Origin of the sequence: Sphingobacterium sp. UBA6317 (genome assembly GCF_002440385.1) — a bacterium.
In the GTDB taxonomy this organism is placed as follows: Bacteria; Bacteroidota; Bacteroidia; order Sphingobacteriales; family Sphingobacteriaceae; genus Sphingobacterium; species Sphingobacterium multivorum.
The window spans coordinates 58,343-173,685 of sequence record NZ_DJTD01000035.1 but is presented as its reverse complement, the minus strand read 5'-3'; the positions used below and the strand labels follow the sequence as shown (position 1 = coordinate 173,685).

The 115,343-nt window shown below is 39.9% G+C and carries 110 protein-coding genes (2 of these 110 running past the window's edge); 41 read left to right on the top strand and 69 right to left on the bottom strand.

What is annotated here, in order from left to right; all coding sequences use genetic code 11:
- Window positions 1-10: the start of a hypothetical protein gene (locus B3E92_RS11175; RefSeq protein ID WP_070561580.1), read on the bottom strand. 356 nt of this gene lie to the left of the window's left edge; 10 of the gene's 366 nt are visible here — the first part of the coding sequence; it begins with the start codon at window positions 8-10; its stop codon lies beyond the left edge, outside the window.
- 174 nt (window positions 11-184) lie between these two features.
- On the opposite strand from B3E92_RS11175, the gene B3E92_RS11170 reads away from it, so the two are divergent.
- Complete coding sequence (locus B3E92_RS11170) at window positions 185-580, top strand: single-stranded DNA-binding protein (protein ID WP_070561582.1); 396 nt, start codon at window positions 185-187, stop codon at window positions 578-580.
- A 52-nt stretch (window positions 581-632) separates the two neighbouring features.
- On the opposite strand, the gene B3E92_RS11165 is transcribed toward B3E92_RS11170, so the two are convergent.
- Both B3E92_RS11165 and B3E92_RS11160 read right to left on the bottom strand, forming a co-directional pair.
- Window positions 633-884 (bottom strand): hypothetical protein, encoded by a 252-nt coding sequence (locus B3E92_RS11165; RefSeq protein ID WP_139144888.1) that lies wholly within the window; start codon window positions 882-884, stop codon window positions 633-635.
- Window positions 885-1,472: 588 nt separating this feature from the next.
- Window positions 1,473-2,132 (bottom strand): helix-turn-helix domain-containing protein, encoded by a 660-nt coding sequence (locus tag B3E92_RS11160; RefSeq protein ID WP_070561585.1) that lies wholly within the window; start codon window positions 2,130-2,132, stop codon window positions 1,473-1,475.
- Window positions 2,133-2,223: 91 nt separating this feature from the next.
- On the opposite strand from B3E92_RS11160, the gene B3E92_RS11155 reads away from it, so the two are divergent.
- The 6 genes from B3E92_RS11155 to B3E92_RS11130 all read left to right on the top strand — a co-directional run bounded on the left by B3E92_RS11155 (window position 2,224) and on the right by B3E92_RS11130 (window position 11,422).
- On the top strand, window positions 2,224-2,613 hold the full coding sequence (locus tag B3E92_RS11155; RefSeq protein ID WP_046674974.1) for a YbjN domain-containing protein: 390 nt from the start codon (window positions 2,224-2,226) through the stop codon (window positions 2,611-2,613).
- Between the two features lie 4 nt (window positions 2,614-2,617).
- Window positions 2,618-3,325 (top strand): PspA/IM30 family protein, encoded by a 708-nt coding sequence (locus tag B3E92_RS11150; protein WP_070561586.1) that lies wholly within the window; start codon window positions 2,618-2,620, stop codon window positions 3,323-3,325.
- Window positions 3,309-3,506, top strand: coding sequence for a DUF4177 domain-containing protein (locus B3E92_RS11145; protein ID WP_083295781.1), 198 nt, complete (start codon window positions 3,309-3,311; stop codon window positions 3,504-3,506). The genes B3E92_RS11150 and B3E92_RS11145 overlap by 17 nt, the downstream gene beginning before the upstream one ends.
- Before the next feature lie 11 nt (window positions 3,507-3,517).
- On the top strand, window positions 3,518-4,243 hold the full coding sequence (locus B3E92_RS11140; protein ID WP_046674834.1) for an OB-fold-containig protein: 726 nt from the start codon (window positions 3,518-3,520) through the stop codon (window positions 4,241-4,243).
- A gap of 119 nt (window positions 4,244-4,362) precedes the next feature.
- Window positions 4,363-6,480 carry a flotillin family protein gene (locus B3E92_RS11135; protein WP_070561587.1) on the top strand — a complete coding sequence of 706 codons (2,118 nt, stop codon included), beginning with the start codon at window positions 4,363-4,365 and terminating at the stop codon, window positions 6,478-6,480.
- A gap of 97 nt (window positions 6,481-6,577) precedes the next feature.
- Complete coding sequence (locus B3E92_RS11130; protein WP_070561589.1) at window positions 6,578-11,422, top strand: DNA repair ATPase; 4,845 nt, start codon at window positions 6,578-6,580, stop codon at window positions 11,420-11,422.
- A gap of 104 nt (window positions 11,423-11,526) precedes the next feature.
- On the opposite strand, the gene B3E92_RS11125 is transcribed toward B3E92_RS11130, so the two are convergent.
- The 9 genes from B3E92_RS11125 to B3E92_RS11085 form a co-directional block, all read right to left on the bottom strand.
- Window positions 11,527-13,230, bottom strand: a complete 1,704-nt coding sequence (locus B3E92_RS11125) for a bifunctional alpha/beta hydrolase/class I SAM-dependent methyltransferase (RefSeq protein WP_070561591.1) — start codon at window positions 13,228-13,230, stop codon at window positions 11,527-11,529.
- Between the two features lie 64 nt (window positions 13,231-13,294).
- Window positions 13,295-14,731 (bottom strand): phosphatase PAP2 family protein, encoded by a 1,437-nt coding sequence (locus tag B3E92_RS11120; protein WP_286896712.1) that lies wholly within the window; start codon window positions 14,729-14,731, stop codon window positions 13,295-13,297.
- Complete coding sequence (locus B3E92_RS11115; RefSeq protein ID WP_070561595.1) at window positions 14,713-15,468, bottom strand: SDR family NAD(P)-dependent oxidoreductase; 756 nt, start codon at window positions 15,466-15,468, stop codon at window positions 14,713-14,715. Before B3E92_RS11115 ends, B3E92_RS11120 begins: the two co-directional genes overlap by 19 nt.
- Window positions 15,465-16,493 (bottom strand): patatin-like phospholipase family protein, encoded by a 1,029-nt coding sequence (locus B3E92_RS11110; RefSeq protein WP_286896710.1) that lies wholly within the window; start codon window positions 16,491-16,493, stop codon window positions 15,465-15,467. Before B3E92_RS11110 ends, B3E92_RS11115 begins: the two co-directional genes overlap by 4 nt.
- 50 nt (window positions 16,494-16,543) lie before the next feature.
- The gene (locus B3E92_RS11105) at window positions 16,544-17,374 is read right to left on the bottom strand and encodes a phosphatidate cytidylyltransferase (RefSeq protein WP_070561599.1); all 831 of its coding nucleotides are present in this window, start codon (window positions 17,372-17,374) and stop codon (window positions 16,544-16,546) included.
- Window positions 17,367-17,951, bottom strand: a complete 585-nt coding sequence (locus B3E92_RS11100) for a CDP-alcohol phosphatidyltransferase family protein (RefSeq protein ID WP_201303457.1) — start codon at window positions 17,949-17,951, stop codon at window positions 17,367-17,369. The genes B3E92_RS11105 and B3E92_RS11100 overlap by 8 nt, the downstream gene beginning before the upstream one ends.
- A 179-nt stretch (window positions 17,952-18,130) precedes the next feature.
- Complete coding sequence (locus B3E92_RS11095) at window positions 18,131-19,615, bottom strand: TPM domain-containing protein (RefSeq protein WP_070561603.1); 1,485 nt, start codon at window positions 19,613-19,615, stop codon at window positions 18,131-18,133.
- Between the two features lie 288 nt (window positions 19,616-19,903).
- Window positions 19,904-21,226, bottom strand: a complete 1,323-nt coding sequence (locus B3E92_RS11090; RefSeq protein ID WP_070561604.1) for a gluconate:H+ symporter — start codon at window positions 21,224-21,226, stop codon at window positions 19,904-19,906.
- A gap of 16 nt (window positions 21,227-21,242) precedes the next feature.
- Entirely contained in the window at window positions 21,243-22,754 is a 1,512-nt protein-coding gene (locus tag B3E92_RS11085) for a gluconokinase (RefSeq protein ID WP_286896705.1), read from the bottom strand.
- A gap of 180 nt (window positions 22,755-22,934) precedes the next feature.
- Here B3E92_RS11085 and B3E92_RS11080 point away from each other — a divergent pair, with 180 nt between their 5' ends.
- Window positions 22,935-23,114 (top strand): hypothetical protein, encoded by a 180-nt coding sequence (locus B3E92_RS11080; protein ID WP_070561606.1) that lies wholly within the window; start codon window positions 22,935-22,937, stop codon window positions 23,112-23,114.
- A 40-nt stretch (window positions 23,115-23,154) separates the two neighbouring features.
- Here B3E92_RS11080 and B3E92_RS11075 read toward each other — a convergent pair whose 3' ends face one another.
- Entirely contained in the window at window positions 23,155-24,786 is a 1,632-nt protein-coding gene (locus B3E92_RS11075) for an ABC-F family ATP-binding cassette domain-containing protein (protein ID WP_046674822.1), read from the bottom strand.
- Between the two features lie 84 nt (window positions 24,787-24,870).
- Here B3E92_RS11075 and trmD point away from each other — a divergent pair, with 84 nt between their 5' ends.
- From trmD to dusB, 6 genes are all read left to right on the top strand, one after another.
- Window positions 24,871-25,548 carry a tRNA (guanosine(37)-N1)-methyltransferase TrmD gene (trmD, locus tag B3E92_RS11070; RefSeq protein ID WP_070561607.1) on the top strand — a complete coding sequence of 226 codons (678 nt, stop codon included), beginning with the start codon at window positions 24,871-24,873 and terminating at the stop codon, window positions 25,546-25,548.
- Window positions 25,549-25,806: 258 nt separating this feature from the next.
- Window positions 25,807-27,210, top strand: a complete 1,404-nt coding sequence (locus tag B3E92_RS11065; RefSeq protein WP_070561608.1) for an anthranilate synthase component I family protein — start codon at window positions 25,807-25,809, stop codon at window positions 27,208-27,210.
- Complete coding sequence (locus tag B3E92_RS11060; protein ID WP_070561610.1) at window positions 27,207-27,500, top strand: chorismate mutase; 294 nt, start codon at window positions 27,207-27,209, stop codon at window positions 27,498-27,500. Before B3E92_RS11065 ends, B3E92_RS11060 begins: the two co-directional genes overlap by 4 nt.
- Complete coding sequence (locus B3E92_RS11055; protein WP_070561612.1) at window positions 27,487-28,062, top strand: anthranilate synthase component II; 576 nt, start codon at window positions 27,487-27,489, stop codon at window positions 28,060-28,062. The genes B3E92_RS11060 and B3E92_RS11055 overlap by 14 nt, the downstream gene beginning before the upstream one ends.
- Window positions 28,063-28,073: 11 nt before the next feature.
- A complete protein-coding gene (gene trpC / locus B3E92_RS11050; RefSeq protein WP_070561614.1) occupies window positions 28,074-28,856 on the top strand; it encodes an indole-3-glycerol phosphate synthase TrpC in 783 nt (260 codons plus the stop codon).
- 185 nt (window positions 28,857-29,041) lie between these two features.
- Window positions 29,042-30,037 carry a tRNA dihydrouridine synthase DusB gene (dusB, locus tag B3E92_RS11045; RefSeq protein WP_070561616.1) on the top strand — a complete coding sequence of 332 codons (996 nt, stop codon included), beginning with the start codon at window positions 29,042-29,044 and terminating at the stop codon, window positions 30,035-30,037.
- 67 nt (window positions 30,038-30,104) lie between these two features.
- Here dusB and B3E92_RS11040 read toward each other — a convergent pair whose 3' ends face one another.
- From B3E92_RS11040 to B3E92_RS11030, 3 genes are all read right to left on the bottom strand, one after another.
- On the bottom strand, window positions 30,105-31,574 hold the full coding sequence (locus tag B3E92_RS11040) for a lipopolysaccharide biosynthesis protein (protein WP_083295782.1): 1,470 nt from the start codon (window positions 31,572-31,574) through the stop codon (window positions 30,105-30,107).
- Between the two features lie 44 nt (window positions 31,575-31,618).
- A complete protein-coding gene (locus tag B3E92_RS11035; protein WP_070561618.1) occupies window positions 31,619-31,900 on the bottom strand; it encodes an acylphosphatase in 282 nt (93 codons plus the stop codon).
- Window positions 31,901-32,018: 118 nt separating this feature from the next.
- A complete protein-coding gene (locus B3E92_RS11030) occupies window positions 32,019-33,194 on the bottom strand; it encodes an amidohydrolase family protein (RefSeq protein WP_070561620.1) in 1,176 nt (391 codons plus the stop codon).
- 408 nt (window positions 33,195-33,602) lie between these two features.
- On the opposite strand from B3E92_RS11030, the gene B3E92_RS11025 reads away from it, so the two are divergent.
- From B3E92_RS11025 to ggt, 4 genes are all read left to right on the top strand, one after another.
- Complete coding sequence (locus tag B3E92_RS11025) at window positions 33,603-36,038, top strand: TonB-dependent receptor (RefSeq protein WP_070561622.1); 2,436 nt, start codon at window positions 33,603-33,605, stop codon at window positions 36,036-36,038.
- Window positions 36,039-36,247: 209 nt separating this feature from the next.
- Window positions 36,248-36,706 carry a D-aminoacyl-tRNA deacylase gene (gene dtd, locus B3E92_RS11020; RefSeq protein ID WP_070561625.1) on the top strand — a complete coding sequence of 153 codons (459 nt, stop codon included), beginning with the start codon at window positions 36,248-36,250 and terminating at the stop codon, window positions 36,704-36,706.
- Window positions 36,707-36,724: 18 nt separating this feature from the next.
- Window positions 36,725-37,051 (top strand): nucleotide pyrophosphohydrolase, encoded by a 327-nt coding sequence (locus B3E92_RS11015; RefSeq protein ID WP_070561627.1) that lies wholly within the window; start codon window positions 36,725-36,727, stop codon window positions 37,049-37,051.
- Between the two features lie 60 nt (window positions 37,052-37,111).
- On the top strand, window positions 37,112-38,812 hold the full coding sequence (gene ggt, locus B3E92_RS11010) for a gamma-glutamyltransferase (protein ID WP_070561629.1): 1,701 nt from the start codon (window positions 37,112-37,114) through the stop codon (window positions 38,810-38,812).
- 69 nt (window positions 38,813-38,881) lie between these two features.
- Here the strand turns inward: ggt and groL are convergent, their stop codons facing one another.
- The 26 genes from groL to B3E92_RS10880 all read right to left on the bottom strand — a co-directional run bounded on the left by groL (window position 38,882) and on the right by B3E92_RS10880 (window position 63,271).
- The gene (groL, locus tag B3E92_RS11005; protein ID WP_070561631.1) at window positions 38,882-40,519 is read right to left on the bottom strand and encodes a chaperonin GroEL; all 1,638 of its coding nucleotides are present in this window, start codon (window positions 40,517-40,519) and stop codon (window positions 38,882-38,884) included.
- Window positions 40,520-40,682: 163 nt separating this feature from the next.
- Window positions 40,683-40,958, bottom strand: coding sequence for a co-chaperone GroES (locus B3E92_RS11000; protein WP_028070710.1), 276 nt, complete (start codon window positions 40,956-40,958; stop codon window positions 40,683-40,685).
- 302 nt (window positions 40,959-41,260) lie between these two features.
- Window positions 41,261-41,674, bottom strand: a complete 414-nt coding sequence (secG, locus tag B3E92_RS10995; RefSeq protein WP_070561633.1) for a preprotein translocase subunit SecG — start codon at window positions 41,672-41,674, stop codon at window positions 41,261-41,263.
- Between the two features lie 12 nt (window positions 41,675-41,686).
- Window positions 41,687-42,757, bottom strand: coding sequence for a hypothetical protein (locus B3E92_RS10990; protein ID WP_070561635.1), 1,071 nt, complete (start codon window positions 42,755-42,757; stop codon window positions 41,687-41,689).
- 13 nt (window positions 42,758-42,770) lie between these two features.
- Window positions 42,771-43,286 carry an LptE family protein gene (locus B3E92_RS10985; RefSeq protein WP_070561637.1) on the bottom strand — a complete coding sequence of 172 codons (516 nt, stop codon included), beginning with the start codon at window positions 43,284-43,286 and terminating at the stop codon, window positions 42,771-42,773.
- Window positions 43,287-43,295: 9 nt separating this feature from the next.
- Window positions 43,296-44,570 (bottom strand): sigma-54 interaction domain-containing protein, encoded by a 1,275-nt coding sequence (locus tag B3E92_RS10980; protein ID WP_070561639.1) that lies wholly within the window; start codon window positions 44,568-44,570, stop codon window positions 43,296-43,298.
- Window positions 44,571-44,606: 36 nt separating this feature from the next.
- Window positions 44,607-46,043: a tRNA (N6-isopentenyl adenosine(37)-C2)-methylthiotransferase MiaB gene (gene miaB, locus B3E92_RS10975; protein ID WP_070561641.1), complete on the bottom strand. Its 1,437-nt coding sequence runs from the start codon at window positions 46,041-46,043 to the stop codon at window positions 44,607-44,609.
- Between the two features lie 314 nt (window positions 46,044-46,357).
- Window positions 46,358-47,047 carry an OmpA family protein gene (locus B3E92_RS10970; protein WP_172462318.1) on the bottom strand — a complete coding sequence of 230 codons (690 nt, stop codon included), beginning with the start codon at window positions 47,045-47,047 and terminating at the stop codon, window positions 46,358-46,360.
- Between the two features lie 211 nt (window positions 47,048-47,258).
- Window positions 47,259-48,011, bottom strand: coding sequence for a hypothetical protein (locus tag B3E92_RS10965; RefSeq protein WP_070561645.1), 753 nt, complete (start codon window positions 48,009-48,011; stop codon window positions 47,259-47,261).
- Window positions 48,012-48,217: 206 nt separating this feature from the next.
- On the bottom strand, window positions 48,218-48,616 hold the full coding sequence (locus B3E92_RS10960) for a hypothetical protein (protein WP_070561647.1): 399 nt from the start codon (window positions 48,614-48,616) through the stop codon (window positions 48,218-48,220).
- Between the two features lie 11 nt (window positions 48,617-48,627).
- A complete protein-coding gene (gene rlmD, locus B3E92_RS10955) occupies window positions 48,628-50,037 on the bottom strand; it encodes a 23S rRNA (uracil(1939)-C(5))-methyltransferase RlmD (protein ID WP_070561796.1) in 1,410 nt (469 codons plus the stop codon).
- Between the two features lie 424 nt (window positions 50,038-50,461).
- Window positions 50,462-51,037 carry a TetR/AcrR family transcriptional regulator gene (locus tag B3E92_RS10950; RefSeq protein WP_046674798.1) on the bottom strand — a complete coding sequence of 192 codons (576 nt, stop codon included), beginning with the start codon at window positions 51,035-51,037 and terminating at the stop codon, window positions 50,462-50,464.
- Window positions 51,038-51,162: 125 nt separating this feature from the next.
- Window positions 51,163-52,203: a phenylalanine--tRNA ligase subunit alpha gene (gene pheS / locus B3E92_RS10945; protein WP_046674797.1), complete on the bottom strand. Its 1,041-nt coding sequence runs from the start codon at window positions 52,201-52,203 to the stop codon at window positions 51,163-51,165.
- A 236-nt stretch (window positions 52,204-52,439) separates the two neighbouring features.
- Window positions 52,440-52,898: a single-stranded DNA-binding protein gene (locus B3E92_RS10940; protein ID WP_046674796.1), complete on the bottom strand. Its 459-nt coding sequence runs from the start codon at window positions 52,896-52,898 to the stop codon at window positions 52,440-52,442.
- Window positions 52,899-52,917: 19 nt separating this feature from the next.
- On the bottom strand, window positions 52,918-53,967 hold the full coding sequence (gene mutY, locus B3E92_RS10935; RefSeq protein WP_070561649.1) for an A/G-specific adenine glycosylase: 1,050 nt from the start codon (window positions 53,965-53,967) through the stop codon (window positions 52,918-52,920).
- Window positions 53,968-54,009: 42 nt separating this feature from the next.
- Entirely contained in the window at window positions 54,010-54,492 is a 483-nt protein-coding gene (locus B3E92_RS10930; RefSeq protein WP_053003768.1) for a hypothetical protein, read from the bottom strand.
- The gene (locus B3E92_RS10925) at window positions 54,485-55,426 is read right to left on the bottom strand and encodes an urease accessory protein UreD (protein ID WP_112373964.1); all 942 of its coding nucleotides are present in this window, start codon (window positions 55,424-55,426) and stop codon (window positions 54,485-54,487) included. Before B3E92_RS10925 ends, B3E92_RS10930 begins: the two co-directional genes overlap by 8 nt.
- 12 nt (window positions 55,427-55,438) lie before the next feature.
- Window positions 55,439-56,059, bottom strand: coding sequence for an urease accessory protein UreG (ureG, locus tag B3E92_RS10920; protein ID WP_046674969.1), 621 nt, complete (start codon window positions 56,057-56,059; stop codon window positions 55,439-55,441).
- A gap of 16 nt (window positions 56,060-56,075) precedes the next feature.
- A complete protein-coding gene (locus B3E92_RS10915) occupies window positions 56,076-56,762 on the bottom strand; it encodes an urease accessory protein UreF (RefSeq protein WP_070561653.1) in 687 nt (228 codons plus the stop codon).
- A gap of 23 nt (window positions 56,763-56,785) precedes the next feature.
- Window positions 56,786-57,280 (bottom strand): urease accessory protein UreE, encoded by a 495-nt coding sequence (locus B3E92_RS10910; RefSeq protein ID WP_112373965.1) that lies wholly within the window; start codon window positions 57,278-57,280, stop codon window positions 56,786-56,788.
- A gap of 10 nt (window positions 57,281-57,290) precedes the next feature.
- Window positions 57,291-59,141 carry an urease subunit alpha gene (gene ureC / locus B3E92_RS10905; RefSeq protein WP_046674791.1) on the bottom strand — a complete coding sequence of 617 codons (1,851 nt, stop codon included), beginning with the start codon at window positions 59,139-59,141 and terminating at the stop codon, window positions 57,291-57,293.
- Between the two features lie 2 nt (window positions 59,142-59,143).
- The gene (gene ureB / locus B3E92_RS10900) at window positions 59,144-59,515 is read right to left on the bottom strand and encodes an urease subunit beta (protein ID WP_070561656.1); all 372 of its coding nucleotides are present in this window, start codon (window positions 59,513-59,515) and stop codon (window positions 59,144-59,146) included.
- Window positions 59,516-59,530: 15 nt separating this feature from the next.
- Window positions 59,531-59,833: an urease subunit gamma gene (gene ureA, locus B3E92_RS10895; RefSeq protein ID WP_046674789.1), complete on the bottom strand. Its 303-nt coding sequence runs from the start codon at window positions 59,831-59,833 to the stop codon at window positions 59,531-59,533.
- Between the two features lie 37 nt (window positions 59,834-59,870).
- On the bottom strand, window positions 59,871-61,061 hold the full coding sequence (locus B3E92_RS10890; protein WP_070561658.1) for a porin: 1,191 nt from the start codon (window positions 61,059-61,061) through the stop codon (window positions 59,871-59,873).
- Window positions 61,062-61,218: 157 nt separating this feature from the next.
- On the bottom strand, window positions 61,219-62,601 hold the full coding sequence (locus B3E92_RS10885; RefSeq protein WP_070561660.1) for a sensor histidine kinase: 1,383 nt from the start codon (window positions 62,599-62,601) through the stop codon (window positions 61,219-61,221).
- Window positions 62,591-63,271, bottom strand: a complete 681-nt coding sequence (locus B3E92_RS10880) for a response regulator transcription factor (RefSeq protein ID WP_070561662.1) — start codon at window positions 63,269-63,271, stop codon at window positions 62,591-62,593. Before B3E92_RS10880 ends, B3E92_RS10885 begins: the two co-directional genes overlap by 11 nt.
- A 403-nt stretch (window positions 63,272-63,674) precedes the next feature.
- Here B3E92_RS10880 and B3E92_RS10875 point away from each other — a divergent pair, with 403 nt between their 5' ends.
- The 6 genes from B3E92_RS10875 (at window position 63,675) to B3E92_RS10850 (ending at window position 68,874) form a co-directional block, all read left to right on the top strand.
- Window positions 63,675-65,078 carry a WG repeat-containing protein gene (locus B3E92_RS10875; protein ID WP_139144889.1) on the top strand — a complete coding sequence of 468 codons (1,404 nt, stop codon included), beginning with the start codon at window positions 63,675-63,677 and terminating at the stop codon, window positions 65,076-65,078.
- On the top strand, window positions 65,068-65,508 hold the full coding sequence (locus B3E92_RS10870) for a hypothetical protein (RefSeq protein ID WP_083295783.1): 441 nt from the start codon (window positions 65,068-65,070) through the stop codon (window positions 65,506-65,508). The genes B3E92_RS10875 and B3E92_RS10870 overlap by 11 nt, the downstream gene beginning before the upstream one ends.
- A gap of 83 nt (window positions 65,509-65,591) precedes the next feature.
- Window positions 65,592-66,152, top strand: a complete 561-nt coding sequence (locus tag B3E92_RS10865) for a YeeE/YedE family protein (RefSeq protein ID WP_254667645.1) — start codon at window positions 65,592-65,594, stop codon at window positions 66,150-66,152.
- Window positions 66,153-66,566, top strand: a complete 414-nt coding sequence (locus B3E92_RS10860) for a DUF6691 family protein (protein WP_070561666.1) — start codon at window positions 66,153-66,155, stop codon at window positions 66,564-66,566.
- Window positions 66,567-66,649: 83 nt separating this feature from the next.
- Window positions 66,650-67,465, top strand: a complete 816-nt coding sequence (locus tag B3E92_RS10855; RefSeq protein WP_070561668.1) for a sulfite exporter TauE/SafE family protein — start codon at window positions 66,650-66,652, stop codon at window positions 67,463-67,465.
- Window positions 67,466-67,476: 11 nt separating this feature from the next.
- Window positions 67,477-68,874, top strand: a complete 1,398-nt coding sequence (locus B3E92_RS10850; RefSeq protein WP_070561670.1) for an MBL fold metallo-hydrolase — start codon at window positions 67,477-67,479, stop codon at window positions 68,872-68,874.
- 123 nt (window positions 68,875-68,997) lie between these two features.
- Here B3E92_RS10850 and B3E92_RS10845 read toward each other — a convergent pair whose 3' ends face one another.
- Together B3E92_RS10845 and B3E92_RS10840 are read right to left on the bottom strand one after the other, a co-directional pair.
- Window positions 68,998-69,414 (bottom strand): hypothetical protein, encoded by a 417-nt coding sequence (locus B3E92_RS10845; RefSeq protein ID WP_286896700.1) that lies wholly within the window; start codon window positions 69,412-69,414, stop codon window positions 68,998-69,000.
- Between the two features lie 27 nt (window positions 69,415-69,441).
- Complete coding sequence (locus tag B3E92_RS10840; RefSeq protein WP_286896697.1) at window positions 69,442-69,855, bottom strand: hypothetical protein; 414 nt, start codon at window positions 69,853-69,855, stop codon at window positions 69,442-69,444.
- 159 nt (window positions 69,856-70,014) lie between these two features.
- Here B3E92_RS10840 and B3E92_RS10835 point away from each other — a divergent pair, with 159 nt between their 5' ends.
- Entirely contained in the window at window positions 70,015-71,892 is a 1,878-nt protein-coding gene (locus B3E92_RS10835) for a M1 family metallopeptidase (protein WP_286896694.1), read from the top strand.
- A gap of 103 nt (window positions 71,893-71,995) precedes the next feature.
- Here B3E92_RS10835 and B3E92_RS10830 read toward each other — a convergent pair whose 3' ends face one another.
- The gene (locus B3E92_RS10830) at window positions 71,996-73,135 is read right to left on the bottom strand and encodes a glycoside hydrolase family protein (RefSeq protein ID WP_217493508.1); all 1,140 of its coding nucleotides are present in this window, start codon (window positions 73,133-73,135) and stop codon (window positions 71,996-71,998) included.
- Between the two features lie 443 nt (window positions 73,136-73,578).
- Between B3E92_RS10830 and hemW the strand changes: the two genes are divergently transcribed.
- Together hemW and B3E92_RS10820 are read left to right on the top strand one after the other, a co-directional pair.
- Window positions 73,579-74,706 carry a radical SAM family heme chaperone HemW gene (hemW, locus tag B3E92_RS10825; protein ID WP_083295784.1) on the top strand — a complete coding sequence of 376 codons (1,128 nt, stop codon included), beginning with the start codon at window positions 73,579-73,581 and terminating at the stop codon, window positions 74,704-74,706.
- Window positions 74,707-74,843: 137 nt separating this feature from the next.
- Complete coding sequence (locus B3E92_RS10820; RefSeq protein WP_070561678.1) at window positions 74,844-76,292, top strand: glyceraldehyde-3-phosphate dehydrogenase; 1,449 nt, start codon at window positions 74,844-74,846, stop codon at window positions 76,290-76,292.
- A 74-nt stretch (window positions 76,293-76,366) separates the two neighbouring features.
- Here the strand turns inward: B3E92_RS10820 and B3E92_RS10815 are convergent, their stop codons facing one another.
- Window positions 76,367-77,611: a 3-deoxy-D-manno-octulosonic acid transferase gene (locus B3E92_RS10815; protein WP_070561680.1), complete on the bottom strand. Its 1,245-nt coding sequence runs from the start codon at window positions 77,609-77,611 to the stop codon at window positions 76,367-76,369.
- Between the two features lie 65 nt (window positions 77,612-77,676).
- Here B3E92_RS10815 and B3E92_RS10810 point away from each other — a divergent pair, with 65 nt between their 5' ends.
- Both B3E92_RS10810 and galE read left to right on the top strand, forming a co-directional pair.
- Window positions 77,677-78,669, top strand: coding sequence for a UDP-glucuronic acid decarboxylase family protein (locus B3E92_RS10810; RefSeq protein ID WP_070561682.1), 993 nt, complete (start codon window positions 77,677-77,679; stop codon window positions 78,667-78,669).
- Window positions 78,669-79,700, top strand: a complete 1,032-nt coding sequence (galE, locus tag B3E92_RS10805; RefSeq protein WP_046674775.1) for a UDP-glucose 4-epimerase GalE — start codon at window positions 78,669-78,671, stop codon at window positions 79,698-79,700. The genes B3E92_RS10810 and galE overlap by 1 nt, the downstream gene beginning before the upstream one ends.
- A 134-nt stretch (window positions 79,701-79,834) precedes the next feature.
- Here the strand turns inward: galE and B3E92_RS10800 are convergent, their stop codons facing one another.
- From B3E92_RS10800 to B3E92_RS10755, 10 genes are all read right to left on the bottom strand, one after another.
- Entirely contained in the window at window positions 79,835-80,143 is a 309-nt protein-coding gene (locus B3E92_RS10800; protein WP_070561684.1) for a hypothetical protein, read from the bottom strand.
- A gap of 27 nt (window positions 80,144-80,170) precedes the next feature.
- Window positions 80,171-80,572, bottom strand: a complete 402-nt coding sequence (locus B3E92_RS10795) for a hypothetical protein (RefSeq protein WP_070561686.1) — start codon at window positions 80,570-80,572, stop codon at window positions 80,171-80,173.
- A 314-nt stretch (window positions 80,573-80,886) separates the two neighbouring features.
- Window positions 80,887-82,629 (bottom strand): helix-turn-helix transcriptional regulator, encoded by a 1,743-nt coding sequence (locus tag B3E92_RS10790; RefSeq protein ID WP_139144890.1) that lies wholly within the window; start codon window positions 82,627-82,629, stop codon window positions 80,887-80,889.
- A gap of 77 nt (window positions 82,630-82,706) precedes the next feature.
- Window positions 82,707-83,288: a 5-formyltetrahydrofolate cyclo-ligase gene (locus tag B3E92_RS10785; protein WP_070561690.1), complete on the bottom strand. Its 582-nt coding sequence runs from the start codon at window positions 83,286-83,288 to the stop codon at window positions 82,707-82,709.
- 257 nt (window positions 83,289-83,545) lie between these two features.
- Window positions 83,546-84,106, bottom strand: a complete 561-nt coding sequence (gene efp, locus B3E92_RS10780) for an elongation factor P (protein WP_046674772.1) — start codon at window positions 84,104-84,106, stop codon at window positions 83,546-83,548.
- 258 nt (window positions 84,107-84,364) lie between these two features.
- On the bottom strand, window positions 84,365-84,994 hold the full coding sequence (locus tag B3E92_RS10775; protein WP_312128732.1) for an ABC transporter ATP-binding protein: 630 nt from the start codon (window positions 84,992-84,994) through the stop codon (window positions 84,365-84,367).
- 17 nt (window positions 84,995-85,011) lie between these two features.
- Window positions 85,012-85,800 (bottom strand): acyl-ACP--UDP-N-acetylglucosamine O-acyltransferase, encoded by a 789-nt coding sequence (gene lpxA, locus B3E92_RS10770; protein WP_070561692.1) that lies wholly within the window; start codon window positions 85,798-85,800, stop codon window positions 85,012-85,014.
- Window positions 85,801-85,810: 10 nt separating this feature from the next.
- Window positions 85,811-87,211, bottom strand: a complete 1,401-nt coding sequence (locus B3E92_RS10765; protein ID WP_175441947.1) for a bifunctional UDP-3-O-[3-hydroxymyristoyl] N-acetylglucosamine deacetylase/3-hydroxyacyl-ACP dehydratase — start codon at window positions 87,209-87,211, stop codon at window positions 85,811-85,813.
- Window positions 87,212-87,349: 138 nt separating this feature from the next.
- Entirely contained in the window at window positions 87,350-88,390 is a 1,041-nt protein-coding gene (gene lpxD, locus B3E92_RS10760) for a UDP-3-O-(3-hydroxymyristoyl)glucosamine N-acyltransferase (protein WP_046674769.1), read from the bottom strand.
- A 33-nt stretch (window positions 88,391-88,423) separates the two neighbouring features.
- Window positions 88,424-89,674 carry an HD domain-containing protein gene (locus B3E92_RS10755; RefSeq protein ID WP_070561694.1) on the bottom strand — a complete coding sequence of 417 codons (1,251 nt, stop codon included), beginning with the start codon at window positions 89,672-89,674 and terminating at the stop codon, window positions 88,424-88,426.
- Between the two features lie 218 nt (window positions 89,675-89,892).
- Here B3E92_RS10755 and B3E92_RS10750 point away from each other — a divergent pair, with 218 nt between their 5' ends.
- From B3E92_RS10750 to B3E92_RS10740, 3 genes are read left to right on the top strand one after another with little or no spacing between them, the layout of a single operon-like run.
- On the top strand, window positions 89,893-91,446 hold the full coding sequence (locus B3E92_RS10750; protein WP_070561696.1) for a bifunctional response regulator/alkaline phosphatase family protein: 1,554 nt from the start codon (window positions 89,893-89,895) through the stop codon (window positions 91,444-91,446).
- A gap of 12 nt (window positions 91,447-91,458) precedes the next feature.
- Window positions 91,459-91,869, top strand: coding sequence for a tRNA (adenosine(37)-N6)-threonylcarbamoyltransferase complex ATPase subunit type 1 TsaE (gene tsaE, locus B3E92_RS10745; protein ID WP_070561699.1), 411 nt, complete (start codon window positions 91,459-91,461; stop codon window positions 91,867-91,869).
- Window positions 91,870-91,893: 24 nt separating this feature from the next.
- Window positions 91,894-92,940, top strand: a complete 1,047-nt coding sequence (locus B3E92_RS10740) for an ABC transporter ATP-binding protein (protein ID WP_070561701.1) — start codon at window positions 91,894-91,896, stop codon at window positions 92,938-92,940.
- 9 nt (window positions 92,941-92,949) lie between these two features.
- Here B3E92_RS10740 and B3E92_RS10735 read toward each other — a convergent pair whose 3' ends face one another.
- Both B3E92_RS10735 and B3E92_RS10730 read right to left on the bottom strand, forming a co-directional pair.
- Window positions 92,950-93,801, bottom strand: coding sequence for an alpha/beta hydrolase (locus B3E92_RS10735; RefSeq protein WP_070561704.1), 852 nt, complete (start codon window positions 93,799-93,801; stop codon window positions 92,950-92,952).
- Window positions 93,802-93,913: 112 nt separating this feature from the next.
- Window positions 93,914-95,125: an alanine dehydrogenase gene (locus tag B3E92_RS10730; protein ID WP_070561706.1), complete on the bottom strand. Its 1,212-nt coding sequence runs from the start codon at window positions 95,123-95,125 to the stop codon at window positions 93,914-93,916.
- 134 nt (window positions 95,126-95,259) lie between these two features.
- Here B3E92_RS10730 and B3E92_RS10725 point away from each other — a divergent pair, with 134 nt between their 5' ends.
- The 5 genes from B3E92_RS10725 (at window position 95,260) to ytxJ (ending at window position 99,880) form a co-directional block, all read left to right on the top strand.
- On the top strand, window positions 95,260-97,185 hold the full coding sequence (locus B3E92_RS10725; RefSeq protein ID WP_070561708.1) for a polysaccharide biosynthesis protein: 1,926 nt from the start codon (window positions 95,260-95,262) through the stop codon (window positions 97,183-97,185).
- Window positions 97,186-97,344: 159 nt separating this feature from the next.
- Entirely contained in the window at window positions 97,345-97,935 is a 591-nt protein-coding gene (locus B3E92_RS10720) for a tetratricopeptide repeat protein (protein ID WP_312482079.1), read from the top strand.
- 88 nt (window positions 97,936-98,023) lie between these two features.
- Window positions 98,024-98,512 carry a 6,7-dimethyl-8-ribityllumazine synthase gene (ribH, locus tag B3E92_RS10715; RefSeq protein ID WP_070561710.1) on the top strand — a complete coding sequence of 163 codons (489 nt, stop codon included), beginning with the start codon at window positions 98,024-98,026 and terminating at the stop codon, window positions 98,510-98,512.
- Window positions 98,513-98,799: 287 nt separating this feature from the next.
- The gene (locus B3E92_RS10710) at window positions 98,800-99,540 is read left to right on the top strand and encodes a hypothetical protein (protein ID WP_070561712.1); all 741 of its coding nucleotides are present in this window, start codon (window positions 98,800-98,802) and stop codon (window positions 99,538-99,540) included.
- A 1-nt stretch (window position 99,541) separates the two neighbouring features.
- Complete coding sequence (ytxJ, locus tag B3E92_RS10705) at window positions 99,542-99,880, top strand: bacillithiol system redox-active protein YtxJ (RefSeq protein ID WP_197084070.1); 339 nt, start codon at window positions 99,542-99,544, stop codon at window positions 99,878-99,880.
- 118 nt (window positions 99,881-99,998) lie between these two features.
- Here ytxJ and B3E92_RS10700 read toward each other — a convergent pair whose 3' ends face one another.
- Window positions 99,999-101,084 carry an isoaspartyl peptidase/L-asparaginase family protein gene (locus B3E92_RS10700; protein WP_286896690.1) on the bottom strand — a complete coding sequence of 362 codons (1,086 nt, stop codon included), beginning with the start codon at window positions 101,082-101,084 and terminating at the stop codon, window positions 99,999-100,001.
- The gene (locus tag B3E92_RS10695) at window positions 101,041-101,451 is read right to left on the bottom strand and encodes an RNA-binding S4 domain-containing protein (protein WP_070561714.1); all 411 of its coding nucleotides are present in this window, start codon (window positions 101,449-101,451) and stop codon (window positions 101,041-101,043) included. Before B3E92_RS10695 ends, B3E92_RS10700 begins: the two co-directional genes overlap by 44 nt.
- A 177-nt stretch (window positions 101,452-101,628) precedes the next feature.
- On the opposite strand from B3E92_RS10695, the gene B3E92_RS10690 reads away from it, so the two are divergent.
- Genes B3E92_RS10690 through folP form a run of 4 tightly spaced genes read left to right on the top strand, consistent with a single transcriptional unit; the run spans window position 101,629 to window position 104,404 of the window.
- The gene (locus B3E92_RS10690; RefSeq protein WP_070561716.1) at window positions 101,629-102,447 is read left to right on the top strand and encodes a 2,3,4,5-tetrahydropyridine-2,6-dicarboxylate N-succinyltransferase; all 819 of its coding nucleotides are present in this window, start codon (window positions 101,629-101,631) and stop codon (window positions 102,445-102,447) included.
- Between the two features lie 24 nt (window positions 102,448-102,471).
- Window positions 102,472-103,050, top strand: a complete 579-nt coding sequence (locus tag B3E92_RS10685; protein WP_070561718.1) for an L-threonylcarbamoyladenylate synthase — start codon at window positions 102,472-102,474, stop codon at window positions 103,048-103,050.
- A gap of 1 nt (window position 103,051) precedes the next feature.
- A complete protein-coding gene (locus tag B3E92_RS10680) occupies window positions 103,052-103,531 on the top strand; it encodes a DUF4920 domain-containing protein (RefSeq protein ID WP_070561720.1) in 480 nt (159 codons plus the stop codon).
- A gap of 30 nt (window positions 103,532-103,561) precedes the next feature.
- The gene (gene folP, locus B3E92_RS10675; protein WP_070561722.1) at window positions 103,562-104,404 is read left to right on the top strand and encodes a dihydropteroate synthase; all 843 of its coding nucleotides are present in this window, start codon (window positions 103,562-103,564) and stop codon (window positions 104,402-104,404) included.
- Window positions 104,405-104,411: 7 nt separating this feature from the next.
- Here the strand turns inward: folP and B3E92_RS10670 are convergent, their stop codons facing one another.
- The 9 genes from B3E92_RS10670 to B3E92_RS10630 all read right to left on the bottom strand — a co-directional run.
- Window positions 104,412-105,434, bottom strand: a complete 1,023-nt coding sequence (locus B3E92_RS10670) for a cytochrome-c peroxidase (protein WP_070561808.1) — start codon at window positions 105,432-105,434, stop codon at window positions 104,412-104,414.
- Between the two features lie 143 nt (window positions 105,435-105,577).
- The gene (locus B3E92_RS10665) at window positions 105,578-106,426 is read right to left on the bottom strand and encodes an MbnP family protein (protein WP_286896687.1); all 849 of its coding nucleotides are present in this window, start codon (window positions 106,424-106,426) and stop codon (window positions 105,578-105,580) included.
- A 23-nt stretch (window positions 106,427-106,449) separates the two neighbouring features.
- A complete protein-coding gene (locus B3E92_RS10660) occupies window positions 106,450-108,438 on the bottom strand; it encodes a TonB-dependent receptor plug domain-containing protein (RefSeq protein ID WP_070561726.1) in 1,989 nt (662 codons plus the stop codon).
- Window positions 108,439-108,443: 5 nt separating this feature from the next.
- A complete protein-coding gene (locus B3E92_RS10655) occupies window positions 108,444-109,349 on the bottom strand; it encodes a hypothetical protein (RefSeq protein ID WP_070561728.1) in 906 nt (301 codons plus the stop codon).
- Between the two features lie 384 nt (window positions 109,350-109,733).
- A complete protein-coding gene (locus tag B3E92_RS10650; RefSeq protein ID WP_075990767.1) occupies window positions 109,734-110,111 on the bottom strand; it encodes a hypothetical protein in 378 nt (125 codons plus the stop codon).
- A 190-nt stretch (window positions 110,112-110,301) separates the two neighbouring features.
- Window positions 110,302-111,642: a DUF5125 domain-containing protein gene (locus B3E92_RS10645; protein ID WP_070561730.1), complete on the bottom strand. Its 1,341-nt coding sequence runs from the start codon at window positions 111,640-111,642 to the stop codon at window positions 110,302-110,304.
- 57 nt (window positions 111,643-111,699) lie between these two features.
- On the bottom strand, window positions 111,700-113,172 hold the full coding sequence (locus B3E92_RS10640) for a glycoside hydrolase family 30 protein (protein ID WP_083295791.1): 1,473 nt from the start codon (window positions 113,170-113,172) through the stop codon (window positions 111,700-111,702).
- Between the two features lie 78 nt (window positions 113,173-113,250).
- Window positions 113,251-114,768, bottom strand: a complete 1,518-nt coding sequence (locus B3E92_RS10635) for a RagB/SusD family nutrient uptake outer membrane protein (protein ID WP_115046913.1) — start codon at window positions 114,766-114,768, stop codon at window positions 113,251-113,253.
- Between the two features lie 11 nt (window positions 114,769-114,779).
- Window positions 114,780-115,343, bottom strand: the final stretch of a protein-coding gene (locus B3E92_RS10630) for a SusC/RagA family TonB-linked outer membrane protein (RefSeq protein WP_286778572.1). Its footprint extends 2,382 nt past the window's final position; only the last 564 of its 2,946 coding nucleotides appear in the window; the start codon falls outside the window, past its right edge; its stop codon occupies window positions 114,780-114,782.

The window sequence follows — 115,343 nt, the reverse complement described above, 5'->3', positions numbered from 1 at the left end:
CAGAACTCATAACGGAAGATTAAACGACAACAAACGGTTACAACCGACTATAGTCGAATACAAATGGTAAATAGACGACTATAGTTATTTCCCCGCCCCACCTTTGCTTAAGATCATTCGGCGTTCATAGCCAATGACCATCAACTAAAATAAGAATTATTAAAAACTTTTAAAAATTAGACACATGAGCACATTACGCAACAAAGTACAATTGGTTGGGCATTTAGGAAACGACCCGTTAATCAAAACAACTTCCACTGGCACCAATTACTCCATATTACGTCTCGCCACCAATGATCTTTTCAAGAACAAAGCCGGTGAATGGGTTGAAGAAGTTCAATGGCATACACTCGTGGTTTGGGGTAAGCAAAACAATACCATTGAAAAGAAATGCCAACGTGGGACCAAACTCATGGTTGAAGGCAAACTCACCTATCGTAACTATGAGAACGCAGATGGGGTAAAACAATATGTCACAGAAATTAAAGTAGATAATTTTATGATTTTATCTGATTCGAACGGCGCCAAAGATGACATCCCAACACCTCCAGATGAAAATGAAGACGATCTGCCTTTCTAGTATGATCAACGAGGTAGGTTTTCAAGCCCCTACCTCGTCGATTGTTTCCAACTTATTTTGTCAGGCTTGCAGTCAACGCTCTTCCTAGGTTCTCTGCATACGCCTTCCATAATTTAGCATCTTCTGGCGTAAACTTAGCAACAGCTTCAGTTTCTTTGGCCGCCCATTCCTGTCGCTTCGCTGCAAGCTCCTTGAGTTTAACAACATCGCCGCTTTTAGCAACAGCGATAAATTCTTTGATATATTTTGTATAATCCTCCGCCAATTTTTGTGTCCCAGCAGAACTAAACTTCGGTATTGGCACTTCGCCACCGCTATTTTCTACCGACGTTTCGGCCGTATCTTTTTTTAAGTCAATAGCGGCAGTTGTATCTTTTACTTCGACTTTTTTAGTCGCGGAATTATTGCAGGAAATAACAAAAAATCCAGCAATTAATGCTGATAAGGCTACTTTCTTCCTTTATTTAAATTTAGTTTTTTATGTCTGGTCATTTATTCGTTTATGCGTGTTGCTCTAAAGCTAAATAAATCACTCTAGTTTTATCGGATCGACAAGTTCACCATCATCTTAATCACAACCCTACCTTTTTGTAACGTTACTTTATTATCGAACTAATTTAATTACAATGCCCGACTCTACGAAATTTTTTGTGGACACTCACATTCTGCAGGCCTGAGTTAGGAGTCTTCTTTTCTTGTAGGCAAGTCAACATCAGATCAACTCCAAGGCCGTACATATTAGGGGTATTACAAGGGTAAACCCCTGCAAACCCCTTGTTAATACCTTGTAAATGGACTGCGATTACATAATTAACCACGGATATGATAACAACATGGAAATACGCCCGATACCGGCAAAACCGAATAAACAATAGGAAAAAGTTCCACGCAATTAGATTCGCTCAAACCTGCCATACAATTTCCAGAAATATGCTTTCTCCCCCATAGTGAGATCAATCTTCTTCCAGGCATTTAAGGCTAAACTAATCTCCTTTTCCTGCAAACTGTATTTTCCAATAAAGAACTCTTCTTCGGAAAAATACAAACCAAATGCTTTATCCAACGTATGTAGGCTCTGAACATCTACCTCTTCAAAAAATAAAATGGATTGAGGGCCAGCCAAAAAATCACTCGGCACCGGAATAGCGTCAGCGTATTCGATTGCGATGAGGCGGTTCCTACTTTGCAAAGGAAATTCAATTATTGGAAGCTCTTCTAATTTCGAAAAATAACTACCCGCCTCAAAAATACCATCTCGTTCCAGCAGCGGGATTTGTAACAATCTTTTACGTCCAATAAGAGAAACATTTGGATCAAAATAATCATTGAAATTAAGAATTTCATTGACAGATAGATTTTTTTCAATAAGATGCTGCACAGGAATGCCAAAATAATTTGCAATTTTTAGAACAATCTCAATTTTTGGCTCTGCACGCATTTCTTCGTAAGACGAAATATTACCTCTAGTAAGATTAAAAATATCCCCAAATGCCTGTTGACTCATTCCTTTCACTTTTCTTAATTTCTTAATATTGTTGCCTACGTTGCTCATTTTAAAAAAAATTGAATATTTATTGCAAAATATTTTTGCATTTTTATTACCTTTATGCAAAGAATATGTGCAATATATAAAAAACTTGATTATGTACTTCTCAAAAATTGAAAATTATATCGCCAATATCGGTTACACCATCACCCATAAGGATACAAAAGAAGGAATCTTTGTCATCGAAAATGAAGACGACGGAATCCGTAACCTGATTGTAGGCATTGCCCAACCCATCCTGATTTTTGAGCAATATCTTTTTACAATCAGCAATGACACCATGGATATGTTCAAATCACTATTGATAAAAAATAGAGATATTATACACGGTGGGTTTGCATTAACAGAAGATGGTACCAAAGTTATATTTCGGTATACCTTACAAATACATAATCTCGATCAGAATGAGTTTGATGCAGCCATTAATTCGCTGAGTCTTTTGATGAGTGAATATTATAATCAGTTAATAAGTTTTTCAAAATTATAGAATAATGAATATTTTTAAGAGAATTTTCAGAATTGGTCAAGCCGAGATCCACGCAGTCGTGGACAAAATGGAAGACCCTATCAAAATGACGGAACAGGGTATCCGTGAGATGAAAGAGGACCTGGAACAATCGTTAGAAGCCTATGCTAAAGTTAAAGCGTTAGCCATACGTACCCAAAACAATTGTGAAAGGAAAAAAGAAGAAGCCAATGAATTCGAAAACAAAGCTATTCTATTACTCCAAAAAGCACAAAAGGGAGAATTAACGACAGAAAAGGCAGAAGGTCTTGCAAAGGAAGCGCTGTTGTTGAAAAAACAGTTATTAATCGAAGCTGGTGAATTGGAGAAACAAGCCGTGATTCATCAAAGTTCATCGGATGAGCTACACAAAAATGTAGACATTCTCAAATTCAATATATCGAAATGGGAAGGTGAACTCTCTACTTTAAAGGCACGTGTAAAGGTATCCAACGCAGCTAAAATGGTCAATCGTCAGCTCGCTAATATCGATTCCAATAGTACGATTTCCATGTTAGAACGTATGAAAGAGAAGGTCGAGGAAGACGAGGCACTAGCAAAGGCCTATGGCGAGATTGCACTAGGTAACAAAAGTAAAGTTGATGAGATCAACGAGACCATCGGCGGGTCTGAAGCCGTCAACAACGAATTAGAAGAACTAAAAAGAAAATTAAATAATGATGAAAAGATTTGAATATAAAACGCTAAAAATTGAACCTAAAGGTTTTTGGGGAACAAAGTTGGATCCCGAAAAAATTGATGAAATCTTAAATGATCTTGGAAATCAAGGCTGGGAATTGGTAACCATGCAGGACCTTGAAGTCAATGGGAATTCCTGGTCTTTTCATTATACTTTCAAGAGAGAGAAAATTTAAACAATAACACTATGACAGAACTAATCAATATCTTATTCAATCCATTGTCCAATGGAATTATGACAGTCTTAACTGGCATGTCTGTAGTGTATTGGTTATTTATGTTTCTGATGGGTGATGGAGTACATCTATTTGATGCCGATGCAGATATAGACCTCCATCCTACACCTGATGTCACGGACGTTGATGGCTCACATGATATCGCAACTGAGGGCGGCGATCATGCACACCATCATCATACGGATACGGACGCTAATACAGAACCTGGTTTCTTTGCAAAAGCAATGGATTACATCAATGTTGGCAAAGTACCCATCATGCTTATTGTAACACTGTTCAAATTTATAGGCTGGATAATTACCATTGTTTCTTCGCTCTTTATCGACGTTGCTTCATGGGGGATAAAGTCCGTATTAATCCTGATCCCTGTTTTTATTGTTACATTTATTTTAATGCATTTTCTGACCAAACCTTTAGCTAAAATGTTCAAAAGTATAGGTTACAATGGCGAAGAAAGTCACGATTTTCTTGGTCGCATGGGTAAAATGAGAGCCAGTATTGAAGGCAAGAAAATAGGTTCTGCCGAATTTATCATCCAACAGGATCCTATTCGCCTCAATGTTGTCAGCCATAATGGGGAGAAAATAGGCTATGGAGACGATGTCATTATTGTTGACGAATCCAAGGACAAGAAATATTATTATGTGACCAAAGAAATCACGATAGACAATATTTAATGGAAAAGGAATAAACGCAAAGCCCCGACACTAAACAACTGTCCTAAAAGAGCGAATCTTTATCCTTTTAAATTCTAATCGTAAACCCAAATATTAAAATCTAAATAAATACAAATCATATGCTATATCAACCTCTTTTATTTTTAAGTGGCTTAAACGGAATTATACTTTTAATTGTCGGTTTGGCTGTCTTTTTAATTTTTGCATTCTTTGTTGTATTGAGTGCATTCTACAAGAAAATTCCACAAGGGAAGGCGATTGTACGAACCGGTGTTGGTGGTACAAAAGTAGCATTCAACAAGGGAATGTATGTTGTACCTGTATTTCACAAGATGGAGATCATGGACATCTCAATCAAAAAAATTGAGATTGCCCGTATGCAGGGTGAAGGTTTGATCTGTAAGGACAATATTCGTGCAGATATCAAAGTTGCTTTCTTTGTTCGTGTCAATAAAAATGTAGATGATGTGATCAATGTAGCCCAAAATTTAGGTTGCGACCGCGCCAGTGAACCAGAAACATTAAAAAGTATTTTTGAATCTAAATTCTCCGAAGCACTCAAAACAGTAGGTAAGAAATTTGATTTCATTGAATTATACGAAGCCCGTCGCGAATTCCGTGATGAGATACTCGACGTCATCGGAACTGATCTTAATGGTTATATTTTGGACGACTGTGCGATTGATTACCTTGAACAGACCGACATCGAACATCTCAATCCAAATAATATCCTAGACAGTGAGGGTATCAAAAAGATCACCGAATTAACAGCCAAACAAAATATAAATGCCAACTTCATTCGTCGTGATGAGGAGAAACTAATCAAAAAACAAAACGTGGAAGCAAGGGAAGCGATTCTAGAACTAGACCGTCAGCTTGCCGAAAAGGAAGAGAAACAAAAACGGGAAATTGACAACATCAGAGCACGCGAAGAAGCAGAAATAGCAAAGGTACGCGAAGAAGAACGTCTCAAGTACGAAAGCGTCCGGATTTCTACCGAAGAGCAACTCGCTGTTCAAGAAGAAAATAAACTGCGGCAGATTATCATTGCTGAAAAGAATAAACAACGTACCGATGCTGTGGAGGCCGAACGTGTAGAAAAAGATCGCGCCTTAGAACAAACAGAACGCGAGCGCATTGTTACCTTAGCACAGATCGACAAAGAACGCTCGATCGAAACCGAAAAGAAAAGTATCCAAGGCGTTATCAAAGAACGTGTACAATTGGAAAAAGGTGTTGTTGAAGAGCAACAAGGCGTCAAAGACATCGAAGTATTCCGTGAAGTAGAACGTAAAAAACAAGCGGGTGTTATTGCGGCATCACAAGAAGCAGAAGAAAAATTAATTTCAACTGTTAAAGCTGCCGAAGCTGCAAAAATTGCGGCAGAACAGGAAGCAGAGAAAAAAGTAATCGACGCGGAGGCTGCTCGTAAAATCGCCGAAAAGCGTGCACAAGAGCTATTGATCGATGCGGAAGCGAAAAAAGAAGCATCACTCAAAGAAGCCGAAAGTCGTAAGATTATTGCCGAGGCACAAGCCAAAGAAGAAGCTGCACTTGGCTTATCCGAGGCCGAAGTTATGGTTGCCAAAGCTGAAGCTGAAGAAAAACAAGGTACTGCAGAAGCTAGTGTCATTGAGAAGAAAGCAGAAGCGATGCGTAAAGAGGGCTTAGCACAGGCGGAAGTTGTGCGTGAGAAAGCGCTTGCTGAAGCCAAAGGTATCGAAGAGAAAGCTGAAGCGATGAAGAAATTAGACGGCGTGGGCAGAGATCACGAAGAATTCAAATTGCAATTGCAAAAAGAACGTGATATTGAACTCGCACACATCAATATCCAAAAAGACATTGCTCAAGCACAAGCCGGCGTATTATCGGAAGCACTTAAAACAGCAAAAATCGATATTGTTGGTGGTGAAACCATGTTCTTTGAGAATATCGTCCGTCAAGTATCCAACTCCAAAGGTTTTGATCACTTGATTGACAACTCCAAACATGCCACAGCTATTAAAAATTCTTTGATAGGTCCAGATGGACAAGGAGACCTCGCAGATAAGGTGCGTGGATTAGCCGATAAATATGGAATTTCCACAAACGATATTAAGAACCTCACCGTTTCAGCAGCATTGATCAAACTTCAACAAGCGGCGACTGATGCTGAAAATGGCGAAGATACAAGCTTCATTAATTCTTTGTTCGGATTGGCGAAAAACTTGGGCATATCAAACAAAAAACTGTCCTAGTCCCTCCCCAATTCATTATTGCTTGCAATGATAATTACCATTGCAGGCAATAAACAAAAGATTTTATCACATATACCAAGTCGAGAAAGCTCATTTTATGCCAGAAGAAAACGTAATAAATCAGAACGACTCCCTTGATCAAGGTGCATACGAGATTATTCGGAAGCGGCTTCTTACACAAAAAGAAGAGCTTACTATCAAACTCCAACAACTAAATAATGCCCGCAAGGAAATATTTAATGCGACAAGTTTTATACTCAGGGCCAATCAACGGATCACCACAGAAAATAACTGTGTTGCTCGTGGTATTTTAGCCCTGGACAAGCTATGTATATTTGGTTATAATGTCCATTTTGGGTTACGCACCGAAATTAAACTCGAAGATGTTTTCAGTGTATATACATTCGAAAACAATCAGTTTATCCCACAATCACTCGATCTGATCAATGATCCTAATTTCATTGGCGATTACCAAAATTTATACAAATACTATCGCGACTCGATCTTTTCCAAGTTTCGACGTACGGAAAACTATCTTTATATGATCTTTCAGACCAGCAAAAATCCTGCTGACCTGAAGGCATTCAAGTGGTTGATTAAAGACGGAAAGCTCCAATATCAGGACGACCGCAGCATCCATGAAGTCAAATTACCCAACCAATTTGAATTTGAATGGACAAAAACAACCTTGGAAGACCGTCGCCTCGGAAAACACCCACACATATCCATTAAGGACAAGATCTTTATAGAAGCGATCAATGGCGATATTACTTTCAAAATTGAAAATAACACCGATACAGGGAAAGGAATCTTCTCCGAAAAAGTTTCAAACGCCGACCAACAATTGGATGATGCGGATTACTACTATGCAGACCTTGGCAATTTGATTGCCGTTCGCATCAAACCGTATCAAGAAGATTTCCGTGCATTTGTCTTTAATCAACGGACAAAAGAAGTGGTGAATCTTAAATCCCTTAATGAATCAGCCATTTTACTACCCGATAATCAAGGAATCATTTTTTCTAACGGATACTACCTGCAGAATGGCACCCATAAAATCTTTGACGTCCAGTTTGACCGGGTTAGTTTCCTTAGACGCATCGCATCACCAAACGGTGAAGACTTCCTCTATATCTTTTGTCAGGAGGAAACGAATACCTACATCTTACTGTCTTATAACATCATTCAGCAGCATGTCGAAACGCCGATCATCTGCAATGGATTCACACTTTTTAAAGACGGTAGTTTAATTTACTTCCATACAGAGGCCGAAGCAACAAGGCATCATCAGGTTCAGATCTGGGAAACCCCTTACATGGCCGTGCTCAAAGAAAATGAGTTAAAAAAAGACGACCCGCTTTATAAGGTTGGTAATAAACAGATCGTACAGGCCATGGCCGAAGCACAAGAAGTCATACAGCTCATCAACAAAGAAGATAGTTATGAAGGCCTTTACGAGGATATACTCAAAAAATCGACTGTCCTTCTTGACTCTTATTTTTGGATAAAGGATGAAGCCTTGTCCAACCTTGGTCAGCCATTAGCTCAGATCAAGGAGGTCGCTAATACGGCAATTGACGAATTTGTTAAGGTCCAAGCCCAACGTAAATACGCTACAGAGCTCAATAGCACTGCCGAGAAGAAAATGGAAGAGCTTACCTTTTCCATCAATAGTACTGTAGTCGAAAAGCTTGACCAACTTGTTCATCAACTGGCAGATTCACGACGTTTACAGGGCGAAATCATTGACCTCAAAAATGTCAGATATATTGATATAGTCCGTATCGATGCTTTACTCGAGAAGCTGCAGTCAATCACCACCGAACTTGCGGAAAAGACAATTGCTTTCTTGCTCCGCGACGAGGCTTTACAACCCTATGAGCAGAAAGTGGAGCAGCAGAAAAACAATGTTGCTGCAATTGTCAAAGTCTATGACGCCAAAGCGATTGAGGAAGCCAATTCGGCTATATCGAGTGAATTGGAGCTGTTGATCGATATTCTAAACAGTTTAAAAATTGACGACTCCACCCAAACCACCAAAATCATCGAGAAGATAGCCGTTATTTTCTCGTCCTTGAATGAGGTTCGGGCGCAGCTTACGCGTAAACTCAATTCATTAAAAAGTACGGAAGCCATTGCAGAATTTTCCGCCCAACTTACGCTACTGGAACAGTCTGTCACCAATTATCTTGAACTCTCTACGACAACTGAAAAAGTAGACGAGTATTATACCAAGGTCATTGTTCAACTGGAAGAACTCGAAAGTAAGTTTTCAGAATTTGAGGACTTCGCCCTGAAAATAGCAGATAAACGCGATGAGATCATCAAAGCATTTAATTCCCGCAGAGAGCAAATCGTTGAACAGATCAACAAACGTAGCTCTTCACTCGAGCAAATTGGACTTCGCGTATTAAAGAATATCGAAAACAAATCAAAGACATTTGCAACGCGTGAGGAAATCCTAAGTTTCTTTGCTTCAGATTTGATGATTGACAAAATCAGACAGCTTGTGCAAGAGCTGAAAACGCTCAGTGATGTTTCAAAAGCCGAAAATCTTGAAAACCTGCTCAAAAAATCTCAGGAGGATGCATTACGCATTTTACGTGACAAGAATGATCTTTTTGTAGATGGAGAGAACATTATTGCGCTTGGCAAGCATAAATTTGCCGTCAATAGTCAGTCACTCAGTTTAACACTCGTACGCAAAAATGACGAACTATTCTTCCATCTTACCGGAACGAGCTTCTATCAAAAAGTCAAAGGATCCGAGATCGAAAACTTTAGCGATATTTGGGATCAGGAACTGATTTCCGAAAACAAGGACGTATACCGGGCTGAATATCTCGCCTATAAAACATTCCTTGCTTCCAAAGGACAGTTAGATTTTGATGCCAACCTGTTTATCAATCAGACTGTCGAGCAAAGTTATTCGGAAGGTTATGTCAAAGGAGTGCATAACTTTGATGCCTTGGTAATCTATGATACCATCAAGCAGCTAGATAGCAAACTTGATCTTTTACGTTACGATGCTCATTTGCGTGCTATGGCACAATTGTTTTGGCATTCACTTGCGCAAGACGAGCAGGAAAAACAGACAGCGTTGATTCAATCTACACATTCGGTATTAAAAGCATTTCCAAATTCCACACGCTACCAATCTGTCGTGGATGAACTCACAAAATTATTCATCAATTGGGACACCCATTTGGATCGTTCGACATTTCATGCGGAGGACGTCGCGAGCTATCTCTTCCAGACTTTCACAAGCTACAGCAAGTTTGTCGTCAGTGAGCAATCGGATGAACTTAAAAAGGCTTTCATCAGGCTATTGGAAAACAAGAAGAGTTTTAAACTCTTTGAAGCAGATATTCAGCATACACAATTTAGTCTCGTAGACCGCTTCTATTTGACCTTAAATTGGCTAAATTCTTTTATCGACGAGAACGACGATTACCAGGCTTTCCAAAAGTACGTGGAGGAAACTGCAGTCACGCTTCTTTATCCGAAGGATGAATACCAATTGATCATCGCCAAAGACAATGCACTCATCCAGGGATTAAAGGGAAATCACGTGATCTTGAACAATGGAGAAGAGCAAATTCAATACCATCAATTTCTGCGTAGATTGAAGACTTTTGCAGAATGGAATGTTCCTCGTTTTCAAGAATTCGCTTCTTTGAAGGAGCAGCTTGGAAAAACATACGCCAAGGAGCTGAAAATCGGAGAATTTGAACCAAAAGTCCTAACATCTTTTGTCCGAAATAAGTTGATCAACGAAGTTTACTTCCCATTGATCGGAAATAATTTGGCCAAACAGCTGGGGGCAGCTGGCGACAATAAACGTACCGCCAGGATGGGTATGCTTCTCCTCATTTCTCCGCCAGGTTACGGAAAGACAACATTAATGGAATACCTCGCGAAAACCATGGGATTACATTTTGTAAAAATCAACGGACCTACAATAGGGCATTCCATTACTTCAATAGATCCTGTGGAAGCGAAAACCTCTGGTGAACGTGAGGAACTTAAGAAGATCAATCTTGCTTTCGAAATGGCCGATAATGTGATGCTTTACCTCGATGATATCCAACATTTGAATCCCGAATTCCTTCAGAAATTCATTTCATTGGCTGATGGGCAACGTAAGATCGACGGTATTTTTGAAGGTGAGAGTAAAACATACGATTTGCGTGGGAAAAGATTCTGCATCGTAATGGCAGGAAACCCTTACACCGAAAGTGGGTCCAAATTTCAGATTCCAGATATGTTGGCCAACCGTGCGGATGTATACAATCTTGGGGATGTGATCGGTGATACCGAAGCACTTTTCAATCTCAGCTTAATTGAAAATGCGGCAATTGAAAACAGCTACCTTGAAAAAATAGCAAGCAAATCTTTCAACGATTTCTATGCTTTAGTGAACTATGCACAATCGGTTGTAGATCAACTTCCCGATTTAGAAGGCAATTACCTGAAGCAAGATATCGATGATTTTATCACAGTATTAAAACATGTATTAAAGATCAGAAACGTTGTCATCAAGGTCAATCAAAATTATATTCAAAGTGCGGCCATGCAGGACAATTACCGAACAGAACCGCCGTTCAAACTGCAAGGGTCTTATCGGAATATGAGTAAGCTCGTCGCCCAAGTTGTGCCGATGATGAACGAACAGGAAATCGATCAAGTTCTCCTCGCACATTATGAAAGTGAGTCACAAACCCTTACTGCCGATACGGAAAGTAATCTTTTAAAATTGAAAGAACTTGCTGGATTAATCAATACAGTGGAACAAGAACGGTGGGAACACATCAAAGAAATATTCCGCAAGAACAATAAACATGGTGGACTTGCCAAAGATGATAAGGTCTTTGCACAAATGCAGGACTTTAACGAAAACCTGGAGGGCATCATACAAGCTATCCGTGCTTATAGGAATTAATATTCGTCCTGATTATTCCAGCTGACGTAATTGGAAGCGTCAGCTGGAATAATCATTACCCTAAACAAAGACATAACTTTTCACTGCTAAGAATAGCGGAATGGCTACCCATTTACCGTCCCTGAAGACACCGTAAATATGCCAAAGTCATCGATCAGCATACGTTCCTTAACAACTCCATTGTACGCCATCAGACGATCTAATTCTTTCTGCGAACGACGACGCATCACCCAGTCCTTTTTCTGATGACTGTTTAACACGTAAGCAATCATCTTTAACTGTGGATGCCATGGCTGTCCAGTATAAACCAAATGACTGCTTGATTCGCAAATCGAAATTGCGCCTTTTACAGCCCTACTTGCCATTTCATTGTCACCAAAAAGTTCAAAAATACCTGAGATAATAACAATATTAGGCTCGAATTCCAGTTTGGAATAGGTAGCTGGATCAAAACAATCGTAATTGGTAAATCGTATCCCCTGCAATCCATTTCTACGGATAATCCTCTCTCCCACCTCAATATTGGACAACAGGAATTCATTAATCACGATTTCGGCTTCGGGATATTTCGCTTTGATATCAAATAAGTAATTGCCGGTGCCACCTGCAATATCCAATATCTTCACGGTCTTTCCAGCAGCTTTGACCTTCGCGATATTCTCTTCCAATAACTGTAATAAGTGCTGTTTTCGAATGCGAATTCCTTTCCATCCAATCGCCTCCAGATAACCTCGGTCGAGGATACGACCGAACCGATTTTTACCCTGCGATTCATTGCGATAGACGTAGTCCAGCGATATCCCCGAATCAAATCCAAACTGCAGGCCTAAATTCATTCCTTTACTTAAGGAACCTATTTTGCCCAATGCCCATTTCTGGACAGCATAGTTCAATTTTTCACCTGCAGGAAGTAATTTATGGTATAATTGTTCATACTCTTTCACCGAAAAATCATCGGGTTCGAGCGTCAGTTCAGGACTTTGTCGGGCATAGGCTTTGTCGATAAAATTTCGCAGATAGTGATAAACTTTCTGCCGATTTGTTTCAAATAGAATCCCGTGGTAGAAATTACGTAAAGTGATAAAAGTCTTCAACTTTGAAGCTATTGTCACAAAGAATTTTTTCTGCACCGAATTTTTGACCACATAATCTTTTTCAGCAGAAAGGACAATTACTGGGATATCAATCGCCGCTGCGTCTTCAACGATACGCTCGCCGGCTTTTAATAGATCAACCAACAAAGCGCCATTGATAGATTTGGAAATCAACGGATCAGCATCGTAAGCCTTCTGCTGATCGATATCGTGAGTCAACACCTTGGATTTGACGTAACTCTGGATAATCAGATCTTTTTTTAGCTTTGTTCCCAAAGCAATCATCCGATTGGCTAGGGGCACATATAATTTAATTTCAAATGCAGGTGCCAACAATGCAATACCTGCGACTTTAGGCGCAAAATCGTGTACCCACGCACTGACAACAACCCCCGCAATACTATTGGCGATAACGAAGATGTCTTTCGAATCAACCAAATATTCACGGCCTATATAATGAAAGAAACTATCCAAATCACGCACATAATCCATAAAGATCGGTGAAACTGGTTCTTTCGTATAACCATGTCCGCGCAAATCAAATGCAAAGATGGAGTGATCGGCAAACTGTGGATCCGTAGCCATCTCCTGCAGACGTTCCGAATGCTCATGCCCCCGGTGCAGTACGACCAATGCCCGCTGTCCGGCCTGATAATTCCAAACGCGATATAATAACTCTCCTTGATCAAAACTCTTGAAGTAACCTGATTTCATGTATAATTTTTACGTACTAATATCAAATAGTATATTTCATAACAAAGATCATGCAAAGGACCGTCTAGCTATTTCTCTCGACCAGCACCTCCATCAACTCAAGTGCATGTCTATGCAATACAAAATGCTTATTATGAGATTTAACCCGATCTATAGCATCCGTTAAATCTAAAGATAATATTTTTTGTGACAATAGAACAGCAAAAATCATACTCCTGCTGTAACCCATTGTACAATGTATAATCATATTTTCACCTCGCTTCAATTGTTGATAACTGATTACGAGCGCTGCCAATATCCTTTCGGCATCCGACAATTTAATTGCTGCTATATCCAACAATGGAAACGAATGATAGTTTTTCTCTAAATGTAGAATAGGTATTTCTTCCAATTCAGCAGCCAGATCAAAAACAACCAGATGCTTATTCAGACCAAGCACACGGAGATCTCCTGCAGTCATCCTCGGCCCCACATAACAACCTGGTAAAATTTCAAATAAAGGCGGATTATTGCTGCGTCTGACAAAACGCCACAGTAACCAATATATGCATTGATATGGACAATAAAACCATTTTTTAAATCTAGGTATCCAACCTTTTTCATTTTTTAAAAACCTTGGATTATTGATAACATAATTCCTTCCTACCGCAATGCAGACCAGGGATGGCCAACACAGAAGATATAATCCAAAAGCATGAGCTCCGCCCCACAATGCCAGTAACAATAAACTCCAGCCAATGGCATAGTAAACGTTACCAATTCTTTGGTTTCTACGACAAATCTCCGTTTCGAGGTCTAATTTCGTCTTTTCGTATAAATTTGCCTTTTCGGTACCAGCCAAAAAGGGAAAATTCCCAGCCTTTAACATAGATAATGCACTGTCATGAAGCAGTCCCGATGGAGATGGGAATAGAACGAATCCCATATGAACCAAAATCAATGCGGTCAGCACATCCACCAGATGGTGCTGATAAACGGTGAGTGTAGCAATGCCCATGAGTAGTAGCCAAATTCCCACTACCCAGCGTTTCCAGCCTTTTAGCTGCTTACCGAGCACCGACCAAAACAGACATGCATAGGCCACATGCAACGAAGGTGCTTGATTAAATGGGGAATCGTACTTCCCTAAAAAGGCGAAGAAAAATTCAAAAACTGAATGCTCAACGCTAGGCCTATCAAAAGAAAATCGCAAGGGAAAAATAAAAAAACAACAAATAGAGAAGATGGTAATGAAACTGAAACGCTTCGTATAGACCCAAAGCTCTTCTCGACTTCGACAACAGAAAGGAACCACAGCGAAGAACAAACCACTGCTCATGTAGGGGATAATCATCCAAGAAACGAACGGCATAAAGTGTTCAAAAGGAAACACAAACGAAGATACAGTAGTCTGATTTGCAGCATGGACCGCAGCAGCAGAATAAGTCACCTGGAAAAATAGCGCACAATAAAGGAAAACAGCAAATTGCAGTCCCCTATTTTTCAGTCGTTTTTCATCCATTTGGCCTTCCTCGACATAATTTTATTCAATACGATATTTGGAAGTAGTCCCAGCGATGCCATTAACCACTTCATACGCTTCGGAAACACTACTTGCTTCTTCTTCTGGTCGATAGCTGCCATTATACGCTGTGCAGCGTCGTCTACGGGTATTAAAAATGGTTTTTTAGACAAATCTTGCTTATTGAGCGCTCTCAGTTTATCCGTATCAACATAGCCCGGGGCGATAACAGTAACCGCAATTCCATACGGCTGGAGTGCCCTCCGATATGCATCAGCCACTTGGATTGCAGCACGCTTGGTCTTACTATATAGGCTTGAATTGGGAAAATGAAGCGTTCCCGATACCGATGCGACGATTGCAATCTGTCCTTCCGACTGACCCTGCATAACCATTCTTGCCGCTTCGAAACAATTTATCGTACCCATCATATTCACCTGTAGCATGGCAACCGCCTCCTGATAACTTATCTGTTGAGCAACGTCATCTGCGTAACTCCCGGTACAATTGATAAAGAGGTCCAAAGATGAATGTGCACAAAATGTGCTGACCGCACCCTGCAGACTGTTTAATTGACATACGTCTACTTCAAAACTTTTAAGGCTATGCGTCCAGGAATATGCTGACACTTTCGTCAGATCACGACCACACACAGCGACCTCTGCTCCCTGTTCGAGGTAGCGCTTGGCCAAAGCAAGGCCTATTCCACTTGTGCCACCGGCAATAAATACTTTCATTTCAATGATTTTAATGTCACCTCATAGCCATAGTTCCATTGCGCTTCCATCGCTTCAGCAAATTCTTCCAGATCTCTCGGGAAAGAAAGCGTAACTTCAAATTTACGCCAATCAATTCCTTTTTTACAGTATTTCCCAGCTAATTGTTTCGCGGCATCCTGTGTATCTATCCAATGTGCATACGGAAAATGTTGTTCCAAATCTGCTAACCGTTTATTTCCGCTAAAGCCCAATACTGCCCGTACCAACGCTTCTTCTTGTGGTTTGTAAGGTTGTTTTCGCTCACATATAATGTTTTCAGCAAGCACATTTGCTAGCTCCATTGGAACGAGATCAATTGCTCCACCAGCGTAATGGGTATTATTGTAACATACAGGTTTAATATAAAACATATCGGACATCGAAATACGGGCCGCCTGTAGCACAGAAAATTCAGCGCTCAAACGAACTTCTTCAGCCACTGCACTGTGCACATAATTCTCATCCGCAATGCCTATTGCCTCAATAGGCACATTGGCCAATACATCCTTAGTTCCCATCAGCATTTTTTGATAGAGTTTCCGATCTCCACGCCGCTGCCCTACTTCAGACGGGCTGAACAGCATTTTAGCGCCGACCACCAGTGCCGGTATTGCTACCGAGAATGGTCTATCTAAAGTAGGCAATAGTAAGGAAAGATCCTGTTCCATATCAGCGAGATAGCGATTAAAGACATCCTCGATAAAGGGCGCCCGTTTTTCGTTCAGCTGTTTTTTCAAAACATACACGCCCAGCTTCCCCAAACGACGCTGTTCAGTGAGCCGATGATGCAAGAAAAACCGATAAAGTTCTTCAGATTGTAGATAGCACTTGCGGGCTTCATGTGTAGCAAAGGCCTGTATAACAGCGACTGCCATTGAACCTCCGCAGCTCGCTATAAGCAGATCTGGTTTTAAGCCCAGCTCATCTAACGCAGCGTACATGCCCAGATATAGACTGAACCGCGTTCCACCCCCTGAAAATAAAACAGCACGTTGATAAGCCATCACATTGAAATTTTAATTAACCTTCTCTCTACTACATTCATCCAATCCTATTAGATTCCCAACAACAGGATAATCAAAGCATAAAACAGTGGTGCATTGAAGATCAGACTATCGATACGGTCCAATAAGCCACCATGCCCGGGAATCAATGATCCAGTATCTTTCACTCCTGCCTTTCTTTTCAGATAGGAAAAAAGAACATCTCCCCAGAATCCCAAAATACCGAAGAACAAACCGAACAACGAAAAGTATAGAAAATTCTGAAAAGGCAGTAGGAAATACCCCAATAAATTACTCAGTATAATTGTTAAGCCGATACCGCCCACACATCCAGCAATTGTCTTATTTGGGCTAATACGCGGAACGATTTTACGTTTGCCGAAAAACTTGCCCATCAGGTATTGAAAGACGTCATTCAGCTCCGTTAGCACAACAATGTAACCAATTAATTTTAATCCCACCATTACGTTGTTATCCATTTTTATGGATCGGATAAAAGCTAAATGGCTAAAGGCAAGCAAACAAGCTACTGCTCCAAAAAACAGTCCAAATACGGCTCCCTTCTTAACCTTTAAACCATAGTTGAAAAATAAAGCAGTCCCCAAACACATGAAGCTGGCCAACACTAAATATTCTTGATAGGAACAAAAGTAAAGGAGCAACGCTTGCAACATTGCCATGGAAAGAAATACGAATGGATTCGCCTTCCATTCAGGGATAAACATACGCGCAAACTCGCACATCCCTTGAAAGGTTATCCAGGCAACAAACAAAGGTGATAATGTTGGTGGGACGAAGGCAACCGCCAGCACCAAGACAATGTATCCCCAACTTCTAACGCGAACAGGAACATCTGCGAATTTGCCATTGGCATCAGCCATGCGCCAAAGCCTTTCTCAATCGAGTTACCGAACTCAAAAGTAAGAGTAAGCACAAAACGCCAAAAATATAGCCCGAAATAGCAACGATAGAAATATGCAATAATGCTAAAATTCCATATACGCCCAACAGCAAAGCACGATCACTTTTGCCCATCGGCCCATCGTAACGACGATCATTGGCAATTACCTTCCCTATCAATCCACAAAATTCATTCACAACACTCAAGACAATAAAAGCGACGATTGGATACACGCTTTCCGGATGAAACTTCAACAAAGGAAAAAATAGCACGACATCCGAAACAATATCTCCGACTTCGTTCAAAACCTCTCCGGTCTTGCTGGTCTGATTAAAAAGCCTCGCCATCATACCATCTAAGGCATTCAAGGCCATGCGTAATAACAATCCGATTGGCAGGACCAAAAAGAAAATCGGGAAACGATCAGCATACCAAAAAAACAAAGCAATGATCAACGAGAATACGATCGATCCAATTGTAATTTGATTGGCCGTTATCTTCCTGTGATGCAAAAAATTCAAGATCGGCATCAGCAACTGCTGAAATTTTGGTTTCAATTTATAAACAGAAATCATATAGCGTTAGCTGTAACTTATTTTTTATTTTTTTTAAAAAAAGTTTGCATAGTGTAATAAATACACTATATTTGTGTCATCATAATTTAGGTTTATAATTGGTTATTTAAGGTTTTCATTCTCCCCGTTTGGAAACCTTTTTTTTTGCCCTAAATTATGGATTACCATCTTCCGCCTGCGCCACCGCCACCAGAAGATCCGCCACCAAAACTACCACCACCGCCACTACTACTCGATCCTCCGCCAGAGCTACTCGATGTTGAGCGCACTTTAACTGGAGTTGAATGTTCACCATGGGATACCCGATGGCCACAGTTCTTGCATAAGTCAAAGCGTTCTTCCAATCCCTGCGAACTATACGTTGCTGCACGTATCGTCTTGGTACGCCCGGTCTCAAAAGTTCTGTAATGACATGCAGGACAATCAATGAACCCAACATTTTCATCCCAGGGAACCAGCTTTGTTTCATTGGTCGTCTGATCTATCCATATTTCGTACGAACGGCTACCGATTTTTTCCTCCAAAAGCTGCCCCTTATCCAGGTATGCACTTTCTCGGGTAGACACATCATCCTTATTCATGCGCAACCAACGTCCAGATTGATCTGGAGGGGCCAATCGAAGTTGATTCTTCCGAATGCGTTTATTTAATCCAATGAGATCAAATAGCGCCAATGGACTAAGCAATAGCGGAATTAAGCCCCAAACACGAAATTTGCGCAAAGCTTTTTGTATATTTTCTTCGTCCTGATAAGAATTGACAATCTGCGTACGACTTGCATTATACTTCATCGCCAAGGTAATACTACCAAAAACACCAATAAAATAAGGTAAATTTTTCCACTGATAGACCTCCTCAAAATTATTGAGGGCAAATGCACAGATAAACACCGAGATAAACATTACTATCCCCATACAGCCGCATCCGCTGACTAAAGGCGGGAAATATTTACTTTTTTTGGTCAACTTCCCTTTGATCGCTCGGGTCACCTCACCCAACCAGATATAACAGATTGCAAACAAACCTAAAACCAACAGTGAATTTCGCAGGATTGGACTTTTAAAGCTCCAGACAGGTGTTGCCTCTGGCATTAAGCGTTCCAGCTCGGCTTTACTATCCGGTGAGGTGAGAATGGTCTTTATAAATTCTGAAGCCTCCATAACACCCCGGTCGTAATCCTCATTCCTAAAATTAGGTACGAGATATTTTTCGCCAATGCGCTTTAAATAAGCGTCGGGCAAAATACTTTCCATACCATACCCAGTGATAAAACGGTATTCATGGCGGTCTTTAGCAATAAACAACAAAAGCCCATTGTTACTTTCCTTCTTACCGATCCCCCAGGCATTGAATAATTTTAAAGCAAATTCGAAATCACTGTCGCCAACGTAATCGTTCACAACAACGATGGCAAATTCACTTTTTGTAGTAGCCTCAATCTGCGTTGATAAACCATCTAATTCCGCCACTGTACCCGAAGATAGAATCCCATCGGGATTGGACACAAAATAATCCTGCCCCTTTATTTTTGGACTGGGCAAATTGTCTACTGTATAAGCAATTGATTGTCCAAAAGACGGTAACCCAGATAAGCAGCTTACCAACAGGATTGAGCAAAGTATATAAAATCGGTGTAATCTCCACATAATTTTAGAACAACAAAAATTTGGTTCATTGTCACGATATTAAGAAAAAAAAATCAAACAAAGGTTTCCGTCAAAAAAAAGCCCATAATCAACCGATTATGGGCCTGTATAATTCAATATTCGTTTGAGCTATTACTATACATCCTTACGATTACTTCATATCATCATTTTGTTGAGCTACCGTGACAGTACACGATCGTGTTTATGTTGTTTATAAAGAAGCAATGCTTAGAAAGGTGAGATTATTAACTAAAGATGTATGACAATAGGAAACTTTCCCATTCGCTGTCAATGACCAAGCCAATGTAAAATCAAGACGCCAATCAATCCAACAACAGAAACGAGCGTTTCCATCACCGTCCATGAGCGAAACGTATCCTTCATGCTCACTCCAAAATAAGATTTAAACATCCAAAACCCAGGATCGTTGACGTGTGAGAACATAAGACTACCCGCTCCCGTCGCTAGCACCATTAATTCAGGAGTAACCTTTCCTGCCTGCACAATGGGAAGCATAATGCCCGCTGCCGTGAGCCCAGCAACACTAGCCGAACCGATAACTAGGCGAATGATACCGGCTATTAACCATGCAAGTACAAGAGGCGACAAGCTCAGGTCTGCGGTTATGTCAGCGATGTAGTTCGCTACACCACTGTCTACCAAAATTTGCTTAAAGGCGCCTGATGCCGCAATGATAAAAAGGATCATCATTATCCCGCGGATTGCTTCCTCCACACTTTCTGATTGCTCCCGCAAACTTTTACCTTGGCGGATACCCATTGTGTACATCGCCATTAGCGATGCAATCATTAAAGCCACAACCGGGTCACCCAAGAAACGTAGTGCCTTCAGCCAAGAGGAGCCTTCTGGAAATATTAGATGTGAAAATGAACCAAAAGCAATTAAAATTATTGGAAAAAGCCCCGTAAATATGCTAATTGCAAATCCGGGAAGCTCTTTCCTATCCGCTTGATTGTGTTCAGGAAAAAACTCGGTCGGTGGGTTGGTCGGAATATGCTTAAGCATCCTTCCAAAGAGCGGTCCACCGATAATGATGGCAGGAATTGCCACAATAATCCCATAGACCATTGTTAAACCGATATCCGCTTTGTAGGTAAGCGCTATGGCCGTAGCTCCCGGATGTGGTGGCAAATAACCATGTGTCACGGACAGCGCTGCCAGCAACGGAATGGCTATGTAAAGCAAAGGCATTTTATTGGAAACACATACCATGAAAACGAATGGTACTAAGACGATAAAACCGACATTGTAAAATAAGGGAATTCCTACTAAAAAGCCCGTGAGAACCATTGCCCAAGGTAAGTTCTTTTTACCAAATACAGCCGTTAGTACCGTTGTAATCTTTTCTGCAGCACCACCCTCCGCCATCAATTTTCCCAGTAAAGACCCGAAAGCCAACAATAGTGCCAACTGGCCCATAGTGGTACTCACTCCGTTTTCAACAGATTTAAGGATGTCGACGGCACTCATATTCATAGCAAAACCGACCGCAACAGAGGTTATCAGTAATGAAAAGATCGTGTTTAACCTGACGACGGTAACTAAAAGAAGTAGTAAAGCTACTCCCAAAATAACGATGATTAGAGGCATAATAATTTATATTTAGTTAAAACTCACCTTCCAATATATGGTACAGGCGTTCAAATTTCCGGAAGTTTTTCATATATACAGCGTGATTCTCCGCACTCGGTTTATAATAATGCTCGGTCTCTTGCGCTCCTTCCGCTTGTTTGTTTTTTATAGTAGGCTCACATCCCTGAATACCCAAGGCTTCCAAGCCTATCAATGCTGCTCCCCATGCAGAGCTTTCTACTGTATTTTTGGTGAATACAGGTTTATTGAAAATGTCTGCAAGCATCTGCACGAACAACGATGACCGCGCCAAGCCGCCGCTTGCAAAGATCGTATGAATGGGACCGGTGTTCTCCTCTAACGCGATTCCTACACTGTAAATTGCAAACAACATCCCTTCCATCATGGCACGTGCAAAGTGCGCCCTGCCATGATGCAACTGTATTCCAAAATAAACACCTTTAGCATTGGAATTCCAATGTGGTGCCCGTTCACCAGTTAAATAGGGCAAGAATATCAAGCCCTCTGCCCCCGGAACGACGGAGCCGATCAAAGCATCTAACGACGCCGAAAGATCTCCATCTGCTTCCATTTGGGTATATTCGTTCAAAAAGTTGTCTCGAAACCAGTTGCGTAATACACCGCCATTATTAACCGCACCACCAATTATATATTCATTTGATCTCAGTAGGTAGGTAAATAGTCTTTGTTTTTTTTCTTGATTTGCCTGCGAGCTTGCTACGCGAATAGCTCCACTGGTACCTACAGTTACCGAAGCCACTCCAGGACGTATAGCTCCTACTCCGAGATTAGCCAAACAACCATCGCTACCACCTATAACAAAAGGGGTATCTTCAGGGATATGCATCATGGCCGCAATTTCTCGGCTAGGCATATTTAAAATATAATTGACCGGAACTGGAGATGCTAGCTGTTCTTCCGATATGCCCGCCAAGCTTAACGCCTGATCAGACCATCTTAGGTGATGTATGTCGAAAAGCCCTGTTGCAGATGCAATGGAATGATCGACCACATACACGCCAAAGAGCCGGTAAAAAAGAAATTCTTTGATACCGATAAACTTGTACGATTGAGCAAATAATTTTTGATCATTGGCCCCTATCCACATTAATTTGCAAAGCAAAGACATGGGATGTATTGGTGTGCCCGTCTGCTGATAAAGCAACCTGCCCGCCTCACTTGCCTCCAAGGCAACCGCAATATGCTCACTTCTGCGATCTGCCCATATAATGCAATTGCTAAGTGGCTGTCCTGCCGAGTCAACAGCGATCAGTCCGTGCATAGCACTGCTCACCGAAATACATACAGGTTTCGGTATCTCCCCACTAGATTGCCTTAAGCTAATCATGACATGCATAATAGAATCAATACATGCGCCATAAACAATCTCCGGATCTTGCTCATACCACCCTTCCAACGGGTTTATTATAGGATAAGGTATACTATGCTGGGATAAGATGTTACCCGCGTGGTCAAATGCAACAGCTTTCGCAGATGATGTCCCAATGTCTAATCCAATGATCATAAATAAAATTGATGTTTAGGAAAGTTCAATATACGGAATATCTGTTAGCTTACAACAAAAGGCTCAATACCAGCAAAGTAATTGGAGCGAGAAAATCGCCGCATACCGATCTGCTGATAATTGTCTTTCGTAGTATCAACATAAATGGTAAATTTCAACTTAGAAAAATGGTATTAAACGATGAGTATAGACAAAAAGAATAACTACGATTTTGGAATAGTTGGACTCGGCGTAATGGTATTGATCGGGAAGGTGTCTTTCACACACTTTGGGATTAAGGAAAAAAAGCTTGAAGGCTCGATTAATATTCTTTTAAAACACAAAAAAGCGGCTTTTATATCAAAAAGCCGCTTTTTATAACTGAGCCCCTATCGGGTTTTACACGACGTTTATCTAGATGCTAACGTTCAATATCTTTCAAGCTACTCATCTTCTTGTATTCCAAGAAACCTTTAATATCTTCAAAATGCTCCCGTACACGTTTATTTCCGAATTCAAAGACTTTCTCTGCCAAACCATCCAAAAAGTCACGGTCGTGCGAAACAAGGATCAATGTACCATCGAAATCTTTTAAAGCATCTTTGATAATGTCCTTTGTCTTCATATCCAAATGGTTTGTGGGCTCATCAAGAATCAATACATTGACCGGTTCCAACAACAATTTTATCATCGCCAAACGCGTTCTCTCCCCTCCAGATAATACTTTCACCTTTTTAGTTGTATCATCGCCGCTAAACATGAAAGCCCCCAAAAGATCTTTCATTTTAACACGTACATCGCCTACTGCGATTTGATCAATGGTATCAAAAACAGTCATTTCACCATCAAGTAAGGCTGCCTGATTCTGTGCGAAATAGCCAATTTTTGCATTGTGGCCAACTTTTAACGTACCTTCGAAATCGATCTCACCCATAATTGCTTTGATCATGGTAGATTTACCCTCACCGTTCTTTCCGACAAAAGCAACCTTTTCACCACGTTCGATAACCATATTTGCTTTTTGAAACACAACATGTTCATCATAAGCTTTGGTTAGATCCTCAACAATAACAGGATATTGACCCGAACGCGGAGATGGTGGGAACTTAAGACGCAATGCGGAAGTATCCACTTCGTCAATCTCGATGATTTCCAATTTCTCCAACATCTTTACACGTGATTGTACCTGCAATGTTTTAGAATAGGTTCCTCTGAAACGATCAATAAACTCCTGATTGTCCGCAATAAAGCGTTGTTGCTCTTCATATGCTTTTAGCTGATGCTGGCGACGCTCCTGACGTAATTCCAGGTAATGACTATACTTGGCACGATAATCATAAATCCGTCCCATCGTCACCTCAATGGTCCTATTGGTGATATTGTCGACAAATGCCCTATCGTGCGAAATAACGATAACTGCTTTAGCCGAATTGACCAAGAAATCTTCCAGCCATTGAATACTCTCGATATCCATGTGGTTGGTTGGCTCATCCAATAAAATCAAATCCGGCTTCTTCAATAATATTTTAGCTAATTCGATACGCATCCGCCAACCACCCGAAAACTCAGAAGTCTGTCTTGTAAAATCAGAACGCTCAAAACCGAGTCCCTTCAAGACCTTTTCAACTTCTGCATCATAATTAACTTCCTCAATTGAATAGAACTTTTCGCTTAATTCGGATACACGTTCGATCAATTGCATATAATCATCAGACTCATAGTCTGTACGGATATTTAATTGCTCATTCAGGTTTTCCAACTCATCACGCATACCATAGACTTCTTCGAAAGCCTTTGACGTTTCCTCAAAAACAGTCACGTTATCCTCTGTTAGCAAATGTTGCGGTAAATAGGCTATAATGGCATCTTTCGGACCAGCAACATTACCTGTAGTAGGTTTACCCACTCCAGCGATAATTTTCAATAAAGTCGATTTACCGGCGCCATTTTTACCCATCAATGCGATCTTATCATTCTCATTGATGGAGAAGGATACATCTGAAAAAAGAGTTGTTCCCCCAAAGGAAACAGAAATATTATTTACGTCAATCACTGTATATACACTTAATTTTGGCACAAAGATAAGCGAATCAATCTTATAAATAGACAATGGTGCATTTTTGTGTATCTTTGCCCCATGCGTTTTGATATTATTACGGTCTTACCTGACCTCTTGGAAAGTCCATTTGCACACTCTATTTTGCAACGAGCAAAGAACAAAGGCTTGGCTGAAATATATGTCCATAATTTAAGAGACTATTCAACAAATAAACACAAAAGTGTCGATGATTATCCGTACGGGGGCGGATCGGGCATGGTCCTTCAAATAGAACCCTTTGCCAAGTGTATTGAGGAATTGCAGTCTGAACGGGAATACGATGAGATCATTTACATGACTCCCGATGGTGAAACATTCAATCAGGATATTGCGAACGGATTATCGACAAAAGGAAATATGATGATTCTCTGTGGGCATTACAAGGGAATAGATCAACGTATCCGTGATATTTATGTAACAAAGGAGATATCTGTAGGTGATTATGTATTGTCTGGAGGTGAACTTCCAGCGGCGATTGTTACAGATGCTGTGATCCGTCTGATCCCCGGAGTTTTGTCGGATGAAACATCCGCGCTTTCAGATTCTTTTCAGGATGGATTACTTGATGCACCTATCTATACACGCCCTGCAGACTGGAAAGGCCACAAAGTGCCTGATATTCTCCTTAGTGGTCATGAGGCAAAAATCGCTGCATGGAAAGATGAACAACAGTTAAAAAGAACACAAGAAAGACGTCCTGATTTATTAAATGATTAAGAAATAAGGTGAATTTTTGTTTTTTTGTCACAAAAAGTTTGCTTATTTATTTTTTTTTATAAATTTGTGTAATAATGACACGAAGATATACAAATACAAATTGGTGGTGGCCTGAAGCAATAAGCATCGGGAACTAATTGGTATTGTCATAATATTTCATAATCAACCAAAACCATTTATGGAAATTCCAACCCCGATGCTGACCAGTATCGGGGTTTTTTTATACATAATTTACAAAAAGAAGATAAGACACAAAAAATGAAGTATACATTCAAAACACAAACCAGAAAGTTGCTTGCGGATACAACTACCCCCGTGAGCATCTATCTTCGTCTAAGAGATATCTTTCCAAACTCCTTGTTACTGGAAAGCTCCGACTACCATAGTCGCGACAACAACATAAGTTATATCTGTTGTCAACCAATAGCTGGAATCCAGCTCGATGAGGAAGAGCTGACGCTCACTTATCCGGGTAGAGAACGTATCGCAAAAAGTGCACACGAAATCGAATTACGTCAAGAAGTTTCCGATTTTAGAAATTCGTTCGAAGATCATACAATTGCTGAACTTAACTTGATCTCCAATGGCCTATTTGGTTACTTCACCTTCGATTGTATTGAACACTTTGAGGACATCAAACTCACAACAACGGTAGATCCAGCACGGAAAATACCGTTTATGCAATATCATGTTTACAAATATGTCATTGCCATCGACCACTTCCGTAATCAACTCTATATTTTTGAACATCTGCTGGACGACGAAGAATCAGAACTTGAAAGAATGCAGTTCCTTATTCAGAACAAAAACTTCCCTGAATATACCTTCAAACTAGCTGGTGAGGAAAGCTCCAATCGTACCGATGAAGAACACCGTCAGCTGGTCAAGAAGATGAAAGAGCATATCCAACGTGGCGATGTATTCCAGATTGTTCCATCCAGAGGCTTTAAGACACCATTCTCTGGTGATGAATTCAATGTCTATCGTGCACTCCGCTCCATCAACCCATCACCTTATCTTTTCTATTTTGACTACGGTGATTTTAAACTTTTCGGATCTTCGCCTGAGGCTCAACTGCGTATTCACGGAAAACAAGCGACGATTTTCCCTATTGCAGGAACATTTAAACGGACAGGCAACATGGAAGAAGATCAAAAAATAGCCACCAAACTCAAAGAAGATCCAAAAGAGACTTCAGAACATGTTATGCTCGTAGATCTTGCCCGCAATGACTTAAGTAGACATTGTACCCAAGTTAAAGTTGAGTCCTACATGGAACCACAATATTACTCCCATATTATCCACTTGGTCTCTAAAGTAACGGGCACATTAAAAGATAATATCAATCCATTTGACATCGTAGGCGATACGTATCCAGCGGGTACACTTTCAGGTGCTCCAAAACATATGGCGTTGACACTGATTGATCGTTACGAAGGATTACAACGCTCATTTTATTCTGGTGCAATTGGATTCATGGGTTTTAACGGCGACTTTAATCATGCCATTATGATTCGTTCCTTCCTAAGTAAACAAAACACCCTACACTATCAGGCCGGCGGTGGTATTGTACTAGATTCAGATCCTGAAATGGAGCTACAAGAAGTAAATAACAAAATTGCTGCTCTACGAAAAGCATTACAATTAGCAGAAACATTATGATCAGACCATTGGAATACTGTGTCAACAAGCAACATATCCATGATTCGGTAGACACTATTGACAACCGCATCGTTGAGCTATTGGCATTACGAAAAACCTATATCGGTAAAGGTAAGGCCTTCAAGGATGAGCAAAACGAAGAGCAGCATATTATTCGGAACCTGGGCAGTAATTATGGAGTGCTGGCAAAAAGATTTAATTTGCCAACCGAATTTATTCAATCTATATTTCAGGAAATTGAAAATTATATTAATCAAGATTTTATAGTAAAAGGTTATGAGCAACAATAAAATAGTCGTTATAGACAACTACGATTCGTTCACTTACAACTTGGTCCATTTGTTACAGGAATTAGATCAAGAGTATGTTGTATGGAGAAATGATAAATTCAAACTGGAAGATATTGATGCTTTCGATAAAATACTTCTTTCGCCCGGACCAGGCATTCCGGAAGAAGCTGGATTATTGCTTGATGTTATCCGTACCTACGCTCCACATAAAAGTATATTGGGCATTTGTTTGGGCCAACAGGCGATCGCAGAGGTTTTTGGTGGTACGCTATTCAATATGGAAAAACCTTTGCATGGCGTAGCAACAAATATTACCGTTGTTGATGAGTCAGAAAAATTGTTTCGCGACTTCCCAAAAGATTCCAAAATAGGACGCTATCATTCTTGGGCCGTAAACAAAGACACCTTACCGGCTAGCCTCAAGGTAACGGCGATCGACGAGAATGGCATCATTATGGCCTTAACCCATACTGAATACGATGTAAGGGGAATGCAGTTCCACCCAGAGTCGGTATTGACCACAAATGGTAAGAAATTAATTGAAAACTGGTTAGGAATCTAACATCTAGAAAAATGACTATACTTGATAAAATCATTGAACGAAAAAAAATAGAAGTAGAACAGGCAAAAGCTTTAGTTCCTTTGGAGGAATTATTAAACTATCCCTATTTCAATGTGGCTTGTCTATCGTTGAGAGAATCTATTCTTGATCCTGAAAAAACAGGAATTATAGCTGAATACAAAAGAGCATCGCCATCAAAAGGAGACATCAATAGCACTTCAGCAGTGGAAGATGTTGTAAAGGCATACGAGGAGGCAGGTGCTTCAGCGGTGTCTGTTCTGACGGATGGGGAATTTTTCAAAGGCAATTTAGAAGATCTATCGAAAGCACGTAAGGCTATTAGCATTCCTATCTTAAGAAAAGAATTCATCGTCGAAAAGTATCAGATCGCCGAAGCAAAAGCGTATGGCGCAGACATCATTCTTTTAATTGCAGCATGTCTGAAAAAGGAGGAAGTTCAGGAATTTGCAGCCTATGCACATCAATTGGGTTTAAATGTCTTACTTGAGGTGCATAACGAACAGGAACTGTTGGATAATCTTTTTGATGACATTGACGCAATCGGTGTTAATAATAGAAATCTGAAAGATTTTTCAGTCGACATTCAGCATTCCTATGATCTCCTAGACAAAATACCAACAGAATATATTAAAGTATCTGAGAGCGGCATAGCTGATCCTTCGACAATTAAAGCCTTAAAAAAAGCTGGATTCCAAGGTTTTCTAATTGGTGAAAATTTCATGAAGACAGCCGATCCTGGACAAGCCATCAAAGACTTTGTAAAAGAAATATAGGGAAATCGAACCCTGACAGCAGGACGGCTATCCTCTCCTTTAATTATCGATTTGGCGGGCTTAGCGATTTGAACAGTCAACGTTCGACAGGGTCTGAAGAGATCAAAAATAGGCTTTAAACTCGTGACAGTGAGTTAACTTTATACTAATGCCAAATTTTGTACCTTTGTAAAAAATTATCGAAGATGTCGGTCAAGATTGGTGAAAATATTGATTTGGGTAAATTCCCTTTGTTATTAGCTCCGATGGAGGATGTAAGTGATCCTCCGTTTCGCTATGTGTGCAAACAGAATGGTGTTGATTTAATGTATACTGAATTTATTTCTTCGGAAGGGTTAATTCGGGATGCTGCAAAGTCAATTCAAAAATTGGATATTTTTGAGTATGAACGTCCTATTGGCATTCAGATCTTCGGTGGAGATATTGAAAGTATGCGTCAATCTGCTGAAATCTGCACAAAAGCAGGACCTAATTTAATCGACATCAATTACGGCTGCCCAGTTAAAAAAGTAGTCTGTAAAGGAGCTGGTTCATCCCTGCTACAGGACATCGATAAAATGGTTGCAATGACAAAAGCTGTCGTTGAGGCTACGGATTTACCCGTAACGGTGAAAACACGTCTTGGTTGGGATGACAACACAAAAAATGTATACGAAGTTGCTGAAAGACTACAAGATGTGGGGATCAAAGCACTGGCTATTCATGGACGTACGCGCGCACAATTGTATAAGGGTCAGGCGGACTGGTCCATGATTCGGGATATCAAACGTAATCCGCGTATCAAAATCCCAATTTTTGGCAATGGCGATGTAGACTCTGTCGAAAAAGCTGCGGCATGGCGCCAGGAGTTTGAAGTGGATGGCATTATGATTGGCCGTGCAGCAATCGGATACCCTTGGATCTTTAGAGAAATCAAACATTTTTTCAATACTGGCGAACGTTTAGAAGGACCTACCATTGCTGAACGTGTCGAGGTTTGCCGAACACATCTCAACAAATCCATCGAATGGAAAGGTGACAAATTGGGTATTTTTGAAATGCGTAGGCATTATGCGAATTACTTCAAAGGAATCCCCAACTTTAAAGAACACCGCATGAAATTAGTCAGCTTACAAAGCCAGGCAGAGATTCTTGAGGTACTTTATGAAATTGAACACAATTTCTCCGCAGAAATGGTATAATACTGAAGTCTACAATTTATAAAGAAAAAGGTCGTGCTAAGTTAACATTAGCACGACCTTTTTTCTTTTAAGCATCTTTCTTGATAAATCGCTTGAGCTGATTTCGTTCCATCAAAAATACACCTCCCAGGTAAGCGATTAAAAGTCCATTACCAATAAAAACATTATGATGAAATACAAAGTAAGAAAGGTAGGAGAAACATATTCCCGCAAATATATACATCAGGATCTTTCCCAATTTATAAGGTATAGGGTAATGTTTTTGCCCCCATACATAAGATAGCACAACCATAGCAAAGTAGGCTAAAAATGTGACTATTGATGCTCCCACATAGCTGTATCTCGGAATCAGATAATAATTTGCCACGATGGTTATTCCTGCGCCTACCAATGAAATATACAAAGCGTACCGCGTTTGATCAGAAAGCTTATACCATACCGAAAGATTCATATAAATCCCCAGCAGCACATAATTGAACAGCAACAAAGGAACAATGAAAAGTCCAGACCAATATAAGTCACGTGTTTCCACATTTCCTTTAATAAAATACTTCAGCCAGTCAATATTCGCTGTAATCCCCAACATAACTAACATCATGGCAATGACGAAATATTCCATAATTAACGCATAGGTCTTTTTCGCATTTGCATTTTTTGCATAAGAAAAGAAAAATGGCTCTGCCCCCAATCGAAAAGCCTGAACAAAAATACTCAGAAACATCGCCAATTTTCCAACGGCTCCATAGATCCCCAAATCGCGATCACCAATATCCTTAGGCAGGTAGATTGGCAATACAATTTTATCTAAATTTTCGTTGATGATATAAGAAATATTGGCTATTAAAATCGGAAAGCTATAGGATAGCATCTTTAAGATTAGCTGCTTTTCGGGTTTAAAATAAAAACCTCTCATTTCAGGCAGAAGAAATAGAAAGGTCGCTGCACTTGCCACAATATTGGAAATAAATACATAACCTATCCATTCATTTCTGTACCAACCGGAACACCAAGAGCCCAATGCACCTCCATCTTTTATCAAATAGGGAACCAAAGCAATAAAGAATAGGTTAAGAACAACCATAATACCGATATTGGCCAATTTAATAGCACCAAATCGGATAGGCTTTCCCTCCGATCTCAATTTCGCAAAAGGAACAATAGCTAAAGCATCCAATGCCAATATGAGGGCAAAATACTTCACATAGCTCTCGTAATCGGCATTGTAAGTTCCCTTATTCAACCAACCACCAATAGTGCCAGCAAAGACAATGGCCGTTATAAAAAATAATGTTGCCAGAGTGGCAATGACGATAAAACTATTATTGAAAACCTGCTTCTTATCCTTTTCTTCGACTTTTTGGAGAAACCTAAAAAAAGTAGTTTCCATACCAAATGCCAAAACGGCATTGATCATGGACGCCCAGGCGTACATATTGGTAAATATTCCGTAGGACGCAGGTGGATATTTGAGGACATAGAGTGGCGTCATAACGAAATACAGCATACGTGCTATAATCGTACTCAGGCCATAAATCATGGTCTGTCCAGCGAATTTTTTAAGTACTGACAAGGTGAAAAGACTTAAGATTGAACTCTTTTAACTACTTCAAAATTGGAAAAGCCCTTCATTTCGCCTTCCTTTACTTCAACACTTTCAACAATTGCACCCTCGGGCCCTTCTTGGCAGAACTCCAACAGTGAATCTAGTGCAAACTCGTCGCCCTCGCCCTCAATATAGACAGAACCATCTTTTAAATTGACAACAAAGCCCCTAACACCAACTTGATCTGCAACCGCCTTGGTTGTCAATCTAAAAAAGACTCCCTGTACTTTACCTCTTATTGAAATATTCAAATGTTTCATCTGTAACTTATTTTTTCTTCCATCGGTCAGATGGAACTTACCATGACTATAGTTCCGTTATTATAGTCATGGACGGTTCAATAAGAGCAAAAGTACAGAAGTTTTGGGGAATTAAATACTACGCTAAACGTTTTACCTTAACATCTTCATGTAGGCGCATGTGTTCCATACCTTGCAACAATACAATCCCAGGCTTTTTACCCACTTCAAGTGAGCCAAATTCATCCTCAATGTTCAACGCGATCGCACCATTAATCGTAGCCCATTGAATAGTCTGCAAGAAATCGAGATCCTCAAAGTGCGCATGCAATACCTTTAGTTCCTCCAAAATGGATAATGTATCATTTGAAGCTAAACTGTCCGTTCCGATTACTAAACGCTGTCCGGCATTCATAAAATTCTGAACCTTTGGTAATGTTCCTTCAATATAAAGGTTGGCTTTTGGACAAAGACACCACATCACATCACGATCCATGCGCTCTACAAAATCCAGATCTTTAAGAGAAGTATAGGTATTATGAACCAACAATAATTTATTGGGATATGGCAAATAAGGAAGATAGGACTGAATCGAATTTCTTGCCTGCGCCTTAATCGCATCGGCGTTTTTTCCTATACTTTTATAAAAGTCCAGGAACTCCCCCATTTTATAACGAAACAGTTTATTCTCCTCTTCACTTTCTTGATTGTGGATACTGATAATATTTGTTTCCGGAACCATCTTCTTGAATTTTTTGAAAAGTACTTTCGAACAAGAATATGGCGCGTGTGGCGTAATGGATACATGCCCATTCCTAAACTCTTGAGTCAACGATTTAGCCTCTTTTAACTTAAAGTCAGCTTCGTCAGGTTCAATTCCGAGCACCTCCACAAACGTATGATATAAGATCTGAGAATCTTCCTTCAGTTTCGAGGAATTATCTGTGTTGGCATGATCTCCGACTGCAACAATACCATTTTCATACATCTCTCGATCGGCTTTTGCCATAGCGTCGTCTATTTTTTTCATCGACGCCGACCGCGTTGTCATCACCTTACTAAGAAAACTCGGAAGTCCCGTACCTTTAGGGACAATACCTTTCATATGCGACAATTCAATGTGGCAATGTGCATTGATAAAACCTGGAATTATCACTCCTTCATATCTCTCAACCTTCGTTTTGTCTGAAGGTGTAAATGAAGTTGGGTCATAGATACCTTGAATTACCCCCTCCTCATCTACCGAAACAATACCATCTTTTATTGGCATTGAAGTAATCGGCAGAATATAATTAGCGCTTAAATATTTTAACATTTTATCTCCTCACTATCAATTTAGTAACTAAAAATTTTTGACCTGTATGAATACATACCTCTAGTAGAAAAATTCATGCCAAGGTACCTAAAAAGAACAATAAATACCAAAAACAACAATTTGCACAAATTTTTAACCAAAAAGAAATAAAGCCGTAAATCCACTCTTTTGTATTTGTCATAAATTACTTCTTTATACTTCATTTCAATTTTAAATTTATATATTCGCAGCATCGAATAGGGGTGCCTTGTTTTGTCAGGAACACAAATAAAGGCTGAGATTATACCCAACAGATTAAATTCTGTACACCTGATCCAGATAATGCTGGCGTAGGGAGAGGTTAGTTAAATAGTGCGGTCATAGTAACCCCTTGCTATGATTTGTTTAACTCAAACAAAATACATTACCATGATCAAATTTTTGATTTGTAGCTCCTTAGCTACTATTTCAAGTCAAATTGCCATTGCGCAACAAAATCTGACAATTAAAGCTGTAGACAATACCAATCAGACTCCCTTACAGTACGTTTCCATATCCATCGATGGACAAGCATCCTTCGCTGGCCAATCGGACAAAAACGGACTGATTAAACTATATCGTATCAATACAGGTAAGCATCAGATTCAGGTATCTTCTCTTGGATATAAAACATGGAGCCGAAATGTGGATATTAAAGACAATTTGGAACTTACGGTAGCATTAGAACCTAGTACAATTCAAATGGAAGAGGTCCTTGTTCAATCTACCCGTGCCAAAAGAAATGCTCCTACAACCTTTAAAAACATCTCCAAAGAAGAAATAACACGTAACAATCTCGGTCAGGATATCCCATTTCTTTTAAATCAGACCCCGTCCGTGCAGGTAAATTCCGATGCCGGTGCGGGTATAGGTTATACAGGAATGACGATCAGGGGATCCGACAATCAACGAATCAACGTAACACTCAATGGAATCCCCTTAAATGATGCAGAGAGCATGGGTTCCTTTTTTGTAAACCTTCCCGACTTTGCCTCTTCTACCGAGAGCATCCAAGTTCAGCGTGGTATTGGGACCTCGACGAATGGCGCCGGATCATTTGGAGCCTCATTAAATATCCAGTCCAATACTCTAGTAGAAACCCCTTACGCAGAACTCAACAATTCATTTGGCTCTTATAATACTTGGAAAAATACGGTCAAAGTCGGTACCGGACTAATTGACGACAAATTTGCCTTCAATGCCAGATTATCTCGAATAAGTAGCGATGGTTACATCGAAAGAGGTAGTTCAGACTTACAATCTTTCTATGTGGACGGAGGGTATTATGGCAAGAAACATATTTTAAAAGGAATTGTATTCTGGGGAAAAGAAAAGACCTATCAAGCCTGGAATGGCGTTCCTGAACCATTGATTACAGGAGATCGGTCGCGCATGGATGATTATGCAGATAATGCACTCGAAATTTCCGGTGCCGAGAAGGATCGTTTCATGAACGCTGGCCGTAATTATAACCTATACACGTATAACAATCAAACAGATAATTATACGCAGAAACATCATCAACTTCATTATACCAATATACTGAACGACAAATTGACGCTCAATACAGCCTTACACTATACAAGAGGTTATGGTTACTATGAAGAAATGAGACCGGGAGATAAACTAAGTAAATACGGTTTGCCTAACGTCATTATTGGTAAGGACACCATTCAAAAAACAGATCTTGTCCGCAGGAGATGGCTGGATAATTATTTTTACGGAATGACTTATGCTCTGAATTACAGGCCGAACGATCAGCTTGAAATTACTTGGGGTGGAGCTTATAATCAATATAAAGGAAAACATTATGGCCAGGTGATTTGGTCACAATATGCATCAACAGGATTTCTTGACGACAAATATTATTTTGGGAAATCACAAAAAAATGATTTCAGCAATTTCTTAAAAATCGATTACAAACTAGACAAATGGATATTAATGGCCGATATTCAATATCGGAATGTAGATTACCACATGTATGGTGATGATGATAAGGTAAAAAATTATAATTATCATCCTAAGTTTAATTTCCTGAATCCTAAAGCCGGTGCAACTTATCTGCTAAATGACCATTCAAATGTATACGCTTCTTATGCCTTTGCACAAAAAGAACCTGTCCGAAAGGATTTTATAGAGAAAAATAGCGCCTTACCAGATCCTACCCCAGAGAAAATGCAGGACATTGAATTGGGCTATCGTTTTACAAATGAAAAATTCAACATCGGATTAAATGGATATGGCATGTTTTACAAGGATCAGTTGATCCCAACAGGTGAAATTAGTGATACAGGCGCTCCAATTCGACAAAATGTCAATGATAGCTATAGAATAGGTCTTGAATTCGATGGATCATGGAACATCAGCAAGCAGTTCAATTGGAAAGCAACAGCTAGTTTCAGCCAAAATAAAATTAAGGACTTTGAAGAGGTCATCGGCGATACAAGGATATTTTATTCGAAAACAAACATTGCTTTATCACCGGGAACTATTTTGTCAAGTAATTTCTCTTATAGTCCAATAACATCACTTACATTTTCGCTTCTATCCAAATTTGTAGGAAGACAATACCTGGATAATTCTTCTGCAAAAGAGAGAAGCATTTCCGCTTATTTTGTCAACAATCTGTTAGCAAACTATAACTTTACAGCATTAGGTATCAAAAACATCAGTGCAACCTTACAGGTCAACAATATACTGAACGAGAAGTACGAGGCCAATGGCTACACCTTTGGCTGGATGGAAGGAGATACCCGGAAGTATTATAATTTCTATTTCCCACAAGCCCCAACGAATTTCTTACTGGGCTTGAATTTCAAATTCTAAACCACCCTTTATAAAAGCCTCCTGATTCCAAACGCATTAGTAGCTGGGAAGGCGGACTGAAGGTCGCTTCTGATCAAATCCTTTAGCATAATTAGCGTCCCTTTTTCCTTCGGGAGAAAGGGACGTTTCTATATATACCTTGGAGAAAACTGAATTTCCCATCGTGTTTGACAATCGGAATTTTTACCTTTGGTTTTATACTTTTCACTATGCGCGCAGTTATACAACGAGTTACCAAAGCTTCTTGTACGGTAGATAATCAGATAACAGGCCAGATCCAGAAGGGTCTAATGATTTTATTAGGAGTTGAAGAAGCAGATACAACGGAAGATCTGAAATGGTTAGGACAGAAGTTCATCAACTTACGCATCTTCGAGGATGAACAGGGTATGATGAATAAGTCGATACAAGATGTAGACGGAAATATCTTACTCATCTCACAATTCACGCTCTTTGCTCAAACAAAAAAAGGAAACAGGCCTTCCTTTATCAGAGCAGCAAAACCGGACAAAGCCAAACCAATGTATGAAGAGATGGCTTTACTGCTAAGTCAATTGCTCCAAAAAGAGGTTCAGCTTGGCATATTCGGAGCCGATATGAAAATCGACCTACTGAATGATGGTCCAGTTACCATCGTCATGGACACAAAAGATAAGGACAACTTTTAATTTTTAATTGAACACAAGATGACTATTAAAGAAGCACAAGAGATTATTGACAAATGGATCAATAGTACCGGAGTACGTTATTTCAACGAGTTGACAAACACCGCCATACTCATGGAAGAAGTCGGTGAAGTTGCCCGAATAATGGCTCGGCAATACGGAGAACAATCTTTCAAAAAGTCAGACAAAGAAGTTAATTTAGCAGATGAAATGGCCGATGTATTATTCGTTTTGATGTGCCTTGCCAATCAAACGGGAATTGATCTAACAGCGGCTTTGGAACAAAATCTTCAAAAGAAATCAATTCGGGATGCCGACCGCCATAAAAACAACGAAAAACTTAAATAACCAAGAGTAGTATTGTTTGTACACCTCTTTGAGATAATATTTAATTTTAAATCGCGTACGATGTATAAATTCATAACCTATTCGCTCATAGCAAGCATATGCTTTGCCTCTTGTGCGACAAGACAGCAGCTAAATACTAAGGTTGAGCAGGCCAGTACTTTTAATAAGGCTGCCGTTGTCACAGCACATCCTTTGGCTTCAGAAGTCGGGGTAAAGATTTTAAAACAAGGTGGGAATGCAATAGATGCTGCAGTTGCCGTACAATTTGCTCTTGCAGTTGTTTATCCCAATGCAGGAAATATTGGCGGCGGTGGCTTTATGCTCTACCGCGATCATCGGGGTAATTTAGATGCCTTAGATTTTCGTGAGAAGGCTCCCCTAAAAGCATCCCGGGATATGTATCTCGATGCCCAAGGCAATGTTATTCCGGAGTTGAGCCTTTATAGTCAATTGGCCTCTGGTATCCCTGGATCTGTTGCTGGTATGTGGGAAGCCCACAGAAAGTACGGCAAATTACAATGGAAAGATCTCGTACTCCCAGCAATACAGCTAGCCAGAACAGGGTTTAAAATCAGTCAACGACAAGCCAATGAGTTTGAAAGCCATAAAGAGCGTTTTGTCAAACTGAATCCCGCTGGTGCTGCAATTATCAAAACCACAGTTTGGCGAGCAGGTGATCTATTTATCCAGGAGGAACTTGCAAAAACACTGGAAAGAATCGCAATCGAAGGCCGAGACGGTTTCTATAAAGGTAAAACGGCCGATTTAATTGTTGCCGAAATGGACAAAGGGAAAGGCATTATTAATCATCAAGATCTACTGGATTATCAGGCACTTTGGCGTACCCCAATTTCCACAAATTATAGGGGCCACAAAGTTATTTCCATGCCACCACCTTCGAGTGGGGGAACATCTCTTTTAGCCCTGCTCAAATCAGTCGAACAGTTTCCACTTCAACGCTGGGGCTTCCAAACCGATTCAACCATTCGTGTTATGGTCGAAGCTGAACGCTATGTATATGCCAATCGGGCTAAATATTTAGGAGATCCTGATTTTATTAAGGTACCTGTCGAACAGCTTATTGACTCAAGCTCAAATGCGCATAAACTCCATTCAGTCAATTTCCATAAAGCGACATCAAGCAAAGATGTCAATGCAGATGTCATTCCGGGTTATGAAAGTGAACAAACGACGCATTTCAATATTGTAGACGAGCAAGGGAATGCAGTATCCATTACAACAACACTTAATGATTCTTATGGCTCAGGAGTATTTGTGGAGGGCGCAGGTTTTCTCCTAAATAATGAAATGGACGATTTCTCCGTAAAGACCGGTATCCCAAACATGTATGGGCTTACTGGGGAAAAAGCGAACGAGATTCAGCCCGGCAAAAGGATGCTCAGCTCCATGACACCCACTATTGTAGAAAAAGATGGCAAACTATTTATGGTTGTAGGAACCCCTGGAGGATCAACCATCATTACCTCTGTTTTTCAGACCATCCTCAATGTTATTGACTTCCGACAAAATGCCCAATCAGCTGTGAGCCTGCCAAGATTTCATCATCAATGGCTTCCTGATCGTATTGACGTTGAAAATAACGCAATCGATGTCAATCTACGTGATCGATTGACAAAAGATGGCTATACGATAAATCCGAGAGGGACAATCGGTCGTGTGGAGAATATACTTGTATTACCAAATGGTAAATTACAGACAGGAGCCGACCCGCGTGGAGACGATACGGCAAAAGGCTATTAAAGAACAAAAAGAAAGGCTCATTTGGAATTCCAAATGAGCCTTTCTTTTTTATTTAGAAATGGGATGATCTTACATCATTCCACCCATACCGCCACCCATTGGAGGAGCACCAGCACCTACAGGGTTTTCTTCAGCTTCGTCAGCCAATACACACTCTGTAGTTAATAACATTGAAGCAACTGAAGCTGCATTTTCCAATGCTACACGAGATACTTTAGTTGGATCAATTACACCAGCAGCGATTAAGTTTTCGTAACGGTCTGTACGTGCATTGTAACCGAAATCTGCAGTTCCTTCTTTCACTTTTTGAACGATTACTGCGCCTTCGATACCAGCGTTATTACAGATCTGACGTAATGGCTCTTCGATAGCGCGTTTGATGATGTCAATACCGATTTGCTCATCTTCGTTGTCACCTTTAAGGTTTACCAAAGCTTCAGTTGAGCGAATGAAGGCAACACCACCACCAGCGATAATACCTTCTTCAACAGCTGCACGAGTTGCGTGTAAAGCATCATCAACACGGTCTTTTTTCTCTTTCATTTCAACCTCAGTAGTTGCACCGACATATAACACGGCTACACCACCTGACAATTTTGCTAAACGTTCTTGTAGTTTTTCGCGATCGTAGTCAGAAGTTGTTGTTTCGATTTGTGAACGGATTTGAGCAACACGTGCTTTAATATCCTCTACATTACCAGAACCATTGATAATCGTTGTGTTATCTTTGTCAACTTGAACTTTTTCAGCTTGACCTAAGTAAGATAACTCAGCATTTTCTAATTTGAAACCTCTTTCTTCAGAGATAACAGTACCACCAGTTAAGATAGCGATATCTTCTAACATTGCTTTACGACGGTCACCGAAACCTGGAGCTTTAACAGCCGCAACTTTCAACGAACCACGGATTTTATTAACAACTAATGTTGCCAATGCCTCACCATCTAAGTCTTCAGCAATGATTAATAATGGTTTACCAGTTTGAACTTGTTTCTCCAAGATAGGCAACAATTCTTTCATGTTGCTGATTTTCTTGTCGTAGATCAAAATGTATGGATTATCTAATTCCGCTTCCATTTTGTCAGAGTTGGTCACAAAATATGGAGACAAATAACCACGGTCAAATTGCATACCTTCTACAGTTTTTACTTCTGTTTCAGTACCTTTTGCCTCTTCAACAGTGATAACACCGTCGTTACCTACTTTTTCCATTGCTTGAGCAATCAAAGCACCAATTACTTCGTCGTTGTTTGCAGAAATAGTAGCAACTTGTTTAATTTTATTATTGTCTTGACCAACTTCTTGAGATTGAGATTTCAAGTTAGCAACAACAGTTGCAACAGCTTTGTCAATACCACGTTTTAGATCCATTGGATTAGCTCCAGCAGCCACAGATTTGATACCTGGAGCAACGATTGCTTGTGCCAATACAGTAGCAGTAGTCGTACCGTCACCAGCTTGATCAGCTGTTTTAGAAGCTACTTCTTTTACCATTTGTGCACCCATATTTTCTAAAGCGTCTTTCAATTCGATTTCTTTCGCTACCGAAACACCATCTTTAGTAATTACTGGAGCACCAAATTTTTTCTCAATAATTACGTTACGTCCTTTAGGACCCAATGTTACTTTAACTGCATTCGCTAAAGTATCTACACCTTTTTTAAGGGCCTCGCGAGCCTCAACGTTATATTTTACTTGTTTTGCCATTTTTATATGAGTATTTAGTATTTCTAAGAAGTGTAATTCGAGTTTAAATTAAACCGTAAACCGATTTATTTTTTACACGTCCAATTTTACAGCTTCACTAAAATAACCTATTGAATTTTTAATTGAGCCAGTAAGCTCGTTTTAAATAAACTGTTCCTATTAATTAGATAACCGCGTAAATATCAGACTCACGCATAATTAAGTACTCTTTTCCTTCGTAAGTAATTTCAGTACCTGCGTATTTTCCGTATAATACTTTGTCACCAACTTTCACAGTTAACGGTTCGTCAACTTTACCTGTACCTACAGCAACTACTGTACCTTGAGATGGTTTTTCTTTTGCTGTATCGGGGATATACAACCCTGAAGCTGTTTTTTCTTCTGCTGGAGCAGCTTCTACTACTACTCTGTCTCCGATAGGTTTGATACTTAATGCCATAATTAATTTACTTTTTATCTGTTATTGAATTTATTTTAATGTTATAATCGCTATAAACACATCATCTTTTATGCCAATTGTAATTAAGACAGCTTATAAGACAATTTTTCACAGAAAAGTTAATATCTCCATCGACAAAAATTCATTTTGCTGTCACACTGTCATTCCCAGTCTGTCAGTCTTACTTCCGTCGACATACAGACTAATAAATTTATCGCTACATACCTGTCTTAAACAAAATATCGAACATAAAAAAGCCCCGTCTGTACAAACAAACGGGGCTCATCATTTTTTACTGACAACTATTTCTTAGCTTCTTCTGCTGGTTTTGTTGTCGGTGTAGCCGCTGGAGCCTTTTCTTGCGATTGAGCCGGAGCAGCTTGCCCTTGTCCCGCCGGAGCGCCAACAGGTTGTTGTCCAGTACCCAAGTTCAATGGACCTTGTTGTTTAGGCGCTTCGATTTGACCCCCCAATCCACCTTTAGATGTACTTGGAGACGTACCAATAACATTTACACCTAAGCTAAATACCATAATGGCAATAACCATGATCCAGGTACCTTTTTCCAAAAAGTCACCTGTACGTTTTACTCCCATAAGATTCGTTCCACCTGAAAAACCAGATGACAAACCTCCTCCTTTTGGATTTTGGATTAAAACCAAAAACGCTAAAATAATACTAGCTAATATGATTAGACCGATTAATAATCCTTGCATCTCTTTATGTTATTAATTTAATTTCTTTTCTAATTCTGTTATGCGTGCCGCAAAGTAAGCATTTTTTTCTGGATATTTCAAAACTAATTTTTTGTAAACATCTATTGCTTTTGGATATAAGCCCTGTTCCACATAGATCTTTGCAAGTGTTTCGGTAACAAGTGAATGCTGATCTTCCGAACTTTTTCTAGCTTTATTCTCCAAGTCTAACTTTTCTGCTTGCAGGGGCTGAATCATAGGTTCTTCACGAATAAATTTTTCGATTACCTCGTCTGTTTTACGCGGTATTTGAAAAGAGATTGTCGTTTTAACCTCATCACTTAACTTTGCTTCAGGCGATTGTAAATGAAAGATATTTTCCCGGATCTGTTGATCGAGTAGCTGATTATCCAGCTTCTCATGAATTTTAGCAATATCGTCATTCGAGGGCGTCATTGGGCGTAATGGAGATTTTACATAGGGCTGATAGGTATCAGCATATTCTAATCTCGTCTTATGCAACCACCATAAGAAACTGTAGGGCATGGTATCATCATCATAGACCGAAACACGCTCCTGACCATCATCCATTGTATTGGCAACAGCTTCCGCTACAACAGGTGCTACTAATGCAGGTTCCTCTGAATCGACACTATTTTCTTGCTGCTGATCGTTTGACCGAAAATAATCTTTTGCAACCCCGGCTTGAATCAAACGATCCAATTCATCAACCTCAATCTTGGATAAAACTGGTTCAGCTACCGTTTCACGCTCAGCTTCAATTTCGATAGTCCCATCATCGTCGCGAAGTGCTCCATCCACTGGAATTTCATCTGACGGCATGAATACATCAGGCTCTGTCGTTGGTTTACAATGCATAAATTCATACAACCAACTCGGAGAAGATGCATAGAGCAAAGTAGACGATAAATTCTGAACTGAACTATGCTTGCCAAAAACTTTGCGTTCATAGATAAATCGCAGGCTTTGGGCATAAGGGTATTTTTCAATCAATGCTAAAACAACATCTTCCGCCACAGTGTCGGGATGATTGATTGCTTGAAAAAAAAGCTCGTTATTGGATAATGATATATTAAGATTCATCTTGGAAATAGAATTACCAATTAGCAAACGCTTTATTGTATATATCCTCAGTTAGCATTTGAATAATTTCTTTACCCAAGGTCTCTTCTTGTGCACTCTGAAGATTACCTGCAAACTCTTTAAATCGCGTAAAAGGCTGTTCAAAATCATCCTTCGGATTAATTTTATTATGATAACTAACCTTGATTGTAATCGTCAACCTATTCATCGCTGCACGATCTGTCCCAGCTTCAACAGCTGCAGGACTTATCGAATACTCTGTAATAAATCCCTCAAAGGTAGCATCACCGTCTTGATTCACCTGACTCAATCGAGATTGGTTACGGATACGTTCTTTCAGTGCCTCCGTAAAATTCTGACTTAAGGTTGGATAAACCAAAGGAGCTATATTTTCGAAATATTGAATATTAACTGTTTTCATTCCCTCAGGAATGGATCCACCAGTAAATCCATATTTTACCCCACAACTATTCATTACAAACAAAAAGATTGTGGTGAGAAAAGCATATAAAATTTTTCTTGACAACATCTGTAAACCTTAATCTAAATTTAAATCTTTAATTTTTCTGTACAAAGTTCTTTCAGAAATCCCCAACTCTTGCGCAGCAGCTTTACGTTTACCTCGGTGTTTTTTCAGCGCTTTTTTAATCAGATCAGACTCTTTATCAACAAGCGATAAAGATTCCTCAACTTCTTGAGCATCCTGCAGGTATTCATCCTGTGCAACAGGACTTTTTAATACGTTTGTTGTATTTGCTGGAGAATGTATGGTGAGCGTTGGGGTTGTATTATAATTTTCTGGTTCTGCTTTCAATTGTGGTTCAATCTCCTGGTATAACTGATTAATGTAAGGGGAATTTTGATCAAATGTGCTCGAATCGACACCTTTCTGAATTAATTCAACCACCAGTTTTTTCAGATCAACCATATCCTTCTTCATATCAAATAAGACCTTATACAGCAAATCTCTTTCGGAGAAATCCTCTTTTCCACCATTATTTGAAGGAACTACCGCTGGCAAACTCGTTCGGGATTCATTGGGCAGATAATTTTGAAGTGTATAGGCATCGACAACGCGTTCTTTCTCCAAAACTGCAATTTGCTCCGCAACATTTTTCAGTTGACGTACGTTTCCGGGCCAGCTATAGTTGCGCAGCATATTTTGTGCATCTTCTGTCAATTGAACCCCAGGTGTACGGTATTTCTCAGAAAAATCTACAATAAACTTACGAAATAATAAGTTGATATCTTCAGGTCTTTCACGTAATGACGGTACACGCAACGGTACAGTATTCAGACGATAATAAAGATCTTCGCGAAATTTACCTTTTTGTACAGCTTCAAATACATTCACATTTGTCGCAGCAACCACACGTACATTTGTCTTCTGTACCTTGGATGACCCTACCCGTATATACTCACCTGACTCCAATACACGTAATAATCTTGCTTGCGTACCCAAAGGCAACTCACCTACTTCATCCAAAAAGATTGTTCCACCGTCAACGACCTCAAAATATCCCTTTCTGGCTTCATGGGCACCTGTAAAGGAACCCTTTTCGTGACCAAATAACTCAGAGTCAATGGTACCCTCTGGTATAGCTCCACAATTGACCGCAATAAAAGGGCCATGCTTACGTGAGCTTAATTGATGGATAATATGCGAAAAAACCTCTTTACCACTCCCACTTTCACCTTGTATTAGTACGGAGATATCAGTTGGAGCCACTTGTCGTGCAATATCAATAGCACGATTCAACAAAGGCGAATTACCAATAATTCCAAATCTATTCTTTATATCTTGGTTATCCATAAATTTCCAGTTGGAAATAAAACAATCTAAGTTTTCTTAATCAACAATCTTTCCCAATAATGTCGCAGAGGTACATGACTCGATAAGTACATTCACATAATCGCCTTGTTTAAATCGAGGATCAATTGGAAATACCACCAATGCATTTTGATCATTACGGCCACAGAAATCGAACTCAGATCTTTTCGAAAATCCCTCAACAAGCACTTTACAAACTTTGCCAATAAAATGTTGATAACGGTATAAACTATGATCGCGCTGTTTATTGATCACTTCTGTCAAACGACGTTTTTTAACATCTTCAGGAATATCATCTGCGTATCTTTTTGCCGCCAATGTACCTGGTCTTTCTGAATAAGCAAACATATAGGCGAAATCATATTTGACATAATCCATCATAGACAATGTTTCTTGATGCTCCTCTTCTGTTTCAGTACAGAAACCTGTAATAACATCTGTGGAAATAGCACAATCCGGAATAATACGACGGATGGCATCGACACGCTCCATATACCATTCACGGTCATAGGTACGGTTCATTAATTCCAATACTCTAGAGTTCCCTGATTGAACTGGCAAGTGAATATAATTACAGATGTTTTCATGCGAAGCGATTGCATATAAAACTTCATCTGTAATATCTTTTGGATGGGAAGTAGAAAAGCGAATACGTAAAAGCGGGCTGATTTCAGCAACCATTGTAAGCAAGCTAGCAAATGTTATGGTTTCACCCGGTTCCTCCCCTTCAGCTACTGGAGCAGTATATTTATACGAATCCACATTTTGTCCCAACAACGTAACCTCCTTATATCCTGCATTGAAAAGATCTTCGGCTTCCTTCACGATAGATTGTGGATCACGACTACGTTCACGTCCACGTGTAAAAGGAACAACACAAAAAGAACACATATTGTCGCAACCGCGCATAATCGAAATAAAAGCTGTCACACCGTTCGAGTTTAAACGGACAGGATTAATATCGGCATACGTTTCCTCCCGAGATAATAAAACGTTTACAGCTTTAGCTCCATCGTCAACTTTATCAATCAAATTTGGTAGATCGCGATAAGCATCTGGCCCCACCACGACATCCACCAACTTTTCTTCTTCCAAAAATTTCGATTTCAAACGCTCCGCCATACAGCCCAGCACACCAACGATCATTCCGGGATTTTTTGCTTTAGCAGCTTCAAATTCCTTTAGACGATTGCGTACCCGCTGTTCTGCATTTTCGCGGATTGAACAGGTATTAATAAAAACCACATCAGCTTCCTGATAATTCTTGGTTGTTTCAAATCCCTTATCCAACAAAATAGAAGCAACAATCTCACTATCCGAAAAATTCATCTGGCAACCGTAACTTTCAATATACAGTTTGCGTCCATTACTTAAAATCGGATCCTGTTCTAATAATAATGCCTCACCCTGACGAGATTCGTCGTGTTCCTTAGTGGTATGTGTTAAATCTAGCATAGCTCGATATTCAATAGAATATAATTTTTATTATTTTCGATGGAATAACTAATGCAAATACTCATCTTTTGCTGATCTGATTTCAAGCCCTTAGTTATTTCAAAGACTACAAAGTTAGAAATTTAAATCCATATAATGACAGTTTGTCAGACAGAAATATGGTTTATACTTTGTCAAATTTTAGGCGTAAATGGGCCGTATAAAAATTCGGACGGCTGTATTCCACAAAAAAAGCGCTGAATTTATCAGCGCTTTTTCTATGATTCGCAATCAAGTCAAACAGACTCCGAAAAGACCAAAGTCCTGAATCAGATTTATTGACCTGCTTGTTGTTTTGCTTCTTTCTTCATTTGATCACCTGCCACAATCACGATTTCAACACGACGATTTTGAGCACGTCCTGCTTCCGTATCGTTACTTGCAATTGGCTCAGAGAAGTTTCTACCTTCAGTTCTAATACGCGAAGACGCTAAGCCTTTAGATACCGCAAATGCACGTACAGAATTTGCGCGGTCCAAAGACACTTTTTCATTCGCAGCCAACGTACCTACATTATCTGTATGTCCGATAACCAGGATTTCAGTACCTTGTTCTTTGTTCAAGGTTGTTACCAAATTTGCGATATTATCTTTAGCTGACGCTTTTAAATCTGATTTATTGAAATCGAATAAAATACCTGAATCAAACTTAACCACGATTCCTTCCGCAGATTGTGTAACTTCCGCGCCTTCAACAGTTTTAGAAATCTCAGCGGCTTGCTTATCCATTTTTTTACCGATCAATACACCTGCAGCACCACCAATGGCAGCACCAGCCAAAGTACCTATTGCCGTATTACCAGCTTTACCTCCGATCAATGCACCCAATGCACCACCGGCAACACCACCGATTACGCCGCCTTTAGTTGTATTATTTGTATTTTGGATGGTAGAACAACTTCCAAATAACATAGCTGAGGTTGCAACTGTCAAACCTAATACAGCCAATTTTCTATTCATTTTCATATGTATGCTATCTAAGACTTTTAATATTCAAATTAAATACCGTTCTACTAAAATCAAACAAAGTGCCAAAAGATATTTTTATCAACTTTTTTGTTACAAAACACGAAAAAAGGCACTTAAAACTTCCGAAAATGACGTTGATACGCTACAAAATTTTAAATCACCTTTTCCGACCTTACAATCAGCTAACAGTAACAAAAGCAAAATGTTTTTATTTTTCTTGAGTCTTTACTTCAATATCAGGTAAAAGAGCCCCTTTAGGCCTTCCCTTGGCATTAAAGTCGTCCATAGACTGCTGTACGTAATGCATTAGATCGTACTGTCCCCAATGCTCAGCAAGATCAAACGATGGACGATAGCGTATCATAAAAGCATCTAATTCTGTACTATCCAGTTTCGTCAGGTTTTTAACAGCCTCCCGAGAAAAAATACGATCAACTTGCAACTCATCCTTCTCCCTATCCATAAAACGCCCAAAGCGTTTGGCGTTCTTGGCTTCCCGTCCAAAAAGATTATAAAGCGCTGTTGCCGGGCTACCCAGATAGGTCCCGAACTTATTTTTACCCCCATTATAAACGCCCTTTTTAGCGTAATTACTCATGGCATCATTTAATTCGGCCTCCTTTGTTTTTCGTTCAACGATGACAGTCTCCAATCGGATCCCTTCTTGCAACTCCACATAAAACTCGTTCAGGTTGGTCAGCACAGTTTTAACCGGTGAATACCCAACTTTTGTAAAAGACAAGGAATCTCCTACCGATGCATCAATCGTAAAAACACCAAAAGAGTTACTCAACGTAGACCTGTGTGTACGCATATTAAGCACCACAGCATCTCCAATGCGATTACCGTTACCTTTTTGCAGCACCATCCCCGAAACCTTCTGCAACTGTTGCGCAGTAGCACCGAAATAGGTGAATAACAGTAAAAAAAGCCCTAATATATGTATCTGTATTATTTTCATCCTAATATTTCTCTTCAATTACCCCAATTGGTTTCAGTGCGATTGTGATTCTCAACAATTTTATTGGGTCAAACATTCATTTCCGTAAAGAACAGTTTATAATTTATTTCAATTTATTAATTCCCTGTTACACCTAACCTACTTTGCTAAAAGTAGTAATAGTTTGACACTTGTACTGTTAAAAAAGTTTAAATATTCTTTGTTGATCACTTGTATGGATAAAAAACAAAATTAGCGCCTTCAGCAACGACAACAAATAAGCACATATAGTCTTTCGCAGGTTTATAGTTCTGAATAAAAGAAGCCTTACGATCTTCTTGAATAATATCCATTTCTACAAACTCTTCCAATGTAGAGGCATTTATACTCCATTTTGTTTCCAATTCTTTACGATCCAATATCAGTTCACCAACAGAAACTTCATGCTGATGTGCAACAAAAATAGGATAGTCAGAATAACCTTCTTCAACAATCTCCTGCGCTACCTCACGGATTGATTCACTATAAAAATCGAGATCTACCTGCAAACTCTTCAATGGACTTTGCGCTGTAGACGCTGTATTTTCTTCTCTTGCAGATCCTGCAAATAAATCTTCTACTTCCATATGGTATCCTATTACTTCTTTAACTCCAATAAAACGACATTCTCAACGTGTTGCGTATGCGGAAACATATCTACCGGCTTGATCCGCTTCACCTCATATTTTTCGCCTAACAACACCAAATCGCGGGCCTGTGTAGCAGCATTACAACTGACATATACAATACGCGGCGATTCCATTTCTAACAAACGCGCTACAACGTCAGCGTGCATTCCTGCACGTGGTGGATCGGTAATAACCACATCCGGTTTACCGTGTTCGGCGATAAAGGAAGGGGTCAACACATCTTTCATATCACCGGCGTAAAACTTTGTATTCGTGATATCATTGATCGACGAATTCACTTTAGCGTCCTCAATGGCAGTGGGAACATACTCTACACCCACAACTTCTCTTGCCTTCTTAGCGACAAAGTTTGCAATTGTACCTGCTCCTGTATACAAATCATACACCAGCTCATCCCCCTTTAAATTGGCAAAGTCACGTGTGATTTTATACAGCTCATACGCTTGTGCAGAGTTTGTTTGATAGAACGACTTAGGCCCCACTTTGTAACGCAAGCCCTCCATCTCCTCATAGATAAAGTCACGACCTGCATATACATGAATATCCTGGTCGAAGATTGTATCATTGCGTTTCTGGTTTACGATATATAACAAGGAAGCGACTTGAGGAAACTTTTCTTTAACAAATTCCATCAACAACTCAACCTGTCCTTCTTCAGGATATGCAAACACAACGATCACCATCATCTCCCCGGTAGACGAGATACGGATAATCAAATTGCGCAATACACCGGTGTGTTCACGCAGATCGTAGAACGTCATACCTTGACTAAGCGCAAAATCACGAATGCTGTTGCGAACTTCATTTGACGGATCTTCTTGCAAAAAACAATGATCAATATCTAAAATCTTATCAAAACGCCCTGGCACGTGAAAACCTAGCGCATTCATTTCCAATTGGGACGCATCTTCATCAACTGAAGTCAACCATTTTTTGTTGGAAAATGTATATTCTAATTTATTTCTATAGTATTCCGTTTGCGCAGAGCCCAAGATACTTTCCATCGCTGAAGTATCCACTTTCCCAATACGCGATAGGGCATTATCGACAGATTGTTGCTTGAATTTTAATTGAGCATCATAGGTCATATGCTGCCATTTACATCCACCACACACACCGAAATGTTCACAAAACGGATCTACGCGATAAGATGAAGCCTCTTTTAAACTGGTTACCCGAGCTTCCGCAAAATTCTTTTTCTTGCGCATAAGCTCCACGTCAACAACATCACCGGGAACAGCTTTTTCTACAAACAAAACCAAATCTTCGGTTTTTCCAACACCTCTACCCTCTTCGGCAATATCAATGATGGCAATATCTTTCAAGAACTTTTTCTCTTGCGGAATTCTTCTACTCATAGGGTGCAAAAATACAAATTTATACCGATTTTTCATCTGCATAAATGATTTATAGCCATTGATTATCACTGGCATAAACGAGTACCTGACGGGTATGATAAGTTTCAAGCGAATAAAATACGGGGATCAGATTCGGACATTGTTCGTACCTTATTCGGATGCGATACAGATTGTGTACCAATACTGACCAGATTCTGACCTGACTCTGAACAGGAATTATCTGTTCCGAGTCAGGTCAATAATAGTTGCAAGAGTGTTCATCTCCGAAGGTGGTACGAACACAATACGAATACAACCCGGCAACAGCATGAACGTTGCAGAGCATCATAAAAAAGTGAGCATGCAAAAAAGATAAGATGTAAACCTTTTTCAGCAATGGACATAACGTCGCGAATTAGAAAGGGATGCGCGCGTTATAACAACTTTACTGAACTGTTGCCTGAACAAGATAAGGAAGGATTTCTTTCTGAAACGAAATAAAGTTTTTCCGCACATCGGCATCTGAGACAGCCGTAAAAGCAAAAGAAAACACAATACTTTTACTGGACTTGATCAAAAAGGTTAGCTTCTCTTCGCTAATCGCTTCATTTATCTTTTCATTCTGAATGAATGTACTTAAGAGCAGAAACTCCAAATCTTCAGACAGCGTTTTTAAATATTCTTGGGCGTTTGCAGATTCCCGGATAAATTCCCAGCCGATCAATTCATTGCAAGCCGTATAGGTCAGTCGGCTTACCCGCAATATTGTTGAAGCCAAAAACGAAGCCATATCATCTTCATATTTGGTTGTTTTCAAAATATCCTGCAGACTCGCACGAAGATAATCCATGAGAATGGCATGCAGGATCATTTCTTTACTATCAAAATACTTGTACACTGTCGCCTTCGCAATCTTAGCTTTTTTTGCCAATGTGTTCACACTGGTTTTATGATAGCCATTTTGACGAAAGAGCTCACGTGCTGTTCTTTTTATGGATTCAATAATATAATCTGGTTCCATATACGTTAGATCGTACGAATGTTGAAAGTCATCTACAAAGCCTAAAGACCAAAAAGCATCACATTGTTCTCTTGCCTAGTTATCGTAGAGAATAATGTGATGCCACAATCTTTACAATGAATAATTTATATTAATTCAGTCTCAAATTGAGACAAGAAACGTGTGTCATTTTCTGAGAAAAGACGTAAGTCTTTAATCACATATTTAAGGTTTGTGATACGTTCTATTCCCATACCAAAAGCAAAACCAGAATACTTTTTACTATCGATACCACAGTTATCAAGCACGTTAGGATCGACCATACCGCAACCTAAAATTTCTACCCAGCCAGAGTACTTACACAAGTTACACCCTGCCCCCTTGCAGATTGTACAGGAGATATCCATTTCGGCCGAAGGTTCAGTGAAAGGAAAATAGGACGGACGGAAACGCACTTTGGTACCTTCACCATACATCTCTTGAACAAAATGATATAACGTTTGTTTCAAATCGGCAAAAGAAACATTTTCGTCTACATATAAACCTTCTACCTGATGAAAGAAACAGTGCGCACGGGCTGATATAGCTTCATTTCTATAAACACGTCCAGGCATTATCGCACGAAATGGCGGTTTACCGGCTTCCATTAAACGCACCTGAACCGAAGAGGTGTGCGTTCTCAATGTAATGTCATTACCTTCTTGTTTTTTGATAAAGAAAGTATCTTGCATATCACGCGCAGGATGTTCCGGCGGAAAATTTAGTGCGGAGAAATTATGCCAATCATCTTCAATTTCCGGTCCTTCTGATACAATAAAGCCTAATTTCTTGAAAATTTCAACAATTTCTTTACGAACTAAAGAGATGGGATGTCTAGACCCCAGCTGAAAACCTTGACCAGGCAATGTTAAATCACCCGCTAGTTCCTGGGATTTTTGCTTCTCACCAGACCCGAACTTTTCTTGTGCTTCTTTGAATGTATTTTCTGCTAACTGCTTAAATTCATTCAACACTTTTCCCAAAGTACGCTTCTCTTCAGGCGTAACTGTTTTGAATTCATCAAAAAGATTTTTCACAATCCCTTTGGAAACCAAAAACTTCAATCTGAAATTTTCTACATCGGCTGAAGAAGCTGGCGCAAATGCCTTAATCTCTTCAGTATACTGCGTAATTCTATCTTGCAACATAATTAGAGCAAACATAGCCAAAATTTCCACCAAAAAGAAATTTTGAACTTCGACCGGGCATTAAAAACATCACAACAGAAACAGCATGCTCGCTTGGGAGAAAGGAATCAGATTATACGGCTAAAACGCTGATAAAACAAAAGAGCGGGCTTAGTTGCCTGCTCTTTTGTTTTATCGATGATTTTACAATAGTTATTATACATGTAAAGTTTTTACATAATCTCAAATTCTTCAGCTTAAAATGGTAATGGATTATCCTCCTGATCATTCTCCGTAAAATCGACCTCCACTTCCTTATCTTCGACTTTTTGCGCCTGCGTGTTTGCTGTATTACCAGCACTTACACCAGCATTCGGTTCAAAATCCGATTTACGACCTAAAAGCGTGAAGGTTTCAGCGACAACCTCTGTAGCATATCGTCTAATACCCTCCTTATCCTCATAAGTACGCGTCCGCAGTCGACCTTCAATATAAACTAACTTCCCCTTTGTTAGATATTTTACAGCCACGTCAGCCAGACCTCGCCACATTACAATATTGTGCCATTCGGTTTGTTCTACTCTTTTCCCGTCTTTGTTATACGTTTCTGATGTTGCCAATGGAAAACTGGCAACAGAGACATTACCTTCTAAATAGCGAATTTCGGGATCTTTTCCAAGATGTCCCACTAAAATGACTTTGTTAACTCCTGACATAATTTAAAAGCATAAATGGTTAAAAATTTGACCTTTCCAAAAAGGTAAAGATCAACTTGTGTTTAGCTAATTTATCTAAATCTTTTAGAAATACATAATCCCAATTGGATTTTTTTTGAATTAGATCGCCTTTTAACCGCACCTCAAAAAATGTCGCGTAGATATTCTGATGACTCAGGATATGTTTTGTCTGCTGCTGTAAAACATAAAGTTGTGCATCGGGGCCGAAACAGGAAATAAACCACTCATCGCTAAGAACATCCGGAATAGACAAGCTGTAGTTAGACTCCAAAAGCGGAAACTCATATAGGTTCTGCCAAACGTCACTTGCACCGCGTTTGGACATCAGTATCCGATCGTTGTCCTTCAAGATAAAATAATTAAAGTATCTATCTTTACTTGCCTTGGCTTTAAGCTTTACAGGCAACTGCTCTACCTGCCCCTGACTCAGCGCATAACAGGAAGGACGAAACATACAGAATTCACATAAAGGCAGCTTGGGCTTACAATGGGTAGCCCCAAAATCCATAATTGCCTGATTATACAATGCCGGGTGTTTACGATCAAGATTTTCTTTAGCGATAGCTGTAAAAATCTTCTTTCCTTCTGTAGAATTGATAGGTGTTTCTATGCCATAGTATCGCGCTAGTACACGAAACACATTTCCATCCAATACCGCCTGGGCTTCATCGTTCGCAAAAGAAGATATCGCCGCAGCAGTATACTCACCTATTCCCGGAAGCGTTATTAATGTTTGATAATCTACCGGAAAGACACCCTGATACTGATCGCGAACAATTCGGGCAGCCTTATGCATGTTCCGTCCTCGAGAATAATAACCCAGACCTTGCCAAAGATGGAGAATATCATCTTCTTCTGCATTCGCAAATTCCACAACATTCTTAAATCGCTCGACAAAACGTACATAATAGGGTAAGCCCTGTTCGACACGAGTCTGTTGCAGAATAATTTCAGAAAGCCATATTTTGTAGGCATCTTTTGTTTCTCGCCACGGCAGATCTCGTTTATGCTGTCGATACCATGCTTGCAATTCCTCGCCAAATTTCATAGCGACAAAAATGCGCAATTTTTCGCTAAAACCAACATTTCATCATTCGAGGATAGGCCTACGAATGTAGGTAATCTGCTCATCAGGTTCCAAAATCGTATTTTCCAACGTGATAAAGCCCTTGTATTTTTCTTTTAGCGCCTGATAGAGACGTCCGTCATAGGAAACAGCAAATCGCCCATCTGCTTTGAGATAAACTGGCAGATGCCGATTGCCCACGTCGAAGCAGAACTCGCCCACAACTGATAGATTCTGACAATCCAACAATACACAAAGACAAGGTAAAATGTTGACCTGGATAAATAAATCACCGCGATGATAAATACACTGTCCTGAACGCAGTGCGCTGCTATCATCGCGCTGTATGCGCACCAGATTACCCTTTCTTGTTTTTCGCTGGATAACGCGCTTATTTACTTCATAATAGGAAAGATCCAAAATATCTGAATCGCGGCCCAGCTTCAATTGGTCAAAATCAGGGATAACATCAATCCATATCTCCTCGTGCAGGCTCTCCTTATGCATAATTAGTTCCTTCCACCACGACAGCTTCCATCAACTCGGGCTTACTTTTTCGACGGGGTTTGCGCTGTTCAATGACGCTGATTTCCTCGGCCTTCGATTTCTCATCTTCCGCTATCGCTTCAACTGTTGTCTCTTCCTTCTTTTCAGAAAGCTTATATTGTGTAAAATCCCAACACAATTGGCCCAACATGTGTAAGAAGTCGTACAATAACTCTCCATCAGTACCCAAAGCACGCAGGATAACCACATCTTTTGAAGCCTGTGTAAAACCATAAGAAATATCGTTGTATTCGACAGTTAAGATTTCATCCAATTCATATTTTAATTCTTGCGCAAAAAGAGCCGAGAACACAAAAGTGGCCTGATGGGTGTATCCCTCAAAAAACAACATCTTCTGTATCGGCTGACTTTTGGGCCGCAAAACCTGATTGTCAATAAAAGACAGTTTACCATTTCTAAAAATCTTGGTTTGCGTATGCAGACTATCGAACTCAAATGCCTCTTTCATGTGGATTCTACCCACACTAATAATATCCCCCCACATCAAAACCGCATCTTCAGCCAAGTGAATATGATTGCTTGCCTTGAAAATAGAATCCTTAAACGGCGTTACTGGGTGTGGAATGTAATGAAATAGGCCTCCGGCATCCACATGCACATCCGTATGTTGCTTTGCTCCCGTTTTCATGGGGTGAAGCTTATTGAAGGACTGTGTAAAAAGCTTCAATTGTGCATCTTTTTTCACACGAACATCAATATGCAAATAATCCGTATCCATAATACCAGGCGATGCACTCATGATGATCATTTCCAAATGGTTGGTCAATCCTGCAGCGCCATAATGCGTTAGTTTATAAGGTGCATTATGATAACTCTCCTTCAATCTGCTTCTGCCGTCCTCTTTGGCAACATTTAATACGATTTTGCTATCCATATACGATAAAATTTAGCCTACAGGCTCCAACAAAGCATACTTTTTGATCCATGATTTTACATCTTCCAAACCTTCTAAAGTCATTAAGTTTGTAAAAATAAATGGTCGTTCACCGCGCATGCGGATGGTGTCCTGACGCATCACTTCCAAGTCCGCATTTACATAAGGGGCAAGGTCTATTTTATTGATCAACAACAGATCCGAGCGCGTAATACCTGGCCCGCCTTTACGTGGCATTTTTTCGCCTTCAGCAACATCAAGAACGAATATGGTCAAATCGGCTAGATCCGGACTAAACGTGGCTGTCAGATTATCACCCCCACTTTCAACAAATATCAGTTCCACATCCTCAAAACGATGCGCTAATTCTTCTACAGCTTCAATATTCATCGAAGCATCTTCACGGATTGCCGTATGCGGGCAACCTCCTGTTTCAACACCAATAATACGTTCAGCGGGCAGTGCCGAATTCTGCTGTAGATACATCGCGTCCTCACGCGTATAAATATCATTCGTTACAACACAAATACTATAATCTGCCGACATCGAACGTGTCAACCGTTCAATAAGTGCCGTCTTGCCAGAGCCCACAGGACCAGCAACACCAATTTTCACGTAATTTCTCTTAGACATCTTTATTTCAATTTTTTTACGAAATGTAAATTCTCGTGTATAATTTTTCATGTTGCATGCATCGAATATCCTGAGCGATACAACAATTTCCAATTAGATCCTCATCCAGTTCGGGCTGTAATCCGACCAATTTATTAATCAAGGGCTGCAGTTTAAACAAAATCTGCTGTGCATCCATTTGGCTAATGGGAACCAGTTTGGCACAATTCGTCATAATACCATTCAAAGAATTATAATAAAAAGCGCTCAGTGCGTCTGCATAACTAATTTCCTGTGCATGGGCAAACATGGCAAATGCCATTGCATAGTGACCATGCAGTTCTTGCGCATTGATAGCCTTTAGATAAGCCGAACAACGCTTGACCGGTTTTAACTTTTCTGTTAATTTCAAAAACCGTATTCCCAATTTTTTACTGGCATCCCGAATCTCATAGGGGGCTTTGAAAGCAGTAATTAATGCATCCAGTTCAGCGATCTTTTTCTTGGTTGCTCTTGATTCACACAATTGCCAGGCCTTATGAAAAAAAGCGGCATCGTTGTAATAGAAGCTATGCTCCAATAAAGTCTGTGCATATTCTTTTGCTGTTTTAGCATCATGTACAATCTCTTTATTGATATAGGTTTCCAAGCCATAGGAATGTGTGAAGCCTCCAATCGGAAATACAGAGTCGTTAATCTGCATTAATGTCAACAATGGATTCATATGTAATCGTTATTAATTAAGTATTAAAGCCCCTTGGCCAAGGTAATTTTATGCTGGACTACAGCATACTGATGTATGCGTAAAGTATGGGTTCTTTCAATCACCCGTAACTCTTTCGTCGGTGTAAAACCGGCCCTTTCTAAGATTTCCCAGAGGGGGTTTTCATACGCTGCAATAATTTCATGTGCAGCGTTTATGAAAACAGGGATATGTTTATTGCCAATTTCGAGACATATCCGAGCCATATCCAAGAGGTTTTTGGGGCGTACAACAAGGCAAGGACAGGGCAATATTCGAACAGCGATGCGCAGGTCCTTTGTTTCAAACAAAATATCACCGTCGAACAAGGATTCCGTTCCTAAATTTTTAAAGCCTATTTCGCGGCCTGCAACAGTGAAGCCCCGGATAATACGTCTTTCCGTATCGAACCATTCGAGTTCCAAAAAATCAAGTTCAACGCCGTCCTGATCGGTGCCATCGGTCCAAATATTCCCCTTAATGTCTCTTGCTAACAACATAAATAACCAATTAGAATAAGAAGTACCGTTGGGCCATTGGAAGTTCCTTCAACGGTTCACAGGTTGCCAACACACCATCTACTGTCACTTCGTATGTTTCTGGATTAACGACGATATTTGGTGTAGCATGATTATGGACCATATCTTTTTTCATCACCGTACGACATCCCTCCACAGGCAGACATTTACGCGATAAATTCAATTTTTGAATATTTCCGTTCTCCAACGAAATTTTCGAAACGAAATTGAAGCATAGTTTTGAAACTGCTTTACCGTAATTTCCAAACATTGGCCTATAAATAATAGGCTGTGGTGTCGGAATCGACGCATTGGCGTCCCCCATTTTAGCACCCAAAATCATACCTCCTTTGATGATCAACTCGGGCTTTACACCAAATAATTCCGGTTTCCAAAGGATCAAATCGGCATACTTTCCTTTTTCAATCGAACCGATATATTGATCAATACCATGTGCTTTAGCAGGGTTGATTGTAAATTTAGATACATAACGTTTGACACGGAAGTTATCATTTTCTTTGCCTTTATCTTCAGCTAAAGGGCCGCGTTGGATTTTCATCTTATGGGCCGTTTGGAATGTACGGGAAATAACCTCTCCCACACGTCCCATCGCTTGGCTATCCGAACTCATAATGGAGAATACACCCATGTCTTGCAAAATATCTTCGGCAGCGATGGTCTGAGGACGGATACGTGAATCAGCAAATGCTACATCTTCTTTCACATTTTTATCCAAGTGATGGCAGACCATCAACATGTCCAAATGTTCTTCAGCAGTATTTACCGTAAAAGGTTTTGTTGGATTGGTAGATGCAGGGAGGATATTGGGATACATGGCGATCTTAATAATATCCGGAGCGTGTCCACCGCCAGCTCCTTCCGTGTGGAAAGTATGGATTACACGACCATCTATGGCGGCAACAGTATCTTCCAGGAAACCGGCTTCATTCAACGTGTCGGTATGGATTGCGACTTGTACATCGTATTTATCAGCAACTTTCAATGCCGCATCAATTGTTGCCGGAGTAGCCCCCCAATCTTCATGGATTTTGACGCCCAGTGCTCCAGCTTCAATTTGTTCTTCGATAGGTTTAGTGGTCGATACGTTACCTTTTCCGAAAAAGCCAACATTGATAGGAAGGTTTTCAAAAGCTTCAAACATACGCTCGATATACCACTTTCCTGAAGTCACTGTCGTGGCCAGTGTTCCGTCGGCTGGTCCCGCACCGCCACCAATGAACGTGGTTACTCCAGAATATAGGGCTGTTTCAATCTGTTGCGGCGAGATAAAGTGAATGTGCGTATCAATACCGCCGGCAGTTAGTATATAGCCTGCTCCCCCATGTACTTCCGTAGACGCACCGATGATCATGCCCTCGGTTACACCATCCTGTACATCTGGGTTTCCAGCTTTACCAATACCGACAATTTTACCATCCTTAATTCCGATATCACCTTTTACGATACCCCAGTGGTCGATGATAATGACATTAGTGATGCAAAAATCCAATACCCCCTCATCACGCAAGGCACGGGCAGATTGTCCCATACCGTCACGAATGGTTTTACCACCGCCAAACTTGTTCTCTTCTCCGTAAACATTGAAATCTTTTTCAATTTCAATGAAAAGCTCTGTATCTGCCAGACGAACCTTATCTCCAGTGGTGGGTCCAAAAAGAGCAGCATATTTGTCTCTTGGGATATAAAGTTCCCCATCAACATATTTTACAGATGATTTATCTAAACCTAGTTTATCTAAACCAAGCGCATGTAGACCAACAGTAGTTCCCAACGTGGTGAGTCCTACGACTTTAATCCATTCGCGTCTATTCCATCCTCCCATAGTTACTTCGATTGTCTGAATTTTAATTTTTTCATTTTATCAATGGCTTTGCTTTTCACCGATTGATCTGTATACTTACCATTTGTCAATCCATTAAAACCGTGGATTTCCTTACTTCCGCCAAATTCAACCAGAACAACTGATTTTTGTTCCCCTGGTTCAAAACGAACAGCGGTACTGGCTGGAATATTCAAGCGCATCCCAAACGCTTTCTCTCTGTCGAAGGAAAGCAACTTGTTGGCTTCAAAGAAATGATAGTGTGAACCCACCTGAATAGGTCGGTCACCTTCATTTTTCACAACGATGCTTGTGGTTCTGTGCCCAACATTAGCTTTGATTTCCTCTTTTTTTAAAATGTATTCTCCTGGAATCATATCATTCAATATTTATTAACGAATAGGATCATGGACAGTCACCAATTTAGTACCGTCCGGAAAAGTTACTTCGATTTGAACATCATGGATCATTTCGGGGACTCCTTCCATGACTTGGCTCCTTTTCAATAAAGTAGTACCATAAGACATTAAGTCCGCCACAGACCTCCCGTCCCTAGCCTCCTCCATGATCTGGGCACTGATGTAAGCGATACACTCTGGATAATTTAATTTTACCCCGCGTTTCAATCGCTTAGCCGCCAATTCGCCGGCCAAATGCAACAGCAGCTTTTCTGTTTCTCTCGGTGTTAAACGCATAAAAAAATAGTTATTTGTTAATTTGTTAAAGGAATTATTATAAAACTGGAATGGTAAAATATGCCCCAAAGGCTAAGCGGTTGTACTGACTCTTGGCCATATCCATATAGTCCTTATAGTTTACGGTGTTACCGACGTAACCTAGATAGAACCGAAGATCCTGGTTATGAAACGGCTTATGTTGCAAAGCCGCAAAATAGGTCCAGTTTTGGCGAAAATTCTTGCCGAGTTGCTTATCATCCCGCGATCCCGCAATCTCATAGCCACCTTTCAACGCCAGCTCCCATTTTTTACTCAAAAATTGATCATAGCGCAGTATGGCAGAGCTGTAGTTTACATCTTTGGCCAATACACGGTTCTCGCCAGTTCGACCATAAAATTCGTTGATCGCGGAAGATGCAATCATTGCATGATCGACAGCAAGATAAGAGTACTGTAAATCAAGATATAGCATCTGCTTTGCTGTTTTGAATTTATTCGCTAATGAAATGGCATGATTGGTATGTCCCTTTGCGAACTGAGCGATGTTGTAAGACCATTTCGTATTAAAACGTTTGTCCATAAATGCACCCACCCATGTGAAATAGGCTCCCATAGGCACAGTAGAGCGTTCCAAATCACCTACAGCAAAACCATTTTTTGTATGAAGCTCCATAAAACTATCATTGGTTGTGTTGTAAACTTGGGCATGCAACGAATGATTCGGGTTGACTTCATAGGATAACATTCCTCCGACGACGAAGAGATTCAATATACGGTCTACATAGTCTGTGAACTTATATTCGTAAATTGGGTTATTTTCGAACTCATAACTCCCGACCATTGCACTTTGTTTACCGGCCGTAACAGACCATTTGAGATCCTTGCCAAACTTGTACTTAATATAAGCCATATCCAAGGCACGCGATCCATTATCCTGACTCGTTGGAGCAAATGACCTATTGAGGCGAAAACGTACTTTATAGGATAATCGATCATTGTATTCCCCGCTCATCAGAATACGGGCGTCATCAAGGTTTGCTTTTGCTTGAGAAGCACCCTCGCCATTGTCCGTTTGCAGACCTGCTCTTAACAGGACATCCAATTGAAATGATTTTGCTCTCGCGGGTTCTTTCAGTAGCAAGCTGCTTCTCTGTGCCTGAACAGAGTCCGTTTGGACCTGCTCCTGCGCATGCAATGATGCTACGCCAATCCCAAGTGTTGTAAAAAGTAAACGTGTTTTTTTCATCCTTATAGTGTATTCCTCTAGGGTAAAGAAGCCATCCCGCAGTTTCAAAACAGAATTCGATTCAAAACAACAAGATAGATCCATGCTTTATACTTATCTCCGGTACAAGTATATCACAGCCACCTAAAAATGGAATAAGGATGAGATTAAAATGAAATTAGAAAGGAGTTTTTGGGATTGTAACAACGACCAAAGTGCCTTGACCTTCCGCTGAATGGAGGAGCAATTCAGCACCATGGAGGTCAAAGATATTTTTGGCTAAAACAAGCCCCAAACCATTGCCATAGATATCACCGACATTAGAAGCACGGTAAAAAGAGGTAAAAATATGTGGCTGGTCTTTTTTAGGAATACCGATCCCTTGATCAAACACTTTTATCGTAATATTTTTGCTATCGCTACTTATTGCTACGCCAACCTGCAGTCCATTGCCGTACTTAAATGCATTTGAAATAATATTGCTAAAGGCAATAAAAAACAGATCCGGATTCGCCAAAACCGTAAGTTCATCACTATCTTCCGGGATTTCCGTTAGATCAAAAGAAAGCTTGAGGTCCTTATGAATACTTTTTTCCGCTTTATAAATTTCATAGAGTAACTCGTCAATTCGAATAATTTCTTTATTGTCCACTTCCCCCTTGAAACCCATGCGAGATAGCTGCAAAAGATTATTGATAATCAACTCCATTTTATCCGCATATTTTGCGATAGTCTCCAGGGAATAATAGGCTTCATGCTCTTTCGACAAGAGCTGTTGCGCCAATTCGGCTTCTCCCCCAATAATTGTAAGTGGGGTTTTTAGCGAATGTGAGGCATTTCCGATAAAACTCTGTTGCGATTGAACCGAAATATCCAATCGGTTAAGCATTGAATTTAAGTTCGCAATCAAAACACCCAATTCATCTTTGCTATTACTGAATTTACTGAACAGGCGATGGTCTAAATGGGCGATATCAACTTTATCTAAATCATTGTTGATATCTTTAATAGGTTTCAATAATCGGTCAGCAAAGTAAAAAGACATGAGTACGATTAAAAAAATCGCCAAAATCCCACCTGTGATCAGTGTCCGATCCAATTGACACTGTTCCTCATGACCGTAATCATCGATCCCTTCCGATACAACAATCAAATTCTCGTGGTGAAGATGATCTTGAAAGAATACCGCTACAAAAGCAGTCTTACCATGCATGTATCTTCCCTTTCCATGGCGAATTACGTCGGTATAGAATGTTTCGGGCATGGGCAACTCAGGCCGCATTTGAACACGATCACTTCCTTTAACAACACGAATAAGATGGTCTGTTCCCTCAGATAACTGTTTCAGGTATTTACGTTTTACCTGAATATAGAGCGCTCTATTTTCATCCTTCTGATGGACGATGTGATCTCCAACAATCACGGCATTCTCTTCTAGCCGATGAAAAAATTTAGTTTGCAGACTGTCGTACGTGAAATAAGACACATAAATGGCAAAAACAACAAGCAGCAGGGTACTGATGATCGAAAATAGAAGAACTATTTTGGTCCTAATTTTCATGACGGATTACATAGCCCATACTAATCACTGTATGGATAAGTTTACGCGAAAATTGTTTATCGATCTTTTTCCGAAGGTAATTCACATATACGTCAACAACATTGGTACTTAAGTCAACATCCATACCCCATACTTCCTCCAGGATATCGATCCGGCTCAATACCTTATTTCGATTGAGCATTAAAAATTCAAGTAGACGAAATTCAGTAGCGGTAAGAATAATAGGAGAATTGGCACGTTGAACCGATTTGCTGTCTCTATCCAATTGAAGATCGTCAAATACCAATATATTTTTCTGCTCGGTCACTGTTTTGGATTTGCGGCTGTAGCGGCTGATTCGAGCCTTTAATTCCTCTAAACGGAAGGGCTTCGTCAAGTAATCATCCGCATCCCTGTCAAATGCCTCGACGATGTCCTCCGTTTGATTTAATGCCGTCAAGATAATAATAGGGACTTCGTTGTTTGACATCCGAATGTTTTTACAGACATCCAAACCATTCATACCAGGCAACATTACATCCAACAGGATGAGGTCATAATGATTCAATCCCGCCATTTTTAGACCAGTATAACCGTCCATAGCAATACTAATATGATAGCCTTCTTCTTTTAAGCCTCTTTCGATCAATGATATGACAGATGGTTCGTCCTCAATTAGTAATAGTTCCACAGGTATCTCTTTTAAACAGTAAAAAATTCGAGGTTTGTAAAATACAAAATTAACATGTCACCTTTTCTCAAAAAGCTACATTCTTAAATTATTTTCGCTTTTTCTTGACGATTATATGATAATAACACATAAAATAAGTATAAAAACACATACACCCTCAAGATCCCTTAACCACCGCCCTAATATCAATTTACTTTACATGATATAAAAAATATGTCCCCCTCTAGGTCTCTACTCAAAGGACGAGGCTACGTCTATCCCCAAAAAAATAAGCACAGACCAAAAACCGGATTTAAGCATTCGAATACAATAATATCTATTTTTGAAAGAATTTCCACAAATAACGAAAGATTATTTCAAAAATCAATTGAATTTCAATATTTTTGTAGCTCAAAATCACACAATGAAACAATTTATCCTTTGTTTACAGTTTGCGTTTTTACTCCTTATAGGACAAGGACATGCTCAGGAGAAACTATATAAAATTTCATACCAATTTGCTGATCCTGAAACGGGAACAGATACGGCATCTTCAGAATTCATCAAAATATTGGCTGGAAATAATGAAGCGTTAATGCAGGCCTTCATCGCGAAAGACCAGATGCGCATTGAAAGTTTATTATTTGGAAAATCGATACAGATCAGCAATATCCGCGAAGGCAGTTCTTTTCTACTGGATGAAGTAAATAAAACCTATACCGCAACAGAACTGGCCACGGGCAAACTCATTGAGACTTTCGCAAACGAAGGCGATAATTATGCCTATTCAGGGGATTTTGAGATCAGCTTAATTCCTAATCAAAAGAAAATAATTGCAGGAATCACCTGCGAAAAAGCAACATTCAATCTAACAGGTAGTCAAGACCAACAAACAGAAATTACCGTTTGGTATGCACCCAAATTACCAAAGTTATACTGGGGCACTTACGATTATCTCGAAAAAGTACCTGGGGCAGCGCTCTATATCGGATCGGCGGGTTTAGGAATTCAGGCCACTAAAGTCGAGGAGATACCATTCGACCAATCGCTCTTTGAAATTCCAGCGGATTACGAAGAAGGTGAAGCTACAGATGAAGCTGTAGATTCCACGTTAAACGACCATCTATCTTGGTATCAAGATTCCAGCACATCATATTTTGGTGTACAGGACAGCTTAGGAAACAAATTAACACCAGCAAAATATACGGCAATATATAGCTATGTAGGAGACTATGCCATCGTAAACGATGCAGCGCAAATGTTTGGCTTGATAGACCTCCATGGCAAAGAAGTTATTCCATGTCAATATGAATCGCTCAGTTTAGAAACCGAAGGCGGTCCTGTGGTTTATATGAGCGATCTTAAGTATGGACTTCTGGATACAAACGGTAAAATATTGCTGAAAGCGAAGTATGACTTTATTTCAGTACCTAGCCCAGCATATGGACTTTTTACGGAAGGAGAATACACGGGTATTATTGATCAAAAAGGCACTGTTTTACTTCCTGCCAAATATGAGACCATTTCAGATTATCGCGATAATCTCGCGTTAATTATAGTAAACCAATCCTACCAGCTTATTAATAAAACTGGGCACAATCAACTTAAGAAGGACTATGAATTTCTGTCTTTTGCAGGAGAGAAACTTCTTCTGGCCTTTAAAGACGACAAGTATGGATACATTGATTACACAGGAAAAGTCGTGGTCCCAATTAAATTTCAGAATGCCCAAGCTTTTGAAAACGGGCTAGCGCTTGTAACGGAGGATCTAGAGAATTTTTACTATATTGACGCAAAAGGGAAGTTTATCAAGAAATATGAAGAGTAATCCACAGACATTCCACTTGTCGACATTGCATCGTGGAAAATACATGTTAATCTTGCTGGTTTCAATCTTTTTGATCGGAATGGTCATGTCTAAAGTTCCCATACAAGAAATTCTCAAGATTATTGTTGCTCTTTTAATAATCCCTTTAGCACTGTATTTGGCCATAAAGTGTTCGACTTTATCATCGACTTGGGTCTTGGACGAAAATACACTGCAGATAAGCAATGCTAAAAAAACAATCGTTTTCCCTCTGAATAATATTTCTCATATCAGGAATCTTAAACGTTCTGGCGGAAACCTGATCATTATCAACCAAAACAAAGGACCGGCTTTTCGTACTTGGCGCAACAAATTGTTTCAAAAAGAAGATGATCTTCCTCTGCTAACCGAAGCCTTAAAGACCGCAGACATCGAATATTACGACCTATAAATTCTTTCTTCCTTCGGTAACATTTGTTACAGGCTTTTGCAAAGGCAGTATGTACCTTTGTAACATCACTTAAGAACATTGTTATGCTATTGGAATACATTAAACAACCATGGCCCTGGTATATTTCAGGACCTTTAATTGCGCTAGTCATGTACCTGCTGCTCAAACAGGGGAAGGATTTTGGCATGTCCAATAATCTACGCACCATGTGTACTGTATTAGGTGCCGGAAAAACTTCCTCTTTTTTCAGATTCGATTGGAAGACCCAATCATGGAATTTATTGGTGGTACTCGGGACAGCCATTGGCGGTTTTATTGCACATCATTTTCTGAGCGATGGCGCTGCAAGCCAGATTAATCCCAAAAGTATTGCCGACCTAAAAGAGCTGGGTATTATCGACCAGCTACAAGGCTACCTTCCTGAATCCATATTCGTTTTCGACGGATCTTTGTTTCAGTTTCTAATTTTAAGTATTGGCGGTGTATTGATTGGATTTGGAACACGCTATGCTGGTGGATGTTCATCAGGCCATGCTATTTCTGGACTTAGCAATTTTCAGCTTCCTTCTTTGATTGCTGTTATAGGTTTCTTCCTAGGCGGGATCATCATGGTTCATTTTTTATTCCCACTAATTTTCGCATAAATGAAAGCACTAAAATTTATTTTCATCGGTATATTGTTTGGAATCATCTTATACAAATCGGAGGCCGCGTCATGGTATAGAATCTACGAAATGTTTCAATTTCGTTCCTTTCATATGTATGGCATCATCGGTACAGCACTGACCACAGCAATTATAATCGTACAGATCATCAAGAGAAAGCGAATCAAAGATAGTAACGGGATGCAAATAGCATTCTATGACAAAGACAAAAGTATTACACGATACCTGGTCGGAGGAACAATCTTTGGCTTGGGATGGGCATTGACAGGTGCGTGTCCGGGCCCCATGTTTGCCCTAATCGGTGCCGGTTATTGGACTATTGGAATCGTCCTTCTTTTTGCTTTGTTGGGTACTTGGCTTTATGGGCTGTTGCGCAATAAGTTGCCGCATTAAGTTGAACAGACTTTGTTATGAAACTACCTCATATATCCGAAATCTGAGGCCTGTACCTGGAGTTTAAATTTTAGAAAGAGAACATGGAATTAATATTTATAGCTGGTTTTATATTAGCTGTTCTGGTCGGGCTATCAATGGGCTTGATGGGTAGCGGCGGAAGTATTCTAACATTGCCCATCTTTGTTTATATTTTTCATATAGAACCTCAATATGCATTGGACTATTCGCTGTTTTCTATAGGAATATTAGCCTTGGTCGGATCAATTTCTCCGTTGAAAAAAAGAGAAATTGATCTGAAAACTACTGCCATTTTTCTCTTTCCATCGCTAATTTCTGTCTTTCTGACCAAGCGTTATCTGCTTGTAGCCATACCAGAGTCATTTCACCTGGGCGAAATAGCGGTTTCCAGAAACCATATCATCATGTTACTTTTCTCGATGGTGATTCTGATTTCTGCAACAGCAATGGTGCGAAAACGTAAACAGGTTCAGCACGATCAATTCAGAAGCGGAATTGGTCAGATTTTCAACGTTTTCCTCGTCGGATTGCTCGTCGGTATCATGACTGGCTTGGTGGGCGCGGGAGGAGGCTTTATCATTGTACCTGCCCTCGTTTTACTCTTAGGAATCCCACTTAAACAGGCCATTGCCACTTCGTTGTTTATAATCGGTTTAAACGCTTCATTCGGTTTGATCGCGAATTATCAGTTCCTGGAACATATGAATTGGTTTATATTGGTTACCTTTACGTTAATCACTTTAATAGGCCTCCAAATTGGTTCCAAATGGAAAGACAAATTAGATGCAGCAAAATTGAAAGGTATTTTTGGGTACTTTTTAATTAGTATTGGCATCCTAATTTTTGCTTTCGAATTCATTCAATTTGTAAATCATTAAAATCACACGCTATGTTTTTTCAACACATTTTTGAGTCATCTTTAGCACATTCAAGTTATATCATTGGTTGTCAAGCCAAGGGTGTCGCTATTGTCATTGACCCTAAAAGAGATGTAGACAGCTATCTTGAGATTGCACAAAAGAATAATCTGACCATAACGCATATTGCGGAAACACATATCCATGCCGACTACCTTTCAGGTACGCTAGAGTTAGCCGCATTGACAGGCGCCAAACCTTATCTATCCGATGAAGGTGGAGAAGATTGGCACTATGAATTCCCACATATTGGATTAAAACATGGCGATCAATTTCACGTTGGAAATCTGATTTTCCAGGTTATCCATACACCCGGACATACGCCCGAGAGTATCAGTTTTGTATTGATTGATACGCCTGCAACCATGGAGCCGGTCATGCTATTTACAGGTGACTTTGTGTTTGTTGGCGATATCGGACGCCCAGATCTGTTGGAAAATGCAGCGGGAATGGTCGGAACCAAGGAAATTGGGGCCCACCAAATGTACCGATCGTTACAACATTTCCTGACGCTACCTGATCATATTCAGGTATGGCCCGCGCATGGGGCCGGATCCGCTTGTGGAAAGGCGCTGGGCGCCGTTCCGAGTTCAACGGTTGGTTATGAAAAAATACGCAATTGGGCACTTCAATACCAAAACAACGAAACAGCCTTCGTGGAAGAACTATTATCAGGACAGCCCGAACCGCCACGCTATTTTGCCATGATGAAAAAACTCAACAAAATAGCGCGGCCATTGCAAACGGCAGTTCCTCAGTACAACAAGTTAACGAACGAAACTTTTCTGGATTTATACCAGCAAGGAACAACCGTCATTGATACACGCTACAAGTTTGATTTTGCCAAAGGGTATCTCCCCAATAGCATCAATATTCAGAACAACAAAACATTTAATACCTGGGCTGGCTGGATCCTTAATTACACAGATCCGTTTATACTCATTGTAGCGGAAAGTCAATTGGACGACATTGCCCGCAAGCTTATGCGCATTGGATTGGATCAAGTCGCTGGATATGTTACGCCAGATACGATCCCGCATTTGGGAATTGCATTGGAGCACCAGCAACTCATCGGTTTCGAAGAGATGAATAGTGTATTGGGCAGATCCGATATCCAAATACTTGATGTACGCAATTCTAGTGAGTTTGCAGAGGGGCATTTACCTCATGCTACTCATATCTTTGTCGGTACAATTGCAGACAATCTCCACAAAATTGACCAAAACAAACAGCTGTACCTGCACTGTCAGTCTGGAGACCGCGCAACAATAGCAGCATCCATATTGGCAAAAAACGGTATTAAGGACGTCAAAATTTACAGTCCTTCCATCAATGAATGGAAATCAAAGGGCGGAACTTTGGTGCAATAACCTTAAGAAAAAGATCCCAGAATAAACATTCCTGGGATCTTTTTTTAGAGAACCAAACGATACCATCGAATTTGAGCTGCCAATGCATGATAAGGAGCAACTCAACTCGGCAGTATATTTCGTTTATAGACTATTTCTATTGATCCGCAAAAATTCGATAACCTCATCCTTCTTCTCTTCCATCTTGCCTTTCTTTTCCGTAAACTGATGATTATAGATGGTCAGATACTGATGGTCGTCCGTTTCAGATCCATATAATTCGGCCGTGGCAAAAGAGAAATGCTCTTCTTCATCTGAAAGATGATCATACACATAGGCAAAATCATGATTCCCCAAGGAGCTTACGACGGCATCTTTATCCGCCACGAATTTCAACCTTCCGGGCAATGTCCGCTTATTCATCCATACTTCGTCTTTTTCAGAAAAAGGATAAATAGTAATACCGCGGAAAGCCATAATAAGCGGCGTAATCAGAATAATACCCATCTCAATCGCCCAAACGGCCCACAACATACCACCCGAAACCGGGCTCTTTTTCAAGGTAAAGGTACCGACTTCGTTTAAACCTTACATCGCTTCCCAAATAAATGAAGGGTGTAAGAAAAAGGCTTTGAACCCTTCCAGATTGAAAGATGATTTTACCCAGGTATCTCCGCCCATGGTTCCCTCCGCATTGTACATCAGCGAAACGAAAAGAGCCCATTGCGCATAAAAGGCTAAAAGCGCGACTAGCAAAGTAATCAATAGTGCAATGCCCTTATTTCTTAATTTCCATTTTTTGAAACAGAAATTCAGCAAATAGAATATCCCAGTACCAAATCCCAATGTAATAAATACATTAAAATAAATAATAGGGATAAACCACTGCAAAGCGATGTAAACAATTGCCAATACAACGGCACTGATTGTTCCTAGCACAAGAGATCCGATAAATGCCAAAGCAGGAGCCTTTCCCGAGGGCTTATAATATAGATTTTCCATAAAAACAGTAAAATTGATTTTTAACTTAACAGTTAAATTCCCTAACCAAAACCAAGCCAATTCCCAAAGAACAGTCAACTTTCGTCAAGATTTGATGACATTAACTTCGTTACATTCGTTTAAGTGCCATTTATTGAGACAATTTTGTAAGTTTGGGGCATGAAAATCAAAATAATATCCTTTTTTACACTTGCATGTGTATTGAATATTTGGGGGGCAGTAGCGAAGGCCCAAAGAAAAGGATTCTGGCAACAGAAAGTTGACTACCATATTGATGTCAACGTGGATGAAAAAGCATATCAGTACGATGGAAAAATGACCTTGAAGTACAGCAATAATTCAGGGCAATCACTTAAAAAAGTATATTTCCATCTATATTTCAATGCTTTTCAACCAGGATCGATGATGGATTACCGCTTAAAAAACATCAGTGATCCAGACAAGCGCATGGTGACCAACCTTGGCACAAAAGAAAAGCCGGTATATCAAAGCCGCATCGGAGAGCTTAAGACCAATCAAATTGGTTATCAAAAAATCAAAAGCTTAACAATGAATGGGGCTAACGCATCATTTAAAATTGACGGAACGATCTTGGAGGTCGCTTTACCAACTCCTATCCAAGATGGCGAAACAGCACGTTTTGATATGGAGTGGACCGCACAAGTTCCGGAACAAATCAGAAGAACTGGCCGGAATTCTGCCGAAGGTGTAGCATTATCTATGGCGCAATGGTATCCGAAGATGGCCCAATTCGATGAATTCGGCTGGCATTTGGATGAATATACAGGTCGTGAATTTATTGCTCCTTTTGGCAATTTTGACGTCACCATACACCTCAATAAAAATTATGTTGTTGGTGCCTCAGGTGTTCTTCAAAACCCATCAGAGGTCAAAGGTTATCAACAGAAAGCGAAAGTAAAAGCCATCGACAATAAAGCGACCTGGCACTATAGAGCCCAAAATATCCATGATTTTGTCTGGGCCGCAGACCCCAAATTTGTTGTGGATTCCGCTTCAAGTAAAAATGGTATAAAAGTATATACCGTATTCTTGCCAACTGACAAAGAAGTTATTTCAAATTGGAAAACGGCAATAGGCCTTTCTACCGAATTCTTTGACTTCTGTAGTGCGAAGTTTGGTAAATATCCATGGCCAACTTATACCATCATTCAGGGTGGCGATGGTGGTATGGAGTATGGCACAGCTACTCTGATCACAGGCGGCCGCAATCTAAAAAGTCTTGTTGGTGTCATATTCCATGAATCGGCACACTCCTGGTACCAACAATTGTTTGGGATCAATGAAACCGTAGATGAATGGTTTGATGAAGGTTTCACCTCCTATGTCGAAGAGTTGGCCATGCAACATATCTTTGAAAAAAGAGGTGCTATTGCCTCCAACCCACAAATTGCCGCCTACCGTGGCTACTATAAATTGGCTCTTTCAGGTAAAGAAGAACCGATGAGCTTACTGGCAGATTATTATAACACCAACTACGGCTACAGCAACGAAGCATACAACAAAGGTGCCGTGCTTGCAGAACAGTTGGGTTATATTATTGGTCAGGAAAATTTGGAAAAAACCTTCCTGAAATTTTATGACATCTGGAAATTTAAACATCCGACACCAAATGATTTTAAACGCGTTGCTGAAGAGGTTTCCGGTATAAACTTAAAATGGTATTTCAATCTGTTTATCAATACAACACGTCAAATTGATTACGCCATCGAAAAAGTAACAGACACCGACATTTTATTGGCTAATAAGTCAAATTTTGCCATGCCACTGGATGTTCTGGTAGAATACACAGATGGAAGTAAAGAACTATTTTATATTCCTTTGCGTGAAATGCGGGGAGAAAAACCGGAAGAACATTTTGACATATACAAAGGTGTTAAAAGGACCGTGCTTGAAGATTGGTTTTGGACCAAACCCGACTATACTATCCATGTGTCGAAAACACCAAAAGCGGTAACTATTGATCCTTCACTACGCTTAGCGGATGTAGAATCGGCAAACAACAGTTTTAGCAAATAACTCGTAGATTCCCATTATCTGAACAGATCGGGGCAAAAAAAGCTTCCAAACCACTTCACATATACCTGGTTTGGAAGCTTTTTTTCTAATCACCTAACCTGAATTAGGTATTCTTAAGAGGAATAACCATATTCCATGTGCGTTCAAATTGATAGGGCGCCGAACCATCTCCCGTAGCAGCAAACAAATGCGTAGGTTTCCCATTTTCAAATAATAAAAACGGTCGTTCAAAATTGGCCTGATGACTCGTTGTGCCGTCATCCCATTGAATTGTTTTAGAATAAGCTTTTACAGACTTTGAAAGATGCCAATCTATACCATCTTTCGAATAAGCGTGTATCCCGCCCCCCTCTTCACCGCAGATCTTTCCGTAACGGTCCTTCATAATAAGTTCAAACTGCTGACCATTATGCCACACAAATGGATCTTCTACATCATTTTCATGGTTTTGGTCCGTATGGAATGAAAAAATGGGTTTTTCCGACAAACGGCGATAAGGTCCGAGAAAAGAATCTGCTTGTGCAGCTCCCAATAGAAGTGGCGGATTATAATTTAGTGGGGAAGATTTATACACTAAATAAACCTTTCCGTTCGGTAAGACAACTGGCGAAGGGTTTGATGTAATGGAGGCATCCCATTCTCCTTTCCGCGGATTCAGAATCGGTTGATCAACTCGTTTCCATGGCCCTGCAATTGATCTGGAATAGGCCATCCCAATACGTTTATGCATCCAGGCTTTCTGGCCTAGGCCCGACTCCCATACATTTTCTGTAAAAGCAGGAGTTGGCTCATCATAATTATTGCCAAAGTAATAAAGTACATAATAGTCACCGCTTTTTACAATGCGCGGATTGTGTGTTGTACAACCATCAAAATATTGCTTCCCCCGAGCGGGCAAAACAACTTCAACAAATTCGTATGGCCCTTCAGGGGTATCTGAAATAGCCCTGACGACTTCTGAGTTTGTGACCCAATTACCAAAACCATATTGTTTGCTCCAACGCGAAGCAAACATATGATATCGTCCATCCTCTCCTTTTATAACCGAAGGATCCCAAATCCAATAATCTTTCATCGCAAATCCGCCGCCTTTTGGTGCCGGTAACAACCGATCGATAAAAGAGTCCTGATTATTAAAAAAGTCTTTAGGAATAGCCCCAAACGCATATCCATGGTTTGAAAACAGGAAGAGGCCGGAAACACCGGCAACGTTTTTTAGAAAGTCTCGACGGGAGGTTTTCATACATTTTACTTTTATTAGAAGAAAATAATTCGTTTTCTAATCTATTTGATCGGCTCCCATGAAATAATTTACACGAGGCTGATACCCACAATTTTTTAGAAAGAAACTCTTGAATTCACTTTCCTTCATCAGACATGAGGTGTTATATTGGTACTTCTACAAAAATATCGACAACAAGATAACGAATAACCAGCTCGTTGTCAACCTTCTTGTGGATGATTCTTCCATCCTATTGCACTTTCTTTTTAAATCCTTTAATGAACTGCGGAAAAGTCCAACAGCTATCTTACCCGGAATTTATTCGGCTAGTGGCTACCGGAAATAGTTAAACCTATAAATTCCTCTTGCATCTAGGCATAAGTCTAGAAAAGATTTCAGGTATGCATACTCGAAAGAAGAAAAAATAAGGAGCGATTTGGTCAGGTCTTGGTATATTTGTCCCCATGATTTATGTCCATATTCCCTTCTGTAAACAGGCTTGTCATTATTGTGACTTCCATTTTAGCACTTCACTACAATACAAAAGTGAGATGATCAATGCCATACGACGGGAAATTGAACTCAGGGCATCCTATTTGGAAGACAAAAAGGTCGAATCGATCTATTTTGGTGGCGGTACCCCTTCCTTACTGGAAGCGGATGAGATCGCCCAGATCATCGATACGATAGGGAAGCATTTTGACATCGCAAATCATGCTGAAATTACACTGGAAGCTAATCCCGACGATTTAAATGCCGCCAAAGTAAACAGTCTACGGAATACAGTAATCAATCGATTCAGCATAGGCATACAGTCTTTCTTTGAAGAGGATCTTAAATGGATGAACAGAGCACATAATCAACAAGAAGCACTGGCTTCAATTATGCGGGTGCAAGATGCGGGCTTTGAAAATATTACCTGTGATCTTATTTATGGCTATCCGTTACTGACTGACGAGAAATGGCGCCACAATATGCAACAGCTGATTGACTTTGAAATTCCCCATATTTCTTCGTATTCCATGACTGTAGAAAATAAGACAGCATTGGATCACTTCATTAAAAAAGGCTTAAGTCCAGCAATTGATTCGGATCAGGCCGCAGATCAGATGAGTCTCCTTATCCATACATTGAAAGCTGCGGGATATGAACAATATGAAATTTCCAATTTTGCAAAAAATGGCCTTTATGCGCGTCACAATACAAATTATTGGAAAGGTAAACATTATCTTGGTATAGGCCCTTCGGCACATTCGTTCAATGGAATTTCCAGAGCCTGGAATGTTTCCAACAACGCGAAATATATGACCGCAATCAATTCAAACCAACTTCCCCTGCAAATTGAGGAGCTTTCAACATTGGACCAAATCAACGAAAGTATCATGACTTCGCTGAGAACCATGTGGGGGCTCGATTTGATTGCGCTGGAAAGTAAATTCGGGCAATCTATCAAAAACCGCGTATTGAAGGATGCAGAGCCATTTCTGGAAGAGGGCAATCTTGTTTTGGAAGAAAGTAAATTACGTTTAACGGATGCAGGTAAATTAATGGCCGATCATATTATGTCCGACCTATTTGTTATAGAAGATTAATAAATAAAATAGATAAAAATTACAAAAACAATAATAACAACCGTGTTTATGTTTTAAATATTACGAAAATAAAAATATAGGTTATTTTTTTTGGCTCTTTGTGCTATGTTTGCAACATAATCTATTATAACATTATTATGTCACACAAGCCATCTTTTGACTTAGAGATCAAAAGTTACAGAGAGCAACAAAACGCTGCCGTAAGCTTAATTCAAATTGTCAGTAACCTGTGGTATAACCGCGCTATTGAACTTGTATTTTTTCGAAATCAACTCATTGATGTAAAATCGAGTTCAATTCTTAACCTGGTCAAGGAAAGCGTCCTCCTTACCGAAGAGCCATTCGATATTTTTGACACTCTTCAGGTGGCACAGGAATTGGAAAAGCTCACCCTATCTCCTGCACGTATCGATATCGGAAAACTTACCTTACAGGTCAAGAAACAGGCAATTGACAACAACGACCTGCCGAGTTTTATAACAAATGAATTAAAGGACATCAATCAACAAGCGGAATTAAAACCACGCGATGTTGTTCTTTATGGATTTGGCCGTATCGGCCGTTTACTCGCCCGAGAGCTTATGCATAAAGCCGGTGCCGGACAGCAGCTTCGCCTTCGTGCCATTGTAACCCGGGACGCCAATGACAGCAAGTCCATATTGAAAAGAGCGACACTATTAAAAACAGATTCCATACATGGTGCATTCGAGGGCGACATACAGGCCGACATTCCTAATCAGGCACTTATTATCAATGGTATCACTGTCCACCTTATCTCAGCCAAACAGCCAGAAGATATCGATTATACCGAGTATGGAATACAGCATGCTTTGGTCGTCGACAATACGGGCGCTTTTCGAGATGAGCAAGAACTAAGTCGTCACCTGCAATCCAAGGGTGTCGCCCAAGTTTTATTAACAGCACCGGGGAAAGGTGTTCCAAATATCGTATATGCAGTCAATGAAAATAATATTGACTTGCAAAAGCATGCGATCTTTTCCGCTGCTTCCTGTACGACGAATGCAATATCCCCTATTTTGGCGGTGCTTGAAAATAAAATAGGCATTGAAAAAGGACATATCGAAACCATACATTCCTATACCAACGACCAGAATCTTGTCGACAATATGCACAAAAAGTCCAGACGGGGTCGTGCTGCGGCGCTCAATATGGTGATCACAGAAACTGGAGCGGGCGCTGCTGTTTCAAAAGTATTGCCATCGCTAAAGGGCAAACTGACCTCCAATGCCATTCGCGTTCCCGTGCCAAACGGATCATTGGCAATTTTAAATCTCGAAATTAAAGCCAAAACTACGGTCGACGAAATCAATGCACTTTTAAAAGAGGCATCTCTGCAGGGTGACCTGGTCGAACAGATTAAATTTTCTAAAGATCATGAACTCGTTTCTTCGGATATTATTGGTTCCACTGCCACCGCAATCGTGGATGCTCCAGCGACGATCGTTTCGGGAGATGGCAGGAATGTTATTTTATATGTCTGGTACGACAATGAATACGGATATTCCCATCAGGTGATGCGCTTATCGCGTCACATTACCGGTGTAAGAAGATATACCTATTATTAGGAGGCAGTCAAGCATCAAGAATAAGAAACCACGCGTAACCTGCAGAATATAGGCGGCGGCAGTACAGCTACCGCTTATATTTTCACGGAATTGCTTTTGAGGTATTTCATTATAATTGCTGTTGCTCCGGCCTTCTGCAGCACATACGCACGGGCCAGTTTTCCCGCCTCTTGACGGACAGCCTGATCTTGTAGAACAGCAAAGATTTTCTTTAGTTCTTTAGCACTACCAATGGCGAAACCGGATCCATTTTGCACGAGCTCTTTCGCCTCCTGAAACTTCTTGAAATTTGGACCAAATAGCACCGGTATGCCATACGTTGCAGCCTCGAGTGTGTTATGTATCCCTACGCCAAAACCACCACCAATATAAGCCAGTTGGCCATAGCCATACAAAGACGAAAGCATACCAATGTTATCGATAACCAGCACCTTTGAATCGGCAACTAATGCGGCATCGTAGCTAGCCATCTCCGAAAAGCGGAGCGCCTTCGGCCAAAGGTTAAAAATGCTCGCCAAATGTGATTCATTGATTTCATGTGGCGCCAAGATCAGCTTATAGTCTGAATAACCCTGAAGCAATTCCTGTAGAGCCTGTTCATCTTCCGGCCAGGTACTTCCTGCGACAAGCGTCGGACTTTCACCAACAAATTGGCTGATCTCGGAAATCATTTTTCTATTTTTAGGAATGTCTACCACGCGGTCAAAACGTGTATCTCCGGCTAACCCAGCATTCCGTATCCCATATTCTTTCAAAAGACGTACACTTTCTTCATTTTGCACAAAGAAGTAAGTCACAAAACTTAAAATTTTCAGAAAAAAAGTACCATAAGCCTGAAAAAAGATCTGATCGGGTCTAAATATTGCTGAGATCAGAAACAAGGGAATGCCCCGTTTATGTAGGCCTTCAAAAAAATAATACCAATATTCATATTTCGTGAACACAGCGAAACTTGGATTGATCAGGTCGAGAAAAAGCCGTGCATGCTGAGCAGTATCATAGGGGAGATAAAAAACATAATCGGCCAAAGCGGTGTTTTTTCTGATTTCGTAACCAGAGGGAGAGTAAAATGTTACAATTATTTTATGATCCAAATAATTATTTTTCACCGCTTCCAGGACAGGTCTTCCCTGCTCAAATTCGCCCAATGATGCAAAGTGAAACCAAATATGTTTTTGGGAAGAATCAACCGTTTGTTTCATCCTCGAATACCAGTCTTTTCGCCCCTCTACCATAAGCTTGGCTTTGGCGTGAAAAGGAGCCAAAATACGCAGTAAGAGTCCATAAAGAAAGATTCCAATTGAATAAAGCAAACGCATGTTTTTAAAATAATGTTTATCTTAGTCAAAGATATTAAACCCATTTCATTAAACGGAACCATTGAGTGGAAAATAAACATCGCAAACGGATTTTGATAACAGGAGCAGCTGGCTTCCTCGGTTCTCACCTTTGCGATCGCTTTATTGCGGAAGATTACGATGTCATTGGAATGGACAACCTGATTACCGGAGATCTACAGAATATAGCACATCTATTTAAGTTGGAAAATTTCGACTTCTATCATCACGATGTATCGAAATTTGTCCACGTTCCCGGACACTTGGATTATATCTTGCATTTCGCTTCGCCAGCCAGTCCCGTTGATTATCTTAAAATTCCGATACAAACATTGAAAGTCGGATCTTTGGGAACACATAATCTCTTGGGCCTTGCACGCGCCAAACAAGCACGCATATTAGTCGCCTCCACCTCTGAGGTTTATGGCGATCCACTTGTTTCGCCACAATCCGAGGACTACTGGGGCAATGTAAATCCCGTTGGACCTCGCGGTGTATACGATGAAGCGAAGCGTTTCCAGGAGGCAATAACAATGGCCTATCATAATGCACATGGTCTGGATACCCGTATTGTCAGGATATTTAACACCTTTGGTTCTAGAATGCGCCTCAATGATGGCCGCGCTATTCCTACCTTTATCGCACAAGCGATTCGGGGGGAAGACATTACGATTTTTGGGGATGGTTCGCAAACACGATCATTCTGTTATATTGACGATCAGATCGAAGGCATTTATCGCCTACTGCATTCGGCATGTGTCACACCGATAAATATTGGTAATCCGAACGAAATCAGCTTGCTGCAATTGGCCCATGAAATTGTCGAATTGACAGACAGCTCGAGTAAAATCGTCTACGAACCATTGCCGGTTGATGATCCAAAACAACGGAAACCGGATATTGGCCTGGCGAAATCTAAATTAGCCTGGGAACCTCAAATAGATCGAAAAACAGGATTGAAAAAAACCATAGCATTTTACAAAAAGATCCCTTTGAATACCTTATCACATAAAGACTTTACTTACTATAATCAACAATAATGAACAAAAAAATATTAGTCACAGGAGGAACAGGTTATATCGGTTCGCACACAGTGGTCGAACTACATCAAGCAGGATATGTGCCTGTCATCGTGGATGATCTGTCCAATTCAAACATCAAAATTTTGGATCAGGTTGAGAAGATCATCGGCGTTAGACCTGAATTTCACCAGTTTGACCTTTGTGACACAGACCGCGTGAATGAATTTGTAAAAAACAATACCGATATCTCGGGCATTATCCATTTTGCGGCCTCTAAAGCTGTAGGTGAATCTGTACAGAAGCCCTTAAAATATTACCACAACAATTTTTTCTCGTTAATCAACTTATTAGAAGCATATCAAAATAAGCCGATTAATTTTGTCTTTTCTTCAAGCTGTACCGTATATGGTGAGCCAGACTATTTACCTGTCGACGAAAGTGCTCCCGTGAAGAAGGCCACCTCTCCTTATGGCAACACAAAACAAATTGCGGAAGAAATTTTACAGGAGACTGCCGCTGCATATGATAACTACAACATTATCGCACTCCGTTATTTCAACCCAGTAGGTGCACATGAGTCGGCTTTGATCGGTGAATTACCAAACGGTGTTCCTCAGAATCTGCTTCCATTTATCACACAAACTGCCATTGGAAAAAGAGAAAAATTAACGGTATTTGGCTCTGATTACGACACACCGGATGGATCTTGTATCCGCGACTACATCCATGTTGTTGACTTAGCAAAAGCTCACGTTGCAGCAATCAGATTGTTGGAACAAGGCAACCCCAACGGAAAATACGATGTCTTTAATGTGGGAACAGGAAACGGGTATTCTGTCCTTGAAGCGATCAAAGCTTTTGAGAAAGCTTCTGGACAAAAACTGAATTACGAATTTGGTCCACGTCGTGATGGAGATATTATCAAGGTTTATGGCGACGTTACTAAATCAGCTAATCAGTTGCATTGGAAAGCAGCACTTGGTATTGATGAAATGATGGCTTCTGCCTGGGCATGGGAAAAAAATCTAAAAGAAAATCCCTTGGATTAAACAGTAGCCTATTGTGCGGCAACAAAGCATAATACTTAGCTTAACGTTATATGACCGTCTTAAAAACTAAGACGGTCATATTTTTGGCAGTACGAGTCCTTCGACATCCCTTCTTTCGAATCCTTCCAACCACATCATTCAAGCTGAAAAGCAGTTAGAATCGAAGCTGGATTAAAATCCTTCTCGTTGAGTATATTTGGCCGACGACGATCCTTCGCCAGATACAAAATAGTAAAGCCAACAAAAATAGAACTGCCTACAAAATCGCCACATGCTATGGACAAGGATTTTTCCGGTATGATGTTCTCTTTATACTTCACATCATATTCCCATTCCGTGTCTTGAATGACGACAGATTTAAGTTGATCAAAATTGAATGCGAATGCTTGAAATTTGAATACAATGGCATTACATCTTTTAGGAAGGATCATGGCTCTTTTCATATCAAACTCCGGAAAAGATACCTTCAGTTATTTCTTTTTGCTCAGTGAAATGGCAGGATCGATAAAAAGATAGTCCTGTGTTGGACAGTTTTCATTGAATTGAAAATTTACCAAGCGATCCAGTACACAGTTACTCAGTGTTCGACTGCCTTTTTCGCGATCAAGATTTGTCTTTATCGCACGGTAGATCTGCCTATTAAGGCGATTGCCCATCTGCCCATCGTGGAGCTGCTGATGGATTTCACTAAGATACGTTCGAATCAGTGCACCGGCACGGCTCACCGTTCCAAACTCCCGCCCTGCTTTTTTTGTATCTTCCTTTTGTTTGACAGGTTTTGGCCTACTCTGAACATAATTTTTGTCACCAACTTTTCTATTTACGAGAGGACCAACCAGCCCCCTGATAAATCCATTATCATTGACTCCCATACTTCAATTTACTAAGGGAAAGCCTGAAAACCAAACATCAGCTTGATTTTTAGTGATTTACAAATAGCAGTCAAACGAGGATTTTCAATCTTGCAATTTTCAAGGGTCTTTTTTGCAAATACCTTATAGCCAAATTCGCCTTATGTTCTGCCTGCTCCCAACTTGTAAAAAACGTACCAGCACAATGAAAGCACTTAAAAAGGTAGACTCAACGTGGACTCACTGTAGACTCACCCTGCATACAGGTCGAAGTCGACCACAATACGATCTCAACTTGGCATCCAAAAGGCCCCTCGGCCAACCGATGATCGACATTAAACAAACTCTTTGTCGGAAATGTAATCCATAAGCACCCCAGCTTGATCTCCAAGCTTCTTTTTCAAGCGCTGCATAGATTTTTTTATGGCGTCTGGAGTGACCCCCAATACATTGGCTACTTCCTTATTATTTAACCCCAGTTTCATAAGTACAATTACCCTCAAATTGGATTCCGTTATATCGCGAAATCTGGATTGTATATCCTGCAGTAAATTGGGAAACTCTTTTACAATCAATAATTTAAATTCCTGCCATTTCTCTTCGGTGATGAGATGTGACTGCAACAATATTTTTAGTTCCTCACGATCTTTTTCAACAACATTCCCTTTTTCCTCAAGCATAGCAGAAAGCACATTGATCTGTTCATTATTCCGCTTAAGGTAAGCGACGTACTCTTCCACCTGGCTTTTAGAGCTCACCAGTTCCCTGTCCAATTCCGCTTTTGTATACTTTAAATTAAGAAGCTGATATTCATAGTCACGTATACGTTTTCTCGCACGGTATCGAACCGCATTATAAATAAAAAAGAATACCACCAGTACCAACAAACTTATTATGACCCATAATCGTCTCTCAGCTTGCTTTTTCTTAATAACAGCTTGCGCCAGCGATAACTTATCGGCATACTTTTGCTTATCGGCCATAAACTTCAACTGGGTCAATACTGGATCACCATCTAAAAAGCGTAGGGAGTCTTGGAGGCGTTCTATCCGTCTTCGTGCATTCAGCTCACGACCGATATCGTTACTTTGCATGGCCAAATTCAACTTGTGAATTTCCAGTTCAAGTATGGTCTTCTTATCATCCGAGCCTGACAAAAGCGATTCAGCTTCCGCAATCATAGGACGGACATCTTTCGTTTCCTTATTCGCTATATCTAAACGAATTCGCATCATTAAGGCGAAAATTGTATTTCTATCATTACCAAGTGATCTTGAGATCTCAATATCCTTATCGAGGAGCAATAAGGCTTTATGGTAGTCCTTCATCCCTTCGAACACAGCAGCCTGATTACCTAAAATCTTCGCGTAGCGTAATGAGTCATTTTCTGAAAGTGCCAACGTCTGCGCCAATTCAAAAATTTTCATCGCCTGCAAGGTATCACCACCACTTTTCAGCGTCAATACACCTAAATTGTCTAAGATTTCAGCTTTCAATCTCGGCGAAATTTGTTCTTGTCGTTGCCCTAAATCCAGATATTTAATTCCAGAAATATAATCACCTAAGGTTCCAAAAAAATAGCCAAGCTTCTTGTACGTTTGAGTTAGGTCTAAAACAAGTTCTTTAGGTACATCTTCTAATCCTTTCTCCCCTTCCAAAATAAAAGGTAATGCCTCAGAGGCTTTCAGGCATCGATATAGGTAAAAGCCATACATCACTTTTACCCAAACGCGTACATTTTGGTAGCTATAGCCTTCTTCAAGGTCCAGCGCTTTTAAATAGTATTTATCACTAAAGTTATTTCTTGTACCTTCATCATTAAACGACTGATCCGCCAGTAAACAATAATAGATTGCCAAAAGCGCCTTATCATTTTTTCGTACCGCCTGACTAAAATAGGGTGCAAGATATTTACTCAATGACAGACTGGAGGATTGATACTGCGCTGATTCTTTTATAATTGTTTCGTAAAAGTTCTTCTCTTCTATCGAGGAATTGGAATCCATTAAATCCATCCCATAGACCACATGACAAGGTATGATTGCTAGGAAAAGAAAAAATAGAAGATATCGAAACATATCGGCGCAGGCATTGAATTTCGCAATAAAAATAAAAAATAATTTTAATTAAATCAGCATGCGACAAAATCAACCAACTACTTATCAAAAAAATGATAAATATGATCTGGCGTAATGGCCTGCGTCAATTGGACATCGTATTCATTTTTATCCGCAATAACATCAATTGGATCAAAAAAAGATAGTCCAACACGCTGCACATCAACTTTACAGGACGCGAAAAAACGGTCGTAAAACCCTTTTCCGTAACCTACTCTGTAGCCCAAAAGATCAAAAATTAACAAAGGAACTATAATCATATCAATAAGCGATGAATTCACCTTAATGCCGGATACTGGCTCAGGAATACCCCAGTTGTTCGTCTCAAATAGGGTATGCTCATCCAATATGAAATGTTGCATCGAATAGTCCTCAAAATTAGATCGCGAAACGACGATCTTTATCTGTGGAAAAGATTCTTGAATATAGTTGATTATTAAATATGTATTGGGTTCGTGATATTTCCCTATGGGAATGAAAATATGCAAAAATTCGACCTCCGACAGATCAAGCTTTGTAAACTGCGAAAGTAGTCGTTCATTGAGCGTAGTTTCTGTCTCTACAGACAATTGACAACGCTTAGTTTTATACTCAAGCCGTAATTCTTGTTTCGATTTCATTTGTACAATAGTTATTTTTAAATTTTATTTCCCTTCTTCACCAAAATCCCCATTTAAGTCTACCACTTATGCCACGATTAATCAAAAATAGCATTCCTCCCAATTCAATTTTTATTTGATCTTCAAAAGCCATTAGAAATTCTTATTCTGAATCGAAAACCGTATGCTCAACTCAGTTGAAACTTTTGTAAAAAAAAACGGCCTTGTAGCGAGCGCTAACAAGACCGAATAATCAACCTAAACCTAAAATCTTTGTATTATTTTACGCGCTCGATATAATTACCTGTTTGCGTATCAACTCTTACTTTCTCACCTTGATTAATGAACAACGGCACCATAATTTCAACACCAGTCTCTACAGTTGCTTTTTTCAATGCATTTGTAGAAGTATCTCCTTTTACAGCCGGTTCAGTATATGTAATTTCCAACTCAACACTTTTTGGAGCTTCTGCCATGATAGGCTCATCACTTTCAAAAGCAATAATTACAGTCATTCCCTCTTTCAAGAAACGAGCTGAATCACCGAACAAAAATTTAGGAATATTGAATTGCTCGTAGGTATTGTTATCCATTACCACGAAGAAATCTCCATCCTCATACAAATACTGATAATCGCTAGTTTCTACACGCGCTATTTCTACAGATTCGTCAACTCTAAAACGGTATTCAACTAACTTACCAGTTTTAACATTACGCATTCTCGCTTGATAAAACGCGCGTAAATTACCTGGTGTACGGTGTATATATTCTTCTACGGATACTAATTCTCCGTTAAATCTTAAGATATTTCCTGATTTTACCTCTGATGCCTTAGCCATTCTTTGAATTGAACTTTAAACGGTTATCTCATTATTGAGTCGTCAAAAGTACAAAAACTAATTGTGTTATTAAAATTTCATTCGCTACTTTTTTTCTGAACCTGTTTGTTTTTATTGGCCGGAGAGAACCTTCAGTTCACTTTTGTAGCTGCTCATGATGATACAGTCTTGACGGTTTTATTGAAAGTAGCTATTTTTAATACAGGACAAGAACTTTTCGCCTATTTTCGATGTGATAGCAACAAATTGTTGATCTCCCTAAGGCTTAAAATCGACTATAGAAATACTTTCATCGCAGAATTCATACTCTTTTTTTTGGTTCGAACAGACGATAAACAATCTAGACTCCAATTTTGTACGCTCAATTAAACGAAGATACCATTGTTCACCCGCACTATCCAAATTACTTGTAGGCTCATCCAACAAAACCAAGGCAGATGCAGAACAACAAGCTAGCGCTAGCTTGACACGTTGACGCATACCTGATGAAAAAAAACGGATCTCTCTGTCAAGCGCAAGTTCCAATCCCAATAGCTTTACAACAGTTGCTTTATCAAAAGAAGGAAGATAATTTTTAAATTTAAAATGAAAATCAATCAGCTCGTTTAAGGTAAATTCCTCGATCAGTTCAACATAAGGAGCTGCGAGAGACAGCTGCTGATATATCGTATCCACACCCAGGACTTGGTCTCCATCGGTGTAGATCAGTTCACCCGCTGAGGGTGTCAAACTACTTGAAAGCACTTTTAAGAAAGTGGACTTTCCGGAACCATTATGGCCAAGGATGGCATAACTCTTGCCGGACTCGAAGGTATAGTTTATATGCCTAAAAATCCATTCATTGTTATACCTCCTACCAATATCTTTTAATGTAATTTTCAAATTCACTAGAATCGACAAAGCGACTACATCGCTCTATTATTGAATCCTTTCATGATACCCCGGCCTGAGTTTCGAATAAAATCCAAAATTTCATCACGGATTTCCGTTGCCTGATATTCAGCTTCTATAATTTCTATTGCTTTAGCCAGATTTCTGTTTTGAACAAAAAGAATGCGATAAAGATTCTGAATCTCGGCAATTTGCTCTTCCGAAAATCCTCTTCTTCTCAATCCAACAGAATTAATACCCGCATAAGAAATCGGTTCACGTGCGGCCTTAACAAAAGGTGGAATATCCTTACGTACCAATGAACCACCGGTAACAAATGCATGCGAACCAATTTTAACAAATTGGTGAACAGCGACCATCCCAGCAAGTACAACATAATCGCCTACTGTAATATGTCCAGCAAGTGTACTGTTGTTCGAAAAAACACAATTATCACCTACTTCACAATCATGTGCAACATGACTATACGCTTGGATCAAACAATTTTTTCCAATGACCGTTCTATACCTATCCTTAGTTCCTCTATTGATTGTTACACACTCACGAATGGTTGTATTGTCTCCAATTTCGGCTGTCGTAATCTCACCATCAAATTTTAAATCTTGAGGTTCGCCAGAGATTACTGCACCGGGATATATTTTACAGTTTTTTCCAATTCGAGCTCCATCCATGATCGTCACATTTGATCCTATCCAAGTGCCTTCGCCAATGACGACATCTTTATAAATGGTTACAAATGGCTCGATGACCACATTTTTAGCAATTTTTGCATCCGGATGAATATAAGCTAATGGCTGTATCATCTATACTACTTTAGTTGTTATTTACTCTTACGATCTGTGCCATAAGCTCCGCTTCGCACACAATTTTCTCTCCTACCATAGCCACACCTTTCATTTTTGCGATACCTCTTCGGATCGGCTCCATCAAGTCGCATCTAAAAATAACAGAATCCCCTGGAGTTACCTGCGCTTTAAAACGTGCATTTTCAATTTTAAGGAATAAGGTCAACCAATTCTCTGGATCAGGGACCGTCTTCAGCACTAAAATTCCTCCTGTCTGTGCCATAGCCTCTACCTGCAAAACACCGGGAAATAATGGCGCACCAGGAAAATGTCCCATAAATAGATCTTCGTTCATGGTAACATTTTTCAAACCCACCACATGTGTTTCCGTCAACTCAAGAATTTTATCGACCATAAGCATGGGCTGACGATGCGGTAAAATCTTCATGATTTCTACTGTATCGTATAATGCAGGCATATTGGGATCGTAAACTTTAATTTTTTTACGTGTTTTATCTTTTTTGATCTGCTCCTTTATCTTTTTTGCAAAAGCCACATTCGCTGCATGACCTGGTCGTGCAGCCATAATATGCCCTTTCAAAGGTCTTCCGACAAGTGCTAAATCTCCAACCATGTCCAACAATTTATGTCGAGCAGGTTCATTTTGGTAACGCAATTGATTATTGTTTAATATTCCTTCCTTAGCAACTGCAACGGTTTCTTTATGAAAAAGATGCGCTAATTTCTGCAATTCCTCGGGAGAAGTCTCCTTATCCACAATAACGATTGCATTACTCAAATCACCACCTTTAATTAGGCCATGATCAACCAACATTTCCAATTCGTGTAAAAAACAAAACGTACGTGAAGAGGCTATTTCTGATTTAAAGTCCTCAATCGATGTTATTGCGGCATGTTGGCTTCCCAACACCGGCGAGTTAAAATCGATCATACAAGTCAAACGATACCCGTCCATCGGCATACCCAGTATTTCAACTTTGCGATCTGGCTCTGCATAATGGATATTATTGGATATCTCATAATAATCCCGGTCAGCATCTTGTTCTTCAAATCCCGCTTCCTCCAGCAACTTCACAAAAATAGCTGAGCTACCATCGAGTATGGGTATTTCAGGGCCATCAATATCAATCAGCACATTATCGATTTGTAAACCAATTAACGATGCCATCAAATGTTCAATTGTACTCACACTTGCTCCATTCTGCGTTATTGTCGTCCCTCTGGAGGTATCCGTCACATTATCCGCATCAACCAAAATTTCTGGTTGTCCCGCTAAATCTACACGTCTGAACTTAAACCAGTGATTTTCCGGAGCTGGCTTGATCGTCATCGATACAATTTTCCCTGTATGAAGACCTACCCCCGAAATTTCAACCTCGTTTTTGATGGTTCGCTGTTTTACATTCATTTCTAATAACATATTTTTAAATCAAAACTTCTTTTGACAAAACATTTATCCCTTAAGCTACATCGATGTTGCCATAGCCGTGCCTGGAATGCTTATTTCATCACCATTAAAGAACAGTTTATTTTCAATGAAAAATAATTATTTCAATTTTTTTTCTACTAACTTTTCTAACTCTTGGATTCGTTTTTCCAACTCAGGGAGGCGTGCAAAAATCACATTAGAACGCAATTGGGGCTGATAAGGCATCACCGGTGTACCGCCCCACTTTTTACCTTCTTCTTTAATCGATCTATTCACTCCTGATTGCGCCTGGATTTGAGAGCCCTTTGCAACAACAATATGACCAACAACCCCAACCTGGCCTCCTAAAACCACATGTTCTCCAATTTTTGAGCTACCAGAAATACCTGTTTGCGCTGCGATCACAGTATTCTTTCCAATATCAACATTATGTGCAATTTGAATCAAATTATCCAACTTAACACCATCACGCACGATTGTAGCACCCATTGTTGCTCTATCGATTACTGTATTGGCGCCGATCTCAACATTATCCTCCACTTGCACATAACCAATCTGAGGTACTTTTTTATATGTTCCGTCTTCTTGTGGTGCAAATCCAAATCCATCCGATCCGATCACAACACCAGAATGTACGACGACATTTTTCCCAATCTTACAATCATGATAAATCTTCACCCCTGGATAGAGTGTTGTATTATCTCCAATCGTTACTTTATCGCCAATATAGACCTGTGGGTAAATTTTCACGTTATCTCCAATGGAAGCTCCGCGTCCAATATATACAAATGCACCGATATAACCTCCTTGGCCGATCTCCGCTTCAGTATGTATAAAATGAGGCTCCTCACGTCCGCTTTTGTCAAGACGGAACTCATTATACATATTCAGAATAGTAGAGAAAGCAGCATATGCATTCTTCACCCGTATGATCGTTAAAGTCGGCTTAGTTGCTTGGGTCAATTGTAAATCTTCATTCACAATTACAATCGAGGCGTCAGTAGTATAAATAAAATGCTCATATTTTGGATTTGACAAAAAAGAAAGATCGCCTTTTTTACCTTCCTCAATTTTGGCAAGGTTACCTACAGTAACTTCTGGATTTCCTTCAATCCGTCCTTCTAATAATGTCCCTATTTGTTGAGCAGTAAATTGCATGGTACAAATCTATGTTTTTTTATTAAAAAATAACTACTTGATGGAAGTAATTGCAACATATCCCACCTCTTTTGGATAACATAAGGCGTATTTAGCCACATTTTTCGATAGTGCTTCTAAATTCCCTAGATCAGAAGCCTCTGTTATATCCACGAGCTCACCGGATTTCAATAATATTTTTATTTGATCCTTGGAAGAATTATAGGCACGGTTTTGAATTTCCTGCATAAATACATAATAATGAATATCCTCCTGAGCCACACCCAGCTCAGCTTGTACTTTCGATTTCACTAAATCTACATATGCTGGCGAGAATGGTTTATTGCTCATGACAGAGCGATATAGATTACGTTTCATAACGCGCTGGCACATTGTACTTAAAATAGAATCCTCATGATGTTCCCATGTTTTTATCGCAGACATAATATCCGTATCATCTAAACGAGTAAACCAATCCAAATGTAACGGATCATCCAAAAAATTAGTTTTGTTGACCTGCTGGCTTAAAAACCAATGAAAAGCCGGGGTAGAAAAGAGCTTATGACCAGTAGCCGTTAAATATTTTGCCCGCTGCAGAATTTTAATCAATAATTGTTCAGCACCGATAACGGTCTTATGTAAATAGACTTGCCAATACATGAGCCGTCGTGCAATCAGGAATTTCTCCACAGAATACAGCCCTTTATATTCCACCACGATTTCATCCGCCACGACATTGAGCATTTTTATGATACGATCAAATGAGATCACGCCTTCCGATACACCGGTAAAAAAACTATCTCTATTGAGGTAATCCATTCGATCAACGTCCAATTGGCTCGACACCAATTGATGGAGAAATCTGCGTTCATATTTATTGTTAAAGATTGTAATTGCCAAGCTTAACCTTCCGTCCAAATCCTGGTTGATACGATCCATCAACAGGGAGGACAATAACTCATGTGAAACTCCTTCAATCAAACTATGCTCCAAAGAATGGGAAAAAGGACCATGACCGATATCATGCAGTAAAATTGCCGAAAGAACAGCCTCCTCTTCATCCGCAGAAATGATGACACCTTTACTCCGCAAAGTTTCCAAAGCCATTGACATCAAATGCATCGCCCCTATGGCGTGCTGAAAACGAGTATGTAAAGCTCCGGGATAGACAAGATGCGTCATGCTCACCTGCTTAATATAGCGGAGCCTTTGAAAATAAGGATGTTGCACTAAGTCGAAGACCAATCCTGTAGGAATAGCGACAAATCCATATACCGGATCATTAATAATTTTATTTTTGTTCAACGTGGCGACAAATTAATACGATCATCAACACTATAAATTATGAAACCGAGCGCTTTAATTACGAAGCCTTGGGTAACACTAGTATAAACTTAAAACAAAGATAGTTAGTTCACCGTTAAGAAATGTTAAAAATAAAATCTAAAGCACGATATTTGCTTATGTTAGCATGAGATCGAAAATCCGATCCTCCCCTCTACTAATAGACATATAATAACAAGATGCAAAAAACACATATCCTTTGGGCTGACGATGAGATTGACTTTCTAAAACCACACATATTATTTTTAGAAAGCAAAGGTTACAAAGTTGACACGGTCAACAATGGAAATGATGCCGTTGAAGCCTTTAAGAATGGTTTTTTCCACCTCGTTTTCCTAGACGAAAATATGCCTGGGCTAACCGGGCTCGAAACACTTGCTATACTCAAATCGATCAACCCTACTGTCCCTGTTGTTCTGGTTACAAAAAACGAAGAAGAACATGTCATGGAAGATGCCATCGGCTCCAAAATAGATGATTATCTGATCAAGCCGGTCAACCCCAAGCAGATCTTGATGACAATTAAAAAATTAACGGAGAACAAGCGTCTTGTCAATGAGAAAACATCCATGGCCTATCAACAAGACTTCCGCAATTTAGGGATGATTCTAAATGACAATTTGGATTTCAATCAATGGTCAGAAGTCTACAAAAAATTGGTCTACTGGGAATTGTCTCTCGAAAAGCTTGAAGATAACAATATGCATGAAATTCTGACGATGCAAAAATCCGAAGCAAACATGCAATTCTCAAAATTTATTGAAAACAACTATATACAATGGATTAATCGTCCCGAAAACGCGCCCATTCTATCCCACCAGCTATTTAAGAAGAAGGTATTTCCGACCATAGAAGATCATATTCCGACATTTTTCTTTCTAATAGACAATTTGCGTTTCGATCAATGGAAAATTATCAATGAGGTCATTACCGATTATTTTAGACTTGAGGAGGAGATAACCTATTACAGTATTTTACCAACAGCAACACAATATGCTAGAAATGCCATCTTTAGTGGCTTAACTCCACTGGAAATGGAAAAACGCTTTCCGAAATTATGGCAAAACGATGAAGATGAAGGCGGCAAGAATTTATATGAGGATAAATTTTTGGAAGATCAGATCAAACGACTTTACCGCAAGTCCATAAAACACTCCTACACGAAAATTTTGACCCTGGAACAAGGAAAGGATGTGTTAGACAATCTTGGTAATTTGATGCACAATCAACTGAATGTATTGGTGTATAACTTTGTTGACATGCTTTCTCACGCACGTACAGACAGCTCTATGATTCGTGAATTAGCAAACGATGAAGCGGCATATCGCTCGCTTACATTGTCATGGTTTGAACACTCACCTTTATTAGAGGTTATAAAATGGCTCTCTCAAAAGAAAGTTCGTGTGATCATTACAACCGACCACGGCACGATCCGGGTAAAAAAACCAAGTAAAATAGTTGGTGACCGCAACACAAATACAAATTTGAGATATAAGCAAGGGAAAAACCTGAACTATATTGACAAAGATGTTTTTGCTATCAAAAATCCCCACGAGGCACAGCTGCCTAAACTTCATGTAAGTTCAACATACGTTTTTGCCAAAGAAGATTCGTATTTTGTTTACCCTAACAACTACAATCAATTTGTCAATTACTTTAATGGAACATTCCAACATGGTGGAATATCGCTGGAAGAAATGATTATCCCCTTTGCGACATACCTACCGAAATAGTAATTTTGCAACATGGAAATTATTGTAAATACCACAGCAGATCTATCTCAAGCGGCTCAGACACTTTTAAATAGTTTTCCAAAGGACCGGATTTTTCTATTATATGGTTCCATGGGAGCAGGAAAGACAACTTTTGTAAAACACCTGTGTAAACAATTGAATGTACAAGATAGTACATCTAGTCCAACATTCTCCATTGTTAATGAATATGAGTCTCCAGCTGGCCCCGTATATCACTTTGATTTTTACCGCATTAAAGATGAACAGGAGGCATTCGATTTTGGTTATGAGGAATATTTCTATTCCGGTGCTTATTGCTTTGTTGAGTGGCCGGAGAAAATCCCCAACTTACTTCCTGAAGAAGCAAAAGAGATACATATTAGCATCCTAGATGCAACAACACGTCAAATTTCTATTCGTTAACTACCTTTTTTTCGACTCCCTACTATGGCTCATTCATCCTCTTGTCAATATATTCCAACTGATATCCATGTGCCCGGATTAGCGGCTATACATGCCGAACACTTGAGCTTTTCCTTTCATGAGAACAATATGCAGTTTGCTGTTGAAAATAGTTCTTTCGATATCGACGAAGGAAAAATAACAGCGATCATTGGTGAATCTGGTAGTGGAAAAAGTACCTTGCTTAGACTTATATACGGTCTTTTGGAACCAACTGGTGGCATTGTGCGCTATAAAGGTTGGCAGGTCCCGACGCGCAAGGACAAGCTGATCCCCGGACATGATGCCATGAAATTAGTCTCGCAAGGCTTTGACGATTTGAATACGTATGCCAATGTATGGGATAATGTTGCTTCCCAATTGCCAAACACAGATATCAAACGCAAACAAGACAAAACTGCGGAAATATTACAACGTCTACGGATTGATCACCTCGCTAAAAAAAGAGTAGCCGACATCAGTGGCGGAGAAAAACAACGCGTCGCAATCTGTCGTGCACTAATCAACGAGCCTGAAGTCTTACTTATGGATGAACCATTCAATCAGGTCGATGCCTCTTTTAGGGATACCTTACAACAGGACATCAAGGATATTGTTAAAGAAACCGGGCTAACCGTCATTTTAGTTTCACACGATCCGACGGAAGTACTTGCCCTGGCAGATAATCTTATTGTGATGAAATCTGGCAAAATCCTGGATCAAAACAACCCACATGTGTTGTACAGCAATCCATCGCACCCTTATACTGCCCAATTATTGGCAAAAAGCAATATATTACAGGTTGAGCAAGCTCAAAATTTAGGCATAGCAAGCGAAAAACCAATCGCGATACATCAAGAATGGATCTCAATCAGTCCTGCTGAGCAGTCTACTTTTTTTGTGAAAGATGTCCGATTCAGAGGTTTTTATTATGAAATCGTCGTCAGCAATAATGAGATTAACTTACATGCGATTATTACATCGCAAATAATTCCACAAAAACAACAGGCTGTTGACCTAACAATATCCCACTGGATCTCTTTTGACCATTAATTGCATAGCTTAGTCCTGTGTATCAAGCCAAGATAAAAATGCGTCAAACCATAACTTATCCGAAGTTTTGTTAATTAATCCAAAACCGTGTCCCCCTTGCTCAAAGGTATAAAGCTTGTTGGGTACTTTTGACTTGTCCAGAGCAGCAATCATTCTATAACTGTTTTCTATCGGTACAGCTGTATCGTCTTTGGCATGTACAAAGAAAACCGGACAAACTTCAGGAGATACCTGCAAATTGGAAGAAAAAAGGTTGATTTGGTCTTCTGAAGGGTTTTCTCCGATGAGATTTATACGCGAACCTTTGTGTGTGATATCATTTTGCATAGAGATTACAGGATAAATTAATCCAGCAAAATCAGGTCTTAGGGATACATGTGAAGGATTCACTATATAGTCTTTCTTAAACTTCGTTATTAAAGTGGAAGCCAAATGTCCGCCTGCGGAAAATCCGATAACCCCCACCTTTCGAAGTCCGGGGTGCAGGGTTCTGATCAATTGCATTGCCCGCTGCGCGTCCTGAAGAGGCCCTATAGATTTGTCACGCATGATATTCGGCGAAGGCAATCGATATTGCAAAACATATGCCGAATACCCATTTTTCACCAACTCTTTAGCAACGGCATGTCCCTCATGATCCATTGCGATATGAGCATACCCGCCCCCAGGAATAACCAGTACGGCGATATTTTTATCGACACTTTTATCTGCTGTATAGGCAAATAGCTTGGGGACGTTCTTTTCTAAATTTACCTGCTCTTTATCAGTCGCATTTGGAATAGAATCTGCATAAAGGTTGATTGCCTCCTGCGCTTTAACAAGCGAGATCAAGGAACATAAAATCATAAAAACTTTTTTCATTTAAATAACATTTAAAAAAGATCGCAAAATTATATTTACTAGAAATATCCTTCCATTTTACATGCAACATCTGCATGGAGTAGATCAAGAAGCAGCTGGATACGCTTAGAATTTATAACGAAGAGACGACTAATAAATCTAAATCCTTTGCTGTCATATTAAACCTGGAGGCCATATCTATATTCGTCAGATTACCTTGATACAAATAAATGGAACTTCGAATACCAGGGTTCTTCCAAATGGCATTTTTCAATCCCCCGAGTTCAGCGAAATCGAGCAAAATCGAAGTGAAGATATTGCTCATGGCATAGGTGGCTGTTCGCGCTACCCGAGACGCTATATTAGGAACACAATAGTGAATAACATCAAATTTCCGAAAGATAGGTTTATCGTGAGAGGTCACCTCCGAAGTCTCAAAATTACCACCTTGATCAATGCTTACATCTATAACAACGGAATTGGGTTTCATTTTAGAAACGGTCTCTTCCGAAATCACGCAAGCGGAACGTCCATTAAGCGCTCGTAAAGCACCGATAACAACGTCTGAACTGATCACGGCTTTGTTTAAAATAATAGGTTGTATAACAGATGTAAACACACGACTACCCAGGTTATTTTGTAGGCGTCTAAGTTTATAAATCGAATTATCAAATACTTTTACCTCTGCTCCTAGCGCCAAAGCCGTCCGAGCAGCTTGTTCACCAACGGTCCCTGCGCCGATAATAACAACTTCGGTCGAGGCTACCCCGGTAACGCCGCCGAGCATCAGTCCCTTGCCTCCAAATGCATTGCTCAGATACTCTCCAGCAATTAAAGTTGCCGTCGCCCCTACGATTTCACTCATAGCACGAACCACAGCTAGGCAACCGCCCTCATCTCTTAAATATTCGTAAGAAATTGCGGTAATTTTTTTATGCATTAATGCCTTTAAGACATCCAAGTTCATAAGTGAAGGTTGCTGAGAAGATAATAAAAGCTGTCTTTCTTTCATCAGCTTGACTTCACTAATTACAGGGCTGCCTACCTTGATGATCAGATCCGCTTGGTACACTTCTTCTCTTGAAGATACAATACGGGCTCCCTGCTCACTATAATGGTGATCCAAAAAATTGGCTCCTGCTCCTGCTCCCGTCTCAATGATTACTTCGTGCCCATTTTCTACCAATAATGCAACCGCTAATGGTGTCAGGCAAATTCGCTTTTCCTGAAGCGAGATTTCTTTTGGAATGCCAATAAATAAACTTTTTGCATTCTTTTTCTTCTCAAACAGCATCTCTTTTGGAGAAATCATAGCCTGACTCGCAAGCTTTCCTAACTCATTCATCTTGTAAAATTGATCGTTAGCTAAAATTACAACAAATAATCAATCTTATCAAACGAAGATAAATTTGGTTTGGCACAGCTTTGGAATGAAACAAATTTATCTACATTTGTTTTAAATTAATCAGATATAATACCATGCTCAGTAAAGTCAATATAGTGCCACGGTGGATCATTTTTTTATTGGACATCTTTAGTGTATCCGTCGCTTATCTCCTCGCAAATGTCATTTATTATGATTTTAATTTCGATTTTTTACTCGATATTGATTTTAGCATTCGTTACATTTTATTTATCGGTGTATGTTCTTTGTCGTTCTATCTCTTTAAAATGTATACTGGGATCGTGCGTTACACAAGCGCCATCGATTCCATACGTATATTATCAACGATAACATTCAGTGTGTTTGTTCTCCTCGTTATAAAACTAGTTATCCAAGCAAATGAAATCGAGCGCAACATTCCAACGGCACTCATTATCTTCTTTGCCCTATTCTCCTTTCTTATTTTAACTGTATATAGAACAATTATTAAGATTTTCTTTCTATACACCAAAAAAGTCAACGGTTCCAGAAAAAAAACACTGATCTACGGAGCTGGTGATTTGGGGATTGCTGTAAAAAGAACCTTAGACCATGATGTACGTTCCAAAAATGCTATTGTAGGATTCTTGGATGATAATGATCAAAAAATCAACAAAGTAATTGATGGGACCAAAATTTACTCTTCTCAAAAGTTTAGCCACCTCATCAACACACTAAATATTGAAGAGGTCATCATCGCGTCACACAACATCCCTTCGGACCGCAAAAATGAAATAACAGATGTCGCGCTCGAAAAAAACGTCAATATTTTAACACTTCCGCCCGTTAAAAAGATCATGAATGGCGACCTTAACCCCAATCAGATTCAGAAAATAAAAATTGAAGATTTGTTGGAAAGGGAGCCGATCAAGATTAACGACGACCACATCTTAAGCCAGACGAAGGGCAAAAGAATCCTTGTTACTGGAGCAGCCGGTTCTATCGGAAGTGAAATTGCAACCCAATTGGGAAGATACGAGCCCCAGATGATTATTCTTTGTGACCAAGCAGAGTCCCCCTTACATAATCTCCAGCTTGACCTTCAAGATGAATTCCCAAATCAAGTCTATCATACTTATATAGCAGACGTCCGAAGTACAAAAAGGATGCAATTGCTTTTTGACACGTTCAAGCCGCACTATGTTTATCATGCGGCAGCATACAAACATGTGCCAATGATGGAAAACCATCCTTTGGAAGCGGTACAGACCAATGTTATGGGAACAAAGAATTTGGCGGATTTAGCCGTAGAATTTCAGGTTGAAAAATTTGTCTTTGTCTCTACCGATAAAGCTGTAAATCCCACGAATATCATGGGGGCGACAAAACGTATCGCAGAAATCTATGTACAATCGTTAAACAATCATTTGGAAAATACATTGGGGGCAAGTGTTCACACCAAATTTATAACAACACGCTTTGGCAATGTCTTAGGCTCCAATGGATCTGTTATCCCCCGATTCAGGGACCAGATTCAGAAAGGTGGCCCTGTAACCGTTACTCATCCAGAAATTACACGGTATTTTATGACCATTCCCGAAGCATGCCGACTAGTCCTTGAAGCTGGAACAATGGGACAAGGTGGCGAAATTTTTGTCTTTGATATGGGTAAATCTGTAAAAATAGTAGAGCTAGCTAAAAAAATGATTCGCCTTTCGGGATTTAAACCGAATGAAGATATTGAAATAAAATTCACGGGATTAAGGCCTGGTGAAAAACTATATGAGGAATTACTAAATGATTTAGAGAATACCTTACCGACGCACCACGAGAAAATCATGATCGCCAAAGTCAGAGAAAATAATTATGATAGGGTGTGTATGAAAATCGGAGAATTGCAACAGCGTTTAGCGACGCAGAACAAAAACGAAGTTGTCTATCAAATGAAAATTATTGTACCTGAATTCAAAAGTAAAAACTCCATCTACGAACAGCTAGATAAGGAAATTGAACTATCGAATGAGTCGGAAAACCAAAGTTAATTCACGTTAAAATTTGCAAAACACTTGCAAATTTGCTCGAAAAGTGTATTTTTGCAATCCATATTTTACTGATTAGTAATGTCTAAAAACACAAATAATACAAATCAAGGTTTCAAACCTTCAAAAGGATCTTTTTTTCAAGATAACCAAAAAAGTGTCGTGTTCATTTTAGGTGGTATCGTTGTATTGATCTTACTTTATTTTGGTTATCAAAAGCTTTATCTAGATCCAAGAGCAGAAGAAGCTTCGAATCGTATGTACAAAGCAGAACAGCTTGCTACAATTGATTCGTTACAAAGCAAAGCAATCATGGGCGATGGTGCATTTCTTGGATTTAAACAAATTGCGGACGAATATTCCAATACAAAATCCGCAAATATTGCAAACGCATATTTAGGAGGTTTGTATTTGCGTCAAGGTAAATTCGATGAAGCTGCAAAAGCGCTTGAAAAATATGCTCCGACAGGAAGTCAAATTCTAGATCCACTCGTAATTGGTTTAACAGGTGATGCTTATTCAGAATTAAAAGACTACAAAAAAGCTGCAGACTACTATAAGCAGGCTTCTGAAAAATCAAGCAACTCGTATACAACTCCACTCTTTTTGAAAAAACTAGGACTTGTATATGAAGCCCAAAATGACTACAAAAGTGCAGAGACAGCTTACAAAAAGATTAAAACAGATTTTCCGGAGAGCCAAGAAGCTTCAACAATTGATGGTTTATTAGGCCGTGTACAAGCACATTTATAATAGAATAATTATAAAAATATACTAAAAAGAGGCTATTTGATAGCCTCTTTTTTTGTGACCATCTAAAATCACTATCTTTGTTCCTATTATGGCAAGTAGCATTAAAAATTTATCCGACTTTTCGCATATTCAGGTTGCGGATGCAAGTCCATTCAAATTTGCAATCGTTGTTGCACAATGGAATGCAGAAATCACAGGTGCATTATTGAATGGTGCAATTACAGGCTTAGAGAAGCATGGCGCTCAAGAAAAAAATATCCAAGTCATCGAGGTTCCTGGAAGTTTCGAATTAATTTCGGGAGCAGATCTTGTGTTCAGAAACCAGAATTTTGATGCTGTTATTTGTTTAGGCTGCGTCATTCAGGGTGAGACGAGACACTTTGATTTTATCTGCGATGCAGTTGCAAATGGCATTGCCAATGTAGGGCTCAAATACAATAAACCGGCCATTTTTGGTGTATTAACTACTGATAACCTTCAGCAAGCATTGGATCGTGCTGGTGGAAAACATGGCAACAAAGGTGAAGAAGCTGCTATTACAGCAATACAAATGGCTCATATTGCCAAAAAATTCTAGTTTGGTATTAATTTTGCCTACCATTCAATGATGAAAAGTATTACTGAGCACAGCTTATTACTCAGTTACTTATATTTTATACAAATCGATTAATAACATATTCAGTTATCTTATTAATCGATTTTTATTTTTTCACTGGAATAAATTGTTATTGAATTGTTTTGATTGTATTGTAAATCAGATGTACAACAATCGATAGTTTTATAGACAATGACGCAATGATGAAGTTTATCCCGATCAATTTTGATACGGCTTACTTGATGATTGTTTCTTAAAAAAATAGGATTATGAAAACATTATCGAATGTACTCTTGGTCGTTATGCTGACGTTATTCTGTCAGCTGGATCTAGTGGCGCAAGACGATAGTCTAAACAAGCAGATTTGGCAAAGTATTGGTGGCCAGGAAAAATGGGATTCTTTGCAATATTTGGCATTCTCAGCAAAGGGAAATACCATCTCCGACCAATTGTCAAAAGAAGAGCGAAAATTCTTGTTCAATCGCAGCACCGGAGCATGTCGATTTGACGGCTATAGCGCCACAGATCAGGTGACCTATCTGTTTAATTTTAAGAATCCAGGGGCCGATAAACTCTTTATTGAAGGGAATATAGCTGGAGATGGGCCAGAGCTAAAAAAGTCAATTAAAAACCAGCTATTTTCGGATCTCAATCTACTACTTTTACCCACCTTGATCGGACAGAAGAATGTGCAGCTAAAAAGTCAGAAGGAAAGTTTCAGCGCTGGACAAAAATTAACGATAGCAACTATCAGCTCGTCAGGCCCTATCTTTGGTTCAAAGATGGATGGTTTGCTTTACATTGATCAAAATACCGGTGAGATTGTACGTTACGAATACACAGATAAGGGCGAAAAAAACACTTATGAAGTGAGCAAATATAAGGAGATTGGCGATGGTATACGTTTACCTAGTTTCTTCAATTCGACAAGCAATGACCAAAAGAGTTGTATATTCTCCGCTATTTCGTCTTTTGTACAAGTAGAACAGAAAAAATTTACAGAACTATAATATGATTAACTGGATAGAATTAAATACAGAGGAACAGTTACAGGAGCTTTATCAATCTGATAAAGTTGCAGCCATCTTTAAACATAGCACGACTTGTGGTATCAGCAATATGGCTAAGCGCAGTCTTGAGCGTATGTCTGCGACGTCAGACCATGATTATGCAATCTATCTTTTAGATCTTTTGCGCTACCGTCCATTATCAAATGAGATTGCCCAACGTTGGAATGTAACACATCAATCCCCTCAGATACTGATTGTTGAAGGAAAAGAAAGTCTATATGATGCTTCCCATGGCGATATCCAATTTGATGAGATTGAACAATACCTGACGGCAATTTAAATAGTATAGGCCGTAATCGCTGTTCAATAAAAAATAGTTAACAAAATTTATCCCAAGGGGTTAATATGTTATATTGATCCCTTGGGATATATTATGATGATGAAAACAGCTGTGCTGGCTATTTATAAATTTCTACTGTTATCTTACCGTCTTTGGTCACGGTACCCCGGTACATCCCGGCAGTATTAAAAGGCATAGCAACATGTCCATTTTTATCCAGTGCGATCAGGCCGCCATTTCCGCCCATTTCACCAATCCGATCGATCACTTGCCGGCTCGCCTTATCAACATGTTCACCTTTGTATTCCATTAAAGCCGACACCGAATATGCAGCCACGGTGCGGATATAATATTCTCCCCATCCAGTACAGGAAACAGCACAGGTATTATTGTTCGCATACGTTCCAGCACCAATAATTGGCGAATCTCCGACACGTCCAAACTTCTTGTTTGTCATCCCTCCTGTAGATGTACCGGCGGCCAGGTTACCTGCTTTATCCAAAGCAACACAACCAACTGTACCAAATTTAGCATCCTTATTGATGATTCCTAAACGTGAGCTTTGTTTTTGATCGTGATCTAGTTGTGTTTGCGTACTGTCCTCCCTGTTCACTTTCTGCAAAGCATCCCAACGTGCTTTAGTCCAAAAATAAGAAGGATCTACGATGGTTAGCCCCACTTTTCTTGCAAATTCTTCGGCACCTTTCCCCACCATCATAACGTGCTCAGACTGTTCCATCACCGCTTTTGCTGCTGAGATTGGATTTTTGATCGTCGTCACTCCTGCAACTGCGCCCGCAGCCAAGGATTTACCATCCATAATGGAGGCATCCAGCTCGTTGCGTCCGTCATGTGTAAAAACCGCTCCTTTCCCTGCATTAAACAAAGGTGAGTCTTCCATCACATGGATAGCCGATTCGACGGCATCCAAACTGGATTTACCTTCTTGCAACTTTTGGTAGCCTATACGAAGTGCTTGCTCTAAGACAATCCGATAAGCTTGTTCCATCGAATCTGTCATATTCTTTTTCAAGATCGTCCCCGCTCCACCATGGATCGCCAAAACAAATCCGCCCTCTGTCACGTTTACAGATTTTTTATACGACTTACAGGAGATAGCCAACAGGGCTCCCGCAATTATCACAGCACTTATCTTGAGCTTATTCATCTTCTTTCTCCCACCATTCTGAAGATTGTAAATCATCTATCTCACGACGGTCTTTTTTCGTAGGACGCCCTGTACCGCGATCGCGTTTTAGGACAGGAGCATGAAATACGGATTTAAACCCTACCGTTTCTTCTACAGGCGTCTGATCTTCGTAGAATTGAACAGCAGTCTTGGCGTCAACACGACGGTCTAAAAGACCTGTCACCTGCACCACTTTTTTTTCAATTCCCTTTTGGATATGGTATACATCTCCGATCTTAACTTCATAAGAGGGTTTTATATTTTGGCCTTTGAGTTTTACTCGTCCAGCCTTACAGGCCTCTGTTGCCAAGGTTCTTGTCTTAAATAAGCGAATTGACCACAAATATTTATCAATTCTCAATTTTTCTGATGTTCCAGCCATATTTACAAAAATAATTATATTCAGAAACTATCGGGGCCCCTTCCAGGTAAATTAACATATTTCCGTTATAAATATATGCTTAAAGCACAAGGAGCCATGGATAAAGTTGCTTTTAACTGCAACTTTATCTAAGTTTGTACATCAAAATAAACTAATTCAAATAAGCAAACAAATAATATGGTAGAGCCACTTAAAAAATTGATTGAGGAAGCTTGGGAAGATAGACAATTATTGGAGTATAAAGAATATACAGAAGCGATCCGCGCTGTTATCATGAAGTTGGATAGCGGTGAAATCCGTGTGGCTGAGATGATCGGTACAAGATGGCATGTAAATGATTGGATAAAAAAAGCGGTCATCTTATATTTTCCAATCAATGATATGCGCGAAATGACTGCAGGTCCTTTTGTGTTTCATGATAAAATGAAATTAAAAACAGACTACAAGCACACAGGTGTACGTGTTGTACCTGGAGCTTCCGCTCGTTTAGGTGCATATTTGGCTAAAGGAGTGATTATGATGCCTTCTTACGTTAATATCGGTGCTTATGTAGACGAAGGTACCATGGTGGATACCTGGGCAACTGTTGGCTCTTGTGCGCAAATTGGGAAACATGTACACTTAAGTGGCGGCGTCGGAATTGGAGGTGTATTGGAGCCGGTACAAGCAGCCCCGGTTATTATTGAGGACAATGTTTTTATCGGTTCAAGAGCGATCGTAGTAGAAGGCATTCGTGTAGAAAAAGAGGCTGTATTAGGTGCCAATGTTGTATTGACAGCCTCAACAAAAATTATCGACGTTACGGGACCTGAACCTGTAGAATATAAAGGTTATGTACCTGCCCGCTCTGTTGTTATTCCGGGTTCTTACACCAAGAAATTTGCAGCGGGGGAATACCAAGTTCCTTGCGCTTTGATCATTGGTCAACGTAAAGAGTCTACAGACAAAAAGACTTCATTAAATGACGCACTACGTGATCATAATGTAGCTGTATAAAGTTAAAACTAGTATAAAGATAAGATGAGTGCATTCGTAGATCGTGAGGATTTGAATAAGGCCTTGGAGACGTTAAAAAACGGCGGATTAATTCTATACCCCACCGACACCATTTGGGGGATAGGCTGTGATGCCACCAATCCAGAAGCCGTGGAGAAAGTTTTCCAACTAAAAGGAAGAGATAAATCCAAAAGTCTGATCGTCCTTTTACACAACGACAATCAATTAGCGAGTTATGTCAATGAAATCCCGGATGTGGCTTATCAACTTATTGAATATACAGAAAAACCCTTGACAATTGTCTATTCGAATGCCAAAAATCTTGCGCCCAATGCAATTGCTGAGGACGGTTCAATTGGCATTCGAATTGTCAAACACCCTTTTTGTGAACAGCTTTTGCAACGGTTTCGCAAACCGATCATTTCAACTTCGGCAAATATCAGTGGTGAGCCAACGGCAAAAGATTTTGACGAAATATCGGATGCCATCAAGGATGGGGTAGACTATATTGTTACCTATGACAGAAACGTAACAACAGATGGGAAATCATCTACTGTCATGAAGCTGGACCCTAGTGGTAAATTTGAATTTATTAGAAAATAGCATGAAAAAGATCGTTTTATTTTTTGCATTAGCCTTTGCTGTTACCAATATATCTTTGGCACAGCAAAAGGATATTCCCGGCGCCAAACCTGGTGTAAAATATGGGAAAGAAATCTCTGCGTCCAATGCGATTTCAGTAGCAAAGCTTGAAAAAGAACTTACGCAAAAGAACGCATTCAACGGAAAGGTAGCCGGTAAGGTCGTTGAGGTATGTAAGAAAAAAGGCTGTTTCATGACGTTGCAACGGGAAGGTGAAGAGCCTATTACCGTTCGTTTTAAGGACTATGGTTTCTTCATGCCAGCAGACATTGTCGGTAAAACGGTTGTTGTCGAGGGTATTGCGAAGAAAAAAGAAGTTTCCGTAGCGTCGTTACAACATGCGGCAAAGGATCTGGGTAAATCACAGGCTGAAATAGATCAGATTACTCAACCTAAAAAAGATATTAGCATTATTGCCGACGGCGTTTTGGTTGTCAAATAAGCCCTTCTCACCAAGCCTAGCATTGTTCTGATGAAAATATTCCAGCCTTCACCCTGTCATTCCATACTGGTCGATGGTACCTTAATGGCTTTCGAAAAGCCCATTATTATGGGGATACTCAATGTGACTCCAGATTCATTTTATGATGGTGGCGACAATACAACCGTCGAACTTGCGGTAGAGAAAGCCAAGAAGCTATTGCTTGAAGGTGCTCAAATCCTTGATATTGGCGCCTATTCCTCACGTCCAGGTGCTCCATTGATTTCATCACAGGAGGAAATGGATCGAGCTCTTCCTGCTATTCGGGCGATTAAAACTGCATTTCCTGACGCAATTTTATCAATAGATACCTTTAGGGCAGACGTTGCCGCTGCGGCAATCGATGCGGGAGTGCACATCATAAATGATGTTTCGGGAGGTACACTCGACGATAACATGTTCGCCACGGTAGCAAAATATCAAGTTCCGTATATTCTCATGCATATGCGCGGTATTCCCGAAAATATGCAGGAAAAAACCGATTACAACGATATTGTAACTGACGTAGCCACCTTTTTAGGTGACCGCATTGCGACGCTAAGAAGTATGGGGGTGAAAGATATTATTCTTGATCCGGGATTTGGTTTTGCAAAGACAGTGGAACAAAACTATGAGTTACTCTATCGTGTCAATGAACTTCATTACTTTGAATTACCAATTTTGGGCGGAATATCCCGTAAATCCATGATTTATAAAAAAATCGGAATCACTGCCCAGGAAGCTTTAAACGGCACCACTGCTTTAAATACGCTACTTCTCGAAAGAGGTGTACAAATTCTCCGCGTACATGATGTAAAGGAAACGAAGCAATTGGTTGATCTCTTCTATTCGTAAATCAGCATTATTTGCCTACAAATTTCGGATCACTTAATGTTTTAATAAAAGCGATGATCGCTTCCTTTTCTTCTTCTGTCATAGGAATTCTTTTTCCATTTTCTTTCAAAATCGGATCAAGGTTAGCTGCATCCAAAACACCCTTGTCGAAATAATCCAGCACAGATTTCAACGTTGGGAACTGCCCAAAACTTCCATAAGGCGCTGTATACTCCGCATTTCTTAAAGAAGGTACCCGAAAAGCCATATAGTCTGTATCAATACCTGTGATACGTGCTCGCCCGGCCTCATCTGGATGTTTGTTTAACGGAAACCCGACATTTCTAAAACTCTGATCGGTAAATAATTCTGATGCATGGCAGCTTTCACATTTCAATTTAAACAGCTGATACCCCCGTTCTTCCTCAATAGTGAATTGCTCCCCTTCACCTCGTTTTACCTTGTCATATTTACTGTCGGCTGAAATTAGGGTATACTCATATTGTCCAATGCTTTTATAAATTCGTTCAGGTGTAATATTCTCATCGCCAAAAGCCTTCTTGAACAATACTTTGTAGTCAAAATCCCCATTAATTTTGCCGATAACCTCCAAGATAGAAGAGTTCATCTCTTCATGCGTGATAATTGGAACTAAAGGTTGCTTTTCCAGTTCGAGTATATTGCCATCCCAATTATAAAATTTCATAAAAGCCAAATTCTGCAAAGGCGGCGTATTCCGAAATCCAACACGATCATCTATCCCTACCGCCTGCATTTTTCCATCGGAAAAAGCCAATGCGGGGTTATGGCAACTGGCACATGATATCGTATTATTTCCACTGAATCTTTTCTCATGAAACAGCTTTCCCCCCAATTCAACACCATATTTTGTTGGCTTATTGCTCTTAAACGCATTGTTTAGACTCGGAAAATCCGCAGGAATGTTGAAAGTGACTATAGGGTTATCTTCCAGCTTAGAATCAACAATATCATCCCTACTACAGGATAAAGCAATCACTATAATGGTCAGGATTAAGATGACTTTTTTCATCCTATTAATTTTATCAAGGGTTGATGAATATTCAAAATGTACACAATAGTCTGATGCAGAAAGCATCCGTTCGCTTTTATGCCTAATGTGTTTTCCATAAATGGCTACAATCGCATTCCAGATCATAGCCATTTACATCATATTTAGTTAGAAACACCTTCAACAGTGAACATCCCTGCTGTATCGCTGCTTCCGTTGCCGCCAAGATTATCAACAAACTTCACCATTTCCACTGCTGAATGAATACTAGGTGTAGCATTATTGGCCCCCAAGGTGATGGTATTCGTTTTACCGCTTAGGAGCTTATCGAAATCTGCCCTGATGTTAATCTGTGGTATACTTTTTCCAACAGTAACTATGGAAGGTAAATTCAAGGTAATGTCCCGGTAAGCATCTACGCCCTGTTTATAAGTGGATTCATCGCCGTTTGTACCGTTGACCGTACTCCCTGTGTGAATAGACAACTCTTTATGATCAACACCATAAAAGCCCTCCAATTTCGTAAATCGGTAACCTGTCCCCCATTCCCAATGCATTTTAGTATCATTTGCTCCTGCTGTTGCATAGAAAACTGGGAATCTCAGTTGATCCAGCGTATTTATTTCCTGTTTTACCCCCAAACCGAATTTGATCTGTTTATACTCGCCAACAGGTATATTACTCAGTACATAATTTAAAGTTGCTGCTTTCGCCTGATCAATTACTGTAGCCCCTTTATCCAGGTCATTTACATTATAAGGGATCTCAGACCCGTCGGCTTCAATAAGTCTGATATTGCTAATTACATACTTTAGCTCAGAAAACTGATACAGTTGTCCGCTGGCGGATGTATTTGTCGTGGCAGCTGGGGAATCTGCACTACCCAGCACAATTGTTGTATTTTTAAATGTATTGTTGAAATGTAAGTTAACACTGTTAGCGACGTCTTCACTTTTGCTACAAGAAACCATAACCAAAGAGATCATCAGGAGTTTAATTGCATTGTTTTTCATTTTATTTTTAAGTTCTAAGGTATTTAAAAATTGATTTTTAAGGATGTAAAGATATTCCTACCCATGCGTGGTATATTTCCCCAATCCGCATAGGTACTATAGTATTCATTGAAAAGGTTCTCCGCACCGACCTGAAACGCGGCATTTAATTTCCCAATATTGAAGTTATAATCTGCCGAAACATTCCAAATCTTATAGGATGCAGTTTGGTCCTCTCCGTATTCAGGACTAAAATTGACTTGACTAAAGTCCCCGTTCATTGAAGTTTGCACGCCGATCATTTTGTATCGGTAATGCACTGATGTTTGATAACTTAAGGGACGTATAAAGGGCAGGTTTCCGCCCATATTGTCTTGCCCTCTGGCATAGGTAAGTATAGCTTTCCAATCTAGACCTGGCAAAATTTGATATTGCGCATTGAGTGCCAGATTAAACAGCGTCGCATGATCTAAAGAGGTATAGCCTTTTACGCCTACCGATTGATAGTTCATGGGGCTACCCAAACTCAAAATCCGGCCAATAATGTAGTCTTGTATAAAGAAATAATTGGCCTTGGCCCCAATGCTTAGCTTTCCGGTCTTAAATCCGGCACTGGCATTGGCTTCATAAGAAACTTCATTTTTTAAATTTGGATTTCCGATATAGTCATAACGATCGAAACTGTTATAGATGTAGTAACCATACGCTTCCGAAACAGAAGGAGCACGATGCCCAAACCCTGTTCCTAGAGAAAAGTCAAACTGACCAATATTTAACTGATAGCTAGCATGTAGGCTCGGCAGAATTCTATTTTTCTTCTGTGGAGAACCCGGATGGAAGATCCAGTTGAATTCAACGTATTTCGAATAGTTATAGTTCAAACCCAATGAACCCCCAAAGACAAGTCTACTGATATCAGAAAGATCTAACGAGTTATTAATGGCTACACTCGCGAATCGTGTGGTCACCCATGGCCAGCTATAGGCAAACATGGTCTGTTTGGATCGATCTTGCGGATACATACGCATCTCAGCTATCGATAGATTATCGTAAGCATTTACCTGTATTTCCGAAGAATAACGATCTTTCTGCAGATTAATTTTAGATAAAAGACCGTAGGTCGTACTCCAGCCTGGCATATCCATATGGACCAAATTCTCCGGACGGGTTGTATCATCCATATAGTGCTCAACAGCATTAAAATAAACTTTGGTGTCCCATACTTTTACCAAGCCCTCTTCAAACAACTGTTTGTATGTAGCGGAAGTGATGATCGCTCTGGATAAGGATAGGTCCATTGGTAAAGCTGGAAATCCCACATCTTTTGCCCGATCAAAAATAGCATCCACCCTAACGGCAGAGAGCGGACTTGTTTTATAGGCCAAGCCCAAAGACGCATTGAATTTATTATATTGCGAATGCCGTACTTCATCGTCATTTCCATCATAATAATTTCCAGCCTTCCGGAAGGCAATACTTCCATCTGCCACAAATTTGTCGCTCGAGTAATATAAATTTCCAAGATTGAACGTCTGCTTATTATTGAATTCAAAACCTGTCTGATAGGCTCCGCCAATTTTTTTCTGCAGCCCAAACGAGGTATTCCTTCTTTTTAGATCTATACTGCCCGCGACCGTAGCGCCATGCAGATTACCCTCCTGCCCCGATTTAATATCGATGGCAGCAAGATTATTACTTTCTACATAAGAGGTTATCGGGTCCATTTTATCCGTACATGCTCCAAAGACATGCATCCCGTCGATCGTAATTATCGAACGCTCGCTACTCATATTATTGAGTAGGGGTTCCCAAGCGTAGGCACCACGTTTGATGAAGCTGATATTACTTGCAGAAGCCAAATATTCATCCACGGAGACTGTCATCTTTAGATCGTTTTCGATCCTCCTTTTAGTAGCTGCGGTGACTGTAACCTCCGCTAGACGTCTCGTGGTATCGCGCGTAATAGGATTGTTTTGTCCGTGTACGTTCCATCCCAAAGACAACATAAAGAGCATAACACTTATTTTCTTCATAGCCTCTAAAATAGAATGTCGATGTATAACTCACTTTTACGCCCTTCTACCCCAGGTGTAAAGTCTTTGGGTACCTCAGTTCCTGCTATTACCCTTCCATTTTGGTTGACCAAAATAAAATTCAACGTCCAGTTGCCTGTCATGGTGTAATTGACAACACCTTGGTACAATCCGTTGGCCTGTTGGACCAAGTCCTTATTATTGGGGGAAGAATGGTTACCCATCGAAGGTTCTGGCATACGCGGATCTAACTGCAAGGTGTATCCGTTGACTCTTGTATAAGACAATTGCGCAGTGTCTAATTTATAAATACCTGCGACCAGTTTATTTTCAGCAACATTTGGTTTCCAAGGAGCAATCAAGGCGATTAAATAGTGTTCGCCATCTTTCCCGGTAAAGGTGGTTATATTACGATTTTTATTGGTCTGCGGCATTACAGTTACATGCTGTGCAGCAGAGAAAGTCTGATCGCCAATTTTAAAATCGATTTCCAAACTCCAGTTTGCTGCTGCAGAACTTTCATCTGTAAACACACTGTAACCCGAAAAGTAGCTCCCATCCAACGTATGGTCCATTACGGACTGGTTTGGACAAACAATTTTCATTCCTTGCATATTGGTTTGGATGGGCAGCAATTTGACTGCGGAAACGGCTACAGGTTCATTATTTTGCTGCTTATTGATTTTCACGCGGATATCATTATAACCGCGGTACAATACCCCGCCCGGGGCTTCAATATGAATATTGTACCCTGAAGAAATAAGGCTTGTAACCTCTTTAAACTCCATATTCTCTTCAACAGTATTTCCTCGTTCGGCCTCATAGTCTGTTTTCGCCTTGGTACAGCCGACTACAAGAAGACCTATAATCGCGATATAAAAACCCGCTTTTTTTATAAATAAATCTCTCATCTATAATATTTCATGTATAAGGAAGCTTTCCGATTTACTTCGTGAACTCGCAAGCCCGGTTTAAATAAATCATGCTGGCATCCTATATGACAAATGGATATATTTTTGTAGCGAAATAAAATCATCCTGTTGATTTTAAGTAGATTACTAACCACGATCAACATTATAATGATTCAGAGCCACATCGCAATGTAGTCCAAATAACCATATTGGTTTCTTTGAAATAAATACTGAATAAGTAGTTTAATCGGAAGATTGATTACTTTGACAAGACATCGCTAAACGCATTTTGACAACGCAATTCTAAAGCGATGCTAGCGTTAGCATACACTGTAAATCATCATCAGCGATCGATTACTTATTCAAATAAATTACTAGCTGGATTTAAACCAAAGGGGGATGAAATATTGTAAAGATGGGATTATAGGAATAATCTTCTTTATATACTGGAAGCAGGCGCTCCACAGTGTCTTCATAAAGAGCCGTGTTTTTAAACGTAAAATCTTGCGTATTATTTATAAAAACAACATCAATGATACGTAATTCAAGATTTTTTTGTTCCTTTTCCTCATGTTCGCGCATTTTCTTCATCAAAATACACTGGCCTCGACAGGCAAGCGCATTATCGTTAAAACGATTGATACATTCGTAACGTGCGATATAATCTCGATTCAACTCGAAGACTGTCCATAGCCATACCGTTGAGAAGCTCTGCAGGAGCATCAAGGGTAATAGAATCCATATAAACAGTCTGATTTTCATTCGAATATTTTATTCTCAATAGCAGCTTACATCAGGAAGATTACTTCATTATCTTGTAAACTGGCCAACTCATGATAATCTGTGTGAGTTTGGGCAAATATAACAAATGAATCTTGGAATAAACAAATGCTATTTAAAAGAAAAAGTCCTAGGAAGACTACTACCTAGGACTTATAAGACTCAATTATAATTATTTTGTTGCAATCGTCAAGACAGCTTTCTTATTGCCTGCAGCTAAATCCAATGTAAAAACATAGGTTTTACCGGTCTCTAATACTTTAGCGGTTTTGATGCCAAGATTGCCCGAGTCGCGTCCATTCTTTCCATCCCCCACAAAAACGATATCACTTGTCGTTGTCAGGTCTGTGCCACCAAATTCACCGCCCCATCCTTTTTGATGGAAAAATTTGAAATTGATGTTATCAGAATTTATAGACTCTCCTGCCTTAACAGTTATCTGGTATTTCTTGTTGCCTAGCGGCACCAGACAAAGCGCTTTATCTGTGTTCCAGCCTACCTGATTACTGGATACCTTAGGTTTTCCGATTCCTTCACCAATAATCCAAACCGCCCCACTTCCGTCATCTTGTAATTTTGCTAAATCATTACCTGTCATCGCTTCAACCACAAAATATTTTAAGGTAAAGTCCGCAGTAACGCGATACTTACCGTTCATTCCGTTGAAAGCGATTGATCCGTCAGGAGCTTGTGTAAAATAGTCCGGATCAATCCACCAATTCTTCAGATCTTCTATTCCGTCAATAACCACCTTCTCGCCTTTTACCATATTCAACTCTGCCTTAAAGTGCTCATCATCAAGGCGACTGAATACCGTTCCATTAATGGCATAAGCAATAATAAACGGTGAAGCTTGATAAGTTGAGGTATTAAATGCGATGCTATAGGTTCCAGAAGTTGAATTTGAAAATGGGATTTCAGCCGTAGACCCTAGGTTTATAACATTATTGACCCAACCAAAATTCATCAGATTGCCTTGTGCGCCCACTTTTGGTGCTTGAATATAGCCCTTTACCGAAAATGGAAAATTCTCTTTTGCCGCATATTGATTACGCCCTACCCTTTCCATGCGATAGGACTTAGATGCTGTGACTAAAGTTAAATATGGAAAGTCGGGTCTGCTCAGATTAATATCAAAAGATTGTTCCGTTATTTTTTGGCTAATATTCTGTAAGACAAACTTAAGGGTTGCTTTTCCATCGGGAATATCTTTCAGGAACGGAACATAAATTTTTCCAGTATAATCTCCATTTTGTTTGGTACGAATGACGGTTTCTGTTACCTTGTCGTCTGTAAAATACAATTGTGCTTTAACCGTAGACAGCGCTACTTCACTATCCGACACGTGCAGCTGAAATTCGAGACTGTCCCCAAAGTTTGCGGCTGAAATAGGTGATTTCAATTCGATTTTAGGATCCCCTATTTGATAGGTATATTTTTCATCCTTTTTACAGGAACTGACTGCGGTAATTGCAGCAGTTCCCAATAGTATATTGATGAGATATCTTTTCATTTGTTCATAATTTATGCGCTATCCATGTGATAGCGCTTAAGGTTTATCATCCTCCAATTAATAGGTCCAGCGGTAAGAAACAACCGACTTAGCTGGTACATCATAGCTAAAATGATGTTTACCATCTGCCAAGGTAATTTTACGACTATCGCCCGATTCGTTTAACAGAACAACAGCATAGGTTCCGTCTGTATTTTGGAATGCAGTATAAACCAACCCTTCCGCTGTATATCCAGAAGCGCCAATCCGTGTGGCCCCTGATTTGACCACTGAGGAAAGATGACCAACAATATAATAGTGCGAATTACGTGTTATATTCTTATAATTTGCCTTACTGATATCCACGGCGCCATAACATGTCTGACAGCCACCTTCGCGATTTGGCCCTTTGTCGGTATCAAGCATCAGGTTCCATACAATGACGCCCTTGCTCCAATTGTTGACGGTGCCCAATGCAACTTCACGCATATCCTCCATCAAACGTTTTTCAAGATTGCGTCCATCATTCCATTCCCCAATAGATGTTTCTGTAAATACCAGTTCCTTATCTGGGCGTTGATTATGAATATCGATAAGTTCAGCCTTATCCCCACCATAATTATGGTACGCCGCTCCGGCGAAGAATGAAGCCGCTCCGGCATCGTTATAGATCTTTACAGGGTAATCAGCCTGATCAGCAATGTTATCATAGTTATAATTATGATCAAATGCATAGATCTTTGTTGATAAGTTAGCCGCTTTTAACTGTGGGCCTAGCGCTTGTTTGACAAAAGCTTGTTGCTCTTGCCATGACATATAAAGCGAAGCGGAATTCTTTCTGTTCAATGGTTCATTTTGAACAGTAATCGAATAAATATGAATGCCTTCTTTCTTCATTGCTTGGATCCATTGAACGAAATACCAACCATAGTCCTGATAATACTTTGGATTTAACTGACCACTGGTCCACGAATCAAAGGGCTTTAAATCAGTTAAGTTGTTAACTTTCATCCATTTCGGTGGAGTCCATGGGGAGCCCATGATTTTTATGGATGGATTGATGGCAAGTATTTCTTTCAGCACTGGAATGATATATTGTGTTTCTTCCGACTGTAGTCCAAAATTTTCCTTTCCTTCCTTATCCCAGCAGGTATATTCACTCAAAGAGAAGTCGGAACATCCAATAGCAATACGGATGTAATTCATTCCCATTCCATCTTTATCTGAGAAAGTCTCCGTAAGAAATTTTGTTCGATCTTCCTTACTCATCTTCATCAGATTATAGCAGGTAGACCCTGTAACTGCTGCACCGAAGCCGTCCATTGTCTGAAATTTCTTAGCTGGATCTAGCGTAATTGTATTGGGCGACATGTTAAATTTGGAACTGAAATCAACAAAGCGTTTTCCAAAATCCAAAGACCGACTGCCTGTCGTCGTATAAATGGTAACATCACCACTTTTTTTAATTTCATCACCTTGTGAAGGTATATAGCTGTCACGGTTACAAGATGTTGCCGTCACTAGACAGGACAACAAGAATGTATATATCATAGTTTTTTTATTATTGCGTTTCATCTGTTAATAAATTTTTCGCCATCCATCAAATGAGGATTTCCGTTGTTAAATCAGTTAATACCCCGGATTCTGAACTAGATTAGGATTCTGATCAATTTTTGGTTGCGGAATTGGTAAACGGTAAGAGTTCTTCGTGAAGGGATACACCTGTGCCTTTCTTCCAGCATCTTTAGCATAAACAGCATTCATGACAGATTCCACCTTATCTAAGCGCACGAGATCAAACCATCGTTGTCCTTCGAAGGCCAATTCAAGACGACGTTCTTTCAAATAAGCGTCTAATAAAGCATCCTTATTTGAACGTACGGCAGCGGATATTTTAGGCAATTTAGCACGGGTGCGAATTTTGTCAATAATGTCTGCCGCTCCAGATAGATCTGATCCCTGCTGAATTAATGCTTCCGCTTTTAACAATAAAAGGTCTGCGTAACGAAGCTTGACAATACTATTAAATGCAGAACGTAATTTAAACATGAATGGATAATGGTTTGACGGATAATAGTTGCTCCAAGTAGTGGAATAATAAACAATAGATTGCCCCAAACGAACCTGGTCCCCTTCATTCGTATACGCTTGAATCAAGTCCCGAGATGGGGTTATCCATTTGGCCCATGTGAAGTTATTATCATAATTGGACAAATCCCTTCCAAACATCCAAGTCGCCCAATTACCTCCACCCGAAGTAAACTGTGCTTCCAAAATCGATTCTTTCGTATTCCGCTGTGCAAGATCTGTGTTGCTTGCATTCATTGCATATAGATCTGAGTAATTGGTATTCAGATCAAATCCATCCGCAGCCAATGCGTCAACATATTGGATAACTTTAGCGTAATCGCGAATTGGTTTTTCGGCATAGATCTTTGCCAGCATCGCTCGTGCGACGGATTTGGTAAATAAAGTCTTATTCCCATTATTGTTGGCTGGTGCATCAGCCAATCCGTCCATCAAGTCTTTTTCGATCTGCTTATAGGCTTCTTCTTCTGTGGCTTGTTTTGGAAAATATTGCGGATAAACTTCATTGACATTGTCACCTGTAATATCGGGTGCAATTGTGGTAATGACAGGGATAGATCCGAATATACGGACCATATCAAACATCGCCAATGCTCTGAATAGTTTAGCTTGTGCCTTATACGTTCTAATATCCGTATCGCTCAACGATTTATCAGCAACACTATCAACGTAAATGATCAATCGATTTGCACGTCCAACATCTTCCAGATATCTTCCCCAATCCCGGTCAACAACCGAATTAGACCCTTCAATAGAATTATTTTCAAAAGGTACAACTTCCGCTCCCGTCGTTCCCGCATAGGAATTATCGGCATGGGAATCTCCGATTAGGAGCAGATCGAGATACCAATGTTCCTGCCGATCTTTCATTTGCTGATAAATCCCCGCCAAATAGGTCTCAACCTCAGCTCTATTCTTAAAAACAATCTGCGTTCCTGTCTCGGTCTTCCCTTGACTCACATCCGAATAATCTGAAAGTGGATCACGGTTCAAAGAGCAAGAAAATAAAAACAAAGAGCCGGATAGCAAAGAAAGAGCATTACTTATATATTTTTTCATGATACAGACAATTAAAACTCAATATTAAGACCTAAAACAAATGAACGATTCTGTGGATAGGTACCCCAATCTATACCTTGTATTCTCGAATCGGATCCGCCCGAATATTGGTTTACTTCCGGATCCATACCCGAATACTTAGTCAAGGTAAACAGATTGCTTACAGATAGATAAGGCTGAATTTTATGGATACCAATACGCTTCAGTCTCTCCGGAGAAATGGAATAGCCCAAGGAGACATTTTTCATCCGCAAATAACTACCATCTTCAACAAAATAGGTTGAATTCTTCATGTCAAACCCAGCTTTAGGAACATGGGTAATCTGTCCCGGTACCCGCCAACGATCCAATACAACTGTCGTTTGATTTCGACCATCATACATCCCTTCTGTTTCCATACGGCTGGCATTGAAGATGTCGTTTCCATAAGTTCCCTGAATGAATACGCTTAGATCGAAATTTTTCCAGGAGAAACTATTTGTCATACCATACACAAACTTTGGCAGGGGATTGCCGATATACGTACGGTCGCTTGACGAGATCTTGCCATCTCCGTTCAGGTCGCGATACATGAG

Coding starts and splice junctions, on each gene's coding strand:
- B3E92_RS11170 (WP_070561582.1), top strand. CDS start 185: ATGAGCACATTACGCAACAAAGTACAATTGGTTGGGCATTTAGGAAAC.
- B3E92_RS11160 (WP_070561585.1), bottom strand. CDS start 2,132: ATGAGCAACGTAGGCAACAATATTAAGAAATTAAGAAAAGTGAAAGGA.
- B3E92_RS11155 (WP_046674974.1), top strand. CDS start 2,224: ATGTACTTCTCAAAAATTGAAAATTATATCGCCAATATCGGTTACACC.
- B3E92_RS11150 (WP_070561586.1), top strand. CDS start 2,618: ATGAATATTTTTAAGAGAATTTTCAGAATTGGTCAAGCCGAGATCCAC.
- B3E92_RS11145 (WP_083295781.1), top strand. CDS start 3,309: ATGATGAAAAGATTTGAATATAAAACGCTAAAAATTGAACCTAAAGGT.
- B3E92_RS11140 (WP_046674834.1), top strand. CDS start 3,518: ATGACAGAACTAATCAATATCTTATTCAATCCATTGTCCAATGGAATT.
- B3E92_RS11135 (WP_070561587.1), top strand. CDS start 4,363: ATGCTATATCAACCTCTTTTATTTTTAAGTGGCTTAAACGGAATTATA.
- B3E92_RS11130 (WP_070561589.1), top strand. CDS start 6,578: ATGCCAGAAGAAAACGTAATAAATCAGAACGACTCCCTTGATCAAGGT.
- B3E92_RS11125 (WP_070561591.1), bottom strand. CDS start 13,230: ATGAAATCAGGTTACTTCAAGAGTTTTGATCAAGGAGAGTTATTATAT.
- B3E92_RS11120 (WP_286896712.1), bottom strand. CDS start 14,731: ATGGATGAAAAACGACTGAAAAATAGGGGACTGCAATTTGCTGTTTTC.
- B3E92_RS11115 (WP_070561595.1), bottom strand. CDS start 15,468: ATGAAAGTATTTATTGCCGGTGGCACAAGTGGAATAGGCCTTGCTTTG.
- B3E92_RS11110 (WP_286896710.1), bottom strand. CDS start 16,493: ATGGCTTATCAACGTGCTGTTTTATTTTCAGGGGGTGGAACGCGGTTC.
- B3E92_RS11105 (WP_070561599.1), bottom strand. CDS start 17,374: ATGGCTGATGCCAATGGCAAATTCGCAGATGTTCCTGTTCGCGTTAGA.
- B3E92_RS11095 (WP_070561603.1), bottom strand. CDS start 19,615: ATGTGGAGATTACACCGATTTTATATACTTTGCTCAATCCTGTTGGTA.
- B3E92_RS11090 (WP_070561604.1), bottom strand. CDS start 21,226: ATGCCTCTAATCATCGTTATTTTGGGAGTAGCTTTACTACTTCTTTTA.
- B3E92_RS11085 (WP_286896705.1), bottom strand. CDS start 22,754: ATGATCATTGGATTAGACATTGGGACATCATCTGCGAAAGCTGTTGCA.
- B3E92_RS11080 (WP_070561606.1), top strand. CDS start 22,935: ATGAGTATAGACAAAAAGAATAACTACGATTTTGGAATAGTTGGACTC.
- trmD (WP_070561607.1), top strand. CDS start 24,871: ATGCGTTTTGATATTATTACGGTCTTACCTGACCTCTTGGAAAGTCCA.
- B3E92_RS11065 (WP_070561608.1), top strand. CDS start 25,807: ATGAAGTATACATTCAAAACACAAACCAGAAAGTTGCTTGCGGATACA.
- B3E92_RS11060 (WP_070561610.1), top strand. CDS start 27,207: ATGATCAGACCATTGGAATACTGTGTCAACAAGCAACATATCCATGAT.
- B3E92_RS11055 (WP_070561612.1), top strand. CDS start 27,487: ATGAGCAACAATAAAATAGTCGTTATAGACAACTACGATTCGTTCACT.
- trpC (WP_070561614.1), top strand. CDS start 28,074: ATGACTATACTTGATAAAATCATTGAACGAAAAAAAATAGAAGTAGAA.
- dusB (WP_070561616.1), top strand. CDS start 29,042: ATGTCGGTCAAGATTGGTGAAAATATTGATTTGGGTAAATTCCCTTTG.
- B3E92_RS11040 (WP_083295782.1), bottom strand. CDS start 31,574: ATGATTTATGGCCTGAGTACGATTATAGCACGTATGCTGTATTTCGTT.
- B3E92_RS11035 (WP_070561618.1), bottom strand. CDS start 31,900: ATGAAACATTTGAATATTTCAATAAGAGGTAAAGTACAGGGAGTCTTT.
- B3E92_RS11030 (WP_070561620.1), bottom strand. CDS start 33,194: ATGTTAAAATATTTAAGCGCTAATTATATTCTGCCGATTACTTCAATG.
- B3E92_RS11025 (WP_070561622.1), top strand. CDS start 33,603: ATGATCAAATTTTTGATTTGTAGCTCCTTAGCTACTATTTCAAGTCAA.
- dtd (WP_070561625.1), top strand. CDS start 36,248: ATGCGCGCAGTTATACAACGAGTTACCAAAGCTTCTTGTACGGTAGAT.
- B3E92_RS11015 (WP_070561627.1), top strand. CDS start 36,725: ATGACTATTAAAGAAGCACAAGAGATTATTGACAAATGGATCAATAGT.
- ggt (WP_070561629.1), top strand. CDS start 37,112: ATGTATAAATTCATAACCTATTCGCTCATAGCAAGCATATGCTTTGCC.
- groL (WP_070561631.1), bottom strand. CDS start 40,519: ATGGCAAAACAAGTAAAATATAACGTTGAGGCTCGCGAGGCCCTTAAA.
- B3E92_RS11000 (WP_028070710.1), bottom strand. CDS start 40,958: ATGGCATTAAGTATCAAACCTATCGGAGACAGAGTAGTAGTAGAAGCT.
- secG (WP_070561633.1), bottom strand. CDS start 41,674: ATGCAAGGATTATTAATCGGTCTAATCATATTAGCTAGTATTATTTTA.
- B3E92_RS10990 (WP_070561635.1), bottom strand. CDS start 42,757: ATGAATCTTAATATATCATTATCCAATAACGAGCTTTTTTTTCAAGCA.
- B3E92_RS10985 (WP_070561637.1), bottom strand. CDS start 43,286: ATGTTGTCAAGAAAAATTTTATATGCTTTTCTCACCACAATCTTTTTG.
- B3E92_RS10980 (WP_070561639.1), bottom strand. CDS start 44,570: ATGGATAACCAAGATATAAAGAATAGATTTGGAATTATTGGTAATTCG.
- miaB (WP_070561641.1), bottom strand. CDS start 46,043: ATGCTAGATTTAACACATACCACTAAGGAACACGACGAATCTCGTCAG.
- B3E92_RS10970 (WP_172462318.1), bottom strand. CDS start 47,047: ATGAAAATGAATAGAAAATTGGCTGTATTAGGTTTGACAGTTGCAACC.
- B3E92_RS10965 (WP_070561645.1), bottom strand. CDS start 48,011: ATGAAAATAATACAGATACATATATTAGGGCTTTTTTTACTGTTATTC.
- B3E92_RS10960 (WP_070561647.1), bottom strand. CDS start 48,616: ATGGAAGTAGAAGATTTATTTGCAGGATCTGCAAGAGAAGAAAATACA.
- rlmD (WP_070561796.1), bottom strand. CDS start 50,037: ATGAGTAGAAGAATTCCGCAAGAGAAAAAGTTCTTGAAAGATATTGCC.
- B3E92_RS10950 (WP_046674798.1), bottom strand. CDS start 51,037: ATGGAACCAGATTATATTATTGAATCCATAAAAAGAACAGCACGTGAG.
- pheS (WP_046674797.1), bottom strand. CDS start 52,203: ATGTTGCAAGATAGAATTACGCAGTATACTGAAGAGATTAAGGCATTT.
- B3E92_RS10940 (WP_046674796.1), bottom strand. CDS start 52,898: ATGTCAGGAGTTAACAAAGTCATTTTAGTGGGACATCTTGGAAAAGAT.
- mutY (WP_070561649.1), bottom strand. CDS start 53,967: ATGAAATTTGGCGAGGAATTGCAAGCATGGTATCGACAGCATAAACGA.
- B3E92_RS10930 (WP_053003768.1), bottom strand. CDS start 54,492: ATGCATAAGGAGAGCCTGCACGAGGAGATATGGATTGATGTTATCCCT.
- B3E92_RS10925 (WP_112373964.1), bottom strand. CDS start 55,426: ATGGATAGCAAAATCGTATTAAATGTTGCCAAAGAGGACGGCAGAAGC.
- ureG (WP_046674969.1), bottom strand. CDS start 56,059: ATGTCTAAGAGAAATTACGTGAAAATTGGTGTTGCTGGTCCTGTGGGC.
- B3E92_RS10915 (WP_070561653.1), bottom strand. CDS start 56,762: ATGAATCCATTGTTGACATTAATGCAGATTAACGACTCTGTATTTCCG.
- B3E92_RS10910 (WP_112373965.1), bottom strand. CDS start 57,280: ATGTTGTTAGCAAGAGACATTAAGGGGAATATTTGGACCGATGGCACC.
- ureC (WP_046674791.1), bottom strand. CDS start 59,141: ATGGGAGGATGGAATAGACGCGAATGGATTAAAGTCGTAGGACTCACC.
- ureB (WP_070561656.1), bottom strand. CDS start 59,515: ATGATTCCAGGAGAATACATTTTAAAAAAAGAGGAAATCAAAGCTAAT.
- ureA (WP_046674789.1), bottom strand. CDS start 59,833: ATGCGTTTAACACCGAGAGAAACAGAAAAGCTGCTGTTGCATTTGGCC.
- B3E92_RS10890 (WP_070561658.1), bottom strand. CDS start 61,061: ATGAAAAAAACACGTTTACTTTTTACAACACTTGGGATTGGCGTAGCA.
- B3E92_RS10885 (WP_070561660.1), bottom strand. CDS start 62,601: ATGAAAATTAGGACCAAAATAGTTCTTCTATTTTCGATCATCAGTACC.
- B3E92_RS10875 (WP_139144889.1), top strand. CDS start 63,675: ATGAAACAATTTATCCTTTGTTTACAGTTTGCGTTTTTACTCCTTATA.
- B3E92_RS10870 (WP_083295783.1), top strand. CDS start 65,068: ATGAAGAGTAATCCACAGACATTCCACTTGTCGACATTGCATCGTGGA.
- B3E92_RS10865 (WP_254667645.1), top strand. CDS start 65,592: ATGCTATTGGAATACATTAAACAACCATGGCCCTGGTATATTTCAGGA.
- B3E92_RS10860 (WP_070561666.1), top strand. CDS start 66,153: ATGAAAGCACTAAAATTTATTTTCATCGGTATATTGTTTGGAATCATC.
- B3E92_RS10855 (WP_070561668.1), top strand. CDS start 66,650: ATGGAATTAATATTTATAGCTGGTTTTATATTAGCTGTTCTGGTCGGG.
- B3E92_RS10850 (WP_070561670.1), top strand. CDS start 67,477: ATGTTTTTTCAACACATTTTTGAGTCATCTTTAGCACATTCAAGTTAT.
- B3E92_RS10840 (WP_286896697.1), bottom strand. CDS start 69,855: ATGGAAAATCTATATTATAAGCCCTCGGGAAAGGCTCCTGCTTTGGCA.
- B3E92_RS10835 (WP_286896694.1), top strand. CDS start 70,015: ATGAAAATCAAAATAATATCCTTTTTTACACTTGCATGTGTATTGAAT.
- B3E92_RS10830 (WP_217493508.1), bottom strand. CDS start 73,135: ATGAAAACCTCCCGTCGAGACTTTCTAAAAAACGTTGCCGGTGTTTCC.
- hemW (WP_083295784.1), top strand. CDS start 73,579: ATGATTTATGTCCATATTCCCTTCTGTAAACAGGCTTGTCATTATTGT.
- B3E92_RS10820 (WP_070561678.1), top strand. CDS start 74,844: ATGTCACACAAGCCATCTTTTGACTTAGAGATCAAAAGTTACAGAGAG.
- B3E92_RS10815 (WP_070561680.1), bottom strand. CDS start 77,611: ATGCGTTTGCTTTATTCAATTGGAATCTTTCTTTATGGACTCTTACTG.
- galE (WP_046674775.1), top strand. CDS start 78,669: ATGAACAAAAAAATATTAGTCACAGGAGGAACAGGTTATATCGGTTCG.
- B3E92_RS10800 (WP_070561684.1), bottom strand. CDS start 80,143: ATGAAAAGAGCCATGATCCTTCCTAAAAGATGTAATGCCATTGTATTC.
- B3E92_RS10795 (WP_070561686.1), bottom strand. CDS start 80,572: ATGGGAGTCAATGATAATGGATTTATCAGGGGGCTGGTTGGTCCTCTC.
- B3E92_RS10790 (WP_139144890.1), bottom strand. CDS start 82,629: ATGTTTCGATATCTTCTATTTTTTCTTTTCCTAGCAATCATACCTTGT.
- B3E92_RS10785 (WP_070561690.1), bottom strand. CDS start 83,288: ATGAAATCGAAACAAGAATTACGGCTTGAGTATAAAACTAAGCGTTGT.
- efp (WP_046674772.1), bottom strand. CDS start 84,106: ATGGCTAAGGCATCAGAGGTAAAATCAGGAAATATCTTAAGATTTAAC.
- lpxA (WP_070561692.1), bottom strand. CDS start 85,800: ATGATACAGCCATTAGCTTATATTCATCCGGATGCAAAAATTGCTAAA.
- B3E92_RS10765 (WP_175441947.1), bottom strand. CDS start 87,211: ATGAATGTAAAACAGCGAACCATCAAAAACGAGGTTGAAATTTCGGGG.
- lpxD (WP_046674769.1), bottom strand. CDS start 88,390: ATGCAATTTACTGCTCAACAAATAGGGACATTATTAGAAGGACGGATT.
- B3E92_RS10750 (WP_070561696.1), top strand. CDS start 89,893: ATGCAAAAAACACATATCCTTTGGGCTGACGATGAGATTGACTTTCTA.
- tsaE (WP_070561699.1), top strand. CDS start 91,459: ATGGAAATTATTGTAAATACCACAGCAGATCTATCTCAAGCGGCTCAG.
- B3E92_RS10740 (WP_070561701.1), top strand. CDS start 91,894: ATGGCTCATTCATCCTCTTGTCAATATATTCCAACTGATATCCATGTG.
- B3E92_RS10735 (WP_070561704.1), bottom strand. CDS start 93,801: ATGAAAAAAGTTTTTATGATTTTATGTTCCTTGATCTCGCTTGTTAAA.
- B3E92_RS10730 (WP_070561706.1), bottom strand. CDS start 95,125: ATGAATGAGTTAGGAAAGCTTGCGAGTCAGGCTATGATTTCTCCAAAA.
- B3E92_RS10725 (WP_070561708.1), top strand. CDS start 95,260: ATGCTCAGTAAAGTCAATATAGTGCCACGGTGGATCATTTTTTTATTG.
- ribH (WP_070561710.1), top strand. CDS start 98,024: ATGGCAAGTAGCATTAAAAATTTATCCGACTTTTCGCATATTCAGGTT.
- B3E92_RS10710 (WP_070561712.1), top strand. CDS start 98,800: ATGAAAACATTATCGAATGTACTCTTGGTCGTTATGCTGACGTTATTC.
- ytxJ (WP_197084070.1), top strand. CDS start 99,542: ATGATTAACTGGATAGAATTAAATACAGAGGAACAGTTACAGGAGCTT.
- B3E92_RS10700 (WP_286896690.1), bottom strand. CDS start 101,084: ATGATTTACAATCTTCAGAATGGTGGGAGAAAGAAGATGAATAAGCTC.
- B3E92_RS10695 (WP_070561714.1), bottom strand. CDS start 101,451: ATGGCTGGAACATCAGAAAAATTGAGAATTGATAAATATTTGTGGTCA.
- B3E92_RS10690 (WP_070561716.1), top strand. CDS start 101,629: ATGGTAGAGCCACTTAAAAAATTGATTGAGGAAGCTTGGGAAGATAGA.
- B3E92_RS10685 (WP_070561718.1), top strand. CDS start 102,472: ATGAGTGCATTCGTAGATCGTGAGGATTTGAATAAGGCCTTGGAGACG.
- B3E92_RS10680 (WP_070561720.1), top strand. CDS start 103,052: ATGAAAAAGATCGTTTTATTTTTTGCATTAGCCTTTGCTGTTACCAAT.
- folP (WP_070561722.1), top strand. CDS start 103,562: ATGAAAATATTCCAGCCTTCACCCTGTCATTCCATACTGGTCGATGGT.
- B3E92_RS10670 (WP_070561808.1), bottom strand. CDS start 105,434: ATGAAAAAAGTCATCTTAATCCTGACCATTATAGTGATTGCTTTATCC.
- B3E92_RS10665 (WP_286896687.1), bottom strand. CDS start 106,426: ATGAAAAACAATGCAATTAAACTCCTGATGATCTCTTTGGTTATGGTT.
- B3E92_RS10660 (WP_070561726.1), bottom strand. CDS start 108,438: ATGAAGAAAATAAGTGTTATGCTCTTTATGTTGTCTTTGGGATGGAAC.
- B3E92_RS10655 (WP_070561728.1), bottom strand. CDS start 109,349: ATGAGAGATTTATTTATAAAAAAAGCGGGTTTTTATATCGCGATTATA.
- B3E92_RS10650 (WP_075990767.1), bottom strand. CDS start 110,111: ATGAAAATCAGACTGTTTATATGGATTCTATTACCCTTGATGCTCCTG.
- B3E92_RS10645 (WP_070561730.1), bottom strand. CDS start 111,642: ATGAAAAGATATCTCATCAATATACTATTGGGAACTGCTGCAATTACC.
- B3E92_RS10640 (WP_083295791.1), bottom strand. CDS start 113,172: ATGATATATACATTCTTGTTGTCCTGTCTAGTGACGGCAACATCTTGT.
- B3E92_RS10635 (WP_115046913.1), bottom strand. CDS start 114,768: ATGAAAAAATATATAAGTAATGCTCTTTCTTTGCTATCCGGCTCTTTG.